This is a genomic window from Leptospira ainlahdjerensis, assembly GCF_016919175.1.
Lineage (GTDB): Bacteria > Spirochaetota > Leptospiria > Leptospirales > Leptospiraceae > Leptospira > Leptospira ainlahdjerensis.
Genome location: NZ_JAFFPU010000044.1, coordinates 84,821 through 200,163, shown reverse-complemented (window position 1 = coordinate 200,163; position 115,343 = coordinate 84,821). Strand labels below are relative to the sequence as shown.

General features: G+C 43.1%; 102 protein-coding genes, 2 pseudogenes and 1 riboswitch (2 of these 105 running past the window's edge). Of the genes and pseudogenes, 43 read left to right on the top strand and 61 right to left on the bottom strand.

The features are described 5' to 3' along the window. From JWG45_RS13375 to JWG45_RS13355, 5 genes are all read right to left on the bottom strand, one after another. Positions 1–278 carry the 5' portion of a nuclear transport factor 2-like protein gene (locus JWG45_RS13375; RefSeq protein WP_205280177.1) on the bottom strand. Its footprint begins 109 nt before the window's first position, so only the first 278 of its 387 coding nucleotides appear in the window; it begins with the start codon at positions 276–278; the stop codon falls past the left edge of the window. A gap of 485 nt (positions 279–763) precedes the next feature. Beyond that, on the bottom strand, positions 764–1,417 hold the full coding sequence (locus JWG45_RS13370; RefSeq protein ID WP_205280176.1) for a dienelactone hydrolase: 654 nt from the start codon (positions 1,415–1,417) through the stop codon (positions 764–766). Positions 1,418–1,446: 29 nt separating this feature from the next. Next, entirely contained in the window at positions 1,447–2,133 is a 687-nt protein-coding gene (locus JWG45_RS13365; RefSeq protein ID WP_205280175.1) for a Crp/Fnr family transcriptional regulator, read from the bottom strand. A gap of 203 nt (positions 2,134–2,336) precedes the next feature. Continuing rightward, the gene (locus JWG45_RS13360; protein WP_205280174.1) at positions 2,337–3,071 is read right to left on the bottom strand and encodes a LytR/AlgR family response regulator transcription factor; all 735 of its coding nucleotides are present in this window, start codon (positions 3,069–3,071) and stop codon (positions 2,337–2,339) included. Positions 3,072–3,073: 2 nt separating this feature from the next. After that, complete coding sequence (locus JWG45_RS13355; RefSeq protein WP_205280173.1) at positions 3,074–5,029, bottom strand: PAS domain S-box protein; 1,956 nt, start codon at positions 5,027–5,029, stop codon at positions 3,074–3,076. A gap of 253 nt (positions 5,030–5,282) precedes the next feature. Here JWG45_RS13355 and JWG45_RS13350 point away from each other — a divergent pair, with 253 nt between their 5' ends. From JWG45_RS13350 to JWG45_RS13300, 11 genes are all read left to right on the top strand, one after another. Then, positions 5,283–5,723, top strand: a complete 441-nt coding sequence (locus JWG45_RS13350) for an Hsp20/alpha crystallin family protein (RefSeq protein WP_205280172.1) — start codon at positions 5,283–5,285, stop codon at positions 5,721–5,723. A gap of 154 nt (positions 5,724–5,877) precedes the next feature. Further along, a complete protein-coding gene (locus JWG45_RS13345) occupies positions 5,878–8,418 on the top strand; it encodes a cation-translocating P-type ATPase (RefSeq protein WP_205280171.1) in 2,541 nt (846 codons plus the stop codon). A gap of 26 nt (positions 8,419–8,444) precedes the next feature. Next, positions 8,445–8,577, top strand: a riboswitch (cyclic di-AMP (ydaO/yuaA leader). A 244-nt stretch (positions 8,578–8,821) separates the two neighbouring features. Beyond that, on the top strand, positions 8,822–10,978 hold the full coding sequence (locus JWG45_RS13340) for a cation:proton antiporter (protein ID WP_205280170.1): 2,157 nt from the start codon (positions 8,822–8,824) through the stop codon (positions 10,976–10,978). Between the two features lie 220 nt (positions 10,979–11,198). Continuing rightward, positions 11,199–13,730: an ATP-binding protein gene (locus JWG45_RS13335; RefSeq protein WP_205280169.1), complete on the top strand. Its 2,532-nt coding sequence runs from the start codon at positions 11,199–11,201 to the stop codon at positions 13,728–13,730. A gap of 323 nt (positions 13,731–14,053) precedes the next feature. Then, complete coding sequence (locus JWG45_RS13330; RefSeq protein ID WP_205280168.1) at positions 14,054–15,601, top strand: MASE3 domain-containing protein; 1,548 nt, start codon at positions 14,054–14,056, stop codon at positions 15,599–15,601. Further along, positions 15,602–15,967 carry a response regulator gene (locus tag JWG45_RS13325; protein WP_232380679.1) on the top strand — a complete coding sequence of 122 codons (366 nt, stop codon included), beginning with the start codon at positions 15,602–15,604 and terminating at the stop codon, positions 15,965–15,967. Between the two features lie 114 nt (positions 15,968–16,081). Beyond that, a complete protein-coding gene (locus tag JWG45_RS13320) occupies positions 16,082–17,239 on the top strand; it encodes an Acg family FMN-binding oxidoreductase (RefSeq protein ID WP_205280167.1) in 1,158 nt (385 codons plus the stop codon). Positions 17,240–17,550: 311 nt separating this feature from the next. Then, complete coding sequence (locus JWG45_RS13315) at positions 17,551–19,134, top strand: methyl-accepting chemotaxis protein (protein ID WP_205280166.1); 1,584 nt, start codon at positions 17,551–17,553, stop codon at positions 19,132–19,134. 366 nt (positions 19,135–19,500) lie between these two features. Beyond that, positions 19,501–20,256, top strand: a complete 756-nt coding sequence (locus JWG45_RS13310) for a DUF1554 domain-containing protein (protein WP_205280165.1) — start codon at positions 19,501–19,503, stop codon at positions 20,254–20,256. 85 nt (positions 20,257–20,341) lie between these two features. Beyond that, entirely contained in the window at positions 20,342–20,662 is a 321-nt protein-coding gene (locus JWG45_RS13305; RefSeq protein WP_205280164.1) for a DUF1330 domain-containing protein, read from the top strand. Between the two features lie 66 nt (positions 20,663–20,728). Next, positions 20,729–21,859, top strand: a complete 1,131-nt coding sequence (locus tag JWG45_RS13300) for a hypothetical protein (protein ID WP_205280163.1) — start codon at positions 20,729–20,731, stop codon at positions 21,857–21,859. A gap of 121 nt (positions 21,860–21,980) precedes the next feature. Here JWG45_RS13300 and JWG45_RS13295 read toward each other — a convergent pair whose 3' ends face one another. Together JWG45_RS13295 and JWG45_RS13290 are read right to left on the bottom strand one after the other, a co-directional pair. Then, positions 21,981–22,409: a GFA family protein gene (locus JWG45_RS13295; RefSeq protein WP_205280162.1), complete on the bottom strand. Its 429-nt coding sequence runs from the start codon at positions 22,407–22,409 to the stop codon at positions 21,981–21,983. A 551-nt stretch (positions 22,410–22,960) separates the two neighbouring features. Continuing rightward, positions 22,961–24,241, bottom strand: a complete 1,281-nt coding sequence (locus tag JWG45_RS13290; RefSeq protein WP_205280161.1) for a sterol desaturase family protein — start codon at positions 24,239–24,241, stop codon at positions 22,961–22,963. 442 nt (positions 24,242–24,683) lie between these two features. On the opposite strand from JWG45_RS13290, the gene JWG45_RS13285 reads away from it, so the two are divergent. Further along, entirely contained in the window at positions 24,684–25,667 is a 984-nt protein-coding gene (locus JWG45_RS13285) for a beta-propeller fold lactonase family protein (protein ID WP_205280235.1), read from the top strand. A 290-nt stretch (positions 25,668–25,957) separates the two neighbouring features. Next, the gene (locus JWG45_RS13280) at positions 25,958–27,682 is read left to right on the top strand and encodes an FG-GAP-like repeat-containing protein (RefSeq protein ID WP_205280160.1); all 1,725 of its coding nucleotides are present in this window, start codon (positions 25,958–25,960) and stop codon (positions 27,680–27,682) included. A 326-nt stretch (positions 27,683–28,008) separates the two neighbouring features. Here JWG45_RS13280 and JWG45_RS13275 read toward each other — a convergent pair whose 3' ends face one another. Next, on the bottom strand, positions 28,009–28,764 hold the full coding sequence (locus tag JWG45_RS13275) for a class I SAM-dependent methyltransferase (RefSeq protein ID WP_232380677.1): 756 nt from the start codon (positions 28,762–28,764) through the stop codon (positions 28,009–28,011). A gap of 1,010 nt (positions 28,765–29,774) precedes the next feature. Then, positions 29,775–30,350, bottom strand: a complete 576-nt coding sequence (locus JWG45_RS13270; RefSeq protein WP_205280158.1) for a TetR/AcrR family transcriptional regulator — start codon at positions 30,348–30,350, stop codon at positions 29,775–29,777. Positions 30,351–30,815: 465 nt separating this feature from the next. Here JWG45_RS13270 and JWG45_RS13265 point away from each other — a divergent pair, with 465 nt between their 5' ends. The 4 genes from JWG45_RS13265 (at position 30,816) to JWG45_RS13250 (ending at position 34,755) form a co-directional block, all read left to right on the top strand. Next, positions 30,816–32,543, top strand: coding sequence for a mucoidy inhibitor MuiA family protein (locus JWG45_RS13265; RefSeq protein ID WP_205280157.1), 1,728 nt, complete (start codon positions 30,816–30,818; stop codon positions 32,541–32,543). A 133-nt stretch (positions 32,544–32,676) separates the two neighbouring features. Next, entirely contained in the window at positions 32,677–33,147 is a 471-nt protein-coding gene (locus tag JWG45_RS13260; protein WP_205280156.1) for a PaaI family thioesterase, read from the top strand. A gap of 72 nt (positions 33,148–33,219) precedes the next feature. Then, positions 33,220–34,011, top strand: a complete 792-nt coding sequence (locus JWG45_RS13255; RefSeq protein ID WP_232380676.1) for a helix-turn-helix domain-containing protein — start codon at positions 33,220–33,222, stop codon at positions 34,009–34,011. 66 nt (positions 34,012–34,077) lie between these two features. Continuing rightward, positions 34,078–34,755, top strand: coding sequence for a hypothetical protein (locus tag JWG45_RS13250; RefSeq protein ID WP_205280155.1), 678 nt, complete (start codon positions 34,078–34,080; stop codon positions 34,753–34,755). 659 nt (positions 34,756–35,414) lie between these two features. On the opposite strand, the gene JWG45_RS13245 is transcribed toward JWG45_RS13250, so the two are convergent. Continuing rightward, positions 35,415–36,332 carry an NAD(P)/FAD-dependent oxidoreductase gene (locus JWG45_RS13245; protein WP_205280154.1) on the bottom strand — a complete coding sequence of 306 codons (918 nt, stop codon included), beginning with the start codon at positions 36,330–36,332 and terminating at the stop codon, positions 35,415–35,417. 258 nt (positions 36,333–36,590) lie between these two features. On the opposite strand from JWG45_RS13245, the gene JWG45_RS13240 reads away from it, so the two are divergent. Continuing rightward, positions 36,591–37,508, top strand: a complete 918-nt coding sequence (locus JWG45_RS13240; RefSeq protein ID WP_205280153.1) for a LysR family transcriptional regulator — start codon at positions 36,591–36,593, stop codon at positions 37,506–37,508. Between the two features lie 198 nt (positions 37,509–37,706). Then, complete coding sequence (locus JWG45_RS13235; RefSeq protein ID WP_205280152.1) at positions 37,707–39,302, top strand: exonuclease; 1,596 nt, start codon at positions 37,707–37,709, stop codon at positions 39,300–39,302. 197 nt (positions 39,303–39,499) lie between these two features. On the opposite strand, the gene JWG45_RS13230 is transcribed toward JWG45_RS13235, so the two are convergent. Further along, positions 39,500–39,943, bottom strand: a complete 444-nt coding sequence (locus tag JWG45_RS13230; protein WP_205280151.1) for a hypothetical protein — start codon at positions 39,941–39,943, stop codon at positions 39,500–39,502. Then, positions 39,930–40,118, bottom strand: coding sequence for a hypothetical protein (locus JWG45_RS13225; RefSeq protein WP_205280150.1), 189 nt, complete (start codon positions 40,116–40,118; stop codon positions 39,930–39,932). The genes JWG45_RS13230 and JWG45_RS13225 overlap by 14 nt, the downstream gene beginning before the upstream one ends. 266 nt (positions 40,119–40,384) lie before the next feature. Between JWG45_RS13225 and JWG45_RS13220 the strand changes: the two genes are divergently transcribed. After that, positions 40,385–42,052 (top strand): Ig-like domain-containing protein, encoded by a 1,668-nt coding sequence (locus JWG45_RS13220; protein ID WP_205280149.1) that lies wholly within the window; start codon positions 40,385–40,387, stop codon positions 42,050–42,052. Between the two features lie 371 nt (positions 42,053–42,423). On the opposite strand, the gene JWG45_RS13215 is transcribed toward JWG45_RS13220, so the two are convergent. From JWG45_RS13215 to JWG45_RS13200, 4 genes are read right to left on the bottom strand one after another with little or no spacing between them, the layout of a single operon-like run. Beyond that, positions 42,424–43,233, bottom strand: coding sequence for a sulfite exporter TauE/SafE family protein (locus JWG45_RS13215; protein ID WP_205280233.1), 810 nt, complete (start codon positions 43,231–43,233; stop codon positions 42,424–42,426). An 8-nt stretch (positions 43,234–43,241) separates the two neighbouring features. After that, positions 43,242–43,682 carry a DUF6691 family protein gene (locus tag JWG45_RS13210; RefSeq protein ID WP_205280148.1) on the bottom strand — a complete coding sequence of 147 codons (441 nt, stop codon included), beginning with the start codon at positions 43,680–43,682 and terminating at the stop codon, positions 43,242–43,244. Next, positions 43,679–44,104: a YeeE/YedE family protein gene (locus tag JWG45_RS13205; protein WP_205280147.1), complete on the bottom strand. Its 426-nt coding sequence runs from the start codon at positions 44,102–44,104 to the stop codon at positions 43,679–43,681. The genes JWG45_RS13210 and JWG45_RS13205 overlap by 4 nt, the downstream gene beginning before the upstream one ends. After that, positions 44,101–45,219: an MBL fold metallo-hydrolase gene (locus JWG45_RS13200; RefSeq protein ID WP_332476558.1), complete on the bottom strand. Its 1,119-nt coding sequence runs from the start codon at positions 45,217–45,219 to the stop codon at positions 44,101–44,103. Before JWG45_RS13200 ends, JWG45_RS13205 begins: the two co-directional genes overlap by 4 nt. A 119-nt stretch (positions 45,220–45,338) precedes the next feature. On the opposite strand from JWG45_RS13200, the gene JWG45_RS13195 reads away from it, so the two are divergent. Next, positions 45,339–46,523 carry an adenylate/guanylate cyclase domain-containing protein gene (locus JWG45_RS13195; protein WP_205280146.1) on the top strand — a complete coding sequence of 395 codons (1,185 nt, stop codon included), beginning with the start codon at positions 45,339–45,341 and terminating at the stop codon, positions 46,521–46,523. 26 nt (positions 46,524–46,549) lie between these two features. Here the strand turns inward: JWG45_RS13195 and JWG45_RS13190 are convergent, their stop codons facing one another. After that, entirely contained in the window at positions 46,550–47,380 is an 831-nt protein-coding gene (locus tag JWG45_RS13190; RefSeq protein WP_232380674.1) for a helix-turn-helix domain-containing protein, read from the bottom strand. A gap of 82 nt (positions 47,381–47,462) precedes the next feature. Here JWG45_RS13190 and JWG45_RS13185 point away from each other — a divergent pair, with 82 nt between their 5' ends. After that, on the top strand, positions 47,463–47,843 hold the full coding sequence (locus JWG45_RS13185; RefSeq protein WP_205280145.1) for a hypothetical protein: 381 nt from the start codon (positions 47,463–47,465) through the stop codon (positions 47,841–47,843). A gap of 334 nt (positions 47,844–48,177) precedes the next feature. Here the strand turns inward: JWG45_RS13185 and JWG45_RS13180 are convergent, their stop codons facing one another. The 7 genes from JWG45_RS13180 to JWG45_RS13150 form a co-directional block, all read right to left on the bottom strand. Beyond that, positions 48,178–48,594 carry a GFA family protein gene (locus JWG45_RS13180; RefSeq protein WP_205280144.1) on the bottom strand — a complete coding sequence of 139 codons (417 nt, stop codon included), beginning with the start codon at positions 48,592–48,594 and terminating at the stop codon, positions 48,178–48,180. A gap of 55 nt (positions 48,595–48,649) precedes the next feature. Further along, complete coding sequence (locus JWG45_RS13175) at positions 48,650–49,123, bottom strand: SRPBCC family protein (protein WP_205280143.1); 474 nt, start codon at positions 49,121–49,123, stop codon at positions 48,650–48,652. Next, positions 49,110–49,454, bottom strand: a complete 345-nt coding sequence (locus tag JWG45_RS13170; protein ID WP_205280230.1) for an ArsR/SmtB family transcription factor — start codon at positions 49,452–49,454, stop codon at positions 49,110–49,112. Before JWG45_RS13170 ends, JWG45_RS13175 begins: the two co-directional genes overlap by 14 nt. Before the next feature lie 273 nt (positions 49,455–49,727). Beyond that, positions 49,728–50,120 carry a DUF2200 domain-containing protein gene (locus tag JWG45_RS13165; RefSeq protein ID WP_205280142.1) on the bottom strand — a complete coding sequence of 131 codons (393 nt, stop codon included), beginning with the start codon at positions 50,118–50,120 and terminating at the stop codon, positions 49,728–49,730. Between the two features lie 27 nt (positions 50,121–50,147). Next, positions 50,148–50,585 carry a VOC family protein gene (locus JWG45_RS13160; protein ID WP_232380673.1) on the bottom strand — a complete coding sequence of 146 codons (438 nt, stop codon included), beginning with the start codon at positions 50,583–50,585 and terminating at the stop codon, positions 50,148–50,150. A 299-nt stretch (positions 50,586–50,884) separates the two neighbouring features. Continuing rightward, on the bottom strand, positions 50,885–51,484 hold the full coding sequence (locus tag JWG45_RS13155) for a DUF4328 domain-containing protein (RefSeq protein ID WP_205280141.1): 600 nt from the start codon (positions 51,482–51,484) through the stop codon (positions 50,885–50,887). 135 nt (positions 51,485–51,619) lie between these two features. Further along, positions 51,620–52,267, bottom strand: coding sequence for a TetR/AcrR family transcriptional regulator (locus tag JWG45_RS13150; RefSeq protein WP_205280228.1), 648 nt, complete (start codon positions 52,265–52,267; stop codon positions 51,620–51,622). An 85-nt stretch (positions 52,268–52,352) separates the two neighbouring features. On the opposite strand from JWG45_RS13150, the gene JWG45_RS13145 reads away from it, so the two are divergent. Next, complete coding sequence (locus JWG45_RS13145) at positions 52,353–53,936, top strand: phytoene desaturase family protein (protein ID WP_205280140.1); 1,584 nt, start codon at positions 52,353–52,355, stop codon at positions 53,934–53,936. A gap of 128 nt (positions 53,937–54,064) precedes the next feature. On the opposite strand, the gene JWG45_RS22225 is transcribed toward JWG45_RS13145, so the two are convergent. Both JWG45_RS22225 and JWG45_RS13135 read right to left on the bottom strand, forming a co-directional pair. Then, positions 54,065–54,802: a hypothetical protein gene (locus tag JWG45_RS22225; protein ID WP_232380672.1), complete on the bottom strand. Its 738-nt coding sequence runs from the start codon at positions 54,800–54,802 to the stop codon at positions 54,065–54,067. Positions 54,803–54,922: 120 nt separating this feature from the next. Continuing rightward, positions 54,923–55,171, bottom strand: coding sequence for a hypothetical protein (locus JWG45_RS13135; RefSeq protein ID WP_205280227.1), 249 nt, complete (start codon positions 55,169–55,171; stop codon positions 54,923–54,925). A 538-nt stretch (positions 55,172–55,709) separates the two neighbouring features. Here JWG45_RS13135 and JWG45_RS13130 point away from each other — a divergent pair. Both JWG45_RS13130 and JWG45_RS13125 read left to right on the top strand, forming a co-directional pair. After that, complete coding sequence (locus JWG45_RS13130) at positions 55,710–56,048, top strand: ArsR/SmtB family transcription factor (protein WP_205280226.1); 339 nt, start codon at positions 55,710–55,712, stop codon at positions 56,046–56,048. Between the two features lie 2 nt (positions 56,049–56,050). Further along, positions 56,051–56,560 (top strand): SRPBCC domain-containing protein, encoded by a 510-nt coding sequence (locus JWG45_RS13125; protein ID WP_205280139.1) that lies wholly within the window; start codon positions 56,051–56,053, stop codon positions 56,558–56,560. 85 nt (positions 56,561–56,645) lie between these two features. Here JWG45_RS13125 and JWG45_RS22440 read toward each other — a convergent pair whose 3' ends face one another. Next, positions 56,646–56,771: a hypothetical protein gene (locus tag JWG45_RS22440; RefSeq protein ID WP_269750288.1), complete on the bottom strand. Its 126-nt coding sequence runs from the start codon at positions 56,769–56,771 to the stop codon at positions 56,646–56,648. A 487-nt stretch (positions 56,772–57,258) separates the two neighbouring features. On the opposite strand from JWG45_RS22440, the gene JWG45_RS13120 reads away from it, so the two are divergent. The 4 genes and pseudogenes from JWG45_RS13120 (at position 57,259) to JWG45_RS22620 (ending at position 61,449) form a co-directional block, all read left to right on the top strand. Next, positions 57,259–58,131 (top strand): tyrosine-type recombinase/integrase, encoded by an 873-nt coding sequence (locus JWG45_RS13120; RefSeq protein WP_205280225.1) that lies wholly within the window; start codon positions 57,259–57,261, stop codon positions 58,129–58,131. A 680-nt stretch (positions 58,132–58,811) separates the two neighbouring features. Then, positions 58,812–58,988: a hypothetical protein gene (locus tag JWG45_RS13115; protein WP_205280138.1), complete on the top strand. Its 177-nt coding sequence runs from the start codon at positions 58,812–58,814 to the stop codon at positions 58,986–58,988. A 332-nt stretch (positions 58,989–59,320) separates the two neighbouring features. Further along, positions 59,321–59,974 (top strand): leucine-rich repeat domain-containing protein, encoded by a 654-nt coding sequence (locus tag JWG45_RS13110; protein WP_205280137.1) that lies wholly within the window; start codon positions 59,321–59,323, stop codon positions 59,972–59,974. A 307-nt stretch (positions 59,975–60,281) separates the two neighbouring features. After that, a pseudogene (locus tag JWG45_RS22620) lies at positions 60,282–61,449 on the top strand (IS256 family transposase). Positions 61,450–63,113: 1,664 nt separating this feature from the next. Here JWG45_RS22620 and JWG45_RS13085 read toward each other — a convergent pair. Next, entirely contained in the window at positions 63,114–63,845 is a 732-nt protein-coding gene (locus JWG45_RS13085) for a class I SAM-dependent methyltransferase (RefSeq protein ID WP_205280223.1), read from the bottom strand. Positions 63,846–63,907: 62 nt separating this feature from the next. Continuing rightward, the gene (locus tag JWG45_RS13080) at positions 63,908–65,248 is read right to left on the bottom strand and encodes a hypothetical protein (RefSeq protein WP_205280133.1); all 1,341 of its coding nucleotides are present in this window, start codon (positions 65,246–65,248) and stop codon (positions 63,908–63,910) included. A gap of 110 nt (positions 65,249–65,358) precedes the next feature. Between JWG45_RS13080 and JWG45_RS13075 the strand changes: the two genes are divergently transcribed. The 3 genes from JWG45_RS13075 to JWG45_RS13065 all read left to right on the top strand — a co-directional run bounded on the left by JWG45_RS13075 (position 65,359) and on the right by JWG45_RS13065 (position 70,712). Next, the gene (locus tag JWG45_RS13075; protein WP_205280132.1) at positions 65,359–67,371 is read left to right on the top strand and encodes a protein meaA; all 2,013 of its coding nucleotides are present in this window, start codon (positions 65,359–65,361) and stop codon (positions 67,369–67,371) included. A gap of 22 nt (positions 67,372–67,393) precedes the next feature. Next, complete coding sequence (locus JWG45_RS13070; protein WP_205280131.1) at positions 67,394–68,344, top strand: P-loop NTPase family protein; 951 nt, start codon at positions 67,394–67,396, stop codon at positions 68,342–68,344. A gap of 571 nt (positions 68,345–68,915) precedes the next feature. Next, positions 68,916–70,712: a transglutaminase-like domain-containing protein gene (locus JWG45_RS13065; RefSeq protein WP_205280130.1), complete on the top strand. Its 1,797-nt coding sequence runs from the start codon at positions 68,916–68,918 to the stop codon at positions 70,710–70,712. Positions 70,713–70,799: 87 nt separating this feature from the next. Here the strand turns inward: JWG45_RS13065 and JWG45_RS13060 are convergent, their stop codons facing one another. After that, complete coding sequence (locus JWG45_RS13060; RefSeq protein ID WP_205280129.1) at positions 70,800–71,336, bottom strand: DUF1564 domain-containing protein; 537 nt, start codon at positions 71,334–71,336, stop codon at positions 70,800–70,802. Between the two features lie 126 nt (positions 71,337–71,462). Here JWG45_RS13060 and JWG45_RS13055 point away from each other — a divergent pair, with 126 nt between their 5' ends. Continuing rightward, positions 71,463–72,680, top strand: coding sequence for an ankyrin repeat domain-containing protein (locus JWG45_RS13055; RefSeq protein WP_205280128.1), 1,218 nt, complete (start codon positions 71,463–71,465; stop codon positions 72,678–72,680). A gap of 5 nt (positions 72,681–72,685) precedes the next feature. On the opposite strand, the gene JWG45_RS13050 is transcribed toward JWG45_RS13055, so the two are convergent. Beyond that, positions 72,686–73,336: an NADPH-dependent F420 reductase gene (locus JWG45_RS13050; RefSeq protein WP_205280127.1), complete on the bottom strand. Its 651-nt coding sequence runs from the start codon at positions 73,334–73,336 to the stop codon at positions 72,686–72,688. A 565-nt stretch (positions 73,337–73,901) separates the two neighbouring features. Here JWG45_RS13050 and JWG45_RS13045 point away from each other — a divergent pair. Beyond that, a complete protein-coding gene (locus tag JWG45_RS13045; protein WP_205280126.1) occupies positions 73,902–74,411 on the top strand; it encodes a hypothetical protein in 510 nt (169 codons plus the stop codon). Between the two features lie 220 nt (positions 74,412–74,631). Next, positions 74,632–75,447, top strand: a complete 816-nt coding sequence (locus JWG45_RS13040) for an acyl-CoA desaturase (protein ID WP_205280125.1) — start codon at positions 74,632–74,634, stop codon at positions 75,445–75,447. A 463-nt stretch (positions 75,448–75,910) separates the two neighbouring features. Here JWG45_RS13040 and JWG45_RS13035 read toward each other — a convergent pair whose 3' ends face one another. Together JWG45_RS13035 and JWG45_RS13030 are read right to left on the bottom strand one after the other, a co-directional pair. Further along, complete coding sequence (locus JWG45_RS13035; protein WP_205280124.1) at positions 75,911–76,384, bottom strand: hypothetical protein; 474 nt, start codon at positions 76,382–76,384, stop codon at positions 75,911–75,913. Continuing rightward, complete coding sequence (locus tag JWG45_RS13030) at positions 76,381–77,301, bottom strand: ATP-binding protein (RefSeq protein WP_205280123.1); 921 nt, start codon at positions 77,299–77,301, stop codon at positions 76,381–76,383. Before JWG45_RS13030 ends, JWG45_RS13035 begins: the two co-directional genes overlap by 4 nt. Before the next feature lie 236 nt (positions 77,302–77,537). Between JWG45_RS13030 and JWG45_RS13025 the strand changes: the two genes are divergently transcribed. The 3 genes from JWG45_RS13025 to JWG45_RS13015 all read left to right on the top strand — a co-directional run bounded on the left by JWG45_RS13025 (position 77,538) and on the right by JWG45_RS13015 (position 81,423). Further along, complete coding sequence (locus JWG45_RS13025; protein WP_205280122.1) at positions 77,538–79,937, top strand: SpoIIE family protein phosphatase; 2,400 nt, start codon at positions 77,538–77,540, stop codon at positions 79,935–79,937. Positions 79,938–80,182: 245 nt separating this feature from the next. Beyond that, entirely contained in the window at positions 80,183–81,082 is a 900-nt protein-coding gene (locus JWG45_RS13020; RefSeq protein WP_205280222.1) for an NAD(+)/NADH kinase, read from the top strand. Then, complete coding sequence (locus JWG45_RS13015; RefSeq protein ID WP_205280121.1) at positions 81,079–81,423, top strand: STAS domain-containing protein; 345 nt, start codon at positions 81,079–81,081, stop codon at positions 81,421–81,423. Before JWG45_RS13020 ends, JWG45_RS13015 begins: the two co-directional genes overlap by 4 nt. Before the next feature lie 7 nt (positions 81,424–81,430). On the opposite strand, the gene JWG45_RS13010 is transcribed toward JWG45_RS13015, so the two are convergent. Next, positions 81,431–83,062, bottom strand: a complete 1,632-nt coding sequence (locus tag JWG45_RS13010) for a PhoX family protein (protein WP_205280120.1) — start codon at positions 83,060–83,062, stop codon at positions 81,431–81,433. Between the two features lie 125 nt (positions 83,063–83,187). On the opposite strand from JWG45_RS13010, the gene JWG45_RS13005 reads away from it, so the two are divergent. Further along, a complete protein-coding gene (locus tag JWG45_RS13005) occupies positions 83,188–83,688 on the top strand; it encodes a hypothetical protein (RefSeq protein WP_205280119.1) in 501 nt (166 codons plus the stop codon). Here the strand turns inward: JWG45_RS13005 and JWG45_RS13000 are convergent. The 19 genes and pseudogenes from JWG45_RS13000 to JWG45_RS12910 form a co-directional block, all read right to left on the bottom strand. Beyond that, the gene (locus JWG45_RS13000) at positions 83,669–84,244 is read right to left on the bottom strand and encodes a hypothetical protein (RefSeq protein WP_205280118.1); all 576 of its coding nucleotides are present in this window, start codon (positions 84,242–84,244) and stop codon (positions 83,669–83,671) included. The two genes, JWG45_RS13005 and JWG45_RS13000, sit on opposite strands and share 20 nt — an antisense overlap. 17 nt (positions 84,245–84,261) lie before the next feature. After that, positions 84,262–86,091 (bottom strand): molecular chaperone HtpG, encoded by a 1,830-nt coding sequence (gene htpG, locus JWG45_RS12995; protein WP_205280117.1) that lies wholly within the window; start codon positions 86,089–86,091, stop codon positions 84,262–84,264. Then, entirely contained in the window at positions 86,092–87,753 is a 1,662-nt protein-coding gene (locus JWG45_RS12990) for a BatD family protein (RefSeq protein ID WP_408611633.1), read from the bottom strand. Next, positions 87,750–88,442 carry a TPR repeat-containing protein BatC gene (gene batC / locus JWG45_RS12985; protein WP_205280115.1) on the bottom strand — a complete coding sequence of 231 codons (693 nt, stop codon included), beginning with the start codon at positions 88,440–88,442 and terminating at the stop codon, positions 87,750–87,752. The genes JWG45_RS12990 and batC overlap by 4 nt, the downstream gene beginning before the upstream one ends. Next, on the bottom strand, positions 88,439–89,482 hold the full coding sequence (batB, locus tag JWG45_RS12980) for a VWA domain-containing protein BatB (protein ID WP_205280114.1): 1,044 nt from the start codon (positions 89,480–89,482) through the stop codon (positions 88,439–88,441). Before batB ends, batC begins: the two co-directional genes overlap by 4 nt. Beyond that, positions 89,479–90,417 carry a VWA domain-containing protein BatA gene (gene batA / locus JWG45_RS12975; RefSeq protein WP_205280113.1) on the bottom strand — a complete coding sequence of 313 codons (939 nt, stop codon included), beginning with the start codon at positions 90,415–90,417 and terminating at the stop codon, positions 89,479–89,481. The genes batB and batA overlap by 4 nt, the downstream gene beginning before the upstream one ends. Continuing rightward, a complete protein-coding gene (locus tag JWG45_RS12970; RefSeq protein ID WP_205280112.1) occupies positions 90,414–91,283 on the bottom strand; it encodes an LB_053 family protein in 870 nt (289 codons plus the stop codon). The genes batA and JWG45_RS12970 overlap by 4 nt, the downstream gene beginning before the upstream one ends. Next, the gene (locus tag JWG45_RS12965; protein ID WP_205280111.1) at positions 91,280–92,110 is read right to left on the bottom strand and encodes a DUF58 domain-containing protein; all 831 of its coding nucleotides are present in this window, start codon (positions 92,108–92,110) and stop codon (positions 91,280–91,282) included. Before JWG45_RS12965 ends, JWG45_RS12970 begins: the two co-directional genes overlap by 4 nt. Positions 92,111–92,117: 7 nt before the next feature. Beyond that, positions 92,118–93,107, bottom strand: a complete 990-nt coding sequence (locus JWG45_RS12960) for an AAA family ATPase (RefSeq protein WP_205280110.1) — start codon at positions 93,105–93,107, stop codon at positions 92,118–92,120. A gap of 855 nt (positions 93,108–93,962) precedes the next feature. After that, positions 93,963–94,577 carry an LIC20036 family protein gene (locus JWG45_RS12955; protein WP_205280109.1) on the bottom strand — a complete coding sequence of 205 codons (615 nt, stop codon included), beginning with the start codon at positions 94,575–94,577 and terminating at the stop codon, positions 93,963–93,965. Between the two features lie 269 nt (positions 94,578–94,846). Further along, entirely contained in the window at positions 94,847–96,166 is a 1,320-nt protein-coding gene (locus tag JWG45_RS12950; protein WP_205280108.1) for an LIC20035 family adhesin, read from the bottom strand. 76 nt (positions 96,167–96,242) lie between these two features. Continuing rightward, positions 96,243–97,310, bottom strand: coding sequence for a DUF1574 domain-containing protein (locus JWG45_RS12945; protein WP_205280107.1), 1,068 nt, complete (start codon positions 97,308–97,310; stop codon positions 96,243–96,245). Between the two features lie 91 nt (positions 97,311–97,401). Further along, positions 97,402–97,773: a hypothetical protein gene (locus tag JWG45_RS12940; RefSeq protein ID WP_205280106.1), complete on the bottom strand. Its 372-nt coding sequence runs from the start codon at positions 97,771–97,773 to the stop codon at positions 97,402–97,404. Between the two features lie 59 nt (positions 97,774–97,832). After that, positions 97,833–98,255: an SRPBCC family protein gene (locus tag JWG45_RS12935; protein ID WP_205280105.1), complete on the bottom strand. Its 423-nt coding sequence runs from the start codon at positions 98,253–98,255 to the stop codon at positions 97,833–97,835. 9 nt (positions 98,256–98,264) lie between these two features. Continuing rightward, positions 98,265–99,132 (bottom strand): annotated as a pseudogene (locus JWG45_RS12930) (SDR family NAD(P)-dependent oxidoreductase). A 915-nt stretch (positions 99,133–100,047) separates the two neighbouring features. Next, positions 100,048–100,497 (bottom strand): sugar:proton symporter, encoded by a 450-nt coding sequence (locus JWG45_RS12925; protein ID WP_408611632.1) that lies wholly within the window; start codon positions 100,495–100,497, stop codon positions 100,048–100,050. 145 nt (positions 100,498–100,642) lie between these two features. Beyond that, complete coding sequence (locus JWG45_RS12920; RefSeq protein WP_205280102.1) at positions 100,643–101,914, bottom strand: NAD(P)/FAD-dependent oxidoreductase; 1,272 nt, start codon at positions 101,912–101,914, stop codon at positions 100,643–100,645. A 24-nt stretch (positions 101,915–101,938) separates the two neighbouring features. Beyond that, positions 101,939–102,490 carry a low molecular weight protein-tyrosine-phosphatase gene (locus JWG45_RS12915; RefSeq protein ID WP_205280101.1) on the bottom strand — a complete coding sequence of 184 codons (552 nt, stop codon included), beginning with the start codon at positions 102,488–102,490 and terminating at the stop codon, positions 101,939–101,941. Continuing rightward, entirely contained in the window at positions 102,466–103,212 is a 747-nt protein-coding gene (locus tag JWG45_RS12910; RefSeq protein WP_205280100.1) for an SDR family oxidoreductase, read from the bottom strand. The genes JWG45_RS12915 and JWG45_RS12910 overlap by 25 nt, the downstream gene beginning before the upstream one ends. 152 nt (positions 103,213–103,364) lie before the next feature. Between JWG45_RS12910 and JWG45_RS12905 the strand changes: the two genes are divergently transcribed. Continuing rightward, entirely contained in the window at positions 103,365–104,381 is a 1,017-nt protein-coding gene (locus tag JWG45_RS12905; RefSeq protein ID WP_205280099.1) for a GGDEF domain-containing protein, read from the top strand. Between the two features lies 1 nt (position 104,382). On the opposite strand, the gene JWG45_RS12900 is transcribed toward JWG45_RS12905, so the two are convergent. After that, positions 104,383–104,781 (bottom strand): cyclic nucleotide-binding domain-containing protein, encoded by a 399-nt coding sequence (locus JWG45_RS12900; RefSeq protein WP_205280098.1) that lies wholly within the window; start codon positions 104,779–104,781, stop codon positions 104,383–104,385. 94 nt (positions 104,782–104,875) lie between these two features. Between JWG45_RS12900 and JWG45_RS12895 the strand changes: the two genes are divergently transcribed. Then, complete coding sequence (locus JWG45_RS12895; protein WP_205280097.1) at positions 104,876–106,054, top strand: acyltransferase; 1,179 nt, start codon at positions 104,876–104,878, stop codon at positions 106,052–106,054. A gap of 10 nt (positions 106,055–106,064) precedes the next feature. On the opposite strand, the gene JWG45_RS12890 is transcribed toward JWG45_RS12895, so the two are convergent. The 3 genes from JWG45_RS12890 to JWG45_RS12880 form a co-directional block, all read right to left on the bottom strand. Beyond that, on the bottom strand, positions 106,065–106,667 hold the full coding sequence (locus tag JWG45_RS12890; protein WP_205280096.1) for an NADPH-dependent FMN reductase: 603 nt from the start codon (positions 106,665–106,667) through the stop codon (positions 106,065–106,067). A 227-nt stretch (positions 106,668–106,894) separates the two neighbouring features. Continuing rightward, complete coding sequence (locus JWG45_RS12885) at positions 106,895–107,602, bottom strand: ParB/RepB/Spo0J family partition protein (protein ID WP_205280095.1); 708 nt, start codon at positions 107,600–107,602, stop codon at positions 106,895–106,897. Then, positions 107,595–108,512: a ParA family protein gene (locus JWG45_RS12880; RefSeq protein WP_205280221.1), complete on the bottom strand. Its 918-nt coding sequence runs from the start codon at positions 108,510–108,512 to the stop codon at positions 107,595–107,597. The genes JWG45_RS12885 and JWG45_RS12880 overlap by 8 nt, the downstream gene beginning before the upstream one ends. A gap of 207 nt (positions 108,513–108,719) precedes the next feature. Here JWG45_RS12880 and JWG45_RS12875 point away from each other — a divergent pair, with 207 nt between their 5' ends. Beyond that, positions 108,720–109,829, top strand: a complete 1,110-nt coding sequence (locus JWG45_RS12875; RefSeq protein ID WP_205280094.1) for a putative porin — start codon at positions 108,720–108,722, stop codon at positions 109,827–109,829. An 18-nt stretch (positions 109,830–109,847) separates the two neighbouring features. Next, positions 109,848–110,966 (top strand): ferrochelatase, encoded by a 1,119-nt coding sequence (hemH, locus tag JWG45_RS12870; RefSeq protein WP_205280093.1) that lies wholly within the window; start codon positions 109,848–109,850, stop codon positions 110,964–110,966. Between the two features lie 351 nt (positions 110,967–111,317). On the opposite strand, the gene JWG45_RS12865 is transcribed toward hemH, so the two are convergent. The 4 genes from JWG45_RS12865 to hemN form a co-directional block, all read right to left on the bottom strand. Then, positions 111,318–111,866, bottom strand: a complete 549-nt coding sequence (locus tag JWG45_RS12865) for a hypothetical protein (RefSeq protein ID WP_205280092.1) — start codon at positions 111,864–111,866, stop codon at positions 111,318–111,320. Positions 111,867–112,302: 436 nt separating this feature from the next. Then, positions 112,303–113,580, bottom strand: a complete 1,278-nt coding sequence (gene hemG, locus JWG45_RS12860; RefSeq protein ID WP_205280091.1) for a protoporphyrinogen oxidase — start codon at positions 113,578–113,580, stop codon at positions 112,303–112,305. Between the two features lie 100 nt (positions 113,581–113,680). After that, the gene (locus tag JWG45_RS12855) at positions 113,681–114,640 is read right to left on the bottom strand and encodes an LA_0442/LA_0875 N-terminal domain-containing protein (RefSeq protein ID WP_205280090.1); all 960 of its coding nucleotides are present in this window, start codon (positions 114,638–114,640) and stop codon (positions 113,681–113,683) included. A gap of 110 nt (positions 114,641–114,750) precedes the next feature. Further along, a protein-coding gene (gene hemN / locus JWG45_RS12850; protein ID WP_205280089.1) for an oxygen-independent coproporphyrinogen III oxidase crosses the window boundary here: on the bottom strand, positions 114,751–115,343 show its final stretch. Its footprint extends 757 nt past the window's final position; the window shows 593 of its 1,350 coding nt (coding positions 758–1,350); its start codon lies off the right edge, out of view — the gene reads right to left on this strand; it ends in the stop codon at positions 114,751–114,753.

Genomic DNA, 115,343 nt, shown 5'->3' with positions numbered 1-115,343 from the left:
TGCATGGAAGTTCCGTCCTTCCATTCGAAATGAAAAATCCATCGAATGACGACCCTGTCTCCGTTTATAAAAACCGGGCGAACACACTTTGAAGTCAATGTCTTGGCTCTTGACAGAACTTTTTTTTCGTTCGCAACGAGCAATCTTTTGCCCACGCGAGGGGAGGATTGATTTTCCTGCATGGAAGCGCCTTCGGTATAAAATTCTTCGATCGCTAGGTCGTGTTTGTTTTCTTCTACAAGGGCGATAAAACGTTCTAAAGTTTCTAAAGTGGGCATTTTTTTCTCCGATTCCAAGTGAAATTGAATCCAATGAACTCCTAACCTTTGTTAGACGATTTTGCGTTCGGAAGCAAAGTTTCCACGTTTGCAAAATCCGAATCGGGAACTTCCATTTGGAACTGAGCAGTCACCTTCGGGCAATGGACTTCCAAGATTGTGATTTTTAGTTTTATGTCAAATTATAATTTCCCAAGAAATCCGATTCCGATCCGTATCTTTTTTCGTAGGACCGTATGAATTCCTCGAATCTGACTTCGAAAATCTGGAGAATTGGTCCGAAAACGTAAAAAGTGTGGGAACTCCCCGTTTTCAATCGACGGTTCCATCTCTCGAAAGAAGGGAACGGAACGAGAAAAGGTCTTGTAGGAAGTTCTACAAATTTTCTTCCTTCCTTTCCGCTTTTGAATACGGCCTTGGCAAACAAAAGAGAATCGAATCTTTTTCCTTCTTTCGGAAAAAGTTTGGAGACCTGTTTTGAATTTTCAACCGCTCCTTCTGGATTCGGGTGCGGAAAACCATTCGATGGTTTCCTTGGTCACTAAATTCCATTTTTGAGGATCTTCGAAATGACTGGCAGAACCGGCGATCTGGCTGATTTTTTTTTGAGGTGAATCGATCCTCAGAAACGCACTTTGATTGGAATCGCCTCCTTTCGAATTCAAGGCCCCTATGATATTCAAAATCGGAACCTCACAAAAGGCGATATTGAGAGGCGGAATTTCTCCGATAAATACAAAACTTTCGATCTGACTTTTTAGCTTCAGACTCGCTCTGAAAAATCGTTCAGCATACGCGGACAAACCGACATATCCTAATTTCATATTTTTTGTGAGGTCTTGATTTTTTAACCAATGAGTAACGGAGATAAGACGATCCGATAGGAGTTCTTCATCCAATCGGTTGATGGAAATTTGACTTTCTTTTTCGGTCAAAAGTCCGTAAAGAAAAAACGTCGCGATTTTTTTTCCATTTAACGCCGTGGAAAGTTTTTTCAATCGATCCGCAAACCGGGAATGTTCCTCTTCCAATACGTTGATCACAAGCAAATCTGCGCCTTCCGGAACGACGATGTCTCCTTTGAGTTCCACTTGATTTACGGGAAAACTTACAGTTTTGCTAAAGTGTCTTTTACCCATTTACTTTTTTAGAAATCGACTTTATATTCTTAATCGAGAAGACTTGCCAAAGCGATTTCGTTTTTGATTAGAATTTTTCTTTTTTCGATCTCGATCCAACCTCTACATTTGAAATCGGAAAGGGCCCTTACCAAGGTTTCCGTGGTCGCCCCGATGATGGACGCGAATACGTCTCTTGTAAAAGGAAGTTCGATCTCTATCCCTACTTCTTTCATTCTTTCCAAAAGAAATTCGGATAACTTGGCGTGTGTGTGACGAATTCCCATAGAATAGATTTTGTTTTCAGCTTCCACACATTCCTTCGTCATTTTGTCGAATGCCATATCGCTGAACTCGCGATTCGTATGTAATAATTCCTGAATTTCAAATTGAGATACGAATTGCACCTCCGTGTCTTCTAACGCGACCGCATTGTGAAGATATTTTCCCCCCATCACCGCGTCTCTAAAACCTACCCAACTTCCAGGGTAGTGAATTTTAAAAGTTTGTTGTTTATCGTTTGTCTTAGAATGCCTGAAGGAGCGGACGTATCCTTTACGAACGATGTAGAATCCGTTGGAGGAATCCCCCTCCGAAAAAAGAAGAGCGTTCTTCTCAAAATGTTTCGTATTTTGTGAATCGGTTAATTCATACTTCGGAACCAATTCGAGACGTTTTTTTTTGGCGGGAACTTCGTTTTCTTCGGAAACACGTTTGGATACTGTCAGTGCGCTCATATTCTTCCTAATCCTTTCCATTCTTGCTGAGAATGTTTATACAGGACTTCTACGATCCAGTCAATGACCAAGGGGATATGCGGCGAATTACGGAGGTATTCTGCGGATTGGGAGGGTTAAATTCTAAAATTAGAAAGGGATTCAAAAATCGGGAAACCGCTCCGAACGGCCGTTTGGAAGAATTTTACGGCGTTTCCGGAAAATCAGAGCAATTCTTTGATTTTAGCGATGTATTTTCGGCCGACCGGAAGCTGGGTCTCGTCATCGTCCTTAAGATAGACGACGTAGTTTCCCATCGTATCGCTTTGGAGATGCGAAAGTTTCTGGAGATTGATGATGTATTGTTTATAAATCCTCAAAAAATGATTGGAAGGAAGCTTTGTTTCCAAACTCTTCAGAGATTTATAAGTGATGTATTCCCTTTCTTCGGTGTGGATTACGCTGAAATTATCCCGGGAAGCGATGTAGATGATGTCCGCATAAGGAATCAGAAAATAATTTTCCTTTTCCAAAATGAACAATCCGTGTTCGTTGAATGCGTTTCCTGAATTTTGACTTTTTTTGTTTTGAAGAAACTCGATCGCCCGATCCACGGCCTTAAAAAATCGATCCTTCGAAAACGGTTTTAAAAGATAATCAAGAGCGCCTAACTCAAACGCGTCGATCGCCTTATCGCGAAAGGCGGTGACAAAAATGACGTAAGGAGGATTTTCCAATTTTTCGAGAACTTCCAATCCCGACATCACGGGAAGATTGATATCTAAGAACGCCAAATCGAAGGACTCTTCTTGGAGAAATTGCAACGCCTCTTCTCCGTCTTTTGCTACTTTACAAAGTTTTAATTCAGGTCGAGAAAGACAAAAATTGACTAACAATTCTCGGGTGGGCGCTTCGTCTTCTACGATGATTGCCTTCCATTCTTTATTCGGATTTGCCATTTTCAGTTTAACTTTCCCAACTGTTCGTTTTTTGGGGTATCAAAGTCCACGGTTACAATCGCTCCACCGTCGACGTGATTTTCAATTTTCACTTCCGACTCGTAAAGATAAAATTTAAGACGCTCCGAGATATTGTGCAGAGTTCGAGAATGGAAATTTTCAGTATTCTCGATTCCCTTTCCGTTGTCTCGAATCCGAATCCGAGTTCGATTTCCTTCGATCGTCGCTTCAACCGAAATTTTCCCGCCTCCCTTTTGATTTCGAATTCCGTGTATATAAGAATTTTCGACGATCGGCTGTAAGGTGAGAGGAGGAAGTTGACATTTGCTGAAATCGCCTTTTTTTATGACTTCGATGTCCAAGAAATCGGAGAATCTAAGTTTGAGAAGTTTCATATAATTCTCCATAAACTCCCACTCGACGTCGAAAGGGATGAGCGGCCTCTGCGCGTTATCTATTAGAAATCTGTAATTATCCGCGAGCATTAGGATCGCGGAATCGGCGAGTTCGGAATTGGTCTGCAAATAAGAATGAATGATGCTCAATGTGTTGAACAAAAAATGAGGACTCATCCGATCCTGTAACGTTTTGAGATTGTTTTCGGCCAATCGGGCCTTTTCCTCGGTTTCTTTTCTTTCCGTGATATCGTTTCGAATTGCAAGATACTGATGCGGTTTGCCGTTTTCGTCCAAAATCGGTGAAATCGTAGTATCTACCCAATAAAATTTACCGTCCTTGGATTTATTTTTGATCTCCCCTTTCCAGATTTTTCCTTTGGAAATCGTCTTCCAAAGTTCGATAAAAAATTCTTTCGGATGATAACCTGAATTGATGATTCTGTGATTTCTTCCTAAAAGTTCATTTTTAGAATAGCCGCTGATTTTGCAGAAATTCTGATTTGCATAGATGATATTTCCGAGTTTGTCCGTGATCGCCACGATGGAAACCGCGTTTAACGCAGTATGAAAATCGGATAACTCTTTGAGGGAACTTTTTAGGTTTCGTTCCACTTCCTTTGTAAGAGTAACGTCCACTCCGACAAACCAGTGTTTCCAGCCTGCGATCGGAAACTCGGTTGATATATTGGACAACGCAATCGTTCTTGCTTTTCCGGATTTTGATTTGAGTTCTAATTCCCAATTCTTAAAATCGGAATCCACACTTTGATGATAGATCTCGGTTGAATTGCCTGCTTCTTGAATTCCCAAAAGTTGTTGTTTAAAAAAACGATTCTTCCCAAGAACCTCTTCTTTCGTATAACCGGTCACATTCTCACATTCGTGATTCCAGGAAAGAATCCGAAATTGTTCGTCTACGGAAAAAAACATGACAGGCATGTTCTCCAGTACTTGTCCGATTTTATCCTCGTTCCCCTGTGGAAACGGAACTTCCAAATTGTCCGGCAAAAGAGCTCCCAATTGATGACAGATACGTTCGGTCAAAGAAAGAAATTTTTCCTCTTCGGGAGTTTTTATCCGATCGGAATAAAGAATAAGGGCTCCGGTTTTTTTCTGAAATTGAATGGGGATTCCCAATACGGTTTTACTAATCGGGTCCAAGAGGCGACTAACGTGTTCGTATCGGATCTCGTCGTTGGGATCGTGACTCCAAATACTTTTTTGTTCTCCGAGTAATCGTAAAAGAAATCCTTCCGAGGCGGGGATAGAAACTTTTTCGGAATCTTTTACAAACGACTCTTCGATTTTCGGATACGCCCTGTGAACGGCTTGCAGACAAAAGGACTTGGAAACGTCGTCGATCATCCAAATTTCCGCCCGACTCCAATTTGAAATGGAAGAAATTCTTTCTAAAATCTTGGTAAGGGCCTGATCTGCGCGTGTTTTGCCGGAAATGACTTTTGAAAAAAGATCCAAAATCTGGAATGTGATTTGGACTTCTTCGGGCTCGTTTTTTATAAATTCGAATTGGCGGTCCAAATTATCGACGATCGGTCCCATATTTATTATCTTTTCGATTCATTACTAAAGGGATAAGAAATATCGCGGAGGCGATTTTCTGTAAACTGAATTCCAATTTTTTTCGATTCCCTTTTTACTCCAGCGATTTCCTGTTTTCCATTCTCCGCTGAAAAGAACTCCCTGTGATTTTGCCGTTTGGCATTGATTTTTGACGTTTTTCCTAGAGGCTCTTGACCGCTTTCAAAAAAGACGTTATATCTTTAGAATCTACTTTTCATCCAAGGAGAATTCTATGAATAGCGTTACAAAACATTTCAATCGTTCTCAAAGCCTTACAGGTTTGGACCATTTTTTTCGCAACTGGCCTGGCTGGAACGATCTGTTTCACAACGACTGGGTCTCGCAAGTTCCGGCTGTAAACGTAAAAAGAAATCCTAACGGATACGAACTTGATTTTGCCGCTCCCGGTTTGGATAAAAAAGATTTTAACATCGATATCGATGGGGAAATGCTCACGATCAGCGCGGAAAAAGAATCCGAAAACAAAGAAGAAGACAAACAATACAGCAAAAGAGAATACAACTATTCTTCCTTTAGCCGTTCTTTTACGTTACCGGATACGGTCGATCGATCCAAAATCTCCGCCAAATACGAAAACGGCGTTCTCAAGTTGAATCTTCCAAAAAAAGAAGGAGCGCCCAAAGCAAGTCCCGTTAAGATCGGAGTTCAATAATTTTTTTCGGTTCCCAAAACGCCCTCGGATAGATCGATGGAGGGCGTCATTTTTTTGTTCCAATCCGATGCTACGATTCCATCCTGACCTCGTTGTTCGATTTCGTTTTATTTTTTTCTAAATTATCAAAACCTTAATAAACTGGAATTCAGTCATGTCCAATCCTTCCGCCGAAAAAAATTTACCCAGGGGCCACAGCTCGGAAGAAGCCGCCGAAAAACTCAAACGTTTCGGACGAAACGAACTCAGCAGTCAGAGAGAATCCTTTTGGAAAGTAATCCTTTCCGTAGTGACCGAACCGATGTTGTCCCTTCTCATTCTTTGTGGAATTTTGTACGCGGTTCTCGGGAACCTGGAAGAAGCGGCGATGTTGTCCATCGCCGTCATCGCCGTCATCTCCATCACGATCTATCAGAATAACAAATCCAAAAACGCGCTCGCCTCCCTAAAGGAACTCGCTCCTCTCAAAGCCAGAGCCGTGAGGGACGGAAGAATCACGATCATTCCTTCCGGAGAAGTGGTTCCCGACGACGTAATTGTTCTTCAGGAAGGAGATCGGGTTTCTGCGGACGGATTTTTGACATTCTCCTTAAACCTAAATGTGGACGAATCCCTTCTGACCGGAGAATCCGTCAGCATTCCAAAAGAATCAGTATTCGAATCCGATGAGAATATGCAAATTCCTGCAAGTAGTAAAAGTTTGGTTTTTGCGGGAAGTACGGTCGTCGCCGGAGAAGGAGTGTTTCGAGTCACCGCGACCGGAGATTCCACCGAGATCGGAAAGATCGGCAAGGAATTGAAGAATATCACCCAATCCGAAAGTCCTCTCCAATCGGAGATCAAACGATTTACGATTTTTTTTACCATGTTTGCCGGAATCCTTTGTGTGTTTCTGATCGTCGGCCTTGGGCTTCGTCACGGACGTTGGCTGGAGGCCATTCTCGCGGGTCTTACCTTTTCCATGGCCGTCTTACCCGAGGAGATTCCGGTCGTTTTAAGCGTCTTTTTCTCGTTAGGCGCCTGGAGAATTTCCAAGATCGGAGTTTTGACAAAAAATCTAAGCGCCATCGAAACGTTAGGCGCCGCTACCGTTCTCTGCGTGGACAAAACGGGAACCCTTACCGAGAACAATATGAAAGTTCGAGGTTTGTATTGTGAGGGGGAACATTTGGAGTGTAATTCCAAACTTTCGGAAATTCCTGAAAAGTTTCATTCGCTTTTGGAGTTCGCTCTTCTCGCTTCCAAAAAAGATCCGTACGATCCTATGGAAAAGGCAATTCGCGATCTGGGAATTACCTTTCTTTCGGGAACTGAACACATTCACTTTGACTGGGAGCTAAAAAAAGAATATCCTCTTTCCCCGAAACTTATGGCTCTGAGTTATGCGTGGTTGTCTCGGGAAAACGACGACGTCCTTTTTATCGGAGCCAAGGGGGCGCCGGAGGCGATCTTCGATCTTTGTCACTTCTCGGAGGAATTGTTAAACGAATGGGGAAACATCGTTGAAAGATATTCTTCCCAAGGTTTTAGAATTTTAGGAGTTGCCAAATCGAAATCGAAAACTCGCGGAATTCCCGAAGATCAACACGATCTCAGTTTCGATTTTTTAGGTCTGATTCTTTTAGAGGATCCGATCCGGGAATCGGTTCCCGCTTCCGTACTGGAATGCAAACGAGCGGGTATCAAAGTTGTGATGATCACCGGCGATCATGCAGGGACGGCAAAATCCATCGCAGATCAAATCGGATTTGATCGTTCGGAGACCGTCATCAGCGGAGACGAGTTGGAAACTCTTTCCGACGACGAGCTCGTTTCTCGTCTGGATCACGTTCGAATTTTTTGTAGAATCAGACCACATCAAAAATTAAAGATCATCCGTTGTTTTCAGAGCAAGGGAGAAACCGTCGCGATGACGGGAGACGGAGTCAACGACACTCTGGCCTTACACGCAGCCCATATCGGGATATCGATGGGGAAACGAGGTACGGATGTCGCCAGAGAAGCTTCCGACTTGGTCTTGTTAGACGATAATTTTTCCTCCATCGTAAAGGCAGTGATGTTAGGAAGAAGAATCTATGAAAACATCCAAAAAAGCGTTTCTTATATCATCTCGGTGCATATTCCGATCATAGGCATGTCTCTTCTTCCGGTTCTTACCGGGGATCCGCTCTATTTTTTTCCGGCACACGTATTATTGTTGGAGTTAATTATAGATCCTGCATGTACTCTCGTATTCGAAGGAGTGGACGCCGAAAAACACATCTACGCCTCCCCTCCTCGAAGAGGGAAAGACAGTCTTATGAGTTTTCAAAACGCATCGATGAGCTTACTTAGAGGCGGATTGATTCTTCTTGTTCTCATCGCCCTTTCCTTTTGGGGAAAACACGAAAACTGGACGTTTGAAAAAATCCGATCTATGGCTTTTCTCTGTTTGGTCTCATCCAATTTGGGAATGATATTGATCCATCTTTCGAAAGACGTTCCTTTTTATCGGGTTCTCACAAGATCAAACTCAATCCTATATTGGATCAGCGGTTTGACGATTCTTATCCTTACGTTTATCTTTCACGTGGATCTTTTGACCCGTCTATTCGGTTTTGTAATGATTTCCTGGTTCGACGTATTCTCTTCCGTCGCGATCGGTCTTGCCGTAAGTCTTCTCTGGGAAGTGAAGAAGATCAAAGATAATTCTTGACTTGAAACGGGAACGAGCCTTCTTTTGTCTTGAGTCTGCCTAGTCCGGAGTCATCCGGAGCGGAGGAACCAAATTTTGGGGCGAATCGTATCTCGGATACGAAGGATATCTCTCATTCCTAGCCCGTCAGCTAACTTCGCAGGCACGGAGAGAAGACAGTTGGAAATTTCATTTCCGAACTCTTCCCGACTCAACATAGATTTTGGAGACTTGATTCTTAATTCTTTTTATACTCCAAGAGTTTAGAAAGAAGAATGGAGTTTGTCCTTAAAATTCGGATCGAACGGTTCGCAAGCCGAGTCGTTTCGGATTCGTACGCTCGTCGTCTTTTAAAAAAGAAACAAAGCGGGGACATTCTATAAGAATCGGCTTTATGATCAAAATTGAATATGGCGGTATAGGAATGAAATTAGGTACTTTCAGAAACGTTTTGGTTTACGTCGTTTTTCTCGTAGTATTCGGCTTTGGAATCCACTGGATTCTCAACTTCGGAAAAGGATTGGAAGTCGGAATCGAAAACTCGGGGTTTCACTCCGATCCGTTCTCCTTTGTCGTCTGGGTTTCCGATTTTTCGAAAAATCTAAAACACCCGATCGCGCTTCTCATCTTACAGCTGTTAGTCATTCTGATCGTCGCGAGAACCTTCGGTTGGATCTTGAGTCTTTTCAGACAACCGATGGTGATCGGAGAAATCATCGCCGGAATCGTCCTGGGCCCTTCGTTTTTGGGATGGGCCTTACCGGAATATTCTTCCTTTCTCTTTCCAAAAGAATCTCTCAAAAGTATACAAGCCCTAAGTCAGATCGGTCTTTTTCTTTTTTTGTTTCTTGTGGGAATGGAACTGGATGTGAAAATTCTTGGCAAAAAGGCGCATGACGCAGTGGTCGTAAGTCATGCGAGTATTCTTTTCCCATTCTTCTTAGGAACCGCTTACGCGATCTATCTCTACCAGGACTTTTCCCCCAAGGGAGTTTCTTTTTTGGTCTTCGGTTTGTTTATGGGAATTGCAATGAGTATCACGGCCTTTCCAGTTTTGGCGAGAATCGTCCAAGAAAGAGGGCTTACAAAAACTTCTCTCGGAACCTTGGTCGTCACCTGCGCTGCGGCCGACGACGTCACGGCTTGGTGTATCCTCGCGATCGTAGTCGCGGTGGCGCAAGCCGGAAGCCTTTTGAGCGGATTGATCACGATTGCATTAGCGGTTTCTTATGTGATTTTGATGATCTTTGTGATCCGCCCTCTTTTGACGAAAATTTCTCAACGATATCCGAGCAGAGAAGCCTTGATTCGTCCGGTCACCGCTTTTGTTTTTATCATCTGGCTTTTGTCCTGCTACGTCGCGGAAGCGATCGGGATCCACGCCCTCTTCGGCGCCTTTCTCGCCGGTGTGATCATGCCGTCTAACGGAAACTTCAGGAGATTGTTGTCAGAGAAGATAGAAGACTTAAGTCTCTTACTTCTTCTACCTTTGTTCTTCGTATTTACCGGTCTCAGAACTGAGATCGGATTGTTAAACGAAGGGAATCTCTGGTTTGTCTGTTTGGGAGTGATCGGCGTCGCGGTTTTCGGAAAATTTTTCGGAAGTTCCGTCGCGGCTAAGTTGGTCGGGCAGAATTGGAAGGACAGTCTTTCGATCGGCGCCCTTATGAACACAAGAGGACTTATGGAATTGGTGGTCCTCAATATCGGTTACGACTTAGGAATTTTATCTCCCCCGATTTTTGCGATGATGGTTCTGATGGCGCTCGCGACTACGTTTATGACGGGACCGATTTTAGATTTGTTGAATCTCATTTTTTATAAAGGAATTCAGGAAGAACGTGGAAGCAAAATTCTTTTGTCGTTCGCGGCTCCGACTACCGGAGCCCGTCTTTTAGAACTGGCGAATTTATTATTCCCCTTCCAAAAAGAGGAAGTGAAGGAAACAAAGTTAGTCGCGCTTCACGTCACTTCGAGTACCGATATTTCACCTCAGGAAGCGGATACTCTGGAAAAGGAAGTTTTTGAAAATCTTACAAAAAAAGCGAACGAACTCGGGCGTTCTATTTTGACGGTTTATAAAAACAGTTCGAACGTGACAAAAGAGATTTTTAATCAAATTCAAAAACTCGATCCTTCTCTCGTTCTATTGGGCAGATCCCAGACTTTGTTTTCGCACAAGGAAGTTGCGGGCAAAGTTCTCACCATTATCGAAAGTACGAAGATCCCGGTGGGAATTTTGATCGATCGCAAATTTACGAAGTTGAACAAAATCCTCTTCTTCGTCTCCAGCGTCGAAGATCGATTCTTAGAGGTCTATCAAGAAAATATTTCTAAACTTTCCGATTCGGACGTAACGGTCCTTTGGACGGGAAGAGTCCTTCCGGAATGGCTGAAAGACGCAAACGAACGTATAAAGTCCCCAAACTTCCGCATACTCGCGAGGGAACGATCCTTGATCTACGGAGAGAATTGGAGCGACTACGACCTTGTGATCCTCAGTCTTGAATTTTACGTCGAAATTGAAAACACGAGCTTGTTCCAACAACAGCTGCCGAGTGTTTTAATTCTTAAAAAGTGAAAGAATTAAGACGATAGATCCGTCTTAAAGACCGCCGAATCATTTTTTATCGTTTGGCGGTTCTTCGTATTCGTCTTAGGAAACGAGCATATTAGAATTTTAAAAAACGGTTTCCTTATCGTAAATTTTTGCCATAATGTATCAAAAATTCAACGGTGATATTTACGGCTCCGATCGTAAGAGAGGGGCGCCTTGAATCGAATTCTTTGAACAAAATCAAATGCACCCAAGTAATTTCAAATTACTCCTCCCCCTCTTCTTGATTTTATCCTTCTCGCTTTTTTGCAACGACTTTGACGAAAAAAAAAGGACGCTGATCGAAAACGGTTCCGCAGATCTCGCAACCTGGGATCCGAAGGGAAAAATCGTGAACTTAAAAGGAGATTGGGAATTTTGCTGGGATCAACTGATTCCTCCGGATGCGGAGGAAAGTTTTTGGAAAGAACACTGCAACGGCCATCATGCCGTACCATCCTATTGGAAATTTTATAAGATTCCCGGAAAAAATCTTACTCCGTTCGGAAAGGCGACCTATCGAGTCAAAATCAAACTTCCGAAGTCCTTTCAAGGATCCTATGGAATCAGTTGGACCGAAATTCTTTCCGCGTTTGAAATTTTTGTAAATCAAAAATCCGTCGCAAAGGTCGGCCGAGTTGGATCGAGTTATGAAAGTATGATTCCCGAAGTCAAACCGGATAGAATCAACATCGGTTCAATTCAAGACGAAGTTACGATCGTGATCTGGATTTCGAATTATAACCATGAGAATCACGGCTTCTGGCGTCCCTTGTTTTTGGGAGAATGGAAAAAAATTCGAGATACACAAGTCAGACATTCTCTCGCCGAAATCGCGAGTTTTTCCTCGATCTGTCTGGTCGGACTTTATCACCTCATGATCTTTCTTTTCCGAACCCGCTCGAAAGAATACTTATACTTCTCGCTCTTTTGTATTCTGATGTCCTTTCGTCAACTCAGCGGAGAAAATCACACGTTACTCCTCTTTTTTGAAGATTTGAATTTTGACGCATACATACGGATCATTTATTTTGTGGTGGTCTCGATCGGAATTTCGATGTGTATGTTTATCAAATCGCTCTTTCCGGAGGAGGTATCGGGCAAATTTATCTATTCCACGATCGGCGTTTTTTTCACGTTTATCTTAGCCCTCATTCTACCCGTAAACGTTTTCACAAGATTTTCGGAAGTCGAATTCACTCTCATCGGACTTCTTCCGCTCGGATTAAGTCCTTATCTAATCAGAGCTTGGAAAAATAATCGGGAAGGAGCTTTTGTTATCCTAACCGCCTACATCATTTTTTCTGCGACCGTTGCCAACGATATCCTTTTCACTCTGGGATATATTTCTACGGGATATTTCTCGAATCTTGGAGTGATTTTTTTTATCCTTTTGCAGGCGAGCGTGCTTGCAAAAAAACTGACAAAGGCCATCGAAAATTCGGAACGACTCGCAATCGAATTGGAATCCACTCTCAAAGAAAGTCTTCAGACGCACCGCGAGTTGATGTCATTAAAAGAATTACAAAATACGAATTTGGAAACTCAAGTCCAACTGAGGACTCAAGAACTCGAAAAGGCCAGAAACGAAGCAGAATTCGCAAACAAGGTAAAGTCGCAGTTTCTTGCGACGATGAGCCATGAAATCAGAACTCCCTTACACGGGATCATCGGCTTGATAGAACAGTTCAAGTTCACGCCTCTCAATAAAAACCAAGAACACATCCGAAGCCTCATTCAAAGCAGCGGGGAAACCTTATTCAAGATTATCAACGATATTTTAGATTATTCTAAATTAGAAGCCGATAAAATAGAACTCGAAATCGGAGAAATCAAATGGAAACCGATTTTGGAGGAAATGCAGGGAATATTCCAACACCAAGTTCAACAAAAGGGCTTAAGGTTTAACGTCGTTTATTCTCCCGATTTCGTATTTTCCGCCTTGGGCGACGAACATCGTATCAAACAAATCCTTTCGAATCTTCTTTCCAATGCGATCAAGTTTACGGATTCTGGAAAGGTCGAGCTGATTCTGGATTCCGAGATCGTAAAACCCGGCGACAAAATCCGTTATACGATTCAAGTCGTCGATACCGGAATCGGAATCCCAAAAGAAAAAATCGATCTACTCTTTCAGAAATTCTTTCAGTTGGATTCGAGTATTTCGAGACGATACGGAGGAACCGGCCTCGGATTGGCGATATCGAAAAAATTGGTGGAGCTGATGCAAGGATCGATCCACGCTTTTAAAAACGAAAATGGAGGCTCCACGTTCGAGTTTACGATTTTGTTATCCGAAATCGGTTCTCATAAAACTCCAAAGCCGATCCAAGAATTCGATCTCTCAGAACTTTCACGGGAGACGAAGATACTCATCGCGGAGGACGACGCCACCAACGTTTTTCTTTTATCGCGTATTTTAAATAAATTGAATATTCTTCACGAGGTTGCAAAGGACGGCTTGGAAGCGGTGGAAAAAGCAAAAAAAAACGACTATGATCTGATTTTTATGGACATCAACATGCCGCACTTGGACGGAATCACGGCCTCCGCGTGGATTCTGAACGATCCGAAAATAGTAAAAAAGCCGGTCATCATTCCGGTCACCGCGGACGTTCTACAGGAAGACAAGACTAAATGTAAGGAAGCCGGCATGTCCGGATTTTTGGCAAAACCGTATTACAGAAAGAATATCGAACAACTGATCTATGAATGGCTGATCCTTCCAAAACGATAAGGCGCGGGTTGTCACTCAAGGGATTCTTCGAAACTCATTTTAATAACTCCGACGTTTGCTTCGTAAGGCCGCAAACGATCCCGTTTGAAACGATTTCTGAAGAAAAATTTAAGAATTAATTTCGTCGATTGAAGAGAAAAGACTTTGCTAATTTAATACTGGACAAACAAACGAATCGGCTTATTTACCTTTGTTTTGATAATTCATTTTCAAATCAGCGAAAAGCGAACACTCGAATCCTGTAAGAGGTTCGATATCACAATGGATCCGGGTTGAATTCAAGATTACTATTCCTAAAGAAGATAAAAAACAAGTTGAAGACAATGGCCGTAAACATTCCGAATCGAATGAATTCGATCTCTCTCAAAATTCTTTCTCTCCAAATCTTAGGATTGATCGTCCTTGCTTCTCTTCCAATCTTTATAATCCAGAGTCTTCCTTCTCTCCTTCACTACGACGTTACAACTCCGGTCTATCTCGTATTTCACAACATCGCAGAAGTTTTTAGCATCACGGTTTCCATTTCGATTTTCGGCTTAGGCTGGTTTACATACAAACGAACTCGGGATTATCATTCCCTTTTTATCGCCGTTTCCTTTTTGACGGTCGGTTTGATCGACTTTATGCACGCACTCGCCTATTCCGGAATGTCGGACTTGATCACTCCGAACACGCCGAACAAATCTACTCAATTTTGGATTGTGGCGAGGATTGTAACCGCCCTTGGAATTCTGACGAGCGCCTTCTTTTACACCAAAAAAAAATCTTTGCGGATCAACAGCTTTTGGCTTCTGTTTTTTTCCCTTTCACTTTCCTTTTTCGTTCTTTATTACGTGAGTTTTCATCAGGAGAATCTGCCGGAAACCTACAAACAAGGATACGGTCTTACCAAAATTAAGATCCATTTTGAGTATTTTATTATATTCTTAAACTTTGTCTCCTTCATAATTTATACAAAACTTTATATCGATTCGAAGGACAGCAATCTCAAATACCTTTTATCTGCCCTTATACTTTTCATTTTTTGCGACTTTTCGATGACAATCTACAAAAATGTGTTCGATACTTATAGCGTACTCGGACATATCTATAAAATCGTTTCATTCTATCTGATCTATAAGTGTATCTTTATAGCTTCGGTCAATCAACCCTACGACTCACTTCTTTTGATCAACAACCGGCTCGAAAATGAAATCGTCGAGCACGAAAATTCTAAAAGGAAGTTGATCCGCTCTTTGAACGAAAAAGGAATTTTAATCCGGGAACTCTATCACAGATCCAATAATACGATGCAATTGATACGCAGTATGATCAATCTACAGGCTGAGAATTATCTACAAAACGAGGACATCGAAGAACTCGTGAGTAAAACGGAAGAGCGGATCCAGACCATCTCGATCGTACATCAAATTTTATTCGCATCGAACGATCTTTCCAGCATTTCCTTGAAGGAATATATCGAAAAATTAATCCAATACGTCTCGTTGCGAAATCAATCTACTGCAAAGGATTTAAAAATTCAATATGAAATCGAAGATCAGCAAGTCTTATTGGACATCGCAGTTCCTTTCGGTCTTATCCTTCTGGAACTGATATCCAATTCTTTAAAACATGCGTTTCCCGATCGCACCTCGGGGCTCGTTCGAATTTCGATCCAAAAGCTGACAACGGGTCAAACGGTGTTCGAATATTCCGATAACGGAATCGGAATTTCGGATCCCGTGAATGCTAAAAATTTTGACAAACTCGGTATGAAATTGATCTACGGAATCGGAGAAGGACAACTACACGGAAAGATATCGATCGAAAATCAACCTAACTTTTACTTTAAACTAGAATTTAAGAACGATCAATATTCCCCGCGGGTTTAAATGAAATCTCAAATCAAAATTCTTATCGTCGAAGACGAATTTTTAATCGCACTTCTTATGCAGAAAGAGTTAAAACGGATCGGATACGAAATCACAGATCTCGTTTCGACCGGCGAAACCGCAATCGAAAGCGTAAAAATGAATCCTCCCGACGTCATCCTTATGGATATCAACTTAGGAGGAGAAATCGACGGGATCGGAGCCGCGAAACAAATCCGTTCGTTTCAGAAGATCCCGATCATTTTTGTTACCGGTTATACGGACCTCGAAACAAAACGGAAGGCCGAAAGCGCCCATCCCTTAGGCTATCTGGTCAAACCGGTCGAAATCAATCAGATCAAAGAAATTATCGAATCCAAAATTTAAGAATAGGGATTTTGCTTGAATCCATCTTCGATTTAACGCTTCCTTTAAATCGACTTCGTGATATTTTCATGACGTGATATCCGAGAGACTATTTTTAGAAAGGAATCAGGAAGAATGCAAACTCACAATCCGTTCACACCGATCCGTCTGACTCGAAAGAATTTTCTCGTAAAAGCCGCCGCCTTATGCGCCGGAGCGGCAATAACTTCCTTGGGGCCCGCTTGCAGAGGACTCGATTACGGAGACGAAGTCAATCGGATCCGAACAAAATCCTTTGTTGATCTTTCCAGTCTCGACGGAAAAATGCTGAACATCATACGTTATGCAACACTCGCCCCTTCCGGACACAATTCTCAACCCTGGAAATTCTCCTTAACGGGGAATATCATTCGGATTTTTCCCGATTTTACGCGCAGACTTCGAGTTGTAGATCCGGATGATCGCGAGCTTTATATCAGCCTGGGTTGTGCGCTCGAAAATCTCCTGATCGCCTCCGAACAAGAAGGATATATTCCGGAAGTTGAATATTTTCCCGCAAACGAGGAACAAGATTGTATCCGAATTCTTCTTTCCAAAAAAGGTATTTCAAACAAAAGCGAAACTCTTTTTCGTATGATTCCTCTCAGGCAATCCACACGAAACGAGTACGACGGCAAAATACCGTCAGTTCCAGAATTAAAAAGTTTAGAATCCGCTCCTAAAGCCAAAACGATCGATACACTTCTATTCACCGATAAAAAACGAATCGAACCTTTGATAGAATACGTCAAGGAGGGGGATCGTATCCAAATCGCCGATTCCGCGTTTTACAAGGAACTCAAAGACTGGATTCGATTCAGCGAATCGGAGGCGATCGAAAAAGGAGACGGTCTTGCGACGGTCTGCACCGGAAATCCCTCGGTTCCCCGCTGGTTTGGGCAATTTCTTATGAACAAGATCGTAAGCGGAGAAAGTCAGGGAAACTTGGACGAAAAATTAATCCGAAGTTCCGCCGGGATGATGATCTTTACTTCTCAACAAAACGACAGAGAGGCTTGGATCGAAGTCGGACGCGCGTTCGAACAATGGACCTTGCTCGCCACATCGCTCAACGTCAAATCCGCCTTTATGAATCAACCCGCCGAAATCCCCAAACTACGCTCCCAACTCGGAGAACACTTAAGCCTCGGAACGTCTCATCCCCAGCTTATCGTCCGTTTCGGATACTCGCGAACGATGCCTTTTTCTCCGCGTCGCCCCCTCGAACAAGTGGTTCTCTCCACAAGAATTTAGAGTTTGTCCCAAAATCTCGAATGTACCGTTTAGAATACTCCGTCGTTCGTAACAAAGCGATGGAGTTCCCACATATTCCGTTCCTTAGCGCACATTAGAAACATCCTAATGAATGGAATGCCGATAAATTCTTATTGGAGTTCCTACATCCCGAAGTTTTTGAACAAGTTCTTGAGAAAAAGATAAATGAGAACTTATAAGCGAGCGCCCCATTCTTCTTTTTTCTTTCGGCTATTTATAATTTAAAATTTTCGATTTCTAAAAGAACCAAAATTACATTGAGCGCGAATCGAGCCAATGTAGAAAGCAGAATGCTTTCAAGAGATTCTAAAACACAATTGACGGATCGCGATATCATCGCTTCCGGTCCCGCTTATATCAATTGGATCCGATTGATTCTAATCGTTCTATTTTATGTTTCCATAACGGCTTCCTGGAAGAGAAGTACGGTTACACAAAATACGTTTTATCTTTTAGGAGTCACGAGCATGTTGCTCTACGCTCTTTACAGCCTTTATAAGATAAAAGTTTATGGCAAGATTTCCGAAAGACAAAGCCAGCTTTTTATGATTCTCGACGTCATGAGTCTTTTTTCTACGATGATCGTCGTCGCCGCGGATATTCCGCAAAACTCGGGAGTGATCGTAAAGGGCCAAATCTTTTACGGAATTTCCTATCTTTACATCATCTGTTCCGGGCTTCTTCTGTCTCCGAACTTCGTGCTTGTCATCGGACTTCTTACTTCCGTTACTCAGACGATCATAATCGCGGTCGCGGTGCAATACGGGCTGCAGATGGTGGATGATCCTGTACTTGCGGCTTCGGCGAGTTATGCGTCCATGTCCGAACAGGCAATGAAGATCATCTTTTTATTCACCGCTTCTTTGATCGTTCGTTTTCTCGTAAGTCTCTTTTTAAAGTTAGTTCGGAATTCGGAATCGAGGCAAAAAGAATTGGAACATTCTCAAAAAATTATGAACGATAAGACGGCTAGGATGAGAGAGTCTGCGCGTTCCTTACGGACTTCTTCCCAAAATCTAAAAGACTTTATGAACGATTTTACGCAGGTAGTTTCCGATCACGCCTCCTCTTTCGAGGAAATCAGCTCGACTATGGAAGAATTTCAAACTCAGACCGAAAGTTCCGCCGTAACAGTACAGAACCAATTTCAAAACATCGAAAACTTAGTAGTTCACAGTCAAAATCTCAAATCGATATTAGAAAGAATCACCTCTTTCAATCAACATCTCAATCGAGGTTTGGAAAAACTGAGAAAGGCCGGATCCACAGTGAACGGATTTGTGCAGGAACTTTCCCATTCTTTATTCGCGCTGGGGGATTCGTTTCGAAGCGTAAGCGACGTGAATCAAATCATGTCCGACGTCGCGGATCGAACGAATCTACTTTCTCTAAATGCATCGATCGAAGCAGCGAGAGCTGGTAGCGCAGGAAAAGGATTTGCGGTAGTCGCACAAGAAGTTTCAAAGTTGGCGGAAAGCAGCGCAAAAAACGCGGATTTGATCTCGGAAATCATCAAAAATTCCACGAACCATGTTTCCTCGGGACAAAAATCCGCGGAGATCACGGCGGAACGTTTCAAAGAACAAGATTCTCTGTTTCAAGAATTCTTCTCCCATTTCGAAGAATTCACACGACTCTTTGGCGAACAGACTTCCATCAATTCTCAATTCTTTTCTAATTTAGATTTTTTGAAAGCGCTTTCCTCGGAAATCGAACTCGCCTCCAAGGAACAAAGAGCCGGTCTTCGGTCGATCGTACAATCCATCAACGGCCTCCAGACTTCGATGGAATCCTTAACCGCCAAAAGCGAAAACCTTTCCGGAATCATCTTAGAATTGGACGTTCAATCGGGAGAACTCACTAACAAAGAGTAGAACGAGGAGTGATCCCGAAATTCTTTCTTTTGGTACAAACTTCTTTTGGGAAGAACGATACGAAATCTAAGAATTGGAAAAACCGTTTTGGATTTTGTTCTCTTTTCGAAAATATCGGAGAATAAGAATCGGGATTCGAAAAAGTCCGAAAAGAAAGATCTGAATCCTCGATCCGTCCCCGTTATAAACTATCAATGAAACTTATAAACTACGTATTGCAGCTAACGGACGTTCGTTCCCAAAATTTCGACGTTTATTCCCTTGAGAGCCTTCCAAATCCATTTCCAAGGATTTATTGTGTAATTATCATTTGTGAACTTGTTCTCTCAGATAGAGACAGGTCCCACTTGGTTGAAAGAGAAAACGATGAAGAGCCAATGTATAATATTGCCCGTATCCATTTCTATCATTCTTTCATTTACTATTTCATGCAATGAAGCCGAACGGCTGGATACGGACGCGCTCAAAAATCCCCTGATCGCTTTGATCGAACCTTCCCGCGTTTTCAGTCCTTCTTCTTCCATCCAATCCGACGCGCCCACTTGTAGTACGACAAAGGGCCCCTGTTATATCTTCGAACTCTACAATATCGCGGGTGTGCTTACGGACGGTGCGATGGGAGGCATCACGGGCGCTGACGCTCTTTGCCAAAACGCGGCGGCAATCCTTCCTTCGGCTTTCGGAAGTCCGAGTGAATACAAAGCCATGATCATGGATGAATCCGGAAGAAGGGATCGTACTCACGATTGGGTCTTATACCCGAACACAAAATATCTCAATATCAAGAAGAGCACCTTGAATCCGAACGATAGTCAAACCGCATTCACGACCGATGCTCAAGCGACGTATGGGGGGAATCTCGACAACAGGATTATCGTGGATGGAGTTCGACCTGCCAATACTTATACGTTTACCGGAATTAGAATCGATACTCCTTCTTCTCCCGGAACCTGGCTGCCCGGAACAGGAAGAAGTTGTTTTAACTGGACAAGCACAGCCATAGGCACGACTTACGGATCCATCGGCGAGCCCGAACAAATTTCAAATTATTTTATCGATCGCGGTTACGGTTCGGCTACGGCGTGCAACACACAACACGGAATCTACTGCGTTAGACAATAACCAGACGAGGTTTTTCATTCTTATCCCTCTTGACATTGAAAAGGAATGAGGGAACTTTTCCTCAATACAAAATGGATCGGGTGAGATGAAATACTATTCAGTCGCAGAGATCAATATAACAAGCGTTCGGTGGATTCCGGCTTATGTCCGCAACGTGACCAAGCTGGTGGAAAAAAACGGCGGGAAATATCTCGCTCGAACCGCGAATATGGAAAAGATGGAAGGAGAAAGAACGCTCCCTCAACTTTTTCTTCTCATCCAATGGCCTTCGAAAGAGGCAGCGCGGGCATTCTACGATTCCGAAGAATACAAACCTTATTTAGAAAGCCGTCTCAAAGGTTCTCAAAGCGAATTCGTCCTGGTTTGCGGAGAAGACGTAAATCAAATCGCGGAAATCCCTGATTAAAGGGTAGAATTCTTGGTATCATATCTTAGAATCGACTCGTTGATTCCGGGATATAGGTTACAGACAATGAAATACGCTCTTTCCATTCTTCCTTTGTTTCTTACCCTCCAATGTTATCTGCATCACGCAAACATAAACGGAGACGGCTTCGGAGCCAAGAGCCTCATTCCGTTTCAAAGTTCGACTTCTTTTCAGGGAAATGTGGCGGTAAGGGTAGACTTCGATCCTTCCGGAAAGGAGACCGCGATCGAAGATATGAAAAGAAAAGGTCTGAACGTTACGGTTTCCACTCCGGATATCGAGAGTTATTATTCTCCGGAAATTCTTTCTCAATTTAGAAAGAGCCCTTTATTCCTCTTAAACCCGAACGCACAAATTTTGATTCGGATTCGATCTTCCGTCGAGGAAGTAAAACCGCCGGTTCTTTCGGTGATCGCGTTTCTTTTAACGGCGGGTTTGTTTCCTATGATCGAAAGAACAAACGGAAGAATCGAATTCGAGATCTACGAAGAAAAGACGAACCTCGTTTTGAAAAGTTATAAATATCCGATCGAACATCGTTCCATCTTCGGCTTTGCGCCCGTCGTCTTAGGACCGATCATACCCGCTTTTAGCGAAAGATTCGATCATTCTCAAAATAAGAAGAATTTTGCGATCATGAGAGTTGCGTTTCAACAATTCGAAAAAGACTTAAGCGCGGACTTGGCTCAATCTAAAGAATTCAATTCTCATTTTTTACAAGGAGAACCGCACCGCTTTGCGTTCGTCTCGCTCGCAAAGACAACCGATCAAGGATTCGATTTTTTTTCCGATGTATATTCCACTCTTGAAAAAAGTTTTTTAAAACACGGGATTTTTTTGGTGGAACGAAAACGTTTGGATCAGGTGATTTCCGAAATTCAACTTTCGCTTTCCGGTATTACGAACAACTCAAGATTGCAACTGGGACGCCTTTTAGACGCGGACCGTCTGATTCTTATGGATAATTTCGACTATTCTCCTTCTGATTCAAAGGCCTACCGAGTTGGGTTTTCTTTCTCGATTCGTTGTGTCGACGTTCAAACCGGAAAGATAATCTGGTCCGAACACATTCAGGAAAGAATGTACTCGGATTGGAACAAATCTTCTTCGTATCAAAAGGAAAGAGTCGTCTCCAAACTCATCGCCACGTTACGGGAAAGAGGCGAACTTTTATAATCGCTTTTTAAACCGAAGAAGTCGGTTACAAAACCTCTCCGTATTCCGAGGACCGATCGGAATTTATTCCGGAAGAACACGAAGAGGTTTCGATCATTTTGCCTTCACAAAATCGAACTTGTTATTCCGAGACAGCCAGTCCGGAACCTCCGAGTTCGGAAGGAAAGTCCTTCAGCTTTAACAACCCATCCTTCATCGGAAGAACGGTTTCCACATAGTTGACGTGAAGCCCCGGATTAAATTTAAAGTTTGGAATCGTCGACGGATAAACGTCGATCAATCCGAAAGGCGGGTGGGACGTCATGATATGTCCTCCGCATTTCGTACAAAATTGACGGTCGCTTTGTTGTGTTTGCATAAAACGACCGACGAACTCTGCTCCTTTTAAAACCTTAACATTCTCCGGCTTCCACAGTGTAAAAGCGGTCACAGGTGAGGCCGACCACGTTCTACACGAACTACAATGACAATACCCCATAGCTTCCGGAACGCCTTCCACACCTATTTCAACGGCTCCGCAGAAACATGTTCCCGTATTTGCATTTGTCATTTTTTCTCTCCTTATGTTTCGACCGCGATTCTTGATAAATTCTAAATTCGATTATTTACAATGTTTGGTAATACATAATTATTTTTGAATATTCTGGATGTATTGTTTTTGATAATTGAAAAAGAATCCGAGACGTCTCGATAGACAAAAATCGCGACTTGTCACCAAATGATAGGATTGTGATTCGAATCGGGGAACCACAAAAAAGGCAAAATGAAAAAGAAGGAATGGACTCCTCCAAAGAGGGAACGAACTCCCCGATTTGATTTTAATCCTCCGGATTCTCAAAGAAACGTTATCTCCATTGCCCGCGAAAAACGTTTTACAAACGGATCTCTTCGAGATGTTCAAAAATTATTTTTCACCTCTCTTGGAAGAATCGAATTGTCCAGGTAGGTTTTAACGATCAAAACTTTCGAAGTTCCCATTCCCGGGGAAATTCGAGACGGAGTTTGTAATTCATTCCATACGTTGAAGAATGTGAAAAGAGGGTTCGGTTTCTTTCGTGCGAGAATACGGACTGAAAAAATAAAAATCGTTTTGTGAGAAACTTAAAAGGTAAAGTTTTCTTTTCTGTTCCCAAAAAAATCGCGATAGAACCAAAGCCAAACCCAGGACGAGATCGACGCGCCAAAAACCGAGAACGAGAACGAGGATGTTTCAAAAAATGGAAACGCGATATAGCTGAGATAAAGCAGACGAATCGGCTCCAGATACAGGACCCATTTTTTCAAATCACAAATTCCTCCGATACACACAAAGGAAAAAATACTGATAAAAAAGATCGTTTGTAAAACTGCGTTCGGAAACTGCGATACCGTCGCGAGAACCCAGAAAGATCCTGTCAGAGTCAAACAAGACCAGAATATCGAATAAGCCGCCAAACCTTTCGGTAGGATTACATCATATTTTCTGAATGTTACTGAATCCTTTCCCGATTTTTTTTCGGGATCGACAAAGGTTGACGGTTTCCAACCGGGACTTGCAAAAAAAACCTTCATTCGGTTTTTCCAACCGGAGGACTTTTTTGCAAGATCGATCATCTCCTTCCAATAGTGAAAATTCGCCCAGAGCGGGTTGAAACTTTTGAGTTGTGTCGTGATTCCGTAAACGGGCTCCTCTATTTCAGGTTCAAACGTGCCGAACCACTTGTCGAAAAAGATAAACATTCCTCCGTAATTCTTATTGATATACTTCTGATTTCTCCCGTGATGAACCCGATGATGGGAAGGACTGTTGAAAATCATCTCGTACCATTTCGGAAATTTTCGGATCCATTTTATATGAATCAAAAATTGGTAGATGAGACTGAACTGAGCCACCAATCCCATCACGGCAGGAGGGAATCCCAAAATCGCCAAGGGAAGATAAAACACCCAAGTGAACAATCCGCGAAAACTAGCCTGGCGAAACGCGACCGAAAGATTGTATTCTTCACTTTGGTGATGAACGATATGACCGGCCCAGAGAAAGTTCATCTCGTGACTTAGCCTGTGATTCCAATAATAAGCGAGCTCGTAAAAAAACAGACACGCAACCCAAGTTAGAATCGCGATTCCGAACAAACTGAGCGAAGACGCTTTCCAGACAAATTCGTTAGGCCAAACGGGAAGATCGAAAATTCTCCAATTAAAATAGATCCAGAGATAACCCGCGATCGTGATCGAATGAAATACGATGATAAAAATCTGATTGGAAATTCCTGCCGCTAAATTGTTAAGCGAATCGCTAAGGCGATAGAGTTTAAGATTTCGGACCCAGGAGTATATAATTTCCATTCCGATGAATAAAAATAAAAAAGGAATAAAGAGAATTACTAAATTACGTTCCATTTAGGGATCCTAATAGGAACCCAATGCTGATCTTCATTCTCCATGCCACAATACAAATCGATCCGTGTAATTCTGAAAGATATGCCGATCATGACCCATTCTTTTATATGAATAGAATCCAATCCGTTCATTCCCATAAACATGCTGTTTATTCCATTCAAAAAAAACAAGGCCGAGAACCGCTTGTGACCCTGTTTATTAAACGAAGGCTCGTTGGAAAGTACCGATAAATTTGCTTACGATGATTCTAACCGAAAAATTCGATTTTAAACCTGTCCTTTTGTTACTCCTCTCTCTTTGTTTTCTTTCCTGTACAATATGGCCCGCTCTTACCTTTCTTGCCTCGGATGATAAATCGAAAAGTTCGGATATTGCAGTTCCTCTGGCGCTGATCCTTCTCAACCAAGGTGCAACTTCCACCCCTCCAGAAACTCCGAATCTTATGTATGTGGCCAACTTAGTTTCCAATACCGTAACTTTCTACAATGCAAAAACGGGAGAGTATCTCAACGGAACTCTCGCCAATTCGAGTTTTGCAACTCAGGTGAATCCTGATTTTGTTGCGGTAAACCCGACTGCAAACGTCTTGTATGTTTCAGGACAAGCATCGAACTCCGTCACCTATTTCAACGCTAAGACCGGCGCTTATATCAACGGAACGCTCGCGAACTCAACCTTTGCCACTGGAGCGGCTCCTTACTCCATCGCGGTCAATACGAACGCCAACGTGATTTACGTTTCCAATACGAACGACGGAACGGTGACCTACCTCAACGCAACTACCGGGGCTTATGTCAACGGAACGCTCGCGAACTCAACCTTTGCGACTACCGGTAACACACCGCAGGCAGTCGCTTACAACCCGATCACCAATCTAATGTATATTACAAATTTTGATTTAGACGACGTGGCCTACTACAACGCAAACACCGCGGCTACAACCGTAAGTTCCGATGCTCAATCCGGACCGACCTCGATCGCAGTCAATCCAACGGCAAATCTTTTGTATGTCGGAAACAATGCCTCCAATACGATTACATTCTACAACGCGACAAACGGATCCTTTATCAATGGAACTCTTACAAATTCCAGTTTGCCGGTAGGGACCGGTCCTGTTTCGATAGCAGTTAATCCAGCCGCGAATATCCTCTACGCAGTCAATCAAACTTCACAAACGCTGACGCTTCACAATGCGACGACGGGAGCCTATCTCAACGGAACTCTTTCCAACTCAAGCTTTGCTACCGGTCCCTCTCCGACAAGCGTTTCCGTTAATCCGACTTCAAACCTTGTTTATGTGACCAATGCCACTTCGGCAACTGTCACCTATTTCAACGCGACTACGGGGGCTTATCTCAACGGAACTCTTTCCAACTCAAGCTTTCCCACAGGCCTATCCCCTTCGTCCGTCGTCGTAAATCCGTAAATCTTTCCTCGTTAGAATATTCTAAAAATTAAATATTACAAATCGGATCCCACTTTTTGTCCCTCGTTCGAGGGATTTTTTCCGGAGAATCTAAGTAGAAATGTTAAGCGAAATGTATTTTATATAATTTTCTCAATTACCCTATTTTTTTTTTAGGAAATTTCCCTAAAATTCTCTTTTCAACTTTACCAATCCAACCGCGGCAAAATTCAATCGTAACCGAAAGTTATCTGAAATTAGGAAGTCTCCGTAATTTCTTTGAAGGACTTTTCGTTTTATATTCTATTACCTTGAAAAGAATTTTTAAAATTAATCTTTGTGTTGTGATCGTTTCCGCTTGGTTGACGGGTTGTGTACATCCGATCTTCAATCCTGAAATTGCCTATTCCAACGCCTGGTGGGAAACCGAAATTCTTAAGTGTATTCTTTCGGGGGTCTGTTTGGATCGTACGCCGCCCACTGTAACGGTCGGAAATCTTACCGCCTCGCAGAATTCAATCTTAGAATCCGGTTTTATCGTGGGAAGCGCAAACGACGACCTTCTTCTTTCCCGTATCGAAATCAGTTTGGACTCCGGTCCCTTTCTTCCCGCAGTGGGAACTCTCGCCTGGAGGTATCAAATTCCTTCTTCCATAAAAGGAAGGGGTTTACATTCGGTTCAGGTTCGAAGCGTGGATTTTTCTGGAAATTTTTCCGAGATTCTTAACTTTACATTCAGAAAAGGAAATAACAAAGACATCAATGGCGACGGCTTTCCCGATATCGCGATCGTCGCGTCCTTGTTTACCACAACACGAAACGGGGACATCTATCTATATTATGGAATTGGAATGAACAGTTTTAATCCGGTTAACACGGCTATGGCGAACGTCGTCATCCTCGGGGATACGGCCGCTTCCTTTGGATACGCCCTTCAATTGGGGGATATCAACGGTGACGGCTACGCCGATCTTGTGGCTGGAGGTTCTTTCGAATACGGAGGCGCAAACGGAAAAGTTTATGTCTTTCAAAGCCAAGGAACAAACGGAATTCTCGCTTCGAGTTTTTCAAACGCAAATTTTACCCTCGACGCAGGGCCTTCTACAACTCTCGGCTATTCCCTTTCTCTGGGTGACGTAAACGGAGACGGATTCTTGGACATAGCCGCGAGCGGCTATCCCGGTGCGGGGCTCGCTCAGATTTATCACGGCGGAATCAACGGAGTTTCTCCTATCCCCAACACGTCGATTATCGGACCCGGTAGTAACTTCGGTTCTGCGGTTCGTTTGGGAGATCTGAACGGAGACGGTTTCTCCGATTTGATCGTAAACGGCAATACGTTTAACGCTTCTGCAGGTCAGCTCTGGATTTTTCACAGCGGCCCGGGTGGAATATCGGCGATCGATACCTCCTCTCCTACCTTGACGTTAGCCGGTGTTTCGTCTAACGATTCTTTTGGGATATCCATGCAAACGGGAGATGTAAACAACGACGGCTATGAAGACTTGATCGTGGCGTCCACAGGTTATTCGGGAAACACCGGAAGGGTTTATACCTTTCACGGAAGTCCCGTCGGAATTTCAGCCGTATCTCCGGCCGGTGCGAATCAGACCTTAACGGGAGCGACGGCCGCCGAATCTTTTGGAAACGGTTTGTCGTTAGGCGATGTGAACGGGGACGGCTTTTTGGATCTCGCGGTCGGAGCCACAAACTTCAGCGCGGGACTTGGGAAAACAGTCATGTTTCATTCTACGGGAACCTCGATATCGGCGACGCAGTCGGCGACGATCTTAGGAGAAACGGCTGGGGATGGTTTCGGGATCGGAGCGTTTGCCGATTTTAACGGAGACGGTTATGTAGATTGGATCGCAGGCGCTGCGGGAAATACGAACAACGCTGGAAGAGCTTACCTCTTTTATAGTCCGGGTGCGAGCGGTCTACTCATATCCCTCGCGGCTAACGCGAATTTGGCGATTTCCGGCTACAATCTTCCGGGACCGACGGGTTCTCTTTTCGGACAAATGTTCAGCCATTAAAACCGAAATTTCGAGTTTTACTTATGAGGTCGTTATAAATTCCATTTTTCGGAAGTTTCGAAAAAGAATCGAGCGCTCCACCTTACATCGTTGTTCTGTAAGTAGAACAATAAAAAATAATACACTACGATGTGCAAAAAGATAAGATAGAATAATACGAAGTAATATAAAGCGTAAAAATTTTTTAAATTCATGTTCGTATAAAATATCCACGTTCTAAATCGAGCACTTCCGTTTATTAGAATATTATCCTAAACAATCAAAACGTTTCCAAATCTTTGTATTCGTATAACAACCTCAATCTTTTGCTAAAGACTCTAAAAAAGTTAAGGTCGTAAACCGGAAACCACAAGAGCGCTGGATTCAATCTGAACGTCCCCTTTGTATTTTTGATTGACGGCTTCAAAAACTTCTTCTTTGATTTTTTTTCTCTGATTTTCATCGGCTTTGGAAAGTGCGGAGACGATCGGAGCCGCAACTTCAGTCATAACATTCCAATACGTTTCAGCCGTTTTACATTTCAACTTTCCCGAAACTTCCTTGACCAAAACGTTCTTCAGCCCGGCTTCTTGAAAAAGATTCGATATTAGATTCTGTTCCGCACAACGGAACATTCCCGGTGAGCCGGGAGGAGGAGCGGCTAAGTTCAAATTTCTTTGAATCGCACCCATAACTGCTGTAATCCAAAAATTTTTCTCAGGAACGTTCCAAACCGAAGTCGCAATCCTCCCTCCGGGTTTTAAAACACGAACCATTTCGTTCACGGCCAATTTCATATCGGGGAAAAACATAAAACCGAAACGGCAACTGATCGCATCGAAGGCCTTGTCTTCGAAAGGAAGTTCGCTCACATCGCAAGCGTAAGTTTTGATGTTCGGAATTCCTCTTCTTGTTGCGTTCTCCCGAGCAATCGCCAACATATCTTCCGCGAGATCCGTAATAAAAACCGTTCCATGCTTGGCAAGAGACGCGATCGTCAATCCGGGCTCTCCGGTTCCCGAGGCCACGTCCAAAACCTGGTCCGTTTCAATGACGTCGAGGCGGCGGATGATCTCGTCCCCCATCGGCTTTAAAAAATCCATAAAGAGATCATCCCATTTCTTCCAACCCGGAGAAAAATGGTTCCAAGATTCCTTTTGCTGCTCTCGTATTTGTTGTAGACGCAATTCCATTTTGATTCAAAAACCTCTTTCGTTCGTAACCGAGATCGTCTTTATTTCAGTTTATAATCTTAAAACTAATTTACTGATCGCTCAGTAAGCTATAGAATGAGAAGAATCCGATTCTTCCTAGATTTGGATTCTTCTCACCAGCCTGGAACCGCAAATCTGCCAGCCAAGGCTTTCTAACGGCGCCGTTTTCTGGATTTTAGAACAATCAGAAGTCGATTTCCTCTGAGATCACCTTATTTACTGATCGATCAGTAAGTCAATAAAAAATTTATCCCTCACGGAATGAATCCGAAATTTTGCGTGAATGCTGGGAAACGGTTAAGAATCCTCGGGCCCAACCTCTGTTGTAAACCTTAACCTTGCCCAGAAGTTGTTTGGATCTTAAGAAGAATCCGTCGGAAGTACGACACCCTCCGTAAAAGTCGCGCGCCCCGCCCAAATTTCGGGTGGAGGGGTGGGTGGCGGAAAAAACCACAGCGGACTTTCCCATATCACAAAATCCTAATTTCGCAAGAAAAAAGTCCCGTGTAGGAACTCTTACACCTCCGAGGTTTTCCCGAAAATATCCTTGCGAGAGATTGAGTTACTAGAACGGGGCTTCTCGCTTGTGTTCGATTCTTCCCAATAACTTTTGGAAAGCGATTGGGAATCCGCACGATCCCCCAATTTTTGTAAGAGTTCCTACAGTTGAGACTTTTACACACAAGGATAGAATTTTAGGAGAAAAAATCATCTGGCCCCTCTCCGGCTTGCCCGAAAACCCGGAGTATGCCTTTCCGATGGGCCCACTCAAGAATGCGGTTTCGTCTTACGAAGCGTTCTCGTTGTTGCAACGGATTCTTCTTAAAGATTCACACAATTTGTAGGAAGGATGTGGAACTGATTTTCCCATCTCCGAAAAACCGAAATGGATTCGCCTTTTATAACTTCAAATCACTCGCAAGAATTGCCGCAATTTTTTCGGCAAATTCCGCGGTCGAAAAATCGGCAACTTTGTTGAGCTGGAGACTCCCAAAAATCTGACCGTAACCAAAACTCGCTGAAATAAAAATCCAAGAAAGAATTTTCGCCATTTCCCGATCCGGCAAAAAACGGCCGACTTCGATTTCGAGGGCGACATGAAGAGCTTTCATTTTTTCATGAATCACCTTTCGATCACTTTCCGTAAAGTTCGGAAACTCCGCCAAAAGCCAACGTTCTTTCCGAACCGTATCTGAATCGTGACCGCAAACCCTAAGAGCGATCTGCGCAAACAATTCCTTCAGCGATTTTGCAGACGAACCGACCTGCAAAATTTGTCCTGGATCGGGTAAGTGAGAATGAAGAACGTCTTTGAGGATCGCCTCCTTCCCCTCCGGAAAATAATAATAAAGAGCCGCAGTGGTACAATGTGCCGCTTCGGCGATATGTTTGATCGACACCGCGTTATAACCGCGATTCATAAAAAGTTGACTGGCAACGCCGATGATGGTATCGCGTAACCCTGTTTCTTGCATAATGTTCAGGCTGAAGTCTCCTCAAAAAATGAGAAGTAAAAATTTAGGAGCTCCTAAAAACTCAGTCGCTCTTTTTTGATGAGAATCGGATTCCTCTCAAATCGGAATTCAATTTTCAAAAATTTTAATCGGAAGAATTTAAACCGATCACAAAGAATTTCTTCTAATCCGATCGACCTTCGGAATAGTATTATTTTAATTTATTCTATTTTTATAATATACTATTAAAAATCCCGCCTTACGGAAGCCGAAAGGTCGCCCTTTACAAAGAAAAACATTCTCGTATATCGGAAGGAACGACCGATTTTTCGGAAGAATCGGATCTTTACACTTTTTCCGAGCCCAATTCTCTTCGATCGATCCCCGAAGATCCATTCTTTGTGATTGCAAAATTTTGATCCCTAAGAAACGATTTTCAGTCTGTATCGATCTTTTTAAAAGATAGGATTCAGCGCGGAGACCAGTATGAAACTAAAACTCGAAAACAGACAAGGCGCGATTTCGCACAAAATTCTTCCTTTTATATTTCTTTTTTCCTTGTCTCCGTTTCTTTTTTTGTTGGATGCACAAGACACGGATTCTTCCCGAGTCATCGGTAAAATCCAATCGGTCACGATCTTTTCCGATCGAGCCTTGGTTAAGAGAAATCAAGAGATCAAATTGCAAGGAGACGAAACAACTCTTCGTTTTGCACGTCTTCCTGCGACAGTCGTTCTCGACTCGATCCGCGCTTCTTCGGACGGAGCCTTGAACATTTCTTCGGTTTCCATTCGTACGATTTCTTCGGGAGAAGATTCCGAACTTACAAACGATCCTCTAAAGAAAAAAATGATTTCGATCCAGCAAGAGATCCGTTCCGAAACGGATCGGCAAACGAACTTTCGGGAACAGCTCAAATTGCTTTCCTCTTTGGGACAATTGACTACGGAAGAATCGGATCGGCAACTGCGAACAAACTCCGTCGACGTGAAAAATTGGTCAGCAAGTTTAGAATTCCTGGAAACTCGCCGCAACGGTTATCTCGAAAAAATTCAGAAATCCGAAGAAAGATTAGAACAATTGAATAAAGAATTCGCACAGACAAACGCCTCCTTTTTAAGAATGGCCGACGCAAAACGATGGTCCCATTCCGAGGTCGAAGTTGTTTGTTCGGGGAAAGCCGGTTCCAAAGGAATCGTTTCGATCGAATACCTCGTGACAAACGTTTCCTGGAGGGGAATCTACGATCTCCACGGTTCTTCCGAAGGAGGCGATTTTCGTTTGGAATCCCGAGTCGCAGTCCGTCAATACACGGGTGAGGATTGGAAGAATGTCGACATCACAATTTCGAGCGCGAAACCTTCCTCTGCAATTTTTTTACCCCCGCTCAAACCTTGGAGAGTGAGCCAAGGAAGCCTGACTCAACCGAGTCGAAACGTAAACTCGGAGGAAGCATCGCCGAGCGACTCGGAAGTTTCCGAAGGCGAAGACGTAGCTAATTTTACATTCCGTTTACCTAATAAAGAAACGATCGTCAGCGACAATTCCGAACATAGGGTGACGATGGACAGCGCCCAAATCAAGGGTTCCATTTCTCACGTCGCGATCCCTACTCTTTCCAACTTTGTCTTTCTAAAGGCAAAGTTTAAAAATACTACCAAGATGCCCCTCCTTTGGAACGACGTAAAAGTTTTTATGGACGGAAGTTTTATCGGTAGTTATACTCCGGGCAACAGAACAGCGATGGGTCAGGAATTTGAAATGTATCTTGGCCCCGACCAAAGGATGAAACTCAAACGTTCTCTTTTGAAAGGAGAAGTCGCAGGGGCCGGCTTTTTAGGTAAAACCGTTCAGATCGAAAATCAATGGCAGATCGAAGTTTCCAATTTCACAAAACGTCCGAGACAGGTTACGATTTACGATCAATTTCCGGTGACTGCGGATCCGAATATCTCCACAAAATTCCTCGGTTCAAGTAACGATAGTTTCAAAAAAGACGCGAATGGAACCCTTTCCTGGACTCTTCTCGTCAAACCGGGCGAAAAAGAAAAATTAGATTTTTCCTATTCCATTGAAATTCCACAGACGATGTGGACGAGTTTGGAAAACATTCGAGACGATCGTAACAAAGCAAACGAAATCGACGATCTCAAACAACAGAACGCTCCCGCAAGTCCGAAAAAAATCTATAACTTGGAAAGAATTTTTAAGTAAGAGTTCTTAGATTCGTATTTTTCGATTCTTCGAACCAACGTTTAACGGATTTCTCCGAAATCTGCACGTTTTTCCAAGACCCGAGCGAGGCCACGTGTTATTCTTCTCCTTATAAAAAACAAACGGGGAAAATATGACCGTCGCCGAATTATTATATCATAATGTACCCGCTGACATTTTTACTCTGAAGGAAAACTGTTCTCTCATCGAACAGGCTCAGAATCTAATCGATCAATGTCATCCGGGTGCGACGAATATGAAAGTGTTGAACATCACATCGGAGCTTTCCGAAGCCGACATTCCTTACGCGCAAAGCAATAGGGCCCTTCATGGATTTATGCACGGAGGTTGTTTTTTTAGCGTCGGTGATACTCTCACTTCCATCATGGCGTTCTTCCACGTGGAAAACGAAAAAGAAAGAACGTTTACGATGGACGCGTCGATTCGTTATCTTCGTCCCGTAAGAACCGAAACGGTACGAGCCAAAGCGAGACTCGTTCGAAAGAACGGAAAACTGTTGGAATATGTTTGTGATTTTTTCAACGAAGAAAACAAAAGAACGGCACAGGCAAAATACAAATACGCGATCGCGGAACCTCGTTGATTTTTTGTACCCTCGATTTAATAAGCCATAGTTTTCGATTGCATCCGTCGCATTTCCGATTAACGTGAACCGATGCAGAACGTAATCTGTGCGCTTCGAGGTGCCGTGTTGTTCGTCGGACAATTGCCGTATCTCGCGTTTCATTCTACCGTTACATCCGCGGCGGTCGTAGGACTGGATACGGAAATCAAAAAAAGGGTAAAAGGAAACACGCATTGGATGAGCTCCAGGTGTTTCGTTTTTGACGGAACGTTGAGTCACGAGACCGATCTAAACGGATCGGTAGGAATTTTGTTCGCGGATCCAGGAAGTGAAATCGGAGCGATCCTTGCAAAGGACGCGGGCCCTAACGGACTTTCCGAAAATCCGGCTTGGGCTGTAGAATTGGCCGCGACTTGTCTTGAGATTCAGGCCTCAACCCCGGAACAATATCCCGAAATACTCGGCCGTTCGTTTCCTTTTAACCGCTTGGCGCCCGCGAAAAATATTCAAGACGATGATCGCCTAATCTATGTTTTGCGGAAGCTCGTGGAGAATCCAGAGGAAACCGTAAACGTCGAGGAACTCGCAGATGAAATCGGGATGTCCGCGTCTTGGCTACAACACGAATTTAAAAATGTGGTCGGCCTCCCGCTTCGCGCTTTTCGTAAGTGGTTTCGAATCAAAACCGCGGTGATCGCTCTCAAACAAGGCGCTTCTCTGGCGGATGCCGCCCTCGGCGCCGGCTTTTACGACCAGGCTCACTTTACAAATGTATTTCGGGAGATCTTCGGAATTTCACCTTCCGTCGTTTTTGGAAAGGGAGAATCGATTCGCTGGTATATTCAAAACGAGCAGATCGAAAAGATGCTGACCGTTCTTTAAAAAGCCCCCTTTGTTCCCGCATTTCCTTCGTTTGTTTCGTTTTTCCGATTCTTTCCAAAGTAACTCTTGACCGTTCCCCTTTTTACCGCTCTCTATCTTTCCAAGATGAATCAGGACATCGACCTTTTTATTAGAAAGAGCATTTTGGATCCTTTTCAAAAAAGACTTCGAATCGATTCTAAAACGATCCAATTCGGAGAAGTTCAACTCCGCTTTCACGAGATCAAAGAGATAAAATACGGAATTACTCAGTTGTATATCAACGGAATCAAAGCCAATCGACTCTATTCCATCGGACTTCGGGACGGGAAAAACCGGTCGATACAAATCGGATTTCAATCGATTCAGCTTTTTGTGACCAACAAAAAAATGGAGAATCGATATCTGCAAATCATAGATTCTCTTTGGGAAAATCGAACGAAAAAACTCGCCGAAGAAGCGCTTGAAAATCTCGAAAACGGAAGATCCTATAAGATTCAAAATTTAGAAGTCACCCCGAAAGGAGTGAATATACACATAGTCAAGTGGTTTCAAAAAAACGAGGACCATTTTGTGGAATGGAAGGATCTTCGAAAATATTCCCAGGAAGGACATTTGTTTCTTTATTCGGATTTAAATCCGAAAATTAAAACCAAAATTAATTTTCAAACCGTTTGGAACGCTCCCGTCATTGCTTCGGTGTTGGAAACCCTGTGGCAGGACGGAAGGGCCTATGCGCTGTCGTCTTCTCACGATCGATATTAGAGTATATTTGAATATTATTATATTATACTTCTTTTTTATCCTTAGAAAATACTTTGGTGAAACCGATCGAAGACTCCCTCCGTCAACCTTGATCTTAACCGCAAGTTTGTCCCGATTTTAAGAGAATCTGTCGGAACTACGACAGCCCTCTGTGGAAGTCGCGCGCCCCACCCAAATTTCGGGTGGAGGGGCGGGTGGTGGAAAAAATCGGGTGACTTTCATTTATCACAGAATTCTAATTTTGCAAGCAAAAATCCCAGTGTAGGAACTTCTATTAGGTCCTTCTTTTGAAGGACGATTCTACTTGCAGTTCCTCTCAACTCGTGGCTAAGGTTGTTGGATCAACCGGGCCGTTCCGGATTTTAGACGTGGAAGAACGCAGATCCAAACCGATTCGGAAGAATGAAAGATAAATCTCCTTCCGAAAAAAGAGAGATTGTTCTTACTCGGATTACCGATATCAAGATATCCTCCCCGTATACGCCGACAGCCGGGAGATCCGCGACACGGCAAACAAAACCGTTGTAGAGATTTCTTTTAAAACGATATAAGAAAAAATCGTAGAGAGATGATCCGAGTCTCCATACAAACGGCTTACAAAATTGAATAAAAAAAACCTTTGTTTTCTCAAAACAGACTCCAGGCTCCCGCGGGTGCGCCTAATTACCGTTAAATTCTTCTCCCAATAACGCGGAAACGGCCCCAATGCCGGCCATCGTACCCGAGGCCGCAGCTAACAAAACCGAATGAGCCGGACTCACATTGTCACCGCAAGCAAAAACGCCATCCACATTGGTCGCTCCCCTCTCGTTTACCTTATAAAAACCGAATTGATTTTTTTCGCAACCGAGCGATTCGCCGATTCGGGATTTCAGCGAGAACGGAAGAGTCGGCTGAAAAAAAACGGCTTGCCTCTCTTTGGGCTCGGAGTTCTCAAGAGAAACCGCTTTTAATTGTTCGCCTTCGAATATAAAACCGGAAATTTTCTCTTCAATCAGTGCCACATTATTTTTTATTAATATACTTTTTTCTTCCTCTCCGAATTCCGCCTTTCCGTTCGTAAAAAGAATCAGATCGGATGCGAGAGCGTTTATCAAGGGCAACATGTGAAACGTCATTTCGCTGTTCGAGATAAACCCGAGGCGGGAGCCGCGAATTTCGAAACCGTGACAGTAAGGACAATGAAAAATGGATTTTCCCCAGAGCTCCCGAAAGCCGGGGACCGGCAAAAACGTATCCTCCACTCCGTAGGCAAGAATGACTTTTTTAAAACGAACTCTAATTCCCGAAGAAAGTTCGGCTGAAAAACCCGAGACGGCTTTTTCAACGGATAAAACCGAACCTTCAAAAAATCGAATCGTCTGGTATTTCTCCAAATCCTTCTTCGCCAATCTTCTCCATTCAGCCGGATGAATTCCGTCTCGAGTGGGAAAATTATTGAGGTGTGAGGACGGCGCATTTCGAGGACGGCTATCATCGCATACCAAAGCCGTTCGGCTCATACGCCCCAAAGACAAGGCCGCGCTCAATCCCGCAGGACCTCCGCCGATGATAAGAACTTCATAATCAAATTTCATTCGATTCTTCTCCTTAAGAAAAAAGGTTAGAAGGAAGAGATTTCTTAATTTCTCGACGATCCTAAGACCGAGATCAAAAGCGATTCTTTTCCAAAGTCATCCTTTATATCCATGTTTTAAACGATCGATTCCGATCCATACAATCTGAAAAATGGAACCGCCTTTGATAATGTAAAGACTTATAATAAAAAGAATCTATTTTTTATAAAATATTCTTAATGAGTTGATTTATTGATACCATTTTAGTATCAATTATAAATGGACTTATCAAAACTCAAATCATTCGTAGTCGTAGCGGAAGAACTTAATTTCAGAAAAAGCGCGGAAATACTCGGGATGTCGCAGCCGCCTCTCACTAGATTGATTTCCTCTATGGAAGAAGAGCTTTCCACCAAACTTTTTGAAAGAACTACAAGACAGGTTAAACTAACGGGTGCGGGCGTCCTTCTTTTAAAAGAAGGAAAAGAAATCCTCGAAAGAGTTGAAAATCTTGAAAGAGAGGTTCGTGCGATCGGCAAACTCAAATCGGGCGCCTTGAGCATAGGTTTTTCCACGACGACCTTTTTAGCCAACCTCCCTCAGATTATAGGCGAGTTTCAGGACCGATTTCCAAAATTGAAGTTTCAACTTCATCAAGAATCAAGAAACAGAATTTTTAAAGGTTTAAAAGCCGGCCAGTTCGACGTTTGTTTTATGGAAGGCACCGCTTCCGAAGAAGGGATAGAACAACATCCGGTCAATGACGAAGGTTTTGGAGTTTTAGTCCCTAAAAAACATCCGCTCGCAAAGAGAAAGGAAATAGAACTTCGGGAACTAAAAAACGAAACGATCATCCTACACCCCAAACACGAAACCGGAAATTTTTACGAAACGATCTTTCAACTCTTTAAACAGAGCGGAATCAAACCCAAAGTGTATTTGAAAAATGAAAGAGAAAGTTGTCCCATATTGGTAGCGACAGGAAAAGGTCTGTCCTTAACGATCTTGGGCGCACAAAACGTCGTTCCTTCCGAGACCCGGTTCGTACCGATCAGGAAGTTATACCTCCCCGTATCCGTATTTTGGGTTCCTGAAAATAAAAATCCTTCCCTAAATATTTTTTTAAGTTTTGTAATCGAGAATAGCGCCCTAAAAAACAAAAAGGCTGAGTGTTTGATGGATGTGATGAGGCTCTAGACATCTTTAGAATTCCATGTAAAACTAATGCGACTAAATTCTTGTTTTTAGTCGGGTTCCGAGGGTGATTATTATTTTTTGTCTGTCTTTTATTGGTAAATAAATTGTTGGACTTTTAAATTTTAAGCGAGTAACTTGATTGTTTACAATTGAAGAAAACAAGATGAATCGAATACTTCTGCGATCGAGACGTAAAGAATGAACAACCAGCAATCTCTGTATGATAGAGAAAAATATACGAAGTTCTTACCTTCCTATTTGTTTCTGAGCGATGAAACGGACGCAACCGTAAAAGCTGCGATCCATCTCTCGAATAAGGAAATCGATCTCTTGTTTCGAATCCGCAATCACGCGACGCTTGACTACTTTTTTTCAGGAAAACTTCTGAGAGTTTGGAAGGATGATAGCGCCAAAATAAACCATTTTGAAATTTTAAACAGATTATCCGAAATGGGATTGATTCTTGTTTTTCCTGAGTTCCGTTTTAAAACGGAAACCAAAGAACTCCTCGTCTATTTGAATCTATTATCCGGAAAAGAATTCAATCTCAACGGAGCCAATCATCTCAAGGAAATTTTCCTCAACAGCCTGAGCCGCTCCTCCTTTTCGATTCAAAACTACATTCTCTCCTGCGAACCTTACCACGTAGCGGAACTAATTCCAATTTTAGAATTTTTACTGTCCGGAACTAGTAGATCTTATTTGAGAGATTCATTCGATTGTAAAAAATGGATTGTTTCATTTTGTTACGAAGGAATCACCAAAGAAGAAGTGATATCGGATTGTATCGATATCATTCTAAAAACGATTCAAGACAACGGTTTTATTGCGGTCACTAAAACGGCGGGGTTATTTCACATCGAGGATGAATTAGCGAACGACACATTCAAGATCGTCAAAAAATATTATCTGGAACAATTCATTCCGAAAATCATTTTAGAATATCCTAAAGTTTGGAATCAACTTCTGGAGTTTCGAAAAAACCTTGAAATAGAAGCCAACTTCGAAGGATCCCTTCAAGAGCTGGAGGAGATTCTACTTTCTCAGGAATTAAACGAAGTTTGCCTACATTTAGAAGGGCTTCCCGAAAAAATAACCGACTTTATCACTCTTTGCGTCTATATCGGTCAAAAAAACGATCAAGAAAGATATCTAAACATTTCTACTCAAGAATTAAGATCCATCAAATTGTTAAAAACAATGATGTCTTTGAAGAATGAAAGCCTTTCGAAATTCGTGATGATCAATTTAGAGGAGGACAGAGAATTTTCATTTAGGGTGATAGAAAATATAAGGAACGATCGCGATTATATCACGGGAGAATGGTTTGAAAAAGGGAAAAAATTCCACTGCCTCTTTAATAAGAACTCAGAAAACGTAATCTCATTGATGGATCTTATGATCCATAAGTTCGCCTATAAAAAAGAGCTACTCCGATCATTTTTATACGTCTTGCATATAAATAGAAAAACTTTTCCGTCATTATTCTCTAATATAGATTTTCAAAAATCGTTTTTCAAACTTAAATTTTTATGCTTTGAGAATCAAGCTTCCTGGTTTGATAAAATTTTATTCCTGGTTCATGCTTACGGTTGGCTGGAAACCTCTTTGGATCGCCAAATTTCAAAGATACAATTCGAACAGATGAGCAAAGGAATGGAATACGTCGATAAGAGGAGAAAGGACCTCGAAAAGATCAAAAAATCCTGGATTGAAAACGAAATCCGAGTAACGGAGATCCAGTCAAAGACTACAGAGGAATCGGCGGATGAAATCGTGGGACGACATTCTTGAGATTTGAATCGTCTCACGGAATTTAATTTTATACCGCTTTTCTTTTTTAACAACAACTTGTTCCTGCTCGCAATCAAACAATAAAAGAATATTCAATCTTTTTAAACAAGCCTTGTCGAAACGAGGAATTAAAACGGGAAAGATACGCCGGGCTTCGGTCTCGAGAAAAGCGGAAATGATACATTCTCAATGCAGTTTTATTTTTCTTTCTTATCGAAGTCGAAATGCCGAAACAAGATTTTTTTCAAGGCCATCAAAACAAAAAGACAGGACACATAAAACAAAACCGCTGAAATAGAACTCACTCCTGTTACTATACCTTCCTTTAGAGTCAAAGAGGAGATCGACCAGCAATCTCCGAAGTTTTTCCGATCGTTACAAGTATCGTCATACGTAATCAACATCACGGCGGATACCAAATAACCGATGGAGAAAACAAAGAGACCTAATAAAGCGGAAATAAGATGCCATTTTTTTATAATTAAAAAAACTACGCCCGATATCGAAAGAATAAAAAAAGTCACGATGCTTAAAAACCAGGAATTAGGAAGATCCCGATCGTGAGTCGATGCACAAGCCGATTGTAGAAACAGAGTCGATAAAAAGATAAAATTTAAGAATTTTCCGTTATCTTGTTTCATAATAAATACCTTTTTCCTTTGTCTTAAGGCTCATCTTTCCATTCTTCTGTACGAATTCAGCCGAAATTAGATTCTTTTTAAGGAAAAGATCTTCGCTTCCGATTCCTTTCCCGAATTGAAACTTCGATTTCGCATTTACATCGTCGACAAGCTGAATCCAAGCGCTCGCTTTCAATTAATATCTTCTACCTGAAAACCGATGATTCTCGGTCAATATTTTTCAAATCAGGAACGTTATGGATTCTTGTTAAGGATCCGGCTTCAGTTTCTAAGATTTTATCATACGGAGGAAGACAAAAACAAAGGAATAAACGACATGTATTTAGGAACAGGAAAAGAGCGCGCATTCGTAAAAAAGCATATTCGGAGGTTATAAATTATATGAGTCTTGACTCATAAATAAAAATCTAAGTTATGATCGAAAAGATCGAGGATATTATCGTGCAAAACAGAATCAATCATACATCGACTCATAAATTCCGGAACGTTGTTTGGATCGTTCTTTTGGGGATTTCCATCCTCTACTGCGACGACAAGAAGACCTCAAATTTAGAGACTACCCTCGTTCCATTGCTCAGCACACCGGGAACACAGAATACACCTTCCCCTCCTTCTGAGACAGGGATTCTTCCTCCGGCCTCCTCTCCCTTGATCCCCGCTCTTTCCCAAACGACACCTCTTCACAACGCGGCGAATATACCGATTAACGCCAATTTGACGGTCGTTTTTTCAAAAGTAATCAATATGAATTCCGTTACAACCAACACAGTGGATACGAACTGTTCAGGTTCGGTCAGTCTTTCCTCGGACGACTTTGTGACTTGCGTTCGTATGAATTCAGCGCCTACCACTCCCTTTGGAACCAATAGCACTTCCTTCCGATTGGATCCAGCAAACAATTTAGCGATTTCAACTCAGTACAAAATCAGAGTTCTGGATACGATCATCGACGAGAGTGGAAGAAAGCTTTCAGCGACCGTTACTACTACCTTTAGCACCTCTGCAAACGCAGATATTACCGCTCCCGGGATCCAATATTCTCTTCCCGGGGATGGGGATGCGTTAGTCGGAACCAACACTTCCTTCTCCATCACATTCACGGAAGCGATGGATGCGACTTCGCTTAACGTCAATACTTCGAACACAACTTGTTCGGGCAGCATTCAGATTTCGGATAACAATTTCGCGAGCTGCAAAAGAATCGCCGCACAACCTCAGCTTTTCAATCAAATGCGTTCTTCGATCGTAAAACCGGCTTTAGCTCTAAGCAGTAATACGGATTATCAGGTTAAAATCACTGCGGGCGCTAAAGACGTGGCCGGAAACTCATCGAATGAACAAATTCTCACCTTCATTACTCAGACCAACGACTCGAACGTTCCTCAATTAGCGCAGATCTTTCCAAGAGAAAACCAGGTCGGAGTCGCGAGAAATCGAGTTTTTACCCTTGGTTTTACGGAAAAGATGAATCCTACTTCGTTTGTATTGAATTCCGCAAACAACACCTGTTCGGGAACCGTTCAAATTTCTTCGGATAACTTTAATACATGTGTAAGAATGAATTCAAATTTCCGTTATGACGGGGACAATATAGGATTGATTCATTCATTTTTTCTAATAGATCCGTTAGCGCCTCAGACGATTTATAAGATAAGACTTACAAACGGGATTCAAGATCTGTCCGGAAATGCCTTTGCGGGGGGCACTCAGGCGACCGGATTTACAACCGGAGACGATTTGGACAATACTCCTCCCACGATTCTCGCGATTACTCCGACCGATGGAAGTGTAAATCAACCTTCCGCCGGTTATAACGTTGAAATTACTTTCTCCAAAGAAATGAACCCGAACGATTTTAGTCGAAATATTTCTAACGGAACCTGTAGAGGAAACATTCAGATTTCTCCGGATAACTTTGCAAGCTGTGTTCGATTGAATGCCCTTACGATCTATACCGGAAACAATAGAATTCGAGTCAATTCCGGCGGAGCAGCGCTGCTACCGAACACGACTTACAAAGTGAGAGTGAAAGCGGCGATCAGAGATGCGTCCGATAATACCCTCGGGGCCGACTTTACTCAAACCACGGGTTTTACAACCGCTCCTTAATTCGATTTTCATAGGGGATGTTCCATCCGAGAGTGGATGGACATCCCCTATGAAAAACTCACGTATCAACTCTTAGCAGAGATTTTTTTTAGAGATTGGAATCCAAAGAAGAGATCGTTTCCTTTTAGAAACTATCGAAATTTTTCGTTTTCCACTTCGCTGAGAAGAATCTACGGTCTTTGTTTGACTTTCCAAATTCTTCACTTGAGGGATCTAATAAGAATTTTCTGAAATCCAATCGAATCACGTCCTAAAAACAAAGGATTCGTCCCTTTCGATCCGTTTGATTTTTTGTCGAGTGATCCGAATGTAAGAGCCGGTTTGTATCGATTCTGGATTAAAAATGGAAGCGAGAGTTTTACCGAATCTTCTTAGAATCGTAAGCTCTGATCCCAAAGAATCAAAAAGGCGGCGACGAACACAAAATAACCAAAACCTCTTCTAAGATATCGCTCCTCCATCTTTGAAGAAAGAATCTGCCCAAAGAACATTCCTCCGATTCCCAAGATCGAAACGGTTAGAAGTAAAGGACAATCTTCGAATTGCACCGAAGAAAAACTGATTGCAAATCCGAATAGAGAATTCGCAGCGATGATCGCGAGAGAAGTGCCTACGGCAACGTTTAAAGGAAACTTAAGTAGAAGCGCAAGAGCCGGGATGATCAGAAACCCTCCTCCGGCTCCGACAAAACCAGTGATCGCACCGACGGTCAGTCCTTTGAATCCGATGCCCACAAAGTTCGATGAGGTCGCCTTGATCGGAGGCGATCCTTCTTCCGCGGCGGAACTGCCTGATCGAATCATCGCCCAAGAACTAAAAGCCATGATGATCGCAAAGACAGTCATCACTAACAAGGATTTGGTGAGAGTAAAACCAAACCGATGTATCAAAATATCAGGAAGTGAGGCAAGAATAAAATGTTTCGCGATGTAGATGCCTACAAAACCCGGCATCGCGAACAGAAAACCTGTCCTTAAATTTATATGACCACTTTTCGCTTTTATCAGAGCTCCGATCAACGCGGTTACACCGACGACAAATAACGAATTTGTTGTAGCTTGTATCGCATTCTGCCCGAATAAATAAAAAAGAATAGGCACCATGAGAATGGACCCACCGGCGCCGATGAGTCCGAAGGAAGTTCCCATTAGAAACGCCGCAATGTAACCGAGAATCAACATCACCTTGATTAAGATTCTAACTTACTCTTCAGATTCAGTTTCCTTTCCAGAAAGTTAAACAGCAACATTCCAAAAATGATACTCCCGAAAACTATAAGCGGTCTAGTTTCGAAACTCGCCAAAGAAGTGACGGAGACCGTCGGACAATAACCTCCCAATCCCCACCCGATCCCAAAAATAATACTTCCGATGACAAGCGCCGGCGTGATTTCCCGGCGTGTTGGTATAAACCAATCCTTAGAAAACAGAGGGGTTTTTCTTCTTCGTATTAATTTGTAAGTGATAAAATGGATTCCGACCGCACCCGCCATCGTAAAAAGAAGAGTGGGATTCCATTTTCCAAATACATCTAAAAAACCTACTATGTTCGCCGGTTGTAAAATTCCGGAAACACCGAGTCCGATCGCAAATAACAGACCGACGATTAAGGAGCCAAGATTATACTTCATACGAGCAACCCCATTTTTCGGAGTATGAGAACCGCCGCCATTCCCGCACCCATGAAAACGATCGTTGCAACGATGGAGCGTGGCGAAAATCTACTCACTCCGCAAACACCGTGTCCGCTTGTACAACCGCCTCCCAACATCGCGCCAAAACCGACAAGCACACCCGCGAGCGATCCGATCCATGTTTTTGTTTGTATCTCGACCGCTAAGAGTTCGGGAGCTTCTATTTTTAGAGAGAGCCCGCCCAATAACAACCCCACGATGAAGTACCATCTCCAAGCCGTATCTCCCTTCACCGGTATAAGAACTCCATACACGATACCGCTGACTCCGGTAACTCTTCCATTCCACAAAAGCATTAAAGAAACGGCGATACCGATGACCGCTCCGCCGATCAGTCCCATGATCCAATCTGTTGTCATTCTTCTAACTCCTTTGGCAGCAACTTCTCATTCCAATCCAACATACCGCCTGCCATACTATATGTGAATTTATAACCCATACGAATACTATCCTTTGTGGCTTCGCTAGAACGTTTCCCGCTTCGACAGACAAAGACGATCTCTTCGGAGCGATCCCCGGTCTCCAAAAATTTCGTCAACTCCGAGCCCAACGTTACGAGCTGAGCCGTTGCAATATGTCCGAGCACTCCGTAGAATTCTCCGGGATAACGTACATCGATGATTCTTATCTTTCCGATTTTTTTGAATACGTCTTCGTTCGTGACCATCGGAATCCCTGTGAGAATTTGCGGGTTCATCACTCTTACCGTTTCTATTTTTCCGCATCCTAAATTTGCGGGAACTGCCAGATGCATTTTTCTCGGAGTCGATAGTTGCAAGTCGCTCATAATCTTTCTAAATTCCTCTTTGGAACGATTACCGCCCACACGCGGGTTTAACTTTTTTTCCAAGTCGATCGTTGTAGACGTTAGGCCTAGATAATCGTGTCCCGGATAAACTTGAGTCTGATCCGGAAGCGAGAAAATTTTTTGGGTGATGCTTTCATACAATTTCTCTGCGGAGCCTTCCTGAAAATCGGTCCTTCCCGTTCCGCGAATAAGAAGGGAATCTCCGGTAAACAATCTCCCCTCAAAGAGAAAACTCATACATGCGTTCGTATGTCCGGGAGTTGCGATCGCTTTTATTTTTTTACTTCCAAGGAAAAGTGTCTGACCGTCTTCGAGCGCGATATCCGCGCAATCGATTCCTGCCAAGGCGCTCACTGCCGTTTTAGCCCCGGTATTATTTCTAATTTCGTCCGCTCCGCTGATATGATCCGCATGAATGTGGGTTTCTATAATATACTTCAAATGAAGATCGAGTTCGCGTATCAGATTCAAATCTCGATACACGGTCTCCAATACAGGATCGATGACCGCCGCTTCTTTTGTTTCCCGATCAGCGATCAAATAAGTGTAGGTCGAAGATTGAATTTCAAAAAGTTGATACAAAAGAGTGCCGTTCATGGGTAGCAGTATAACGTTCTGAAATACAAACGCCTTGTATAATCCTGCAGACACTTTTAAAATACTCACGATCTTCCAAAAAACTTTTCGAAAGGATTGCAGAATAATACAAGCGACGCTTGCCCAATCAGTGTTATGATAAAAAACGGGTTTATCCGATTCTTTTTTTATTCGTCTATAAAGGTATCATGTCATCAGAGAAACAAACAAAGGAACAAGACAATCTGCACAAGAACGGATTGATTATCTTCTCGATGGTTTTTACGGCCGCGGGTTTTCTATGGGGAATTCTTTACTATTCTTTGGGCTTCCCGCGGGCAGCGATGATTCCGGGTGGATATGGAATTTTAAGTTTCCTGAGCCTACTTTTTGTCTTTGCAACCGGAAAATATTTGGTCTTTAGATTTCTTCAGCTTCTTTTCATTCTGATACTTCCTATTCTTTTGCAATTGAGTTTGGGAGGTTTTGAAAATTCGGGCGCCGTTGTTATCTGGGCGATTCTTTCTCCGCTTGGAGCGCTTTCCTTTGCTCCGATCCGTCACGGTTTGATCTGGTTCGGACTCTTTCTGATCGTCCTGCTCTTAGCCGGGTTCGCGGAATTACAACCGCAGTTGTCCGCGACAAAAGTGGAATCCAATCTAAGAATTTTGTTCTTTGTCATAAACATGATAGGCGCCGGTACGCTTACGTTTTTCAGCTTGTTCTATTTTATTTCCAAAAACAAAGAAGAGCACGATCGTGCGGAGAATCTACTTTTGAATATTCTACCGGCACGTATCGCCGAAAGATTAAAACGAAACCCGTCGACCATCGCGGACGGATATCCTATGGTTTCGATACTATTTGCAGATATAGAAAACTTTACGGTAATTTCTCAGAAAGTATCGCCGGAGGCATTGGTGCATTTTCTAAACGAAGTCTTTACACGTCTGGATGCCATCGCGGAAAAATATCGGATGGAAAAAATAAAAACGATCGGCGACGCTTATATGGCTGTTTCCGGAATTTCAAGTCCGGATCAAAATCACGCGGATGACGCGATGCAGATGGCAATGGAAATCCAAAAGTTTATAAAAACCATACAAGATCCGACCGGAAAGGTTTTAAAAATGAGAATCGGCATTCATTCGGGACCCGTCGTCGCCGGAGTCATCGGAAGAAAAAAATTCGCTTACGATCTCTGGGGCGATGCCGTGAATACCGCCAGTCGATTGGAATCGCACGGAGTCGCGGGTAGAATTCAAATTTCTGAAACAACTTACGATCTACTGCGCGACAAATCACGGATCGAAACGAGTAGATCGGTGGATGTAAAAGGTAAGGGTTGGATGACAACCTATCTGAGTTACGAATCGGAAGAATCGATTCGATAAGAACAATTTCACAGCGCGCGGAAAAACTACCAGGATTCCGCGTAACTCGCAGGCACTTCGATAAACGATCGCAGCGGCCGCGTACTTCTGAAAATTTCAGATGGAGGCAACCCGAAGGTAGCGCGAAAGGTTCGTGTAAAATGAGCGGAATCAAAAAAACCAGCGCGATGTGCAGCTTCGGTATGATTCATGCCGTGTAATAAGGAATAAACCGTCAACTTAAGTCTAAACCAGGTGCGAAATGAATTGAACGGAATTCCGACTTCCTTTTTGAATAGGTGTTCCAGGTTCGAAACCGACATTCCGGCAAAATCAGCAAGATCTTTAGCGGAATGATTTTCCTGCGGCATCGTAGTAATCATATCCACAATCTTTTGAATCCGATCGTCAATGATCTGAGATTCATTCTCCGATAACGGTGGAATCTGATTCAATAATTCTAATATGGATGCTTCCGAATCGGATGATAAAATTTGATCGACCTTATCAAAGAGCTGTCTCTCCTCCTTCAAGGTTATGAAAATACCTTCCTTTTCCATTTCCGCATTGGAAGATCTCAAAGATTGATAATTAGGACTGCTCAAATCCATAAAAAGTAAAACGCAAAACTCGCCGGAAAATCGAATAGAATGATCAACCATCGGCGGAATCAATGCGCTGCGAAAGCGAGTCCAATCTGAGTCATTCAAGGAAACTTGAAATTCTCCATCTAAACCGATACAAACCGTTGCCGCGGCTCTACGACGTAAGGTTAAATCCGGAAGGTAACCGGCGAAGAGGCAACGACTTCCCCAAATACATATTCTTTCCTGACGATTTAGCGGAAAAGAATCCATTTTCATTAAGAGGGTTTGCATATTTTTTTCTTAGGATTGCAGAATTATACAATGTGATTTCATCATCGGCAAATATAATCCATATCGTAAAGGAGAATTATAGATGAAACAAATATTAGCGCTTAACATGAGTAAATCAATTTTTACTTTGCTCGCCATTTCTATGTTTGTGTTGCCGAAGATGATCTTTGCCGAAAAGGCATTTCTCGAAATCACTTTAAAGATCGACGCGAACGATCGACCTGCCGCCGGCCAAGTATATGAAAAGTTCAAGAAACCGTTTCTTAAAAACATAGCGGGTGCAAAATCAAAAGAGCTGTTATTACGCGAAGAAGATGTACAGGTTCTTCACGGATTTGCAACGCGAAAACAAGCCGAAGCTTATCTCGAGAGCGATCTGTTCGCAAAGGACGTAGTGAACGCGCTCAAACCCTTGCTCAAAGCGAATCCGGAAATAAGAATCTACTCAAGCTCCGTAAAATAAACGGAAAACTTCACTGACTCGCGGATTCTAAAATGAGGTTTATAGAATGAAAAAACAGATTTTAGATTATAAACTTAAAAGTGTAAATCAGAACTTATAGTAGAAAGTAGACTTTACCCCGATTGCCAAGTCCAGGCGGCAATCCGGGTAAACACTCTTCGTTTCCAATTGAGAGTGAGGTTTCTCTGAAAAACGGTTTCATTCTATCACCCTTCTTCCAACGGAAGAAAGATAGAATCCATTCAAACGAACCTATTGACTGGGGACCTTGCGATTCCTAAAAAGGAATGGGTTCGTCTTTTTAAACATTAAATCCCCGCTCGCCGATACTTTTTTAGTTTGAAGGCATCGTTTCAAATTTCGGCAGAGAAGGATCGATGCAATCCCAAGAAAAACCGCGTTTAACATACGTCACAGCCTGCGGCTTGTATCGACTCGGATCGTCAAGACTCGCGGCGTGAATCGTAAAAAGTTCCGGCATTGCGGCGAATGTCATATATATTGGTGAACCGCATTTTGCACAAAATCCGCTCGTTTTAACATTACCGCTGTCGCCGACCCTGTCAAAGTGTGTCGCTTCCCCGTTAAGCGTCACAGCTACCCGAGATGGAAACGTCATATAAGATCCGTGGCCCGTACCGCTCATCCGTTGACAATCCCTACATTGACAATCGTTCATAAAGATCGGTTTATCGGAAATATTATAGCGAATTGCGCCGCAGCTACATCCGCCGGAAAAAGGTTGATTCATATTCGTCTTCCCTTGTAAAATTTTTGAAAATCAAAAAGTCCAGATTTCGATAGGATTAAGTCGCCGCAATGAGCTGTGCGAGAGCACGGCCTGACTCGAGGAATGTTTTGAGATTTGAAAGAACTCCGGGCCAGCCGATGGAAATCCCCGCCAACATCTGCGGATCTAAATCTTCGTGGGTGACCGCCAAACGGACCAATCCATCTGCATAGGGTTCGATATCGAATGTCACACGCGAATGTTTTGATTCATCTTCAACTTCCTTCGGCCGGGCCCAGGTAAGAACTAAACGACGCGGAGGAATACTTTCGACGACCTTTCCCACAATGTCGATCGTGTGTTCTTCATCCAGTCGTTCGTGTCTCCATTCCGATCCGGGTTTCCAATCCGAAACGTTTATATGCGCCGGATTCTTAGCCAACGGATCACTCCAATATTGACGCGTTACTTCCTTATCGATCAGTGCATTCCATACTTTCTCTTGTGTGCTGGCTATGTACGTTACATAGACGAAACTAGGTTTTTCCATGATTCTCTCCTTCGAGTTGCGCTTTTAGGTCGTGTAAAAACCGTAAGCGATTTTGTTCAAATTTTCTAACCCAACGTTCATAGACCTCGTAAATCGGTACGGGATTGATAAAGTGTAGCTTCTCTCTCCCCTTCCACACGATCGTTACCAGAACCGCATCGATGAGGACGTCAATGTGTTGTGTCACGGATTGCCTCTGCATATCCAATTGTTCGCAGAGGGCCGAAAGCGATTGCCCATTGTTGGCATAAAGAAGGTCCAGAACTTTTCGGCGAGTAGGATCGGCTAAGGCCTTAAACACCTTGTCAGTCGCTTTCATCTCTTTCGACATACAAAATAATATGCAGGCAAATACCTGCATGTCAATGAAAATTTAAAAACCGAAACAATTTTTTAAAACCTCGAGGGTAAGTAGAATCGTTCGAAACGTTAAAAATGAGAATTGGATTGATTGTTTTGGAATGCGCGTCTATTTCGGGAAGGCCTCGAACGAAAAAAAATGTCTTACGTTCGGGATTGTCTAAGGAACAACGAGCCGCGGTGAAGCGGAGAATAAAACCTGAAGTTGAATCGAGATCCTGAAACTCGGAAACATTTCAGTCAATCACCTATGAGATCCCCTGAGTATTTTTTCCATAGACTTCCCTTTGGCCAGCTCATCGATCAACTTGTCCAAATAGCGGATCTTTCGCATAAGATCATCTTCAATCTCTTCCACGCGGTATCCGCAAATTACACCTTGGATGAGGGAAACATTTTCGTTGATAAGCGGAGCTTGGTCAAAAAAATTCTCGAAGTTTACTTCTTTTTCAATTTGTTTTAGAAGACCCTTCTCATCGTATCCTGTTAGCCATTCAATAATCGTATCAACCTCTGCCTTAGTCCTTCCTTTCTTCTCCGCTTTTTGTATATAATACGGATAAACACTGGCAAAAGAAGTAGTAAATATTCTATGTTTCTCCTTCGGGAGTTTAGAATCTATTTTTTCTTTTTTCATGAAATTACTTCATTCCATTCTAAGATTTTATGGAAGCTCCTCGGCCAATGCGATGAGAAAACCCTCGGGATTGCGGAGGTAACAAAGCAGATAACTATTTTCATACTGTTCCAACTTGCCGACGAGTTGAGCGCCAAGGGTTTCGAGACGACGAATTGTATCCTTGATATCATCGACGGCAAACATAATTCGCCCCATACCCAGCGTGTTTGCCGGAGGGTTGTTCGGCTCTGAACGGATCGCCTTCGGTTTGAGAAACCTCATCAACTCAAGGCGGCTGCGGCCATCCGGAGTACGCATCATTGCGATGTCGACTTGTTGCCCATCCAGACCTACGATGCGGTCCGCCCAAGCTCCTTCGACCCGCATCTCCCCTTCCAACTCGAGACCAAGCTCGACGAAAAAAGCGATCGTAGCCGCAAGATCTTCGACAACAATGCCCACGTTGTCCATTCGTTTAACCATTGGTTTCCTCCATCCGGAGTTCGCAAACTGTCTCCTTCTCAAAGCGAGCCGCCTAACGAAAGATTATGATTTTCGCATATTTTTTCGTTCCGAAGGTTCCAATTTACTTTTGCACCGGATTCTATTCTAAAAAATTCGAACTGGATTCTTTTTATACCCGATCTTTCTTCAATCTTTAAATAGTTATAAGAATTTTTTAAGCCATTTTGCAACACCGATGACAAACGAAAGACATGCAAAAAAGCCGCGGAATTCGCAAAGCCAAAAAGTTTTTGATAGAATCCTTAAAAATCAAGATCTTAGGCAACCTGTCTACGACGCCGCTCCACCAGGATTCCTATCAAAAATAAAGAGACATACTGAAGGATCAGAGTCACAGAAACGGCGATATCGATCTTATCCGTATCAGCAACGGTCGTTTTTTCAATCAAAGAATAATCCAAAAGAATCAGTAACCCTGACGAAACAAAACCGATCCAAAATAGGATCAATAAGAATCTAAAAATACTTCCTGCTGGAATGGATTTTCCGAAACGAATCCGATATAAGTTTTCATAGGTTTCGTAAATATAAAAAAACGGAACATAGTAACTTGCAATCGGAATATAAAAACCGAAGATCCCCCACCAATCAGATAGGAATCCTTGAAAATCTAAATTTTTTCTCAGACATTTATGAACGATATAAATCCAAATACTGAAGACGATCGTTGAAAAAAATAAGCAGGTAACCGCAGCCAACTCAAACAATAGTTGCTCGGATCCAAGTTCTAAAGAAGCTTCCGCATAACTTATGTCATAGTTAAAATTGATAAAAAGTCTCCGGATTCGCCCCACGATTCCCGCTATCAATAGCAGTTCGAATAGAAAGAATAAAAAATTTCTGAATATATTGATCAATTTTGGATTACCGTTCTTTAGAATCCCATCCACAGCATTGCAAGAACTAATAAATCGTAGAGGTTACCATCTTAGAATCGAAGATTCACTCTTGTCAGTAAAAATTACCGACTCCGAAAGATGGGTTGTACAATATCAATGTAAATCTTTTGACGGAGCCTCATCAGGCTTCATTCCGATATAAAGATAATGGATTAGTTCTTTGGTGATTCTTCTTGCTTCCTTCAAATCTACGGACCGAAACATAACTTGTTTTCCCGCGAGAAGGACCGCAATGCCGTGAACCATGGTCCACGCCGCCGTCGCCGAACTTACAGTGTCATTTGTTCGAATCACACCGGCCCTTTGGCAATCACGAATGATCTCGAGAATGATCCTAAAAGAATCGTCCTCCGTCTTAACCAAGGATTTATATTTGGAATGACTTTCGATCTGATTCCCGTACATGATGCGAAAAAGATCCGGAGATTCCAGAGCGAACTCCACGTAACAAACACCGGACTCTCGAAATAACAGAAGAGGCTTTTTTCTATATTTAACCTGTAACTTCCTTTGACGCTCTGCGAGCATCCTAAAACCTTCCTCCGCTATGTCCGCGTATAAGGATTCCAAATCCTCATAATGGCGATAAGGAGCGGATTGACTGACCCCCGCGTAAGTCGCGGCCTTTCGAAGACTCAAAGCCTTATAACCTTCATTCTTCAAAATACGAAGCGAAGCCTCGAGCAAGGCCTTTTTCAAGTCGCCGTGATGATACGAATTTTTATCCGGAGAATTTTTCATGTTGACGTTTATCACATTTGCATTTCTAGTCTAATAATCAATGTAATAACTGATTACATTAAACCAGTCCGGGAGAATTTTGTCAATGAATATCAATGAAATAGGAAACGAGTTCGATATAATATTTATAGGCTCCGGGATGGGAAGCCTTTGTGCCGCCAGCCTTCTGGCTCAATCGTACGGTAAAAAAATTCTTATATTGGAAAAACACTCCCAACCCGGAGGTTTCACCCACGAGTTTCAAAGAAAACAGGGAAAGTATCATTGGGACGTGGGAATTCATTACGTCGGAGACATGCAGGAGGAAGGACTCTGCCGAAAAATTTCGGATAAGATAACCCGAAAGAAAGTTCTATGGAAACGAATGCCCGAACCTTTCGAAAAATTAATCTTCCCATCCGTATCTTTCGATATCTACGGAGATCCTGAAAAATTCAAATCCGATCTTGGAAATAAATTTCCGGACGAAACGAAAGCGATCGATCGTTATTTCAAAGATATCAAAAAGACTTCGAATCTTTTCGGTAAATCGATCATGATGCGCCTGGCCCCTCCTCCTTTGGAATCCGTAGCCGGACTTTTGGGAGAAAGTAAAATTTTCACTCTCAAGGAATATTTGGACGCGAACTTTCGCAGCCAAGAACTAAAAGGAATTCTCGCGGCGCAATGGGGAGATTACGGCTTACCTCCTTCCAAGGTCGCCTTTGCGATGCACGCAACGCTCGTGCAACATTATCTTCACGGAGGCTATTATCCGATCGGAGGCGCTGGAAAAATTTTCGACGCGATCGAACCGATTCTTGAAGAATCCGGAGGAGCCGTTCTTTCTTCAGTAGAAGTTAAAGAAATCCTAATACGTGACGGAAAGACAATCGGAGTAAAAGCAAAAGCTCTTCGAGGGGTAGGATCGGAAAGGGATTTTTTCGCGCCGATCGTAGTCTCTTGTGCGGGAGCCTATCCTACATACATGAAGTTGATTCCAGAAAAATATCCGATTCAGTTCCGAAAAAGTCTAAAAGAATTTTATAATAAAGAAAAGATGACCACGAGTGTTTGTCTTTATCTCGGCTTATCCGAAAGTCCCGCTAAATTCGGATTTAAGGGAGAGAATTATTGGATCTTCTCCTCGAGCGATCACGATCAAAACTTTTCGGAAAGAAATGACTGGATCGGATCGGACGGAGAGATTCCCAATCTTTATCTTTCTTTTCCGAGTTTGAAAAATCCGGAAGCAAAAAGCCATACGATGGATGTGATTACATTTACGGATTACGAACATTTTGCTCCCTGGAAATCGGAACCTTGGAAACGAAGAGGAGAAGAATACAAAAAACTCAAAGAGCAAATTACGGAACGGATTCTATCCACTCTGGAATCCCGTTTTCCCGGAATTTCGAAAATCGTCGAGTATTCCGAACTTTCGACTCCGATCACGAACGAACATTTCACCTCGCATCCGGACGGAGCGATCTACGGCTTGGCCTGTGTTCCCGAACGATACAAAAAGGAAGAATGTCCTTGGTTTAACGTTCGAACTCCGATCGAAGGATTGTATCTTACCGGCGCGGATGCAGCCTCCCCCGGTGTTGCGGGAGCGATGATGGGAGGACTCGCGTCCGCACTTGCGATCGCCGGGAACGCGGAGCTTCTAAAGGAATTACGAAACTAAAGATGAAAACTCGTCCCTATATTTTTTAGCAGAGGAACGTGCGAAATTAAAAGCCGTCTCGAAAGAGACGGCTTTTCAAAACATTCTATTTTTATTATATTTTAATAATATAATTCACTAATTTTTTATCAAATCCGAACGCAACCTTCCGGGTCACACTGGAATGAAATCTCCTTCGAGTCCCGATCCAGCTCGAACTCGATCGGGAATTTGTGGAACTTCGCCTTGTCCTCGTGAAACTCTAACCAAAGCTTGTATTTTCCGGGTAAAAAATAAAACCCTATTTCATCAAAACGGGAAGGTCGAACGTGATAGTTATACGAAAGGGTTCGATTTTCCGAACTGATATTCAAGGATAAAGGTTCCTGAAAGTTTTTCCACGTAAGCGATAAACGGATTTTCAAGGAATCGTCCACGGAAAGATGTTTTGTTTTTTTAATTTCTTCGAGAACATTCTTCCAATTCGATTTCCAATACGGCTGAATCAGGGTCATACCGGAATCCGATTTGTTATACGTTTCTCGACCGGCTCCTACTTGAACACTTTCTCCGCCTCGATCATAGATCGTTTCGTGTCTGGTTCCGATCCGATCGAAACGATTTTCCAATAAGGAAGTGTACAAATTCTTGAGTAAAAGCGGATCGACCTTGAAACAAAGGATCTCCTCTTTTTGTCCCCTTCTCTCCTTAATATGAGAGAGGTCTCGCGAAAAATAAAATTCCGTATGATCGGGACGCATTCCTCCGTCTCGATGAAATTGCAAATAAAAATCCGCCGGCATTTGTTTTGGCAAAGCGCTCAAACAAAACGTGGAAAACGTATGAATCAAAATCAAGAGCAGACAATTTCTTAAGAGGCGCATCATAAATTTTTTTACCTAAACATATCGCAAGGGTGAAGCGCTTCGATTTCAACCCAAATATGCGAAATTCAGAAAATCACAACGCGAAAACGAGCCTGCTTATGAAATAGATCGTTCCCAAATTCATTTAAGTCGAAATTGTTTAAGATCTAATCTATTTTTGACAGTCGCATTCGGATCGTCGATTTCGATAACCTCACCACGCGAAATCATCGGCGCGATTGCTTGAATCACTTTACCACGATTGAGAAAAGAATCCTTAAGACCGATTCGTTTAACAAGTTCTGGTAACGCCAAAGCGCCTCCGGAGGTTTTGAGTTCATTAAGAATCAGAGGCTCTAATTTTTTTCCACGACGCGCGACCAGCGCCATCGTCAATGCTACGCCAATTCCAGCGACAATACTCGTTATAACGGTTTCATCCACGGCTATATCCTCGTAAGAAAAATTTATTTTTGGAAATAAGGTGTGTATACGAACCTATCAAAATCAAGAAATTATCGGATCTACAGAATCCATACCCGCAAAGAGGAATGAACAGCGAATATTTAGACATGAAATATTTTTCATCACAGCGAAATACGTCGTTATTGGCGGAGTTTTTTAGAAAAGGGAATCCACTTGAACATCGAATATTCTTTAAAAACGAAATCGATCAAAGACCGAGATACCATTCAGTCTTCTCTATTTTTTAATAGGAATAAAAACAACGTTACAAAACTCAAAGTTTAAAAATCAAATTCTTAATAAAAATCGGAAACGACTCGAAGTTTGAATTCCGTTTCCATCAAAATCCCTCGAAACCAAAGCACAAATCGAATCGCCTAAAAAACTTCCGTATCCAAGGAAGCCGCAAAAAGGCTTGACATTTTTTACTTATATAGCTATACAGTTATATATTAAACTAGCTATGCAAAATCTTGATACCACATTTGCCGCACTCGCCGACTCGACCCGCCGTGCGATACTGATGCGCCTCGCAAAAGGCGAAACGACGGTTACTGAGCTCGCTAAACCCTTCAAGATGAGCCAACCGGCGATTTCGCGACACCTCAGAGTTTTGGAACAAGCGGGCCTGATCTCTACCTCGGTCCGCGCTCAGGCGCGCCCTCGTCGACTTGAAACTGCCCCACTTAAAAAAGCGACGGATTGGATCGAGAAATACCGCTTAATGTGGGAGAAGCGTTATCAAGCCCTCGATGGGCTTCTCGAAGAATTAAAAACGATACAAACAATAGGAGATCGATAAGAATGAAAGCAGATCAAAAAGAAGTGAAGATTGAACTTCGAGGAGAAACGGAAGTAGTGCTCACAAGGTATTTCGCGGCACCTCGGAAACTGGTATTCGATTGTTTTACAAAGCCGGAACTGATTCTTAGATGGCTGACCGGTCCAGAAGGCTGGAAGCTCGAAATTTGCGAGAATGATCTAAAGGTAGGCGGCAAATACCTGTATGTCTTTGCTGACTCAAAAGGAACCAAAATGGGAGTTTATGGAAAATTCCTAGAGGTGATAGTTCCCGAAAAGTTCTCGAATAACGAGAATTATGCGACAGACATGTCTACGTTTAATCCTGATGGTCCGGAAAATCCGGATGCGACCGTCGAATCGCGCACATTCACGACGCAAGGTGAAGGAACACTCTTAACTCACGTATTCAAATATGCTTCGGCCGAAATACGCAAACTCGAGGCTGGCGCGGCTGACGGCTGGATTCCGCTCTGTTTGGAACTCGATAAATTATTGCTCGAGATCGGATAAAAATCTGCTGCATCACCAACACCAAATGAAACTTCGACTTTGCGTTCGCAAACGTTTTCACGCCTGAAAACGTTTGACATAAAGTTCAAGCGGCCTGAGCGAACAGATCCAACTTGGAAAAGTATTGTCCGTTTCGATCTCCCAGAACTCGGATAAATTTGGAAACCCCGTCTCCCGAAACATCAAGCGCAAGTCGTAAGCGAATTTTCAATCAACTCCGTTTTGGCAAACGTCTCCGAGACTTTCCACGCTGAAGCTACAGACTTCTCCCACCTAACCGAAAAAAGCGGCCATACAAGCCGCTCTGAAAGAACAAAGAGAGACTAACGTGCCGAAATTGCACTCCCTTTGCTCGTTCAATGAAGAATCCAGCCTTTGCCTAAAAATCCGGAGTCAGAACTTCTCGATTGATAACCGAGCGAGAGGGATGGAAGTTCCATTCGAGAAATGATCGTAAGAGATTGGTCTTTCGCGACAATTTCAACCGTCGTTTAGAAAAAAAGTAAGCGTCTATTCTGCTTTTAAAAAAATCAAAATCACCGTTTCTACTTACAAACTGAAAAGACAAATTCGGAATTGTATAAATGATAACGGATCTGGTTGCTCAGGCTATAAGTCCGAATCAATTTTAGCTAAATTTCGGTTGTACTAAATTTTACAATATCTCTATTGAAATTATGGGAATATTAAAAGAAAAAATGATTTCGGATATGATCGTTCATGGTTATTCAAAGAAGACAATTAAGTCTTATACAGATTGTGTGAGTAAGTTGGCAGAGTTCCATAAAATTTCTCCTTTAGCTATGAAGCCTAGTCACATTTACGACTTTTTTCTTCATTTGCGAAAGAGTGATTTATGTGATTCTACAGTTCTTGTCTATTACAGCGCGTTATTACTTTTTTTTACGTTCGTTAAAATGAAATCGGTCATGGAAGAAATCCCTACTCCGAAGAAGAAACCGAAAGTCGCCACAGTCCTGAATAAGACCGAGGTAGCCGACTTTTTAAAACATTGTAGCAGCTTGAAAGAAAAAACAATCTTCACCCTTCTATACTCATCAGGCATTAGGATTGGAGAATTAGAAAGGCTAAATATCGGTCACATAGACTTTGAACGGAAATCCATTCTTATTGTAGAGGGAAAAGGAAACAAACAAAGATATGCTTTACTGTCCGATCAAGCCGCATTCTTATTAAATCAGTACATTCAGAGCTATCGCCCTACTTCTTGTCTTTTTTTCTCTTTGACTAAGGGTAGAGATTACCGTTTGAACATACGATGGATCCAGATTCGTTTTAAAGAAATTTGCAAAGTCTCCGGGATTCTCAAAAAAGCAAGTGTGCACAGCTTAAGACATTCATTCGCAACTCATCTTTTAGAAGACGGATATAACATATTTTATATTCAGAAGTTGTTAGGTCACACCGCGTTAAACAGTACGCTTATTTATCTCCATGTAAGTCCTCAATATTTATTACAAATACCGAGTCCTCTGGGAAAGATCAATTCTGCAAAAATGAGCATTTTCGAAACTCACGCGCAGCACGGCTTGGAATTGCAAATGGTATAACGGCAAAACGATTCCCGCAAGCGACATAAAATAACTTAAAGCGCAAAATATCCTTTTCAATAGATCATCCATTGCGCAAACTTTTGATAACGAGCGATCTCTTCCCCGCTCATAGTTGAGATCTAAGCTTTGCGAAGAATCGTTGGTGTGAAGACGGAATCCACAACCAAGTCGCTGAAGGAAATCATCGTTTAGTCAAAAGTGCTTTCTCTGCTTACGGTTACATACGTCCTGAGTTCAGTCAGTTGTGCTTAGATGAGTTTAGAACCAATCGCAAAAGCCGCCATTCATCTAGTAAGTCTTATTTTTTCCTGTACATTTACTCTCAGATTATATTAGAGCAATTATGAGCCTAATTGGAGACTGAACAAACAATCAATGGAATTTGCTTTCGGATTTAATAACTGAGCCAGGAAAACGAGTCAATGAAAGGGCCGCCGATGAGTCGATTCGAGATCAATATAAGATGAAATTTTATGGAAGCTTCGCACCGCAGTGGTATTACCAGATCGTTCTTCAGCGTATCAAACTTGCCATCGAAGATTTCAAGGATGGTAAAGGTATGGAACTCCTAATAAACTTTTGATAGTATTGTTTCGAGATATAGGAAAAAAAGCTAAATAGATTTAAGCACCTGCCTCCTGGATGAGGTTTCGTTTTCGGAAAAAAGAAGCCTTCGAATGGGCAAAGCGAAACGCGGAAAAGATACACTAGTAATTGTTATCCTCGACAAAAATGGTATTCCCATACCCACCGGGCTGAAAAGCAAGCTCATCCAAGAAGCGAACCTTAGAAAGAAAGGAGAAGGTAAAATCAATGACTTATTCGGCGATATGCCCTATGACTCTGATACATAGTATAAAGAGCTTAAGAAAAATTTCAAGTGAATCTAATTGCAAAAAAAGAGGACCCAAGATATTCGCAAACTCAGTAAATATCATCCCGATGGGAAGGGAGAAAACATTTACCTGGCTTCAAAACTTTAGAAGAGGAAACATTCGCTACGAGTGCAATGATCAGAACTTTTATGGTATCATAATACTCGAATGTATTCTGATGAGTGTCTTTGAGATTGCTTCTAACAATTTTAACCCCAAATTAAAAGCGTGAAAACTTGAATTGAAAAAAGGAATTCATAAAAAAAATAAACTTTTCAAATCTGAGATATCTAAAGAATAAAGTGATTCGTATGAAAGTTGATTTTTTTACTCATCATTATTTAAGAATTCTTATTTTAATCGTTTTTTGTTCTATTTCAAAACTACATTCACAACCTAAAGAGGTAGTTATACATCAAAGCCTATCGTCAGCATTCAAAACGCCTAAGGAAGTGCGAATATTAGATTTAAGCAGAAAACAACTTAAGGCACTCCCTAAAGAAATTGAACAATTAGTAAATTTAGAAAGATTGTATCTGAAAGATAATGAACTTACTACTTTACCTGAAGAGATCGGGAAATTAGAAAATCTTAAAATGTTGGACTTAACTAGAAATCAAATCTCAAGTTTTCCAAAAGAATTTTGGGAATTAAACAATTTAGTAGTTTTAATAATGAAAAACAATAAACTTTCAACAATCCCCGAAGGAATAGGACAACTAAAAAATTTAAGTTTATTAGATTTAGATTCAAATCAACTCACAACCATCCCAAAGGAAATTGGACAGTTAGATAATTTATTAACCTTGAATTTATCTAGTAACAAATTAATTTCTATTCCCGCTGAAATCGGACAATTGAAAAAACTACGAAATTTAAACTTATGGCATAATCCCACTTTAACTACACCCGAAAAGTATATCCGGGAATTATTTCGCAAACAGGATATAACGATTGAAAAATAAAATTCCTATTAATTCAATTAATCTGATAAATTGATGATTCATTACTTGATTAATGTATATCTGTAATAGTAATTTTATCCCTTGTCGAAAAGCGAAGAATCGTACCGTTGATACATTCAGAATTGATGTTTGATTGAATTCCAATTCATGAGAATGGAAATGGGTGATAACGTCCTAAATATTTCGCACATTTACAATTTAAAGAAAAGGCTTTTCTTGCCGATTGAGTTTGTAACAAGCAAATTCAAAAAAAGGAGAACCCCCGATGTGGGCAGAAAAAGAAAAATCACACCTGAAGGTAATCCAAATGGATGAGACCCAGCTCGGGGGAAGAATTGAGCGAACTCGTAAGAGGTTCAGCGGAAGAAACCCTGAACGATCTCTTAGATGAGGAAGCAGATAAACTCTGCAAGTCCTCGAGGTATGAGGGAAATCCGGGTCGAGTAGATACAAGAACCGATTCATATAATAGAAACTTTGAAACAAAAGCGGGAAAAGTAAAGTTAAAGGTTCCGAAACTGAGAACAATTCCGTTTGAATCGGCAATCATCGAAAGATACAAACGCCGGGAGAGTTAGGTTGAAGAAGCTCTCATGGAGATGTATCTCGATAGAGTTTCGGTTCGAAGAGTCGAGGACATCACAGAGAGTTTCTGGGGAACTAAGGTCTCACCTTCAACGATCATCAAGCTCAATCAAAAAGTTTTTGTTCAAATTGATGAATGGAGAATCCGGACCCCTTACAAATCAATATCCTTACGTTTACTAGGATGGAATTTACTTGAAAAAGTCCTAGGGTGGAGAAGTTCGCGACGTAGCGATTCTTGTAGCCGTCGGGGTTAATTCAGAGGGTTACAGAGAAGTCCTTGGTTCCATGGAAGGAGCCAGAGAAGACAAGGAGAGTTGGCAAGCTTTCCTATAACATCTAATGGATCGAGGCCTCAGAAGAGTGAACTTAATCATCTCATACAAATGTCTTTGATTAGTAGAATCGATTTCCTATTTATTTCCTGAATTCAATGGCAAAGATGTATTGTCCATTATTTCTACAGAAATGTCTGGGAAAGGCGCCAAGTAGTTCCTTCAAAGCGATTTCTCAAATGTTGAAAGCGTTTCATTCTCAAGAAGACAAAGAAGAGGCATTGAAGAAGTCTAACTTTGTTGTTGAGCTATTAATCGAAATGAAATTGAAGGAAGAGGCTAAAGTCATCTCCGATGGAATCGAGGAAACTCTCTCTTATATGGAGTTTCCTTCGGAACACTGGAGAAAAATTCGAACAAACAATCCTGTAGAAAGAATCATCAAAGAGATCAAGAGCAGAACAAAAGTCGTAGTAGCCTTTCCTGATAGGAAGCCTGCTCTCATGTTAGCTACTGCTCGTCTCAGGCAGGTCGCATCAACTAATTGGGGAACTAAATAAGTATGTTGACATGGAGAGATTGAAAGAGTTAAAAACTTTAAAGCTCATGGCTTGATCGTATGTGGAGACCTTCTCTCAAGTTTTCATTTATGCGAAAATTTAAGGACATTATCCTAAATTTTGTTCGATCTAAAAATTGGGCCAACGAATTTGTTGGCGGAAAGATATTTCATTTTAGACTAAAATGAAATGCGAATATTCAGATTGAGTTGTATATCGCTATTTCTTTGAGTCTCTCAAATCCTTGAGAGATTTTAGGGTTTTATTTCCTGAAACTACTTTAGATCATTAACCTTTTCACTGCTGAAAGACTACCTTAACCACTTCTTCAAACTAATTCTTGATTGACATTTTGCTAAATATATGTATATAGGAAATCGAATTTAGGACCATTCATGACTATATCCACTGCACTACAAAAACCCAAAATACTGGAATTTCTGCAGTCCCTGTGAATTCTACAGGGATTACAATGAGTTGGTCGAATTAGGCATATCTCTTCGCACTAATCCTCACTGGATAACACAAACACCTTCTTAAAGACCTTCCAAAAACCGCTCACTATCTCTAAGAACCTCAACTCCTTACAACGGAGTAGACAGACAGAGAAATCTCCTAAAGAATCTCAATCCCACTACTCTACCTCAAAAGAGAATTCACCTTTTCAACATCACCTTCTATACAAACATTACAAAGAAAATCATCACCGAATTCTATCCAAAACAATGCCCTGACTGTGAGAACCAACCCGCGCTCACAAAAGAAATCTCTACAAGACCTGATGTACTTCGCTGTGAATTCTGTAGATACCAATGCTCCAGACTCAGCTACACTCCCTTAAATCACTTTAAACTTCCTCTCTATATGTTCGGATTCGTCTTCCATGAATCATTGATGCAGTATCCTAAAGTCCTTACGTCATCAGAGATATCCAGAAAGCTAAAGATTAGTTACAAAGCAGCATCGCTTTTAAAAAGAAGGTTACAACTACTCTGTTCCGATCTATTACCGGCATACAAAGAACTCACCTTCCAAACCTTAGAAGAACAGTTTAGAGACTTTAGATTAGATCCGAACTCAGATGCCTCTCTTACTCGTAAAATGGCTCTAAAGTCCTATGTATGTGCTGATTCAGCGGTTCTCTACAGCGCCAGTCAAAGAGCGAATAAAGGAAGAGCGCGTTACAGAAAAACTGGTTTAACTGCTTCGATTTTTTTATCAGACAAATTAGGTGGTAAACAAGTTGGAACATTATTTCATTCGATCGCTATTAAGAATGGTCCAGCTTTCTTTACTTCTGTCTCAAACACAAAAGCTGATACGATCGGACCTCTACTCGTAGAACAACTTCCATACTCTACCCCACTTTTTACAGATGAAAGCTATCCATGGCTCTTTGGAGTCTACAAGAACCATCGTTCCGTAAATCACAGCGCAAAATCTAAAGACAGTAGATACAAGTTAGCAAAGAATCGTTGGTGTAAAGACGGAGTCCACAATCAAGTCGCTGAAGGAAATCATCGTTTAGTCAAAAGTGCTTTCTCTGCGTACGGTTACATACGACCAGAGTTCAGTCAGTTGCATTTGGATGAGTTTAGTTTTTTAAAGAATGCGAATCTGTTGGGATTCGAAGATTTACGGATCAACTTTTTAAGGACGAAAGTGGTGAAATCCTTTGACTCCGATACGGTGAGGATTGGAGGGAAGGGATATAAAGGATTATTCGTCCTTAAACAATTGATCGGTGAACCGGGAATCTGCAACAAGGCGACTTTCCAAAAGATTAAAACCAACTCTTCGGAAGTAGGGTTCAATCATCTTCATGTATTGCTTTTTAGTTCTCACGAATGCGTAGGGATCTTCAAAGTAGATCTCTTTTTTCATTCTTATATAGTCGTCTTTTGTGGGAACGGAGAAGTAGAGATACTTTACTATTCTATGAAGTTTCTCGAAGACCGGCCTGAGGTCCCCTTCAATGTATTGAACCACAGAATTACAAATTCCAAGATCAAAAGGAAGATGAACAAAGTAAGACAAATCCAATTCTTGAACGGTTGTGTTTAAGACGGAAATATTCCAGGCGCGGATCCATTTTTGCGCGATCAGTTCGTCGAGCATCTGCTCCGAAGGATCGATCGCGAGAACCCTTCCGGGTTTGAAGATCTTTACCATCTCTTTCAAAAGAATCCCTTTTCCAAATCCAAAGTCAGCGATCGAGTTTACGTTGATCTCCATCAAATTGAGGATCGATTTCGCATAACGTGCGTGTTCTTTTGCGTTGAATGTCGCGTCCACGTCCGTCCCGGAACCGTAGATATCCCTCCAATACGCAGTTTCAAAAGGAAGTCCGTTGGCTCCTTTTGTCAAACCTTCGTCCTCGGAAGATTCTTCTTTTTTGCCTTTTAAGCCGAACTTTAGTTTTTCTTTATATTCCGATAAGGAGACGGCGATCTTTTGACTCTTGGAAGTCGGATTCTTATCTTTTGAATTTTTCTTTTGGTTCCAGATGGATTTCAAGGGTTCTCTTCCGGACTCAGCGCGGAAGACGTGAAGATTCCCGTCAGAAAACGATTGAGTCCTTTTTCTCCATTCTTAGAAAGCAATTGAGAATTTGCTTTTTCGACCTGGATCTTGATCTGCGTATTTTCTTTCTCACCGCTGATTACCTTTGTGAGAAACCCGGTGATAAGAATTTGTTCTCCGGATAAAAAAACGTATTGTGGATTCTTAAACTTATAACGTTTTAAAAGATCTCTCTTATCCGCAAGCCAGACCTCTTCTAAAAAGAGATAGTCCCGATTCTTCCATTCCTTCGGTTTGATAGAAACAAGTCTTTGTTTGGTATGAAAATACACGTAAGACGAAACAGCGGGGCTTGCAAAGATCTTCTCCTCCGCTTGGATCACTTCCCTACTCTTTAAGTTTAAAAGATCTTTTGTAAACGCGCCCAGCTTCGTCGCGTTGATTCCGGTCGTAGGTTTCACCGAAAAATATGCCGAAACAAGAAGAGCCACAAACAACACCGCGCTCGCGGCGATCGTGCTCAGCTCCTTTTCCGACTTCAAAAGAAAACTTCCTATGTAGAGAATGAGGAACAAAGGACCGATATTGATCAGATAATTCCAGCCGAGTTTATAAAAACTCTCGAACGAGTGTTCTCCGTAGAAATCGACGTTTACCAGAATTGTAAGAAGAGCAAGAAGGGCTCCTAAGTAAACGAGAAGGACGAGTTGCGGAATATTCCTTCTCTTAAAGAAAACGGACTGATGTTTTTTTCTCTCTTTGATTCCTACGGTTCCGGCTTTGATCACAAAGACCGTCATTCCGAAAAGAAAGACCGAGAAGTGGGAAAAGAAACTTCCTAGAATACAAACCACGAGCAAGAATATGTCGCCCAAGGTCTCCATTCGAAACGCAAGAAAGAGGATCAACAAAAACGAAAGACTGAACAACTCCGAGTAAAAATGCAAGGGCATAGAAAATGTAAGCGGGGTCAGCGCGGAAAGATAACAGATCAAATAGTGATTCGGCTTCCACTTTTCTCTCTGAAGAATCAAACCGATCACGTGGATACAGAACGAAAAAATAAATGCAGAGAGAGAATAGAAGGCCGTCGTATAGTTGAGTCCTGTGATCGATTTCCAAAAATCCAGAATGAAAAAGGAAAGCGGAGCTTGATCGGAGAAAAATTTTCCCTCTTCCGTAAGAGAACGAAGATTGGCAAGAACACTCAGAGCTTCCGGATTCAGAGGTTCTCCAAACCAGTTGTAAAGGACGGAAAGCACGACTGAAAGGCCGATCGCCGAGAGAAAAAGGTAGATTGGGTTGGCTTTGTTGCTTCTTTCTAAATCCATTGCGGGTCCGTAGGGTTTTTGCGGAAATCAGAGCAAGGATAAAAATTGAGGTGAAATTCTACCAACACATTTTGAAGTAACAATGAGAACCTCGAATCGGGACAGAATTCATGGAAAATAAAGATCATATCCTTTACGACAAAGCCGGAAAGCCATCCAAAGAAGCGGCCTGGATCTTCCGAACCTACGCGGGACACACGAACGCAAGAGAATCGAACGAACTCTTCCGAAAAAACCTCTCCAAAGGTCAAACCGGACTCTCCATCGCCTTCGACCTCGCGACCCAATGCGGTTACAGTTCCGATCATCCGATCGCAAGACCGGAAATCGGAAAAGTCGGAGTTCCGATCAACACCCTTGAGGATTTTAGAATTCTCTTCGACCAGATTCCTCTCGAGGAAATGAACACATCGATGACGATCAACGGGACTTCGATGTATCTTCTGTCTCTTTACGTCGCCCTCGCCCAAGAAAGAGGCGTGGACATCGGACTCCTCCAAGGAACCACACAAAACGACATCATCAAAGAATACCTCGCAAGAGGAACTTACATCTTCCCACCCGCGCAATCCATCCGCGTGATCGTGGACATGTATGAATACAGTTTGAAAAACATTCCGAAATGGAATCCATCTAACATCTGTTCGTATCACTTGCAGGAAGCCGGCGCAACTCCGGTGCAGGAACTCGCTTTCGCCCTCGCGACCGCGATCGCAATTCTAGACGCAATCAAAGAAAGAAACTGTTTTACTCCGGACGAATTCGAGCAGTGTGTGGGAAGAATTTCATTCTTCGTAAACGCGGGAATTCGTTTCGTGGAAGAGATGTGCAAGATGCGCGCCTTCACCGACATGTGGGACGAGATCACAAGAGATCGTTATCAAGTAAAACAGGAAAAGTATCGTCGCTTCCGTTACGGGGTTCAGGTAAACTCTCTCGGTCTCACCGAAGAACAACCGGAGAACAACGCCTGGAGAATTCTCATCGAAGCGTTAGGCGTCACTATGAGCCGGGACGCTCGTTGTAGAGCGCTCCAACTCCCCGCTTGGAACGAAGCCCTTTCTCTTCCAAGACCTTGGGATCAACAGTGGTCCTTAAGACTTCAACAAGTTCTCGCGTATGAAACGGACTTACTAGAGTATCCAGATCTATTCGAAGGTTCTAAAGTAGTAGAGAGTAAAGTAAAGGATCTCAAAGAAGAAGCCTACAAAGAAATTCAGAAAATTCTGGATATGGGCGGAGCGATCAAGGCGATCGAGAACGGTTATATGAAATCGCAACTCGTCAAATCGCAAGCGGAACGTCTCGCAAAGATCAACAACAACGAACTCATCATTGTCGGAAAGAACAAGTGGACCGAAGGAATTCCATCTCCTCTGATGACCGACCAAGACGGAGGGGTTTTCAAAGTGGATCCTAAGTCCGCGGAAGAAACTCTCAAAGTTTTGGCGAAGACAAAAGAAAAACGAGACGCGAACCAAGTAAAGGCCGCGCTTGCCAATCTCGAAGCCGACGCAAAAGCGAATAAGAATCTGATGACCGCTTCGATTGAATGCGCCAAGGCCGGAGTTTCCACGGGAGAATGGGCCGACGTCTTACGATCCGTTTTCGGAGAATACAGACCTTCTACCGGAGTCGAAGGACAAAAACTCAATCTCGAAACCGAAAAGGTAACGAGAGTCAGAGGGAAAGTCGAAGCCTTCTTAAAAGCAAACGGTTCGAGACCGAAGATCGTAGTCGGCAAACCGGGGTTAGACGGACATTCCAACGGAGCCGAGATGATAGCGGTTTCCGCAAAACACGCGGGCTTTGACGTGATCTATTCCGGAATTCGTTTAACACCGGAGGAAATCGTTCAGACCGCCGTGGAAGAAAACGCGGACGTGATCGGAGTTTCGATCCTTTCGGGTTCTCACCAAGAACTCGCGGAACAGATCTTCCAGGAATTAAAACACTACAAAGCGAACATTCCCGTCGTTTTCGGCGGGATCATTCCTCCGGGAGATTTCGACGCTCTTTTAAAACTCGGTGTTAAGGCGATCTTTACTCCGAAGGATTACGATTTGATGGACGTGATGGAAAAAATCATCGATATCATTTCCAAAACCGTAAAAGCCGCATAACGCGTCCTCTTCGGAAATGTCTGTGAATCCATCTAGGACAGAACTCGCGGAACTCATCGAGGGTGCGCGGGAGGGAGAAAAATTTCCTCTCGCGAAACTGATCTCGGGTGTGGAAAGGCCGGATTCCTTCGAATTCAGAAAAAATCTTTTTGAAGAACTCTACAATCGAGGTTTGACAGGAAAAAATTCTTTGACCGTCGGTTTTACAGGAACCCCGGGCGCGGGAAAATCTTCCTTGCTCGGAGAACTTGCGACTCAATTCTTAAAAGGCAAAAACGAAGAGACGATGGCGATCGTTGCGATCGATCCTTCGAGTCATATCTCCGGAGGTTCTCTTCTCGGAGATAGAACCAGGCTTTCTCTTCCGGCGAGAGAAAAAAGAATCTACTTTCGTTCCCAACCGAGCCAACTCGAACTCGGAGGAGTCAATCCTTACACGTATCACGTCATACGCCTTTTGCGTTGTTTTTTTCGTTACGTCTTTATCGAAACCGTCGGGATCGGGCAAAACGAAATCGAAGTCTCCAAACTCACGGATCTTTCCTTTCTCGTCTTGCAACCATTAGGCGGGGACCAAGTTCAGTTTATGAAGAGTGGAATCATGGAAGTTCCGGATTCTTTTATTTTGAACAAATGCGACGAAGAACAACTTGCAAATTCTAGCTATCATATGTTGATCACGACCCTGGAATTCTTAAAAGACATGATGCCGGGAAAAAATCTTCCTCCCGTTTTCAAAACTTCCACAAAAACAAAGGTCGGGATCGTAGAACTTCTGGAATTTATTCGAAAAGCAGTTCCCTCCGGAGACCGTTCGAAAGAAACCCTTCTTCAACTCAAAAAATGGATCAAGAACGACTATGGAAACTTCGGCCTAAAGTTGATCGAACATCTTCCCTACTCCGGCTCCACAAATTTTGAAACCTTAGAATCTCTGGCCTTGGATGAAATCAAAAGACATCTGAAAGTTTGAGTCCGATTCTTCGTTCTTTTTTACAATCAAAGTTCCCCGAAAAAATTTCGGATTCGATGTTTCGGATGTGAAAGGCAACGATCGAAGATCCGTTTGAACGGGCTCGTCTGCATTCAATTTTGAGCCTGTCCCAAAACCTCGAAATCCAGAAGAGATCCGGCTTAAGAAAATTCTAATAAAACGTATGAGGTCCTACAAAATGGAGTCAAAACCGACGTTTAGTACACTTTGATTGTTTCTTTTGATGTTAGAGTTCCCACATCCTAAATTTTGGAACAGGCTCTTTTATTTTAGAATTCGGATCGACTCAAACGTTTCGAAATTTCGGAAGTGTGGGAACTCCTCCGTTTTTGGATCGAGGTAGGAATTTCCGAATTCGCAAAAGAGGGCGTAGATAGGAAAATCCGGTAGGATCTCTTACAATTTTTTTTCGGTTTTGGGAGAAGCTCCTTGTTCGATTCAATTTTGCAGGAAATCGTTTTGGGTTACGGCAGTTCGATTTTTTAAGAGATTCTCTTTTTTAGAATTTGGAAAGGTTAGAATCCGGGACTTGTCCGAGTCGGATTCTCTCATGTCGTTCCAATCTTCTTTTTCGATATTGATCCTCTCTTTTCCACTTCTTTCGTTTCCGATTTTTTCTCAGTCCGCCTATCCGGCGTTCGACTGGGAAACCGTTGAGAATTCGGGTTACGCCCAAGTCGCTCCCCCACAGGGCGGCGAGAAAGTCCGGAGTTTTCAAGGCGCCTTGATCGCGGGAAACTGGATCCTCTGGCCCGCGATTCTTCCGGGCGAAAATGGAAAAGAAAGTCACGGTTTGATTCTGCGGAATTTTAAAAACGGAGATTCGAAGCGCATCGATTTCGGAGAACCGGTTCGCGGTTTGTCCTGGGACAAGGAGAAGAATCAAGTCTTTGCGAGATTGAAAAAGGAAATTGCGGTAATTGATATCGATTCTTTCGAAACCAAAAGAAGGTTTCCATTCCCCGCGACGAACTCCGGTTGGACTTCCATCGGTTTTTTTCAGGGGAAACTCTTCGGAATCCAAGGAAACACATTCACTTTTTATGATAAAGAAAACGGGAATGAAATCGAAAGCAAAGAAGCGCCCGTTTCGAAAATCGCTCAGGCCTATGCCTGCTCCGATAAGGAAATTTTTCTCTGGAACAACGATGGAGATTTCAATCTCCATTCTTACAACCCGATTCTAAACTCCATAAAAGATCGTTTTTCGGTGAAGATCGACGGAAAACTGGCTCCTAAGTTGACCTGTCGAGGAAAGGATTTCGCGCTGTTGGATCCGGATAAGGGATATTATAAAAATATAATTAAAATCGGGAACCAGTTTTATCCCGTCGTCACTGGAAACCAGATTCTGAAAGGGAATCTGAGTTACCGTTTTGCTCCGAAGAAGGAGAAAATTTCTTTTTCTCTCACGGTGAGTGCGAAGGAGAAGGATTCTCCGGAATCCGAAATCGCGGTTGCGATTCCTCCTAAAGAAACAGCATCGCAGATTCTAAGCGAAGAATCCGTTTCAAAGTTCGGCTCTTTTCAGGAAGACGCGCAAGGGAATCGGACCTTGTTCGTCAAAATTCCCGCCTTATCCGCCGGTCAGTCTTGGACGGAAATCATCTATTCCGCGAAGATCGAAAGATTCAATCTGGACTCCGGACTCTCCAATTTCAAAACTTCTTGGGAGGATTGGAAGGTCGATCGGAAGTGGAATCAATTCTTAGAAGATAAATCGGTATATTTGATCTACGATCCGGGGATCACTTCCATACGAGATCAACTCAAAGCGGAATCTTCGAGCGTCGAAGATTATATCCAAGCGGTCTATAAACATATCACGAAGAATCTCGTCTACAAACAAGACGGTCGTTTCGACGCGGCGCCCAAAGTTCTTCAAAACGGTCACGGTTCTTGCACCGAACACAGTTACGCTCAGATCGCCCTCTTGAGAAGCGCTGGGATTCCTGCGAGGCTCGCTTGGAACTGGCTTCCGGTCTCTCCGAAGGTGGAGCTAAATCATAAGATCGCCGAAGTCTGGCATCCGTCCTTCGGCTGGATTCCGATGGAACCCCTTTCGTCTCCGAGATCAAGAGCGGGTCTGACGTATGCAAAACACATTATATTCGCAGTTTTGAATTCTCCCTCTCATTCGATTATCAAAGGTGGTGACGTCCTTTTGAATTTTACAAAACCTTCGGGTGGCGCTTCTAGGTCCTTGGAAATCGAGTTGTCTTCGGATGATTCGATTTCTTCGAGAAATCTTTTGGAGAACGATTCTTCTTGGATGGATTCTTTCCCGAAAGTCAAGCCGATTCGGAATCGTATTTTGATGAATGGAGAGGAGAGGAGCGTTGAATGAAGGTCTGTCCGTGCGGTGCCGAAAGTCTCGGCGAGGATTCGAGACCTTTCGGTTGGTTTTGGGTCCTTTTTTGAGAGGGGGGTTTGTTTATGTGCCCTTGGGTCGCAGGTGATAGGGGAAAGTGTCCGTCATTGGGTTGGGTTCGAATTCCAGCTCCCGGGAAATCAGGTTTTTTCGTAAATCGAGCGTCCAAATCATCCTGTAAGACTCGTGAAACCTAGGAACTCCTTGGTTCATAGTTTCCACGATAGAATCCCCGACTCCAGTGTCATCCAACCAGAGCAGATAATTAAAAAGAAAACACCTCGAAACCCCGTGCGCCGCAGCAAGAGCGCCCAAAACCGCCCAAGCCCCCGTATTCACACGAATACTCATCTTCTTCATTCTCCCGACCCCCCGATTGTATTTGATCTTTCCCGCCCTCCAGTGCAACCTCTTCAGACAACTCACATACTTCGTATATCTCCTCAAAAGATAAGGAAGTTTTCTCCTCAGAATCTTCTTCTCCTCCAAACTCAATTCTTCCCAATAGGAAAGAGGAATTAGAATCGAGTCGGTCCCCAACTGTCCTTCGATCAGAACAGATTCAATCTTTCTCTCGGAGTTTAACGATAGAATGTCCATTCATCAAGAACGGTTCCTGAAACCATCGAAGAAGCCGCAAAGGTAAGAAAAAATTCTCTAAGAATCCTAATTCACAAGCCACTTCTCCTTGACAGAGGAAATTTCATTCTTTAGATTACTTCCCCTATGAATCAAACAAAGAGCTTCCTTCTTCTCATCTTTTTTTTCCTCGTATTCCCGAGTTTCGCCGAAGGAGAACATCCTAACCATGCAATCGGAGAATCCCTCCTCAAAATATCAAAACGTGCAAACTTACCGGAAGCGACAATCTCCGGAAGCGAATATAAGGCGGTCGCCTTGGTAGGAGACGTAGACGGAGACAACGGCCCCGGAACGTTAGGGTATATAAAGAATATGCAGGAAGTCGCAAAAATACTAAAATCTCGCGGAGTACAAGTAATCGAATTCTATAGCCCTCGAACGCCTTGGGAACAAATCAAAGAATCTATCAAAGACGCAAACATCGTCCTCTATGCAGGTCATGGCATAGGAAGCAATCTAACGAACTCACCTTATCATCAAAAGTATGTAGGAGGGTTCGCATTGAAGGGAAAATTCGTTTCTAATGAGGAAGTGGAGAATTTTTTAAAACCGGCGCCAGGAGCGATCATCCTTTTTCTCGGCGCCTGTTTTACGGCGGGGAACATGGCCTATGATATGGGAGTCATCGATGCCGAAGAAACAAAACACAGGGTCTCGATGTATTCGGCTCCTTTTTTAAAGGCCGGGTTTCAAGGGTATTATGCAACCTGGGCACATTGGACCGCGCAGAGTATCGTCGCAGATCTTTTTACGGGAAAGAATTTCGGAAGTATCTACGATACACAGACCAAACTCTCCGAAGTTACCAAACTCGAACATCCGGAATATTCCGGTGGGAAGCTCTATTATCATCGAGGAGTTCAAGGAGGCAAAGTGGTTTTTGACTACGCATTTGCCGGGAATCCGAACACGAGCCTTTCCAACAAAACAACCTCCGAAGAATCCAAACCCGTAAACAATCCGAACCCTTTGACGCCGGAAGAACAGACTTCCAAGAACAACGCGCTTATCAAAGCCACGTATAAGAAGGATCTAAAAACGGCGCTTCGTTTGTTAAACGAAGGAGCGGATCCCAATACGGAAACAAAGGGCTGGAGAATTCTTCATCTTTCCGTTTACTTCGATCTTCCCGAGCTCGTAAAAATTCTCTTGGAGAAAAAAGCGGATCCGAACTATCAGGTGGACGGATACACCGCTCTTTCTTTAGCGACCGCATACGGAAGAACCGGGATCATCCCTCTTCTCGAAGCCGCAGGCGGTACAAAATCCAGATCTGCTTCGAACAAACCGAAGCCTCAATGAAATCCCTATTTCAAAAGTTTGAAAGCGTGTCTCCAAGATTGGGATAAGAATCCGGGGATACACCAAAGAATACAAAGCGGTTCGATCGCACGAGCCGCCTCAACCTTCCCCATATCTTCAGTTTCCCAGCCGAAAGTATCTAAGATTTCTCTCGTCTCTTTTTTTGACTTCTCATCATTTCCGCAAATGAACATGCTCGGTTTTCCTCCTTTTAGCTGGGGATCAACCATCAGAGAACTTCCCACCGAACTGAAACACTTTACAAAGTTTGCATTTGGAAATTCTTTTTGAATTTGTTCCATAAGGGATTCATCGTATGAGGTGAAAAAATTTAGAACACCGTTCACGGGAGGTTGATCTCCGATTGGATTGGTCGTATCCAGAATGGTTTTTCCGGTCAAAAAATCGCGCCCGGCGAGTTTTAAAACTTCTTTCGCGGCATTTCCTTTCGAAGCAAGAACGAGAATTTCACCGAACTTCGCGGCTTCTGCAAAGGAACCAACCGAGGCGCCCTTCCCTGCCTTGGACAACCAGTCTTTTAGTTTTCCGGGATCTCTCGTTCCGATCTTAACATCCGCCCCATACTTAAGGAATCCATCGCCTAACGTCTGACCTACGATTCCCGATCCTAATATTCCTATCTTCTTTCCCTTCATAACTTCTCCTTTTAAAATCAACTTTTTGTAGAATGATAACAAACAAGATAAACCGATTACCCACCTCACTTTGAGCCGTAACCTTATCCGCAAGTTAAGAGTGGATACAACAAGAATCGTTGTTAGAAAAGGTTTTTGTAGGAATTCCTACACTGAGATTTGTGCTTGTAAAAAGTGTAATTCTGTGATATAGGAAAGTCCTCCGGAATTTTTCCGCCACCCACCCCACCACCCGAAAATCGGGCGGGGCGCGCGATTTTCACGGAGGGCGTCGGAGTTCCGACAACTTATCTGAAGATCCAGACAACCCTTGTGTAAGGATATGCTTCGAGCGGCGGGTCCGATTCTTCTTAAAAAAACTTTCTCATTTAGACTTCTCTTTCCTTCCATCGATTGCCGGCAAAACTCCGAAGTTATAAAATTGCAGTTCCAAAATTAGGAAAATATTTCTTTCCTCAAAATGCGAGGCATTCAACTTGGATTCTTGTAAAAGGATCGAGTCCAGTCCTTTTACATAGAAAATTCCAATTTTAATCGAGAATACAACTTTGACAAGGAGTCAAAAATGAAAAAAAAGTTCCATTCGAAATTCGCGATTTTCATCTTCGCGTTGTCGCTTACTTCACTTCCAAACCTTCTTTTTGCCGAAGAAGACGCGCACTACATTCAACCTGACGATTTCTTTATCACTAAAGAAGATTTTAAAAGTCAATCCTGGATTTATGTTCATCTTGCGAAACAGGTCACTCCCCCATCGGGAAAGACAAAAAATGAAGCGGAGTTTTTACAAGTTCACGACGGAAATAAAGTTTGGACAAAATTCTTTTATTCTACCGGAATCGCAAAAGAAAACGATCTCAAAATCGGCGCTACGGTAATTATGGCGGATCTCGCAGCGGACGACGGTTATCGCGCTCCCGAAAGCAAAGAAGAAGCTCGGACTTGTTCTTGGTTTCTTGCGAAAATAACAGACGTTTCGGATCTTTACAAAGGTGTTGTTACAGTTTCCGGCGGTTATAAAATCAAAGTGGATGCGATCCGAATTCCCGTAAAAACGATTCACAAAGGAAAATAATTCCCCTTCAAACGGATCCTTTCTCTAAAAAGCCGGACTTTTTCCGGCTTTTTTGTTTCCTGCTAAAACGACATCTTTCCTCAAAAGTATATTCATTTTTCGCCGAAAAACGATTCTTGAGAACCTTTCCAGACTCTTCTTTTTTGGAAAAATCCAAAACTTTTCTGCAACAAGCTTCCTTCATTCGGCTCCTATTCTTTACAATAGGAGCTAATATTCAATGGCAATCATTCTTACGTTCTTTTTTGCACACTGGTTTTTATCAGCGTTTGCTCAGTCCTTCTTTCTTCACAGATACGCCGCACATGCGATGTTTAAGATGAATAAGTTCTGGGAAAAATTCTTTTATATTTTTACCTGTGTGGCTCAGGGTTCTTCTTTTCTAAATCCTCGCGCCTACGCGATCATGCATAGACAACACCACGCCTACAGCGATACCGCAAAAGATCCGCATTCTCCAATCGCATCCAAGGGTTTTTTGGATATGATGTGGAAGACCGCATTGAACTACGAAGCAATCCTAGACGAAAAAGCAAGCGTCGAAAAGGATTTCCGTGGAAATTATCCGCAATGGCCGGCGATCGACAAACTCAGCGATTCTTGGACGTTTCGTCTGATCTGTGGAACTCTCTACACGTTATTCTATCTTTACTTCGTACCTGCAGGTCAGTATGGCTGGTATCTTTTGCTTCCGATTCACTGGTTGATGGGACCGATCCACGGTGCGATCGTAAACTGGTGCGGACACATGTATGGTTACAGAAACCACAAAGAAAATCCGGATCATTCGATGAACACTCTATTCGTGGATTTTCTGATCGCTGGAGAATTGTATCAGAACAATCACCACGCGCATCCAAATTCTCCGAACTTTGCATTTCGTTGGTTTGAATTGGATCTAACCTATCAAGTAATGAAAGCTCTTCATCTTTTTAAAATCATCAAGATCCAAAGAGCCGTTTGGACCGAAAAAGGAAAAAAGATTCTCCGCGGATCCGATGTGATCGTAGAAGCTTCTCCCAGCGTAGCCGCTTAAAAATAGCTCCTATTACAAAGCCCGCCTTCGGCGGGCTTTTCATTTTATAACTCGTTTTCTTATTCGGGGCTGATTCCAAAAATGGAAGGAAAATTTGTAGAAGCTCCTACAAGAGCCTTCCATTTTGTTTCTCGAGACTTCGACCGTCGATCGAAAACGATGGAATTCCCATAGATAGCGCCTCTGAAACGGTTTTTAGGTTTTCCAAAAGATCTTGGAGATGGGAGTTCCCACAGTTTTAGATTTAAGAAAAGACCCTTAAATCCAGTTCCGGATGTACAGATTCTTTTCTTAAGATTCGAGTTTTTTTACGCAGCATTTTTTTCCGACAACCGAATCGATCGAAAAATCGGGCACGAGCAAATCTCTCGCCGGAGGAAATAGGATTCCGGTAGGACTGAAACATTTCGAAAAATCTAAAAAATGAGAAACTCACACATTTGAATTTTTTTCAAAATGTTTCTTATTCTAAATTCTCCAGATCCTTTAGGACTTCTTCTTCGTAATTTTTTTTGAGGACTTCGAGAAAGTTTTCGGGGAGAGAGATCTTATCGTTTAAGACGAGGGAAAACAATTCGTTTAACAATTTCTTTTCTTCAAAACCGGTAAAAAGCCATTCTAAAAGTTCCAGAGCCAGATCCAACTTTCCTTCGGAAACGATCATCGTCCTAAATTCTTTTTTAATCTCATCCGTCTTTCCGACTTTTAAAAAGCCACGAATCTTTTCCGGATAGAGATTCATCAACGTTTGTTTTTTTGCGTTGGGTGTGAATACGAAATCCTTTTGACCCGGCGGAAGATGAGACCGCACCGCTTCTACGGCGGTTTCGGAGGCAATATTCGATTCCTTTAATGTTTTTAGAATGACTTCGCCGAGAAGAAAATCCTGGAACGGGTGAAACGGAAATCCGGTCCCCGATGAGGAATCGGAATTCATTCCTTTTCGATCTCCACTTGTTTACGAACTTTCTCGAACAAATTCTCCAGTTCCCCGGGCGTAAATTCACGGGTCGGTTCGAAAGAACAAAACACGGCCCTGTAATACTTATCCTTGTGCACGAGATAGAATCCGGATTCTTCCATCAAAGTTCTGAGTTTGGTCTCCCTAGCTGCCGTGACTACGATCGTCACCGAAGACAATTTGCTCTTTCTGTGATCGATATGAAAATAACAAAGGGCCTCTTCCGGATCCAGACGATCGATCTCTTCTTTGATCTCGTCAAAGCTCGTTACGTCTCTCGGCCCCTTCGGATCCCTATAATTGATCAAAACCCTTTTGAAATAATGAACCTTATTGCCTTCCGGTGTGATTTCTACGCCGTTTAAAACCCTTCTCTCGTCGGCGAGTTCTTTCATCAAAAACTCTCCCCTACCTCGAGAACTTTCTATATCGAAAAGTTCGGAGGAGAAATCCCCTTTTTTTACGTTCTCGTTGATTTGAGAAAGAGTGTATTTCATTCCGGGTTTCATCTCGTGTTTGAAAGACATCTTAAAAAAAGGATTTACGACTTCATTATGTAATTCTAATTCGATTTCGGCGTATTTTCCCTGCCCGTGTTCCACGATATTTTGCGTGGCCTCGGTCGCGATGATCCGGATCGTATCCGGATCCAATCCGGCTAATGACGAATAACGGTGTACGAAATTCTTAATCTCGTAAAGGGTTCCCAAACTTTCGTCGATCCTTCCTCGGATCTCGTTCTCGACGATTTCTTCTCGAAAAATTCTCGCGTAATATCTTACGCTGGCCATTCCCTTTTTCAAATAAGGGGACTGAGCCGTGTTTTCGATCTGCCGTTTGAGTTTTTTGTTTTCATCTTCTAATTCTTGAATTCGTTTCTCTTCTGGGGACATAAAGCTCTTTATTTCTGTAACGAGATTTTCACATTCCCGATCTGAAAACCGGGGGATTTCTAAACTACCTTCCACTGCTATGGGTTCAAGTGATAATTCACTTTTGATGCTGAAAAAACAAATTGAGCCAGTTTACACCTTTAGATTTTTTTTGAATAGGCTCGATCCCGACGAAAAAAATTCGCAACATTTGAAATCGAACGAACTGAGTATATCTCGAACCCAAGCGAGCTTTTATGAGTTTCCGACAAAAAATATTCTTAATCCTCAGCGCAAGTCAGCTGTTTCTTGTTCTCATTCTCGCGTTCACTTTCATCCAGATGATCGACCGAGTCAAAAACGAACCGCAGGATAAACGCGCCCTCGACAAATCCGTAGACTTCCAAAAAGAGCTCAGGCATAAGGAAGAAACGATTCGTTTTATGCTGAAGGAACTGGAACGAAATTCGAAAACGCTTTCCATCTTAGAATCCGGTTCGAACAACCGCGCCATCTTGGATTCTCAAAGAGAATACTTTTTGGGAATTATGAAACAATACGACCTTTCCATTTTCGAAGTGATCTCCGCCTCCGGAAAAGTCGTTTATCGTTTTCACAGACCCGCTGATTTCGGAGACGATAAATCCAAACAAAAAATCGTCCAAGAAGCGCTTAACGGTAAAATCGCGTCCACTCTCGAACTCGGTCACAGCGGCCTGGGACTTCGTGTAACATCGCCTCTGCGAAACGGCTCGCTAGTTTTGGTGGGGCAGGTCGTAGACCAAAAGTTCACGGAGAACATCACGGGTTCCACGGACGTCCACATGGCGATCTACGAAAAGGACAAACAGATCTCCGTTTCCGGCGATCGAATCCAAAATTATCTGAAAAATCACCCGCCTTCCTCGCTCAAAAACGGTTCCAGATTCGCCTTTGACGGAAAGTATTATTATCTCACGAGAATTCCATACGAGAACAAAGGTCTCACCAATTTAGCACTTGAATTCGTTCTTATGATCGACGAAACGGAGCTTCATACAACGACTCAAAATCTCTGGATTTACTGCGGTCTTCTCGCGCTTTCGATCTTTATAGGAATTCTTCTCGTATCGTATCTCTTTTCGAGGGACATCATCAACGCAGTCAAAGCGTTGAACTTTGCGATGAAAAATCCTTCCGAAGACGAGACCACGATCATCGATTTGGATCGAACGGACGAGCTCGGTCAGATGGGAGAAGTTTTCGTACACATGAAAAAAGAACTTCTGGATCATCAGCTTTTTTTGGAAAGAAAGGTCGAAGAAAAGACCCAAGAACTACAAGATACTCTGAGCGAAGTCCAAGCCTTAAAGGAAAAACAGGACGGGGATTATTACCTCACCTCGCTTCTGATCCAACCTTTGACGGCTCTTCGTTATCTGGATGAAAACACAAAGATAGAATCCATTCTCAAACAGAAAAAGGAATTTCAGTTTCGTACGAAAAATTCCGAGATCGGAGGAGATCTCTGTTCGATCCAAGAGATCACTCTGATGGGGAAAACTTATCTCGTCATTCTCAACGCGGACGCTATGGGCAAATCGATCCAAGGCGCCGGCGGCGCTTTGGTGATGGGAACCGTTTTTAAGGCGATCATCACAAGAACCCAACTCTCTCGTTCCAATCAGAAAAAAACTCCGGAAAAATGGTTAAAGGACTGTTATACGGAACTCCAGAACGTCTTTGTCACGTTCGACGGAAGTATGCTCGTTTCCGCGGTGATCGCGTTATTCGATCAGGAAACGGGAGCATTGTATTCGATCAACGCGGAACATCCCTGGATGGTTCTCTACAGAGACGGAAAGGCGAACTTCCTGGATCACGAACTTCTTCTTCGTAAGATCGGCTTTACGGAAAACGCTTCGGAGCCGATCATCCGGGTGTTTAAACTAGAACCGAACGATTTTGTTTTTATCGGTTCGGACGGAAGAGACGATCTCCTTTTAAAAAGACCCGGATCGGAAGATACTTTTATGAACGAGGACGAAACCCTATTCTTACGACTCGTCGAACTCGCAAACGGAGACCTCTGGGATCTGGAAAAACTGCTTCATCACGCCGGAGAAGTCACGGACGATCTCTCTATTATGAAAATCGCATATAAGACCGAGACGGAACTTCCGTTGCAAAAGATTCCTTCAGCGGGAGACGAATACAATCGTCTGGTAAAAGAGGGAATTCAGGAAATTCGAAAGAAGAATCTGAAAGTCACGAGAGATCTTTTCGAAAAGGCGCTTTTGATCAGCGACGCCGATCCGGGTCTTTACAAACAACTCGCAAGAATCTGCATCAATCAAAAGGATTTTTCGGCTGCTGCGGGTTATTCCGAAAGTTACGTGAGTAAGTTTCCGTTCGACAACGAATTCTTATATTACACTTCTTTTTCGTTGCGTAAGATCAAAGAATATTCCAAAGCGATCGAATACTCGGAACGGCTCCGTTCCAGAGAACCGGAGAATATCCGAAACCTAAAACATCTCGTAGAACTTTACAGACTCGTCGGGAATCGTTCGAAGTTTCGTTTTATCATGACAAACCTAAAAGCCCTCGTCGCGGAAAAAGAAGCCAAAGACGAAGACTACGATCAAGACGTTTCTTCCGAAACGATTTTGGTTTAATTTTAGAACGCGGAGCGTTCGATTCTTACCGATCCAATTTTCGAAAAAGAATCGAACCTCTTTTCAGTCAAAAATATTCTTCGCAAAAACGTTCTCCTTTCCTCGGGAATGATCCTGTTCGAAATTCTTCCTTCGAAAAAATAATTCACCGCAAAAACGCCCTCCCCTCTAAACGGAAACAAAAGATCGAAAAAGCCCAAAAATGGGTTTCTGTTTTCCAAAGGATCTTGTATTTGGATCATTCAATGCCTTTGGAGAGATTACAATCCGTCAAACGAGTTCTCATTTTAGGGAAACGAACCAAGTTCGAGTTGGATTTAGAAGAATGGGGTTCTCTCAATGCTCTGGAAAAAATCTACAAAATTCAGAACGATTCCTTTGCGAGAATTCACGAATCGCATCTGAGACAGGTCGCAAATCGGGAGACCCTCAAAAAACTCTTCCCCGAAAGCACCTTTATCTTTCGTAAATCTATGGAAGAGTTTCCGCCTTCTTCTTTCGACCTCGTGATCGCACTCGGAGGAGACAATCATTTTACCTACGTGGCCCACCACGCGGTCGATACGCTCGTCCTGGGATGTAATTCCGACCCTCCTACCTCGGTCGGCGCGCTTCTCTCCTTTCACGTCGAAGATATCAAGGAAGCCTTGGAAACCAGTTGGAAAAACGCGAGGATCGAAGAATGGCCCTTGATCGAAGTGAAGATCCATTATCCGGACGGACGAAAGGTCAGCACTTTACAGGGAATCAGCGAGATTTCGATTCGGAACAACAGCCCCGATCTTACGAGCCGATTTTTTATCTTTCATGGGAAAGAGATGGAAGAACAGAAATGTTCCGGACTTCTTGTCTATACGGGCGCCGGTTCCACGGGTTGGGTTATGTCCTGTGAAAACAAGGATACAAGTTTTGACAAACAATCCCCGTTTTTCAAAGTCTATTGTAGAGAGCTTCGGAAAAAGGAACAAACTCGATATACTCTCGACCATTTTACGGTCACGGACAGTTTTAGTCTGATTTCCGAAATGAAGGGCGGAATTTCGATCGACTCGCTCGCGGAAACGATTTACGATTTTCCACCCGGCGCAAAAGCTGAATTTAAACTCTCTGAAAAAAAATTACATGTAGTGGTTCGTAAGTTATGAGTCAATTGAGCATCAAAATAAAAGAGACATCTGCGGGAATTTTCGTCTATACGCTCGATGGAAGACTGGATGAAAGTAGTTTTACAGATTTTAAAAATGACATCATCGATCCTCCCCATCCGGACGTCGTCATTCTCAACCTCGCAGAATTAAAATACATTTCCAGCTCGGGAATCCGCGCCATCTTCGAACTCAGAAACAAACTCGCAAACGAAAGTAAAAAACTCCTCCTCACCGAAGCTTCGGACAAGGTCATTCAAATTTTCAACCTTCTGGGTTTGTGGAAACCGTTCACACATCTGGAATCCGAAGCCGAAGCGATCGAAGTCGCCAAAAAATAAATTCGATCTACTTTAGATAAATCGCAACTACTCCGGATTTCGGGACGGAGTTTCCTCCGTGCGGCCAATGGCTCGTAGGATTTTGATAATCTTTCGTGGTCTCGCCGGGATGTTGTACGGAAACAAACAATTCCTTTTCGTCCGGAGCGAACCATAGCCCCGTGAGTTCGGCTCCGATCGGAGCCGAAGCGAATTGAAACGCTTTCCCCGAATCCGCTCCCGAAGTCGGAATCACAAACATCGCGTTGTTTCCGAATTTCTTATATACGGAACGATTCAGATTTTTTTGGGAAACGTCGGTCACCATCCAAAGATTTCCTTTTTTGTCAAAGGCGAGATTGTCCGGCGCTGCAAACCCCGATCCGCGTCCGCCCGCAGCAAAAACCTCGAAATCGAATTCCAATCCGGCGTGATTGCCCGACTTTTCCTGGATTCTTAGGATCTGACCGAAAAAATTTCCGTGCGAATCGTTGTTCGTCATCGCGATAAAAACCGTTCCGTCGATGGGATGAATTTCTATGTCCTCCGGTCGATCCATCGGAGTCGCCCCGCAAATTTTTGCCGCGTCCCTGCAATAGACAAGAACGTCAGCCTGGGACGAAAATCGTGCCTTACCGTTTTCTAATTTAGAATTTCTTAATACGTCGTTGTTTTCTATATCTAGAGGAATCCAAGTCCCTTTCTCGAAATTGGCCGCGTACAGAATCCCTTCTTCCAAAAGATTCGAATTCCCCGCGCCCAGAGAAGGATCGTAAGAATGTTTTGAGACAAACTTATATACGAACTGATCTTTCGCGTCGTCGCCCATATAGACGACTAACTTCCCTTCCGGAGACAAAACCAGGGCCGCGTTTTCATGGGAGAATCGTCCTAGGGCGGTGTGTTTTACCGGCGTGGATTTGGGATCGAATGGATCGACTTCGATCACCCAACCGTAGTGATTTTCATTCGGGAGTTTGCAAGGTTCGATCACCCACTGCACGTTTTCTTCGCAGGAAAGAATCGTGTTCCAGAATGTCGTTCCTCCCGCGCAGTTGGCGAAAGTTCCAAAAGCGCGTTTTGTATTCCCGACAGCCGGACTTCCGGCGGCTGGGCCCGTTAGACGAAATTCAGTCAGACCGTTGATTCTTCTTCCGTATTTAGAATCCGGAGACATCTTCCAATCTCCATTCTCCTTAGATACGCGCAGAACGGAACCGCCTAACGCGTAGAGATACTGTTCGATCTGTTTATCGGTTCTCAGATTCGGACCTTGTTTCTGACTATCGTAACCGTTAACATAGTATTCCAAAACTCCGAGCGTCTCGTGATTGTTCCAAAGAAGTCCGACGTCTTTTTTCCCGCTAAACGGAAGATAACAATTAAAGTCGGAATTAAAACCGAAAGTATCTCCTTTCGGGTTGATACGATCTCCGAAGAGTGCGATCGTATTGTAACGATATCCATCGGGAAGAATCAAAGAATCCTGTTCGCTCGCGGAGATCGGTTGAAACTTAGGAAAAGAATTTTTGACGGTTGGAATGGAAGGTTTGTTAAAATTACGTTTGCCGGAACCGAAAAGGTTTCCGGACTTTGCAAGAGCTAACGCTCCGATTCCCTTCCCTAAGTATTCTAAAAACTGGGATCGAGTCAGTGTCATACGTCTAAGTTTTCAGAAACTACAACGATCGCCATCCTGAATTTCTCGATCCCCTTCGATTTTATCTGGTTGTAATAATCCGAAGGAATTGGAAACTATCTGACAGAACTTGATTCTTCGCTTCCATGAATTCATCTTCCTATTCAACTCCGTTTTATAAAATTCTTTTCGTGCTCGGGTTGGGTTCGATCCTTTTTTTTCTTCCCTTTTATCTTGTAGTCACGGAAGAAAACAAACATCTTGATCAGATTTATCAGAGTTTGAGAGAACCGGGTGCGACCGTCTTCGGAACTCTGACGGAATCGGTTCGTGTCGAAAAGTCGGGCAAACGCGCCTACCTCGTTTCGTATCGGGTTCCGGACGAATCCGGAAAACTTCACGAGGTCACCGAGCAAGTCGATGAAAATCTCTATCAGAGACTTCGAGTGGGCGACAGTATCGAAATCCGCAGAAAAACTTTCGAAACCTTCGGGAAGATCCGAGTTTTGGCGAGAATCAAAAAGAATTCCCTCTTTATCAGCGACTTCGACTTTTTGGAAATTTTCGCTCTTACGGGGCTTTGTTTTTCAGCGATCCTGATATTAACCGGAATCTATTATAGAATTTTCAGGGATCGGGTAGCTTGATAAAAAAAGGATTTTCTTTTTTAAAAATCAGCTGCACCTGATACGGCTCCATCACATAACGCGAAGGATTCATTTCGTAGGAAATATAACAGAAATATTTATCATAGATTACGATATACATATATTCCTGAAATTTGATGTGCTGCATCTGATTTTTAATTCCGCGCATCCAGATAGAATCCGGTTGGACTCGATCAAAACGAATGCTGGCGGATTTGATTTGTTTTAGATATTCGGGTGGAGTCGCCGGTTCTCTTCTTCTAAGCTCCAGCTTAAAGGAACGAATGAGGTTGTATTCCAACTTTGCTTTTTCCAAGGAATCGATATCCGGAATCGTCCGGAAATAATATTCGTAGTATTCCTTGTCCAAGGAAGCGGCATTCTTATGAGCTTCTCCGTTTTCTTCCGGCGCCCTCGAAATGGGCTGAGAAGTTGGAGCTGCGGGCTCATCTGCGTAGACGATCCCAGAAAGAATCAACAAAAGGAAGAGTAGTTGTATCCGAAGTCGGTCCATAAAACGCACATTATATGTATCGGACCGACTTCGGAATTCCAAGCTTTTTTTCCGGGTTTTTAGGAAGCGCTTAACTCCTCTAAGGTTGCCGTGGTCCGTTTGAGATACTCCGCAAACTCCGTTTCCCCGAAAATTTTCGACGAAAGGAGCGCCATATCGTAGACCGTTCGGGTCAACTTAGCCGCCTTTTCGGGGTTAGGTCCTTTCGAAAGCGCAAGGATGTTTTTCACCAGCGTAGAACGTGTGTTGAGAATCAGCGTATGATTTTTTAGAAGATCCATCGGCTTTTGACCGCCCATCAGATTCATCTCACTCAAACGACGCAAGTGTTCCGGAAGAAGAACCACTGCGGGAACTCCCTCCGCTTTGAGAGGTTCGGCTTTGATTTCCAATCCTTCACGTTTGAGGGTTTGTTCAAAACATTCTTTCACACGGTCCGCTTCGGTTTTATTTTCGGAATCGACCAAGGTGGATGCGCTTTCTTTGTCCACAACTCCGTCCGCGAGTTCGGCATCCACTCTTTGAAACTTCATCTCGGAATTTTTCGATTCGATAAATTGGACAAAGTGAGAATCGATTCTGGAATCCACAAGAATCGCCTCCAAACCCTGCGACTTAAGAAGATCCATATAAACGGAAGAAGTCTCCGCTTCGTTTGCGTAGAAGACCTTTCCTCCGTTCTTTTCCTTATTTTTGTTCCAATACTCGTCCAGGCGAACGATATCTCCGTTCGAGGTTTTGAAGAATACGAGATCCTTTGCGGCTTCGTAGAACTTATCGTCCGTGAGCATACCGTATTTCACAAAAATGGAAATTTCTTCCCAATTCTTCTTAAACTCTTCCTCGTTCTTTTTGAATTCCTCGTGAAGACGATCCGCGATTTTTTTGACGATATGCGCTGAGATTTTTTTGACGAGAGGATCGCTCTGAAGATAAGACCTCGACACGTTCAGCGGAAGATCAGGAATGTCGATCGTCCCTTTAAGAACTGTCAAAAACTTAGGCACCAATTCGTTTGCGTCGTCGCTTACGAATACGTGGTTACAATAGAGTTTGATACCGGATTGATTTACGTCGAGCTCGTGTTTTAGTTTAGGAAAATATAATATTCCCTGTAACCGAAAAGGATAGTCCACGTTGAGATGAACATGAAAGAGAGGCTCCCCCGAAAACGGAAAGAGGTAGTTGTAAAATTCGTCGTATTTTTCCTTCGTGACCGAGGCCGGAGTTTCGGACCAAAGAGGCGTCTGTTTGTTTGCTTGTTCGGTTTTTACATAGATCGACACGGGAAGAAAATCGCAGTATTTACGAATGAGCTCCTTTAACTTCCACTGATCAAGATATTCTCCGGAATCTCCATCGAGATGAAGCGTGATCTTGGTTCCACGAGTTGTCTTATCGGAAGCGCGAAGAGAAAACTCGGTTCCCGATTCGCTTTCCCAGATAACTCCCGTCGATCCCTTTTTGTAGGACTTGGTTTCAATAACGACCTTAGTCGAAACCATAAAACAGGAATAAAATCCCAAACCAAAGTGGCCTATAATTTCGGGTTTACCTCCCTCTCCTTGAAATTTTTTGACAAATTCTTCGGCGCTGGAGAATGCGATTTGATTGATGTATTTCTGAACTTCTTCGGAACTCATCCCGATTCCGTTGTCTTCGATCGTAAGAATTCTTTTTTCCTGATCGAAATCGAGATCGATTCGGTAATCGGTGCCGCCTTCGAACTCTTCGGAAAGGGAAATTTTTCTCAACTTAGTGATTGCGTCGCTTGCGTTGGACACGAGTTCTCGAATGAATATGTCTTTTTCGGAATACAACCACTTCTTAATAATCGGAAATATGTTCTCCGTTTCTACGGAAATTCTTCCTTTGATTTCTTCGCTCATTTAAGTTTCCTCCTTTAATTTTTTAACGATCGTCTGTGCGATTCTAAGCAGATTCTTCTTCCCATCGGAGTTCAATCCACGGGAAATTTCGACAAAGTTGGATTCCGTTCGGGAAATGTTTGCCAGAAAGGAAGCGTCCGATTCAGAGATCCCCTTTGACAGCAGAGATTGCTTTAATACCAAGCCTCTTTTGATTCCTATCAGTAGGTCAAGCTCTTTTAAGATCGGGCCTCCGGAGATTCGGACGAACCCCGGAATCCATTCTAAAACGTTAAAATCGATTTCCGATTTTCTTCTCCGAATCCAGATCGAAAAAACAACTGCGAGAACTAACAGAAGACCCAAAGAAAATAATCCGATCCGTTTTAAAGAATCGGTTGCGGATTCCTCATCCTCGTTTTTGCCGATCGTAAATTTTTTCTTTTTAGACTCGGCGAGAACTTCCACGGATGGAAATTCTAAAATCGACTTTTTGTAAATCCCCGAATCCGGATCGAAGTAGACAAAGGACTTGGGTTCTTCCTTCCAGATTCCTTTTTTGGTCATCGGAATTCCATATTCGAATTTCACGGTGGAATAAAAACCGTAACCCGAGTTTTCCAATTCGGTAAATTTCCAAGACCTGCGTGTGTCATACAACGTGGCTCGTGGAAAACAATTTTTACCTCCGTTGCAAGCGGAGGAAAAAGGATCGGAAACCGAAGATAGATTCCCTTCTCCTTCTATGATAACCGTGAGATAAAGAGTATCGCCGACCGCGATTTCGGAGGGATCGTTTTTGAGTTTTATCTGAGTTTTGAACTTCCCCACTCCTCCGCTGAATTGTTCTTCGGTTTTAGGGAGAGGTCGCACCGAGATCTGATTCGGAATCGTAGAAACCGTCTTTACGTTAAAGTAGGATTGAAGCTGTCCTTCCAAAGAGAACGTGGTTTTTCCGAGATAAAATTCTCCGGGACGAAGAGGAATGAGAGAATAGATTTCCTTGTTGTAAACAGCGACGTCGTAGACGTTTCCTTCGTATAAAATCTGCTCGGGAATTTTTACGGCAACACCGGATAAAACTTCGCTTCTAAAATAAGGGAATTGAATCGAGTCCGCGGGGTTACGATCGAAATAGGGTTTTCTTACGTCGCGATAGTATAGCGTAAAATATCCGATGATCGGTTCTCCGATCCAGGCTTGTTTTTTACTCGTCTGAAACAAAACGCGGAGGTCCGCGTTTTCCGGAAGGTCCTCCCCTTCGAACTGAAAGAATCGATCGAAAAAAGATCCTCCTCTGCTCTTCGCGGTCTGTGTTCTTGCAAGAATCTGAACTTGAACGGAGCCGGGTGTAAACGGTTTGCCGTTGACTTCGATACTCAGCTGAGGGAGTTCAAACGTTCCTTGTTTGGAAGCTTTGATTCTAAACTTCAAAAGTCTTTTTCGAAAAACTTGAAAGTTGATGATCGTAGTATTCTCTTCGATGCCGGCGTAAAAAACCGTAAGATCTCCGTTGGAAAAAGAGTTTTGAGGGATTGTGTATTTGGAATTGAGATCCATCTCGAAGACGGCGTAGGATTCCTCTCCGAGATGAAACATGTTTCGTGTAACGTAGAATTTGATCTCCTCCGCACCGAGCGCGAATGGACCGAAAAGAATTAGGACGAAAAGAATTCGTTTCACCAAAAGACCTCTCTGTCCCGGCTCTTCCTGCTCTTCCTTCGGATTTGATTGAGATCCAAGGAATCCAGAATTCTTTTGGCTTCTTCTTCGGTTAACTTCCCCTTTTGATCGCGGGGAGATTCTCCGATGACGTCGCCGTTTGAGGAAGGATCGTTCTGATTCTGCGGCTGATTTCCTTTTTGTGAAGGAGAATTTTTCGGATTTTGATTAGAAGAATTCGGAGTTTTGTTCTGAGAATTTTGGGGAGGCGGATTTTGCCTCAGGTATTCCAGATTTTTTCTGGCTTCTTTGAGATCCGGATTGAGCTTGAGGGCCTTGATGTATTCTTCCGCGGCCTTCTTTCGATCTCCCGCGCGCATATAACTGTTTCCTAAATTAAAACGGGATCTCCACTGCACTTCCGGAGAAGAAGAACCCGCCGACTTTTCAAAATGGCGGATCGCCTTGTCCAAATTTCCGGACTTGAACTCCGCGGCTCCTCGGTTGAACTCCAGTCGAGGATCGTCCGGGAAATAAGTTTCTGCCTCTTGGTATTTCCGAAGCGAATCGAGATATTCTCCCTGATTGTAGTGTTCCAACGCTTCGCTGATTCGATTCCCGCCCGGATCCAACTCCACCGCTCCCGCCGGAGCCAAAACGATCAAACACATGAGAATTACAATATATTCTAAAATACGAATTCGTTTCACGCTGCGGCCTCCCCTTTTCTTTTGGAGAATAAAAACGTTTCCACAAATATCCAATCCAAGAGCATACAAAGAATCGCCGCGAACAAAAATTTACCCGAACCTTCCGCTCGTTTGAGATCCTTTTTCCGAGAATAAAGATTTTCCTCCAAAGTACGGATCTCCTTTTGAAAAGACTCCACAACCGGCGGATTTGTTTCCAGAGAATACAGGGATCCGTTGTTCTTTTTCGCGAGTTCCCGTAAAAAGGAAGAATTCATCTTCGACTGGATTACTCCGGGCACGTTCGCGTTCGGACTCAAGGTTCCGTCTTTCAAAAGATAACCGCTCAGTCCCGATTCTTCGTCGTTGTATGAGATCGGGCCTCCGGACTCCGTTCCCGTCGCCCAGATCTGAAAATTCGCCGGAAAAAAAACGAGTTCCGGATCGTTCTGATCTTCCCCGTCCGTTACCAAGATCAAAATTCGATTGCGAAACACTTTCTCCGAGTTTAGCAGATCTTCCGCTTTTTGAAAGGCCTTCTTTAGATCGGTTCCCCGATCCCCCACCATATCCACGTCCAGTCCTCGGACATAATCCGAAAAAGCCGCCACGTCCGAAGTCATCGGACAATAGAGAAACGGACTCGCGGCAAAGACGATCATTCCAAAACGATTCCCCTCAAGGGAAGGCAACATTCTCAAAAGGATTTCTTTGAATTTTGCGAGCCGGGTCGGAGCGTTGTCGACCGCCTGCATGGAAAGACTGACGTCCACGAGAAAGAGGATATCGACTCCTCGGAAGGATTCCTCCTTTTTTTCGTCCTTATAATCCGTTTTCCATCCAGCAAAAAAAATACAAATCAAGGCGATAAACAGGAGAAAAATTCTCGCGGATACGAAAATCGCTTTTGGAAAAGAGGAAGTCCTCTCCAATCCGGGATACTGAATCCTCCAATTAGAAACTTTATAAATCAAGTATATTCTAATACTGGAATATATGGACCAAAACGCCAGAACCGCGTAGAAAATATTCTTTAGATACGACGAGAACTCGTGACTCATACATAATACCGAAACACAAACGATCGAAAAATCAGGTCCAAGAGTAAAACAACGAGCGCTCGATAGAGCCAAAGTTCGTATTCGGTTTCTCGGACTTCTTTCGGAGGCGCCGCGAGAGGATCCTTTTCCAAAGAGTCGATGGATGCGAGAACTTGTTTCATCTCCTCGGGATCTTCGGCCCGAAAGAATTGGCCTCCGGTGTTCGCCGAAAGTTCTTGTAAAATCTCAAAATTGATCTCGTAAGAGCTGTCTTCCTTTCCGATTCCGATGGAATAAATTTTGGCTCCGATATGTTCGGCAAGATCCGTAGCGGTGACCGGATCAATCTTACCTGTATTGGAAACGCCGTCCGTGATCAATACGATGACCCTCGAACGAGCGCGAGAGGCGCGCAGACGATATGTGGAGAGGATGATGGCGTCTCCGATCGCAGTTCCCTGCTCCGCTACGGTTTCTTCTTCGATCGTGCCCAGAATTTCGTTTAAAGACTCGCGATCTCCCGTAAGCGGGGCCTGCAAATACGCGGCGCCTGCAAATACCACAAGACCAAGACGATCATTCTGACGTTTTTCGATAAAACGACGAAGAAGTTTTTTTGAAACTCCCAACCTTGTTTCCGGAAGAAAGTCGCGGCTCCTGGACATAGATCCCGAAACGTCGAGAGCGATCATGATATCCACTCCTTCTTTTTCATCGGGAAGAAAAGTCACCTTTTTTCCCGGGCCTGCAAGGGCTACGATGAGAAAGCTGAGTGCGATCGGACGAAACAATGGAAGAAGAATTCCGAATCTTTCCAGTTTTGAGAAGGAACCCGTCCTCCTTCCCGGAAGACGGACTTCCATTCTCTGAAGATACATTCTTCTTTGATAATATATCAAAGTCCAGACCCAAACCGGAACAAAAAATAAAAGTGCGTAAGGATATTCAAAATTCATGATTTATCCCAGGTTTCTTTCCAATGAAAAAATTTATCCTCGGCGTCTTCTTTTGTAAGGAACGTTTCTCCGGGTTTGAATTTTTTTTCGATTAAGAATTTTTTCCAAGACTGGAGTTCTCTTTCTTCAAAAGGAAATTGATCGTATAAAAACTGAAAAAGTTCGGCCTCGGTAAAAGAGGCGGTTTTTCTTCCGGAAAGATTGGCCGCCTTTTCCCGGATATAACCTGATAAAAGCCTCGCGAATTCTCGAGCGGGAATCGGGTCTTTTTTTAGGAGTTTCTGGAGACGGATTTCATACACTTCCATTCTTTCCAGTTGAGGAGTCGTTTGTATGATCGCATCCAAAGGAGAAGATTGTCCCGCATACAATCGGAACGCGTAAATTCCGAACGCGAGAAGAATTCCGAAAAGAACCAGGAAAACAAGAAGCCTTCCCAGATACGATCCGGAAAAACTCAAAGGAGGAATGATATCGGAAGGCCCCGTGTCGGAATCGGAAAGAGCGGAATTTACGAGAACTTTTTTTTGAGATAATTCGCGTTTCCCGTTGGAAAGAATCCAAGAGACCGGAATCGAAAATTCTCCCGTTGTATAAAAGGAAATTTCAAGCGCGATACTCGTATCTTTTTTTTCGGAAAGAAGAACTTCGAACCAGGGTAAATCGGGAACCCCTTCCGCAAAATGAATCCCGACCTGAGGCGCGACAATCTCCTTGATTTCTCCGGCGGTCCATTTGAGCTCGTATCGAACCTTCTGCGCGACCAAAACCGCGTCCGGAGAAAGGGTTTCTACGGCTTCTCCCGCAAGCGAGGAAGAAAACATTAGAATCCAAGAATATACGATAATTTGAATTCCGTTTTTCATTTCATAAAATACCGAACGATTTTTTTCGTATCCGGTTCCGAGTCGGTAAGATCCAACAAGGAGCCTTGAAAAAAAGAATTTAAAGTTTTAGTTTCATATTCCGGGGCAAGCGTTCTTGCAAAAAGACCTCCTGTTTTTTCCTCTGGATCCCTCGTGTAAAAAAAGGAAAGAAGCGACTTCGGGGTTTCCATTTCAATCGGATCCCTAAAACGAATCGCGTGGAGAGAATAGAGTTTTCTTAAGCTGGAATATTTTTTGAGAGATCCGATCCCAATGAAGTCGCTTAACAAATATACTTCCGCGTGTCTGTGAACGCGGTTTTTTAGATAACGAAACGGTAAAAGAGGATCGGAGATTCTTTCTACCGATTCTTTCTTGAATATTTTTTGAAGCGTGGGAAGAAGTTGGTCTCGTGAACGGAGAAAGTCCGTTTCCCATTCTACCTTGTCGCTAAAAAGGATAATCTTGACTCGATTCCCCTTTTGGACATAGAGCAAGGAGAGAAGCGCCAAGACCTGAAAGGCGTTTTCGGATCGCGAAAATTTTCCCGAACCGAATTCCATAGAACTGGAAACGTCGTAGAAAAGAATCGCCTGTCTTTCTTTTTCTTCGTAGAATTCCCGGACATAGAGTTCTCCAAAACGGGAGGTCACATTCCAGTCGATTAAACGGGTGTCGTCTCCGAAACTGTAAAGACGAACGTCCTTAAAGTCGAGACCTCTTCCGCGTTTCGAACTTTCCGCGCTTCCCGCCTTCTCCCGAAAGGATCGAGTTCTTCGACCCAATTCGAGGCTCGAAAGAATGGATAAGAATTCTTTACGAATCATAAAGTATTTAAGGAACCGGAGTCGCCTCGACCACTGTTTTAATCAGAGATTCCACATCCAATTCTTCCGAAATGGCCTCGAAGGTTAGAAGAATTCGATGCCTCAATATTTCCACAAGGGAAACTCTGACGTCTTCCGGGATCACGTATGTCCTTCCGTTGAGAAGCGCATTCGCTTTAGAACTTTTTAATATACTCAAGGACGCTCTCGGAGAAGCGCCGTGACGGATATAAGGAATGAGTTCCGGAATCGTTCTTTCCTCGGGTCTTGTATTTCGCACAAGACGAACGATATACGACTTGATCTTCTCTTCGATAAAGACGTTATCCAAAAACGAAGACAATTTTAGAATATCTTTCGAAGTGACTACCTTTTTGATTTTCCCGTTCTCCGTATTCAAACGTCCGTGTTGATCGAGGATCGCGATCTCTTCTTCGAGAGCAGGATAACCTACGTTGACTTTCATAAAAAACCGATCCATCTGCGCTTCGGGAAGAGGATAGGTTCCGTCTTGATCGATCGGATTCTGAGTCGCGATCACGAGAAAGGGACGATCGAGTTTATACGTTTTGTCTCCGATGGTGATCGTCTTCTCTTCCATACTTTCCAGGAGAGCCGACTGCACCTTTGCAGGAGCGCGGTTGATTTCGTCCGCGAGTAGAACTCCCGTAAAAACGGGTCCCTTTCTTGTTTCAAACTCGGTGGTCTTCGGATTAAAAACTACGGTTCCTACAAGATCGGCCGGCAACAAATCCGGGGTAAACTGGATTCTTTTAAAATCCAAATCCAAAGCGGAGGCGAGAGATCTCGCGAGTAACGTTTTCGCAAGTCCCGGCATCCCTTCTAGGAGGACGTGGCCTTGACAGACCAGACAAACTAGAACGTTTCGGATGACCTCGTCTTGTCCTGTAATTTCTTTACTCAATTCTTTCTTTAGAGTTTCTAGAGTGATTCTTGCAAACTCGACGTCTTCTCCAGATAGAAGATCTTTTTCCATAAGGTAAGAATCGGAGAACCTGGGATCCGCTTCAAGCGAATTCCCTCGATATGCGCTCTTCGTGCCGCTCGGAAAAGGGAATCTTCTTTTCCAGTCTTATATTCTCGGAACGAATTCTCATGTCGCTCGTCTTCGAAACCGGTCCTCCCTCCCCTTCTCTCTTACCACTCCTTTCCGGAAGGGTGTCGGCCCCGAATGATTTCGGAGGAGAAATCGATTCGAGGGAGTCAAGAAATTTGTTTTGCCCTTGTCGGAGTTCCGACAAGGATTTCTAAAAAATCGTCCTTGCGAGAATAGCGATTCTATGATTTAGAAAAATCCTACGACTTTTCCCCACGAACCCGACTCCGCCACCCAATTTCAGCTGAACCTTATCTACAGAGTTGCCTGGATCGTAAAAAAAGCCGTCGTAGTTACGACGCCCTTCCGTGAAAGTAGCGCCCCGCCCAAATCTTGGGTGGTGGGGCGGGTGGCGGAAAAATTCCGGAAATTTTCCCTTATCACAAAATTCTAATTTTGCAAGCATAAATCCCCGTGTAGGAACTCCTAAAAAATTTCTCCGATTCTCGTTGCAACCCCTCTCGGCTTGTGGGTAAGGCCCGGCAATTTCAGGGCGGTGCGCTTTCATAGAAAGATTGTCGTAGCTCCGACAGATTCCTCCGGATTCAAGATACTTGTCAGCTCACGCGGGATGGCAGACAAACTTTCAAGACCAAGTTCACGACGACGACGGAATCTCTTTTCCATTAATTTTTCCAATGAGAAAATTCTTTCGACCGTTCTCAATCCTTCCCTCTCCTTGTAGCGCCGTCACCCAGATTGAGTTCTGAAGAAAATCCGGATCGCGTTCAAATCTTATCTCTTTGCTTCCCAGTTTCCGGAGCTATTATTTCCGCGATAAGTTCCAGAGATGGAGCGACCTTCCAAAACTCCGATATACTTTTGAGAAAAAGGAACGTTACTCCCGATCTCCGAACACTTCAGACCCGAACAAGATCTTACAAATTGGATCTGATTCCCTTTTATAAATGGAGCACCGACCGGTTCCCATTTTCCCTTTCCCCAATTGGAGAATTTTAAATTTCCATAGAGGCGACCATTCTTACCCCCGAAAAGTTGAAGAACCCCTTTGTGAGGGCCGACAGTAAGTTGATAAGTTCCCACAAAGAGTTTATCGTTCGCCGAAAGTTCAGCGGACTCCGTAGAATTTTCTTCCGGAAAGAATTCGATTTTTTCGACCATTTCCATTGCAATTTCTTGATCCGGATCTTGGAGCCTTAGCACTTTCTGATCTAAAAAAACCAGAGCGCCTTGGGTAAAAGAACCGTTGTATGTCACCTTTGCGGATCGATTCATTGCGGAACCGCAGGTTCTCAAGAAAAAACCTAAGAGGAAAAATAGAATGGCGGTGGGAATCAAAATGATAAGGTCCCTTTTCCAAAAAGAACGGGAAGTAGTTTCAATGTTCATACGATATTATCGGAGAATCCGAAAAAGCATTCACATCCGAAAACAAAAAAGCAGAAGAACACTTCTGCTTTTTTTTCTTAGATTGTGCTCTTCCGATTTTTGGAAATCAAAAACCTTCTTCCGAAGACACGGATAAAGTCGCACGTAAACCGTTTTAAAAAAATCAACACAATTCCGCCTGAAAAAGAACCTTGAATCCCCTCCTCAAGTCTTTTTTCGCGGAATCGGTTTGTCGGAACAACAAATACAGAGTAAAAAAGAAATGGACTCTATTTACAACCCTGCATCTCACCCATCTTTTTGTTTTCGTTTCCGTTGATGTAATAGGTCTTCCCGGAACTCACCGACCAACAACCGTTCTTCTTGTTAGTTCCCGGCATGATCGGACCTTCCCCGAGTTTGGTTCCGTTTTCGTCGTATTCGATCGCCTTCGTTTCGCTCAGAATCTCGAATTGTTTTTTACCGTTCTTATAATACGTAAAAGGAATGTCGGGTCTGTAGCTCGCCTTAAGCTCGTTAGTCGCTTCGTCTATGTTCATGATCGAAAACTGAAGTTTCCCTTTTCCGATCATCTGACCTTCTTTGTTGTAAGCTTCCGCCGAAGACATCATAAATTCGTTCATCATCTCGCCTTTGTAAGCGGGATTTCCGTTGCTCCAATTGAACTTCCAAACTCCTTTCCGAGTGTGTTCTCTCTGGCCTTCCGCAAAGACATTTCCATTTTTATAATATTCTTTCCAATAACCCGAACGAAGCGCTTTCTTTTCCTTCGGATCTTTTTCCTTTTCATCCGCAGGCGCGGGCTTCGGTTTATAACCGCCTTCCATCTGGATGGAACCGTTGTCGTAGTAGGTCTTCCAGATTCCGGTCTTCAGATCGTCTTTGTAAGAACCTTCGCTCTGAACCGTATTTCCGTCCTTATGATAAGAAGTTTCCGGACCTTGTTTGATGCCGTTGGAATATGTGGAAACTTTTTTCTTGGCACCGTTTTGTCCCGGCTCCGCGTAGTATTCCGTCCAGACTCCGTCTTTCTGATCGTCCTTATAGGCTCCCTCTTCGTCCATCAGGCCTTCGTTGTTTTTCTTCCAATAAGGACCGTTTTTCTTATCTGCTTTGTAAACCGTGCTTTCCGTTTGTACTCCGTCTCTTTTGAGTTTTTTCTCTTCGCCTTCTTTTAAACCGGCGACATACGGAGTATCTCGAAGAACTTCTCCGGTTTCATACAAAGTTTTCCAAGAACCTTCTCTTTTATCGTCTTTGTATTCTCCGGTGCGAATCAGGACGCTGATCTTTTTCTTAGTAGCGGAGTCTTCCTTCTCTTGGTATTCTTTCCAAGCTCCGTTCTTCTTAAACTTTTTGATCTGATCGGGTTTTAGGCCGTCCAATTGTTCGGGTGAACAAGGCTTGCCTGAACAGTCGGTAGCGACCGGGCCTTCCGCTTTCATATTGAATGTTTCTTTGTATTTTTCCACACGAATGTTGGGTGGAAGGATTTGTATTTCCTGATCCTTGCCTTTATTTTCCACGCCCGGAATCGTAGAGCAGGAGACGGCAAGAACTGCGAGCAGAGACAAGCAGAGTTGTTTCATGATTATTCCTTAAGAGTTTAAAAACTTCTCCCAAACGTTAAGGAAGCGAATCCAAAAGTCAAGAAATTCCGAAAAATTACTTTTGATCCAAGTAGTAGTGAAGAAGAATAAAACGTATGAAAGGCCGATAACAATCCAAGGAAATATGACCGCTGTCAGCGTACGTGTTGCAGGCATAATAAGAATCCCTGCTCATATCGATAAGGGGAACGCCCGCCTTTTCATGCATAGGTCTTACGATCTCAAACCAAGGTCCGGGAATATTGAGTTCCTCTAATGTTTTTTCCATAGGAATCGAAGACCCCGGTTTGACAAACAAGGCTCTCCAGTTTTTTTCCTTCAACAAGTTAAGAATTTTTTGATAAAACTCGTATTGCATTTCCGACGGCGCGTAGGAAGGATAAATCCAACCGACCGTTTTTTTAGCGGATTCTTGAATTTTACCAAAATCTTTTTCGACGTAAGCCCCAGCCGGCGAAATCGAGTTCCCTTTGTCGTTCTTCAGAGTGGCGATGGTCATCGACTTCAGCATTTCCGCGATTATCACATTCTCGCTTTTTATACGTTTGATTACGTTCCCGATATAAGGCTTGTTGTAACTCACGCCAAAGAGAAAATTTCCGAAGTAGTAGTTTACGTTTTCCTTACCCAAGGTCCAGGCATATTTAAGAATAAAACCCGGATCGAAACTGTTGGCTAAATTCGATTTTTTGAATGTAGTACTGTTTTTGTTAAACTGAAACGGGTCGGTCTCGATCACGACGAGATCCGGACGAACTCCTCCATTTGCAAGTCCTTCCAAAAAATAGAGATAATAGGCGGGAGTTGTAACTGCGGAGGAAAGATTGTAGATATCCCAATCCGGATAAAAGGCTTCCAGATCCGAATTTTGGAAATACAACATTCGGGAAGAACCCATAAGAATCATGAGCTTTTTCTTCTTGGAAGAATCCTTTTTATATTCTCCATCGTTTCCGTATTTGAAAACGATCTCTTTTAGGAGTTCTTTTTTAACGTCGTAGTAGATGTAAGTGAATTCTTGTTTAACGTAATCCCTTACCGTATCCAAAAAGAAAAGTTTATCGAAGAGAAAGATAGCAATAAAGAGTAAAACTGGATACCAGAGGAAAGGCTTGGATTTCAAGAGATTCTCCCGGGAGAATGTGTTAATATGAAAAGAGCCGGTGAAGACACCGGCTCAGATTCTTAGAGAAGCGGGTAGCTGTCAAATGAAATCAAGCCGTTACCATATCTTTCTGAGAGAACTGCTTGCGTTTCTTTTGGAGTTCCGAAAACCATTCTTCTGCGTGCTTATGATAAGCGACAAGACGTTTGACGAAGACTCTTCTTTCGGGCATAAGAACCCGCCTAGCTTCATGAATGATTTCTTCCACGATCTTTGCGTGGAATGTAAAGTGACTGCAAAAAAGATTAAAGTAATCTCTTTCCGAAGTTTCCCAGGGTCTAGAAGCAATATCAGAGAAATACTGCTCTAACTGTCCGATATCATGGTCAAAGTCTGATTCGTAAGGAGAATTGACGACTGCTATGGTATCAGTGAGATCTGTGAGTGTTTGAAAGTAACTTTCTAAATCGAGTAGTTCCACAGGTAAAATCACCTTTCCTATAGGTTCCTTTTACCATCTTTTTTAGAGGCCTTGTCCGCTCAAGATTTTTTTAAGTATTCTCTCAAATGTTTTCCTTCTTCTTCCCATCCTTCAGAGGCCGCTTCGATCCAAACGTCATACTTATCGCCTACGGGATAACCCGAATTCGTAACGATGAGTTTTGAAGAATTCTCACCTAAGGATTGAAATTCGAGTTTGAGCTCGATCTCTCCGGCGGGATGATCCTGCCAGAGCAATATCAATTCCTTGAGAGGAACTATCTTTTTATAAATCCCGTTGGTCGTGAGGTCGCCCTCCATTCCAAGTCTCCAAGTCCAAGCGAAGTTGGCACCTTCCTTCGGACGTCCGGTTACCTTATCCGCCAACCAGTGGATTAGTTCTTCGTTGATCGTCACCGCGTTCCACACTCTCATCAGAGGATAGTCGAACTGAAATTCTTTTACAACACTTCTCGTTTCCATGCTTTCCTACTAGTGAAAATCTTTATAAAGTTTTTTGAATAGAGTTCTTTCTAAAAATGCCGGAGCGATATTCCGAAGCCACTTCAAGAAGAATCCGGAGCTGTCCATGATGACCAATCTCGACCCGGGATCTTCCACGGCGTCTAACATTCTTAAGGCGACTTCTTCCGGAGTTTTTATTTTTTTGCTCGGGTAATAACCTTCGTTCAAAGGTTTTCCGTCGCCGTCCAATCCGCTCGCTCTCAGTTTTGTTTTCGTATAAGGAGGACAAAAAATAATAAAGGAAAGTCCTTGTTCCGAGAGTTCGATTCTTGCAGCTTCCAATGCGGCGTGTAGCGCGGACTTGGAAGAAGAATACGCACTTCTTCCGGGAATTCCGTAAAGGCCGCTGACGGTCGAAGTCGCGATCACCGTTCCCAGATTGAGTTTGATCTGAGGAAGTAATCTTTGAATGAGATAGATGGGACCGAAAAAATTGATATCGAACGTCTTACGAAAAGTCTCGATTCTTGTTCCGTCGAAACGGGAATGGGTGGTGACTCCGGCGTTTGCAAAAAGAACGTCGATTCCTCTGTATTCTTTCGAAATTTTTTTGATAGCCTTATCGATTTCCTTCTCCGAACTCAAATCGGCTTGGATATGGATCAAATCCGCGGCAAACGGATTCTTACGTTTTACGAGTTCAGGTTGTGTTCTGGAAAGATTGATCAGTTTACAGTCGATCTTAGAAAGTGTGGAAAGAATCGCCTCTCCGATCCCGGATGAACCCCCGGTAACAACGATCGTCTTGCCTTTCCAATAATTCGCATTCATTCCAGAGCATTTTGTCCGCGAGAAGAAAGGGTTCAAGGATTTTTTCAATGAGAAAAGAGAAGATTCCGTTCCGCCTAACCTGAAAAGACAAGGCTCAATTCGTTCTTTCATTGAAGCGGGCAGTAAAAAATTTTCCGTAAGAAAGAAACAATTGAAAAAACGAAGAAGAATCTCAACAAATACGACTCTGAAAAATTGTTAAAGAGTAGGTTTTCAAAGAATAAAGTATATGCCGGAGTGAAACGTTAGACATTCTTTCTTTGTTCCTATTCTCCTTATTTCTCACTTTTACCTTTTGTTAAGATTTTTTTTAGAAGATAAAAAACCAAAACGAAGAAATTTCGGTTACGATCGAAATCGGATTTTGAAATGGAAAGAACTTGATTCATTCGCAAACTCGGTGGAACAAAACGACCACCTTATGTTTAAAAACGTACCCTCAAAATCGATCACTGCGTGGCTTATCTTTTCAAAGAAGAAGAATATTCTCAAAGATTCCGACCGATACGACGTTCGTCGTCGAGATAAAAATAAGGAAACCGGAAATCGGCCTTGTAGTTTCTCGATCAAAATCACCCACACGTATCCGTATCCTCACTCACAAGGTACCTGAATCTGCAGATATTTTGTCGGAACTCCGACGCCCTTCCGTGAAAGCGGCGCGCCCCGCCCAAATCTCGGGCGGAGGGGTGGGTGGTGGAAAAAAACCACGGCGACTCTCCTATATCACAAAATTCTAATTTTGCAAGAATAAATCCCCGTGTAGGAACTCCTAAAAAACCTTTCCTACAGGAAAAACCTCATGACTTCCTCTCAACTTACGGGGAAGGTCGATCAAAACACGAGTCAAAATTGATAAACGGATTTCTATCCTGAGATCAGATTACAATATGAATCGATCGAAGAATCGGAAGCGGAATTGATAAACGAAGTCACCCGCAAAGAAGTTTAGAAAAGCCGATTATAATTTTCTAACGATCTATTCTGCGTGGGATTGAAAGTTTACGACCTTCCATTCTTCGTTTCGATTGAGACGGAGCGAAATACGGAATGGCAAACCGCATGGATCATATTCGATATGGAGTTGATCGACCTCGACGGAACTTCGATTCCAAAATCTACGAAATCGATTTCCATAGGATTGTTTTGGATAATAATCCGTAATCGAAAGATCGCAGGAGCTCCCGTCTCCACCGTTTCCCAATTCTCTTTCGATTTTCTTTTGAAATCTTTCGTAAGAATTACCCACGATCGCATTTTGATTGGTGAAAGCGTAAGCCTTCTCAAACTTTTTGGAAATCAACAAATGCAGAAATTGATCGGATAAATTCAGAGCGTCCTTGGGGCGGTATTCCAGATTCTTCAAAAAATAATAGAACACAAAAGGAAAGAAGACACACAAAAAGACGATCGTTATCAAAAGTTTCATTCTCATAAGGAGCTGATCCCAATTCTTCTCATATCAACAACCTAAAAAAATGCGTCTCCTTGAAATCGTTTTGTCTCAAAGAAACGCCTAACAAAAAAAACTACGAACAACTTTGCAAAACTCGAAGTCCGCTGAAAAATCGGTTTTAGTCCTTCTCTGCACTGACCTCGTCCTGGATCACTCTCGCCTCCGCGCTGAAAGCGATGTAGGACCAAACCCAGGTAATCAAGATCGTAATCTTATTTTTAAATCCGACCTGATAGAACAAGTGGACAAAAAGCCAAGCGAGCCATCCGAAAAAACCTTTCATCTTTAGAAACCCGACTTCGGCGACCGCGTCCGTTCTTCCGATCGTCGCCATCGAGCCCTTGTCGATATAGTGAAAGATTTTTCGTTTTTTATTTTTCAGATCGCTTTTGATCAGGGCTGCGACGTATCTTCCTTGTTGCATCGCAACCGGCGAAACTCCGGGAAGAGGACGTTCCAGACCTTTTGTATAATTGGCGATATCCCCGATCACAAACACTTCCGGGTGACCTTCTATGTTACAGAACTCGTCGACCATTACTCTTCCGGAACGGTCTAAAGGAGCGTCTAACGTGGCCGCGATCGAATTCGCCTGAACTCCTGCAGCCCAGATTACGGTTTCGGAATGAATCGTCTTTCCTTCCAGGTGCACTCCTTTCTCATCGATGTTCACAACCCTGGTTCCGGTGAGAACTTCCACTCCCCTCTTTTCCAATCTGCGTTTTGCAAAATCGCCAAGAGAAGGAGAAAAAGCCATCAATAGTCTCGGAGCGGCTTCGATCAGAGTGATCTTGGAAAGAGCCGGATCGATGGAATGAAATTCGTCCCGAATGATCTGATGAGAAAGCTCGGCGATAGAACCCGCGAGCTCCACCCCCGTCGGGCCTCCTCCGATGATTACATAGTTCAAAAGGGACTTTGCGATTTCGGGATCTCCCGAAAGTTCGGCCTTTTCAAAAGAGATCAACAGTTTATGACGAATTTTGAGCGCATCCTTCAGGTTTTTAAGTCCGATCGTATGTTGAGCCCATTGATCGTTTCCGAAATAGCTGGACTTCGCGCCCGCGGCCAATATTAGATAATCATAATTTGTGGAAGTGTTTTGATAATATACGGTCTTATTCGAAATATCGATCTTTGTAGCTTCTCCAAGGACTACCGTGACGTTTTCGCTTTCTCCAACGAGGGATCGAGTCGGAATCGCAATGTCTGCGGGACTCAGAACTGCCGTTGCAACCTGGTAGAGAAGCGGTTGAAAAAGATGGTGGTTTTTTTTATCGATGACCGTGATATCGAGGTCCGAGTTTTGAGAGAGTTTTTTGACGGCTTGAAGACCGCCGAACCCTGCGCCGATGACGACTACTTTCTTCTTATTTCCGGATTTACTCATAGAGAGATTTTTTCCTCCCGGATATTAGGCTTTCAAATCCAGTTTTTTTGAGAGGAGGAATTCCAGAAAGTCTTCTGCGGTTTCCGAAACGATATTTTGCACTTCGTCGAAGTCCTTTAGAGTTCCATAAAACGGATCCGGAACCTCCGAATCTTTTTTGGAATCTTTTTGGAAGAATCGAAAGAGTTGCACTTTTTTTCTTTCTTCTTCCGTGGATGCAAAGTAGAGGATATCCTTCTGATTCGACTTATCCATCGCGAGGATATGATCGAATTCTTGAAAGTCGTCTTTTCGAAATTGACGAGCCCTGTGAGTGAGTTCGATTCCTTTTTTTCGGGCGGCTTGTCTCGTCCTCGGATCGGGAAGTTCTCCGAGATGAAAGCGGGACGTTCCGCAGGAATCCACGAAGAAGGCGGATTCTAAATTCTTCTTCTGAATCAGATCTAAGAATGCGCCTTCCGCCGCGGGAGAACGGCAGATATTTCCGAGACAGACAAACAAAACTCGGATCGGAATCCAGCTTTGTGAGGCTGACTTTTCAAAAGGTAAATTTATTTCGGATTGATCTTCGACCATAAAAACTCTGGCAAACTTCTCATAAGAATACCTATGAATGCCCAAGGGAACCAAGGAACTGTAGCCGATAAAACTTTGTTTTCAATTCTTTTATAAATTTTTTGTGCACCCTTTTCGACGGGAACCACAAAGGGACGTGACTTCATCTGATTGTTGATCGGAGTATCGATAAAACCGGGGTGAATCACTGTGACAGAAATTCCATAACGTTTCACCTCTCCCCTCAGAGCTTCCAGATACGTGGAAAGTCCCGCCTTCGAAGAAGAATAACTCGCGGATCCGGGAAGTCCCCGAAACGAAGCGACGGAAGAAATTCCTACGAACTGACCTGACTTTTGTTTTTGAAAGGTCGGAAGAACAGCCTCCACACCGGCCATCGCGCCGATCAAATTGGTCTCGATCACTTTTCGATCCGCCTCAAAACTCCTTCCACCAAACGAGGAACTGGTGGAAATTCCGGCGTTGAGAATCATCAAATCCAAACCTCCCAACTCTTTTACGAGCTTTGGGATCACCTTGAAGTTCTGTTCGTATTCCGCCACATCCAAAGAAGCGAATACGATCTTTCCTTTCGCGCCCTTTGCTTTCAGATCATCCGCAATTTTTTTGAGAGAATCCTTTCTTCTCGCAGTGAGAGCCACGTTAGCCCCTGCTTCCGCGTAAATTCTGGCTAATTCTTTGCCGATTCCGGAACTCGCTCCGGTGATGAGAACATTTTTCATAGAATCAACTTCCTATTATCTTATAACTTGCTTCAAACACTAATTTCAGAGAAGACTCCGTTTATTTAGTTTACCTTTAAAACCTGAAAGCGATAAATTTGTAAAAGCGCCTCTTTTGGAGGCGAGTGCGAAAAAGAAAGGTGGTAAGGTGCATGGACCTGAACCAGCAAGATGAAATTACAAGACTCAAAAGTCTGGTGGAGCTCTACGAAAGAATTTCCAGACTCAGCGAAAGCGAACTTTTAGAAGCTGAAAAAACTCTCGAAGCTCAGGAAAATACGGCGGGAATGGCGAGGCTAGAGTTAATCAAAATGAACGAACAACTCAAAGCAATCCGCAACGTAGGGCCCGATTTCAAAACAAAAGTGATCTCCCTCTTACACGATCACGAATCCGGTTTGCCTGAATTCAAAACCAGAATCGGGGAACTCGCCGTAAACAATCCTTACTTCTATTCTGATTTTTTTAGAATCATCTCTCATCTGGAAATCCAAGAATCGGAAGCGGAAATACTCTGGGAAGAAATCTACAAACATGGGGAAAGTATGAGCGTTTCTCTGGGAAGAAACGTAAACTTCATCGTCTCCATGCTCGACTATATCTTCAGCAAAAACAGAATCATAGAAAACCCAAAGATCGTAGAGTTGTATTCCTTTGAGGAGATCATACTAAACACGGTAATCGACGAAACGAGCGGAATCTACAACCGAAGATATTTCAACATCATTCTCAACAAAGAGATCAATCGAAGTTCGCGTTATCAGAGAGATTTTTGTCTTTTGATCCTGGATGTTGATAATTTTAAGATCATCAACGATACCTACGGACACGGATTTGGAGACGACATTCTAAGATTGATCGCGGGTACGATGCTTTTTTCTTTCCGACAAGAAGACATCTGTTGCAGAATCGGCGGGGAAGAATTTGCGGTAATCCTCCCGGAAACTCCGAAAGAAAACGCACTCGTCGCGGCCAATCGTTTTCGAAACTATCTCTTAGAAGCTTCGATGAGCCAGTACGGATTGGCCGTCACGGTTTCGGGAGGAATTTGCAGATTTGGAGAAGACGGAAAAGACACGAACGAACTTTTTAAGAATGCCGACGCCGCCCTCTACAAAGCGAAAAAATCCGGAAAGGATAGAATTTTGATCCATTCCTCCGAAACTTAAATCATTCCGCTGAGCTTCCGAACTCGAGTTCTCCCGATGCGTATTCGTCCAACTTAGAAATCAAGATCGCGTTCGTGTTTGCGAGACGATCCGCGAGAATTCGAACCATCTTTGCGGAGAAGTCCGGATTGTTCACTAAGAACTTCTCTAACTGTTGTTTACTTTCGATCACAGCAAGTTCACAATCCAAGATCGTTTTTGCGGTCGCGGTCCTAGGAGAAGAACGGAAGAGAGCCATCTCGCCGAAAAAGTCTCCCTTTTTCATAATCGCAAGACGTTGTACGACATTCTTACGAGTAAAAAAGATTTCAACGGATCCGCTGAGAATCACATACATCGCGTTATTCAGCTCGCCTTCGCGAAAGATGATACCGCCAGCAGGGATCTGCACCTTATTCATGATTTAAACCGACCTAATAAAATAGATTCTTTACCAAAAAATCGCATATTGACAGATGAATATTAATTCTACCCCGGAAAAGTACACTCTTTTTATGAATTCACATCTTCAGCTTTTTATGGATCTTTTCGGATTGATTCTTCTATTTGCCTTTTTCATTTTTGCTAATAGATCCTCCCAAATTCTGATTTCGTCTCCGCAAAAGGACGACTCAAGCGGTGGCAGAAGCGAATCGATCGATTTTATCCGGGGACTCGCGATCACTGGAATCGTTTTTATCCACGTCAATTCTTACTTTCAATACTTCGGAGCGGATCAAAGCGCATCGACAGCAACTCTCACACTTTCCAATCTAGCGAGATTCAGCGTCCCTGCTTTTATCCTCTCTTCCGGAATTTTTCTCAAATATACAAACTTTAGAGACTACTGGAAATCGAAGATCCTTTCACTGATTCTTCCGTATTTCTTTGCGAGCCTGCTCGCGGCGTATGTAAAATTGGGTACGGCTCCGGATTTGGAAACGTTTGTCTACGGTTTGTTGCTCGGAACCTGGTGCGCTCCTTATTATTTTGTTCCGCTTCTTTTTTCTTTCTATCTGGTATTTCCCTTGTTTTCAAAAATCCAAACGAAATTAGGCTCAAACAACGCAGTTTTTTCGATCCTCTTTTCAAGCCTGATCGTCAACTTAACTTCCAATCATATCTTTTCTTTTTTTGCAGAAGGTCCGGTTCGCACGATCGAACCGATTCTTTTTACGGGATTTTTGTTTTTTTTCACCTTCGGGATGTTAGCCGGAAAATGGTTCAGACAGCCTAAAAGTTTTTTGACCCTTTCGGAGGAAAAGTGTTCCCCCCTCCCCTACTCTCTCAAAACGATCCTCTGGGTCGGAATTTTCGTCTATTTGTTCGGGTTGTTCATGGCGGGATTTTTTTGGAAATTCGATTCTTCCAATCATCTCCTTTTTTATCCGTTAGGAATGTTTCTCGCGCTTTTTTTCTGGGCCGAAAAAGCGCAAAGTCAAAGGAGACATAAAACTTTGATCCGAGTGTTTTCCTTTTTAGGAAAGAATAGTATGGGGATTTTTCTTTTGCACCCGATTCTCATCCACCTTATGCACGCCCGGAGTCCTTTTGAATGGGGGAATACGTTTTCTTGGTTTTGGATTCCGATCACGGCTCTCGTCAACGTCCTGCTTCCTCTTTGTGTCTGGTTGGTCGTAACCAAACTTTTGGAATATCCTGCAAAAATTCTTTCGCCGGTCGCGAAAAATTAAAGGAATAGAATCACATTCCGTTCGAAAATTCTTTTCTAACTGTAAGACCGGTGGCGCGAACGATTTTTAACGCTTCTCCGTAACTGACCAAAATTTTGAGTGCGAAGTCGATTCTTTCGCGGAGATAAGAATCTTCCCGACTCACTGCCTCGGGTTCGTTTAGGACATTTTCGGCGTCCCTTACTATAATATGCTCCGGTATATAACAGACCTTCGTGTTTTTATAGCTGCTCATTCTAAGCTCTGCAACCGGATAACTTCCCCCACGACTCGAAGAGACGGCTCCGATCAACACCGGTTTGTGCCCTATGATTTTGTTATTACAATAGAGAAGAAAATTTTTAAGCCCCGGAGACGCCATCCCTGAATATTCCGGAGTAACAAAAACAAGAGCATCGGCTTGATCCAATTCGGACTCGATCGGTTTCCAAATCTTATCCCAACCTTCGCCTCCGTCCCAAAAAGAATCGTCCCAAACGGGTAACTTATAATTTCCGAGGTCCAACACCCAGACCTGATGGCCAAAAGAAATAAGCCGAGTTTTCATCCATTCTGCGACCTTTGCCGACTGGGAAATTTTTCTATGGGAAGCCGATATGATGGCAAGCTTCATGTTCTCTCCGGTTTGAAAAACGTATTGTTTTGATTCTTTTTCGCGAATCGTTTTAGATTCGGACTTTTGACCCGAGAATTTCTAAAATGAAAAGTTACTTTATTATAACCTTAGAAGGAATAAACGCCTCAACTTCAAGCCATTTTTCAAACATGTATCCGAGGCCGGGAGGAAACGGAAAGAACACCCTTAAAAGTAGCCCAAAATAAAACGGTCTCGAAAAAGGCTCAGTCTTTGAGCCCGTATTTCTTTTTTAGAGAGGACAATTCTTTTAGAAATTTTTCCCTTTGTTGAGAAGTCAACTTTCCGAGCTGCAAAACAACTTTTAAAGGAGCCGATTTTCGGGGTGAAATCATTTCACCCCCTCTTCCCTCTTTTTGTTTGAGAAGATCCTCTAAGTTTTTTACGGAAGCGTCCTTTCCTGATTTGATAAGATCCGCAACGGACTTTTGATCCAGACGTGCGATTGAACTGAGTTGTTTGACGTATCTTTCGGTAAAACCTAAGACCTTGGAGACTTCTTCCGCGGTTTTTCTTTTTTCTTTTCTGAGATATTGGATCGCGCGTCCGACTTCCCAAGGATTGAGGCTTTTCCGTTTTTCGTTTTCAGCGAGCGCCATTTCGAAACATTTATCCTCTGAAGCCGAAGTTTCGATCGCCGGAATCGAATTCCACTTCAGAACCTTTGCGGCCTGATATCTTCTTTCCCCGGCGACAATCTGAAACTTTTTACCCGATTTTCTAACGACGATCGGCTCGATCAATCCGAGACGTTTCATGGATTCCACAAGATCGGAAACTTCTTCCTTTCCGAACACCCTCGGCTGAACCGGATTCGGAATGATATCGGAAATTTGAATTTCAGTCTTTGAAGTTTCCTTTTCACCGAACGCGGTAAGGAGATCCATTCCAGCAAAGTCAGAACGTTTAGCCATTTGAAATCCTCTTTATCAATTCTTCGGCGAGGGAGGAAAACATCTGCATCGCCTTTCCGTCGTATTCTCCCAGAAGTTTTTTCTTTGCCTGGGCCTGGGGAATCGATTCCCTTCGATAAATTACGGTTTCGAACACTCCGAAATATTTTCGGATCGCGTCGGCGAGACCGGCTAACGCTCTCGCGTCCTCATACTGATTGAGGACTGCGCCCAAAAGACTGAGGGAAGGATTTGCCTTCTTTTTGATTTTTAAAATCGTAGAATGAAGATCTTTCAACCCCTGTACGCTGAAAGCCCTCGTCTGAATCGGAATCAAAACATGATCCGCCGCGATCAGGGCGTTTTCGAGAATCAACCCGAGGGACGGAGGACAGTCTATGATGATATATTTATAACCGGAGCGAACCGGCTTGAGCGCGTCCTTCAAAAGTTCGAAGTCATCCCTTTCATACGGGGTCGTAAAATTTGCGAGATGAATCGAGGAAGGGAGCAGATCCAGACCCTCCGCGAGTTTTACGATCAGATCCCGGACCGGAACCGGATCTTCACCTCTATAGCCGAGCGCATGAAAGACGGATCTTTCTACGGACCCGAAAAACAACTGAGTGATATTTGCCTGGGCGTCCCAATCCACTAATAAAACCGGAGCCGTTTTGGAAAGAGCCTCCGCGAGACAGACGGAAACCGTAGTTTTTCCCTCTCCACCTTTTTGATTTGAAACGGCGATGATTACGGATTCGTAAACAGCGTGATCCGACTTTTGAAAATATTTCTCAATTACTTCCCGGCCATACTTTCCCTTTCCGGAAGAGGGAATTTTCCATTCTTTGACCTTGGACAAAAACTCGTCTTCCGAAGCGACTTCGTATTCGTCTAAAACCTGGCGTGTTGTAAGAATTTTGGGACTCATAAGATTGGGAGGTTCTATATCAGAATCGTTTAAACAGCCGCACTTTGTCAAACCAATACTATGTCCCATTGATTTGCAAAGGCTAAAAAACGGAATTGCGTGAGTAGGGTAGGGCGGTAATTCTGCCTTGATTCCAGATATGGATCGGCCAAGGGGTGAAATCGTTTCACCCCTTGTATATTAACAGCGTTTCGATAAAAAAGATTTATGAAAATAAAAAACAAATCCTTTAAAACATTCTTACTTTCCGTCCTCATTCATTTTTTATTTACAATCTCTCTTTCAGCGCAAGGAGAAACGAACGTAGGAATTCAACCGCCGAAGATCGAACAGGAAAAAGAAATTCCGATCCCGGAAGAGGAATCCTTATTTCGAAAAGTACTCAGACAATCCTCTTTTACGATCTTGGCCGGAAGAAACGGAGGAGAAAATATTTTCGAAACCGGGACCAAATACGCAAACCTTTCCGGGTTAAAAGGAGGCTCCAGGATCACCTATGAACGTGATTTTAACTATGGGGGTCTCGGTTTTACTCTTCGCTGGAAAAGATGGGAGGCGGACTACACAGGAAGGACGACCGCTCGCTATGTAAACGCGGGAGAGGGGAGGGACGAGGACTTTTTCTTGGGAGAACCCACGATAGAACGGGGAACAAAAATTTCATCGAGGGAGTTTTCATACTACGATACGCCGTATACTTTTATCGGCTCGAGGAACTTCGCGGACGGAAAGGGTCGTCTTTCGATGAAGCAGGATCGACATTCCTTGATTTTGAGGAGATATTTCGGCGATTCGGATCCGGATGCGAGAAAGGAAGGGAAGGGCCTTTTTCTTACGGGCGGATTTCAATACACTTTTATGAAATACATACTCTACGACGTGTTTCAGTTTTTTGATGCCAATCCGATTTTTCTAAATCGAATCGGACTTGGTCTGAGCCTTTCGTATTCGACATACGAATTTCCGTTGGGACTCGGATATCGTTACTCGAACGCCGGCTGGTTTTTTGAGACCTCTTTTTCAGGAATTTTCTGGAGCGGACATTTTAGGGATTTTCACTATCAACGAGCTCTGAATTTCATAGGAGACGTTTCCGGTTTTGGAATCGACTTTAATGTGAGCGCTGGACGCCTTTTTGGAAATTATCTGTTTTTTATCAAACTCAACGAACACAGACTTTTTGGAGACGGTCATTTTGTAACCAAGGGCGGTCTAAGCTATAACGACATTCTTTCTCAAAACCTAGGTCAGTATAAAAATTATATGAACCTAAAAGAGTGGAACGTAGAACTCGCGCTAACCGGATATTTATATTAAACGACTGGAACTACCGTATTGAAAAATAAAATTCTCTTAATCAACTTAGGCGGCCCTCGCAACACTTCCGAAATTGAAAAATTCCTGATCGATCTTTTTGAAGACCCTTACGTCTTCGATCTCCCGATCCCCGAGTTCCTTAGAATCAGACTTGCAAGATGGATAGCGGTAAAAAGAGCTCCGAAGGTAGCGGCCGCCTACCTCTCGATGGGCTTTGGCGGAGGATCTCCGATCGTTTCCGAAACCGAAAAACAAGCAAAAGCGATAGCCTCCGCTCTTACGAAACTTACGGGAGAAGAATGGGACGGTGAAGTGACGATGGCCTGCGGATATCCTGACATCCGAGAGCTCGATAAAAATGCGCTCACTCCATCCAGGAGAAATATTCTTCTGCCCTTGTTTCCTCATTTTTCAAGATCGACGATACTTAGCACCGCAAAGCTGATCGAAAAAACCACTCAAGTCTGTCCAGTCGCTTTCGAAGGTTGGGTCGCGCCGTTTCATTCTTCCCCTTTGTATTTGGATTCGATACGAGATTTGATCTTGGATTTTTTTCAGGGAAAGCTGAACAAAGAAATCTTCTTACACTCCGAATCATTCCAAGAAGTTCCCGATTGGAAAAACATCGACCTCGTATTCAGCGCGCACGGAATTCCGATCCGATTGATTCAAAAAGGGGACAAATACAGAGAAGAAATCGAGACCAACGTAAAAAATTTAAGCGTGTTACTCCGCGAAAAGGGATTTAAGGGAGAATGTCATATTTCTTTTCAGAGTAGGGTAGGGCCTTCGAAATGGACGGAGCCGAACACGATCACAAAGCTGGAACAACTCGGAAGAAGAGGTGTCAAAAGAATCGCGGTTTATCCGATCAGCTTTGTCGGAGACCATCTCGAAACGTTGGAAGAAATCGGAGAACAGCTCAAAGAGATCGCTCATAAAAACGGAATTATCGACTACTATCGAATCCCGGCTCCGGGAATTTATCCGAAGTTCATCGAGGCGATGGCAAAGATCAGTTTAGAATCGACCCGAGCATTCAAAAAAGAATGTCTTTGTAAAACGTTGGGAGGTCATACTCCCGACCTTAGAACAAAGGAATGTGCTCTTTCCGAAGCGAACGCCGTAGATCGATAACTATGTTCATTTGAATTTTTTTGAAATCTATAATAATACTGTAAACGTGAAGTTCTATGGACGTTTTTGGTTCATAGAACTCATTCTTTGATACGCTCAATCTCCAGTGTCAAGTCCAATCAGAATCATCCTGCGCTATTAGGAATTATTGATTCGAATACCTTCGGTTCTTCTTGTATTGTTTGGCTCAAGTGTAACGGAAACAACCCGTCATTTCAAAACTTATACGACAAGTCAGAATTCTAACTATCTTCTATTGAATCATCAAAGCAAATATAGCCCAGAAATTTAGAGCTTGCCCCAATCTAAGCTCTAAATCGTTTCAGTTTACGGAAATTTTGAAATGAGTTCTCACTCAAAAAATATTGCGTTCTTATAGATATTCAAGTCAATCGTCAATTCCCACTCACGAGCAAGATCTTCCTCAAAGTTTTTCCAAGTATTTTCAATATTGAAATCAGAGAAATAATCCCACACCTTCGGCGTTAATAGAAAATATTTCAAAACCCCCCTTGCAAAGACTTCCAATTCGAAAGTAAGTTTTTGAAATTCGCTTTTGGTAAAACCTTCAAACCCCCGAAAAGGATGGTGCATATGTTCAATGCTGGAGCGTAGGGCATACACTTTCTGCAAGATAATCTTATCAGGAAATTTTGTAAGCTCAGAGACCCGTTTGGCGAATTCCTTTTTGCCTTCGCCAGGCTTGGGATAAATAAAAGCCTCTAACGTTCTCACAAAAGCATGGAATCGATCTTCATGATCATAGGATGCGATTCCTTTCTCGAAAGCGCGGATCCCTCTGGCGATTCTGCTAAAGGAACCAATTTTTGCGTAAAGCGAAGACAGTGAATTCGAAATCTCGTATGTCGTTCTTATCGATTCTTTCGTGATTGCATTCATCGGAGAGACCAAAGAAATCGGTTTGTTTATTTCGAAAATCGTCTGTAATGTCACAGATTCATTTTCATATTCTCCCGTAAGGACAAACGGCCTATGAGCGGACTCGTTAAAGAAAATATCATTGATTAGTAATGAAGAATAAATAGGAAGAATCTGATTCGATAAAGACCGATTTTCATCTCCGATTTCATCCGGTCCTTTTGCATCCCAAAAAATAAAGAAAAACAAATTGGAGTCTTTAATTTTATCCGAATTAATTTTCCCTAACCAGCTCTCCCAAGTTGAATCCAATAAATCGCCAAGATTCGGCTTACAAAAAATAGCATCATCCAATTTAAATTCGGTTTTCGCGAGTTCAGGTTCTAATCTCGTTTTTAAGTTTAAGGCGGCGAATTTTTCATTCTTTATTGAGCGTACCGTCCCCCGTGGCGACCATTCAAGCCCGCATAACGTCCCAAGCGCGTTCCAAAATGGAACTCAATCCGATTCCGTATCTAAAATTCCCTTCCACAAAAATTCCATCGGGAAGGCTGCGATCCAACTCTCGATTGAATTCCAAAAGCGAGGAGTCGTAAACCGGAAGAGCCGACTTCCAAATCGTAACGTAATGGTTGATCGGATCGTCTTTTTGAGTCGTGATTTTTTTTCTGTCCTCTTCCAGGATGGAAACGATCTCATTCTCTTTTAATTTTGAAATTTCCGAATCCAAAGCGCCGCCGAAAATAAAGGTCTCGGAATAAATTCCTCTTGAAACCCGATCCGGAAAAATCGACGAATTCAAAAGTACACCCCTGGCGCGAAAACCGGAACCGGGCGGGAAAAGAACTCCAAAACCCGTTTTTTGTCCGAGGAGCGGCTCGTTTCCGAATCTTGTCGCCGTTACGACCCCTAAGGTTCCACAAACTTTCTCATATCTTTTAAAAACCGGAAAACTCGAGGAAAGAATTTTTAAAGAAGATTCCAATCCGCAAGCGACGGTGATTTTAGCTTTTGGATATTTTTTTTTCAGAGAGGAAAGAGAAGGAGCTTCTGCCGAATAGATCAACTTCGTATTCGGAGACGACTTTATCTTTGCCTCCATTGCGCTTAACAATTCCCCGAGGCCACCCCGAAAGCTGACCGTTCCTTTGCGTTGTTTCGGCACCTTCGGTTCCGACTTTTTTTTCTCCATCGTATTTCTAAGATTTTTCCAAAGAGAGCCCTTGGATCGGATAAATCTTCCTAATACAAGTTCCGCGGACATCGTTTTTAAATCGCCGGCGTAAACACCGGAAAGACCGGGTTCCATCACATTCTTAACCGCATCCTCCCCCAACACCCGTAAGCCCCAGTGATACACTGATTCGTCTCTCTGGAAATCGGATGAAACCGCGAAAATACCATATAACGCGCGTAAGCCGCCCCAAAACGAAAGAGGAATCCTTTTCGGGGTTCCATTCTTCCAGATATATCTTTTTCTGGAGATTTTTTGAGTCGGTATGATTTCCAATCCGAGGATCTTAGCCAATTCTTCTAGGCGATAAGAATTGAGAATTCCGTTTGCCGCGGTCTCAACCAGTCCGAACGGAGTCTGGACGGATTGGATCAATCCTCCGAATCGATTTCTTTTTTCGTAGATAAAAACGGATTCACCTTTCTGAACGGAAAGGGTTGCATGAAGAAGTCCGGTAAACCCGGCCCCAAGGATAATATGATCCGGTTGTTGCGACGCCACGGATCTATTTTTATAAGAATCCGAAGATTGTAAATCAGCAATCTTCGGAATTTAGGGAAACTGAGCCGCAGGATTACGGCTCACAATTTAAGAATGGAAATTAAAAATTATATCTATAACCGAAGGTATATTTCGATTCCCAAGAGGTGGAAGAGGTTCCTCCCATCGTAGTTCCCGAACTAGCCATCGGATTGAAGTCAAACATCAAACCCTTACTTGAACCGTCCGAAATTCCCACGGAAGAGGAAACAGCCCCTCCGAAGATAAACGCGTCCGCCAAATTGATCAGATATATCCCGGCTAACACACCCAAGCTGGCTTGAAGATTCTTATAAGCCTTGTCAACGGCGTCTTTTTTGCTCTGATACAAATTTCCGGAAGATTCGTTATAAACGTAAAGCGCAAACGGATCCATGATCACCGGAGGAAGAGTCGGGTTTGGAACACCTAATGCGGACAAGGCGATCGCCTCGGTAGAATACGGGTTTCCGTAACTTTCGTAATCTTTTCGAGCGACGAGGTATTTTCGATTATTCTCATATACCGCGTAACCTGCCGCCAAAAACAGAGTGGGGTATATGATTGCCGCGAATTTTCTTCCACTCGCCCATTGACCCCAACCCGGAAGAATCGCCGATCGTCCCAGAGCACCCGCTTTCGATACCTCCGGTTTTTTCGGAGGAGGAGGGGGAAGGGGTTTTTGATTTTTCTCTGCGGTTTCTCTTTCTTTACGAAGACGTTCTTCCTCTTCTTGTTGTTTCTTGAGATCTAAATTTCTTTGTTTGGAAAGTTTTTCATCTTCCAGCCTTTTGATCTCGGCGTCGCGGATTCTTTCTTCCTCTTCTTCGCTGATATCTTTATAGATTACTTTCAAAATTTCTCTTTTGGCGACGACCCGTTTCCCCTCTTTGGTTTGAAGAGTGATCGATTTCTGATTTTGGGTCACGACCTTTCCACGGAAAGAACCGCCTTCGTGCAAGAGCACTGTCTCCGAAAAGAGGGTTAAGGGGAGCAGAAATAATAAACCGAGGATCAAAAATAGTTTTTTCAAAAATTGCATCAAAACGGGCCTTCCCCGAGCGAAACCGACTCGAACCTCAAGTATGAACGAGTCGTCCTTCCTTATCAATAATTTATTGGACGACTTTTTGACTGAAATTCGAGCGTTTCTTAAATGGCTCTTGAAAAAACTCTCGAATCCGGACTTTTTCTTCTTAACCTGAGATCGAGTCCCGTACAGGCGTTTCGAAGAAAAGGCCAACCCTTTTCAGTCAAAGAAAGGAGGTTTCCCTCCCATCTAATGAGATTATCGTCTTCCATAGAAGCCAAATAGAGTCGCACATCCTCTAAAATTTGATCCGGCACTCGAACCTTACCCGTTGTTGAAAGTTGCAAGATCAACGCTCTTTGAACGAGATCTTCTGCGTCGAGTTTATGTCCCCTGAGTGTAGCGAATTTATTTTCGTGAATGTGCTTCTGATATTTTTTTACGATCTTCTCGTTCTGATGAAAACAATCCCAACTGTCGGAAATTGCAGAAACTCCGAGTCCCAAGAGCATTTCCGTAGTTTTTGTGGTATATCCCATAAAATTTCGGTGCAAAGTTCCGTTTTTTGCCGCCGCGGAGAGAGAATCCGCCTCCAAAGCGAAATGATCCATGCCGATTTCATGGTAACCCGCGTCCAGAAACATCTCCCTTGAGGCCTCATAGAGTTCCCTTTTTTCAGGACCGGATGGAAGGTCGGCTTCGGTAAAAAGCCTCT

Bases quoted from the DNA above. Each gene is read 5' to 3' on its own strand.
- htpG (WP_205280117.1), bottom strand. From the start codon at position 86,091: ATGAGCGAAGAAATCAAAGGAAGAATTTCCGTAGAAACGGAGAACATA.
- batA (WP_205280113.1), bottom strand. From the start codon at position 90,417: ATGAATTTTGAATATCCTTACGCACTTTTATTTTTTGTTCCGGTTTGG.
- JWG45_RS13320 (WP_205280167.1), top strand. From the start codon at position 16,082: ATGCAAACTCACAATCCGTTCACACCGATCCGTCTGACTCGAAAGAAT.
- JWG45_RS13125 (WP_205280139.1), top strand. From the start codon at position 56,051: ATGAAAGCAGATCAAAAAGAAGTGAAGATTGAACTTCGAGGAGAAACG.
- JWG45_RS12920 (WP_205280102.1), bottom strand. From the start codon at position 101,914: ATGAGTAAATCCGGAAATAAGAAGAAAGTAGTCGTCATCGGCGCAGGG.
- JWG45_RS12905 (WP_205280099.1), top strand. From the start codon at position 103,365: ATGGACCTGAACCAGCAAGATGAAATTACAAGACTCAAAAGTCTGGTG.
- JWG45_RS13315 (WP_205280166.1), top strand. From the start codon at position 17,551: ATGCTTTCAAGAGATTCTAAAACACAATTGACGGATCGCGATATCATC.
- JWG45_RS13005 (WP_205280119.1), top strand. From the start codon at position 83,188: ATGAATTCATCTTCCTATTCAACTCCGTTTTATAAAATTCTTTTCGTG.
- JWG45_RS12890 (WP_205280096.1), bottom strand. From the start codon at position 106,667: ATGAAGCTTGCCATCATATCGGCTTCCCATAGAAAAATTTCCCAGTCG.
- JWG45_RS12875 (WP_205280094.1), top strand. From the start codon at position 108,720: ATGAAAATAAAAAACAAATCCTTTAAAACATTCTTACTTTCCGTCCTC.
- JWG45_RS13025 (WP_205280122.1), top strand. From the start codon at position 77,538: ATGAGTTTCCGACAAAAAATATTCTTAATCCTCAGCGCAAGTCAGCTG.
- JWG45_RS13135 (WP_205280227.1), bottom strand. From the start codon at position 55,171: ATGGCGCTGGTCGCGCGTCGTGGAAAAAAATTAGAGCCTCTGATTCTT.
- JWG45_RS13160 (WP_232380673.1), bottom strand. From the start codon at position 50,585: ATGGTTAAACGAATGGACAACGTGGGCATTGTTGTCGAAGATCTTGCG.
- JWG45_RS13045 (WP_205280126.1), top strand. From the start codon at position 73,902: ATGAAAAAAAAGTTCCATTCGAAATTCGCGATTTTCATCTTCGCGTTG.
- JWG45_RS13370 (WP_205280176.1), bottom strand. From the start codon at position 1,417: ATGGGTAAAAGACACTTTAGCAAAACTGTAAGTTTTCCCGTAAATCAA.
- JWG45_RS13065 (WP_205280130.1), top strand. From the start codon at position 68,916: ATGTCGTTCCAATCTTCTTTTTCGATATTGATCCTCTCTTTTCCACTT.
- JWG45_RS13240 (WP_205280153.1), top strand. From the start codon at position 36,591: ATGGACTTATCAAAACTCAAATCATTCGTAGTCGTAGCGGAAGAACTT.
- JWG45_RS22225 (WP_232380672.1), bottom strand. From the start codon at position 54,802: ATGATGCGCCTCTTAAGAAATTGTCTGCTCTTGATTTTGATTCATACG.
- JWG45_RS12855 (WP_205280090.1), bottom strand. From the start codon at position 114,640: ATGCAATTTTTGAAAAAACTATTTTTGATCCTCGGTTTATTATTTCTG.
- JWG45_RS13190 (WP_232380674.1), bottom strand. From the start codon at position 47,380: ATGCAAACCCTCTTAATGAAAATGGATTCTTTTCCGCTAAATCGTCAG.
- JWG45_RS12885 (WP_205280095.1), bottom strand. From the start codon at position 107,602: ATGGCTAAACGTTCTGACTTTGCTGGAATGGATCTCCTTACCGCGTTC.
- JWG45_RS13255 (WP_232380676.1), top strand. From the start codon at position 33,220: ATGCAGAACGTAATCTGTGCGCTTCGAGGTGCCGTGTTGTTCGTCGGA.
- JWG45_RS12895 (WP_205280097.1), top strand. From the start codon at position 104,876: ATGAATTCACATCTTCAGCTTTTTATGGATCTTTTCGGATTGATTCTT.
- JWG45_RS13295 (WP_205280162.1), bottom strand. From the start codon at position 22,409: ATGACAAATGCAAATACGGGAACATGTTTCTGCGGAGCCGTTGAAATA.
- JWG45_RS13020 (WP_205280222.1), top strand. From the start codon at position 80,183: ATGCCTTTGGAGAGATTACAATCCGTCAAACGAGTTCTCATTTTAGGG.
- JWG45_RS13260 (WP_205280156.1), top strand. From the start codon at position 32,677: ATGACCGTCGCCGAATTATTATATCATAATGTACCCGCTGACATTTTT.
- JWG45_RS13270 (WP_205280158.1), bottom strand. From the start codon at position 30,350: ATGCAAGAAACAGGGTTACGCGATACCATCATCGGCGTTGCCAGTCAA.
- JWG45_RS12900 (WP_205280098.1), bottom strand. From the start codon at position 104,781: ATGAATAAGGTGCAGATCCCTGCTGGCGGTATCATCTTTCGCGAAGGC.
- JWG45_RS13365 (WP_205280175.1), bottom strand. From the start codon at position 2,133: ATGAGCGCACTGACAGTATCCAAACGTGTTTCCGAAGAAAACGAAGTT.
- JWG45_RS13040 (WP_205280125.1), top strand. From the start codon at position 74,632: ATGGCAATCATTCTTACGTTCTTTTTTGCACACTGGTTTTTATCAGCG.
- JWG45_RS13035 (WP_205280124.1), bottom strand. From the start codon at position 76,384: ATGAATTCCGATTCCTCATCGGGGACCGGATTTCCGTTTCACCCGTTC.
- JWG45_RS13010 (WP_205280120.1), bottom strand. From the start codon at position 83,062: ATGACACTGACTCGATCCCAGTTTTTAGAATACTTAGGGAAGGGAATC.
- JWG45_RS13055 (WP_205280128.1), top strand. From the start codon at position 71,463: ATGAATCAAACAAAGAGCTTCCTTCTTCTCATCTTTTTTTTCCTCGTA.
- JWG45_RS13330 (WP_205280168.1), top strand. From the start codon at position 14,054: ATGGCCGTAAACATTCCGAATCGAATGAATTCGATCTCTCTCAAAATT.
- JWG45_RS13335 (WP_205280169.1), top strand. From the start codon at position 11,199: ATGCACCCAAGTAATTTCAAATTACTCCTCCCCCTCTTCTTGATTTTA.
- JWG45_RS13185 (WP_205280145.1), top strand. From the start codon at position 47,463: ATGAAACAAATATTAGCGCTTAACATGAGTAAATCAATTTTTACTTTG.
- JWG45_RS13205 (WP_205280147.1), bottom strand. From the start codon at position 44,104: ATGACAACAGATTGGATCATGGGACTGATCGGCGGAGCGGTCATCGGT.
- JWG45_RS13300 (WP_205280163.1), top strand. From the start codon at position 20,729: ATGAAATACGCTCTTTCCATTCTTCCTTTGTTTCTTACCCTCCAATGT.
- JWG45_RS13235 (WP_205280152.1), top strand. From the start codon at position 37,707: ATGAACAACCAGCAATCTCTGTATGATAGAGAAAAATATACGAAGTTC.
- JWG45_RS13030 (WP_205280123.1), bottom strand. From the start codon at position 77,301: ATGTCCCCAGAAGAGAAACGAATTCAAGAATTAGAAGATGAAAACAAA.
- JWG45_RS13170 (WP_205280230.1), bottom strand. From the start codon at position 49,454: ATGTCGAAAGAGATGAAAGCGACTGACAAGGTGTTTAAGGCCTTAGCC.
- JWG45_RS13275 (WP_232380677.1), bottom strand. From the start codon at position 28,764: ATGGATTTTTTAAAGCCGATGGGGGACGAGATCATCCGCCGCCTCGAC.
- JWG45_RS13050 (WP_205280127.1), bottom strand. From the start codon at position 73,336: ATGAAGGGAAAGAAGATAGGAATATTAGGATCGGGAATCGTAGGTCAG.
- JWG45_RS13195 (WP_205280146.1), top strand. From the start codon at position 45,339: ATGTCATCAGAGAAACAAACAAAGGAACAAGACAATCTGCACAAGAAC.
- JWG45_RS13285 (WP_205280235.1), top strand. From the start codon at position 24,684: ATGTATGTGGCCAACTTAGTTTCCAATACCGTAACTTTCTACAATGCA.
- JWG45_RS13150 (WP_205280228.1), bottom strand. From the start codon at position 52,267: ATGAAAAATTCTCCGGATAAAAATTCGTATCATCACGGCGACTTGAAA.
- JWG45_RS12970 (WP_205280112.1), bottom strand. From the start codon at position 91,283: ATGAAAAACGGAATTCAAATTATCGTATATTCTTGGATTCTAATGTTT.
- JWG45_RS13080 (WP_205280133.1), bottom strand. From the start codon at position 65,248: ATGGATTTAGAAAGAAGCAACAAAGCCAACCCAATCTACCTTTTTCTC.
- JWG45_RS12915 (WP_205280101.1), bottom strand. From the start codon at position 102,490: ATGGTCGAAGATCAATCCGAAATAAATTTACCTTTTGAAAAGTCAGCC.
- JWG45_RS13305 (WP_205280164.1), top strand. From the start codon at position 20,342: ATGAAATACTATTCAGTCGCAGAGATCAATATAACAAGCGTTCGGTGG.
- JWG45_RS13115 (WP_205280138.1), top strand. From the start codon at position 58,812: ATGGGCAAAGCGAAACGCGGAAAAGATACACTAGTAATTGTTATCCTC.
- JWG45_RS13215 (WP_205280233.1), bottom strand. From the start codon at position 43,233: ATGTTGATTCTCGGTTACATTGCGGCGTTTCTAATGGGAACTTCCTTC.
- JWG45_RS13145 (WP_205280140.1), top strand. From the start codon at position 52,353: ATGAATATCAATGAAATAGGAAACGAGTTCGATATAATATTTATAGGC.
- JWG45_RS13165 (WP_205280142.1), bottom strand. From the start codon at position 50,120: ATGAAAAAAGAAAAAATAGATTCTAAACTCCCGAAGGAGAAACATAGA.
- JWG45_RS13130 (WP_205280226.1), top strand. From the start codon at position 55,710: ATGCAAAATCTTGATACCACATTTGCCGCACTCGCCGACTCGACCCGC.
- JWG45_RS13175 (WP_205280143.1), bottom strand. From the start codon at position 49,123: ATGGAAAAACCTAGTTTCGTCTATGTAACGTACATAGCCAGCACACAA.
- JWG45_RS12880 (WP_205280221.1), bottom strand. From the start codon at position 108,512: ATGAGTCCCAAAATTCTTACAACACGCCAGGTTTTAGACGAATACGAA.
- JWG45_RS13120 (WP_205280225.1), top strand. From the start codon at position 57,259: ATGATTTCGGATATGATCGTTCATGGTTATTCAAAGAAGACAATTAAG.
- JWG45_RS13345 (WP_205280171.1), top strand. From the start codon at position 5,878: ATGTCCAATCCTTCCGCCGAAAAAAATTTACCCAGGGGCCACAGCTCG.
- JWG45_RS12865 (WP_205280092.1), bottom strand. From the start codon at position 111,866: ATGAATGCAATCACGAAAGAATCGATAAGAACGACATACGAGATTTCG.
- JWG45_RS13015 (WP_205280121.1), top strand. From the start codon at position 81,079: ATGAGTCAATTGAGCATCAAAATAAAAGAGACATCTGCGGGAATTTTC.
- JWG45_RS13110 (WP_205280137.1), top strand. From the start codon at position 59,321: ATGAAAGTTGATTTTTTTACTCATCATTATTTAAGAATTCTTATTTTA.
- JWG45_RS13075 (WP_205280132.1), top strand. From the start codon at position 65,359: ATGGAAAATAAAGATCATATCCTTTACGACAAAGCCGGAAAGCCATCC.
- JWG45_RS12955 (WP_205280109.1), bottom strand. From the start codon at position 94,577: ATGAACATTGAAACTACTTCCCGTTCTTTTTGGAAAAGGGACCTTATC.
- JWG45_RS12965 (WP_205280111.1), bottom strand. From the start codon at position 92,110: ATGATTCGTAAAGAATTCTTATCCATTCTTTCGAGCCTCGAATTGGGT.
- JWG45_RS13355 (WP_205280173.1), bottom strand. From the start codon at position 5,029: ATGGGACCGATCGTCGATAATTTGGACCGCCAATTCGAATTTATAAAA.
- JWG45_RS12925 (WP_408611632.1), bottom strand. From the start codon at position 100,497: ATGAAACTTTTGATAACGATCGTCTTTTTGTGTGTCTTCTTTCCTTTT.
- JWG45_RS13230 (WP_205280151.1), bottom strand. From the start codon at position 39,943: ATGAAACAAGATAACGGAAAATTCTTAAATTTTATCTTTTTATCGACT.
- JWG45_RS12960 (WP_205280110.1), bottom strand. From the start codon at position 93,107: ATGGAAAAAGATCTTCTATCTGGAGAAGACGTCGAGTTTGCAAGAATC.
- JWG45_RS13360 (WP_205280174.1), bottom strand. From the start codon at position 3,071: ATGGCAAATCCGAATAAAGAATGGAAGGCAATCATCGTAGAAGACGAA.
- JWG45_RS13180 (WP_205280144.1), bottom strand. From the start codon at position 48,594: ATGAATCAACCTTTTTCCGGCGGATGTAGCTGCGGCGCAATTCGCTAT.
- JWG45_RS13060 (WP_205280129.1), bottom strand. From the start codon at position 71,336: ATGGACATTCTATCGTTAAACTCCGAGAGAAAGATTGAATCTGTTCTG.
- JWG45_RS13245 (WP_205280154.1), bottom strand. From the start codon at position 36,332: ATGAAATTTGATTATGAAGTTCTTATCATCGGCGGAGGTCCTGCGGGA.
- JWG45_RS13350 (WP_205280172.1), top strand. From the start codon at position 5,283: ATGAATAGCGTTACAAAACATTTCAATCGTTCTCAAAGCCTTACAGGT.
- JWG45_RS13265 (WP_205280157.1), top strand. From the start codon at position 30,816: ATGAAACTAAAACTCGAAAACAGACAAGGCGCGATTTCGCACAAAATT.
- JWG45_RS13325 (WP_232380679.1), top strand. From the start codon at position 15,602: ATGAAATCTCAAATCAAAATTCTTATCGTCGAAGACGAATTTTTAATC.
- batB (WP_205280114.1), bottom strand. From the start codon at position 89,482: ATGAGTCACGAGTTCTCGTCGTATCTAAAGAATATTTTCTACGCGGTT.
- JWG45_RS12910 (WP_205280100.1), bottom strand. From the start codon at position 103,212: ATGAAAAATGTTCTCATCACCGGAGCGAGTTCCGGAATCGGCAAAGAA.
- JWG45_RS12935 (WP_205280105.1), bottom strand. From the start codon at position 98,255: ATGGAAACGAGAAGTGTTGTAAAAGAATTTCAGTTCGACTATCCTCTG.
- JWG45_RS12950 (WP_205280108.1), bottom strand. From the start codon at position 96,166: ATGAAACAACTCTGCTTGTCTCTGCTCGCAGTTCTTGCCGTCTCCTGC.
- JWG45_RS13290 (WP_205280161.1), bottom strand. From the start codon at position 24,241: ATGGAACGTAATTTAGTAATTCTCTTTATTCCTTTTTTATTTTTATTC.
- JWG45_RS13310 (WP_205280165.1), top strand. From the start codon at position 19,501: ATGAAGAGCCAATGTATAATATTGCCCGTATCCATTTCTATCATTCTT.
- JWG45_RS13210 (WP_205280148.1), bottom strand. From the start codon at position 43,682: ATGAAGTATAATCTTGGCTCCTTAATCGTCGGTCTGTTATTTGCGATC.
- JWG45_RS13340 (WP_205280170.1), top strand. From the start codon at position 8,822: ATGAAATTAGGTACTTTCAGAAACGTTTTGGTTTACGTCGTTTTTCTC.